Here is a 113,607-nt window from a genome sequence, read left to right as displayed (position 1 = left end):
ACAATATCTACAGCATCAACCAGCGCGCCGCGCTGGATGACACGCTGGATATCATGCTGGGCACGCAGGAGCAGTTCGACCAGTTGCGTCTGGCCGGCACCTTCGACGAGAACGCCTCGATCTTCGTGCCCTTCGACGCCGTCGAAGGCTATGTCGTGTTGCGTGGCGTGGTCGAGGCGCCCAGCCTTGCGGACGCCGCGTCACGCTTTGTCGCCACGCTGCAGTGCCGGGCGGAACCGCTTCCACCGACCTGACGGTCCGGGATGGTTAATGATCGGTTAAGGTTTCCGGTCTAATTTGGGCAAACCCTCACAGGAACAATACGCAACGCACCATGATCGACGCCGCACCCGCCCTCTTCCGTACGCTGGAAAAGCCGCAAGGTGCGCAGTCGATCGACACGGTGGCGCTTGCCGCGATCTCCGCCTTTTCTGCCATCGAGCGGCCCAGCCGGCGTCAGGCAGAAGATCTGACGCGCCTTGTCCTGTCGAGCTGGCCGCGCCTTTCGGAACCGGCCAAGCGCCAGGTTGCCGGTGTGCTTTCGGGCATGGACAACAGCCCGGTCAGTGTCGAAGCACTGGCGGCAGAGCTGCCGGCGCGTCCGGAGGCCGCATCCGCACCATTGCTGGGGCTTGTTCGACGCACCCAGCTGCGGCTGGCAGATACGGGCGCAGAGGCCTGCCCCGCCGCCTCGCCCGCTGTTCAGTCCGTTGCCGAGGCCGCGTTGAAAGGCCAGTTGGACAAGGCTTTCGACCGGCTGGCGGATGCCTACGGGTTACAGCGTGGGCGACGCCCGGATTTTGCCGGCGACACCGGCGGACACATGATCGCCATGGCCTTGAAGGGCCTGAAGGCCAGCCCCGGCGATGCACTGGCCATTCTTATGATGCTGCGGCCGGAGCTGTCCGGTGACGTCCAGGCGCTGGACGGCTTCGCGGCGGCCTACCGCAAACTCGATTGCGACGAATGCCGACGCAGGCTCAAGGCGGATTACGGGCAATCGCCGGGGCAAACCTTCGGCCGCCTGCGCGAACCCTCGGCCGATGCCCCCGCCCGCAGCCATTTCGGCAAGCGGCGGCAGCGGCCGGACTTTCCGGTCAATCAGCCTCGGCAAGCATGAGGTAGCGGGAGACGTCATCCGTCTCGAGTTCGACGACCCAGAAATCGGGGTCGAAACGCGCCTCCCGCTCGAAGCGCTTTGCCAGCGCCTCCGGATCCGTCTGCGGCTCGGTCATGAACCGGCGCTCGCCATCCTCTTCGGCCAGGGCCTGAACCGCCGGCGCGTAGAGCTGGACGCTGCCGTCGCGTTGTCGCACCACCACGAAGATGGCTCCCGCCGCTTCCGCGCCCCGGCGCTCCACGGCGGCGAAACCGCCATCGGCAAAGACCCTGCGGATCAACTGCGCGACGAACAGGTCGGCGGTGATCCGCATCAGTGCACCGCGCCGACTTCCGTCAACTTCTTGAGTACGTCGCCATCCGGCTCGCCCGTCACGTCCATCCCGTGGAGGGCCTGGAAGGTGCGGATGGCCGTACGGGTCTGCTCTCCCGCGATGCCGTCCGCCCGCAGCTCCGCCACATTGGCGCGTGTCAGCGCGGACTGGATCTGGCGCACCAGCTCGCGGTCGTTGCCGGAAGCGGCATTCAATTCCGCGACACGCTCTTCGAGGCTGCGATCGTCACCGCCGGGCGTCGGGTTGACCTGCCCATACTGGCGCACCTGCGTCAGCAGCAGCGGCGTGATCATGCCGTCCACCTGCAAGCCCTGACTTTCCTGGAACTGCCGTACCGCAAGGTCGGTCGCCTGGCCGGGCCGGCCGTCGATCTCGCTTTTGTAGAAGCCGTGTACCTGCAGCACCTGCTGCACCTCGCGCACCAGCGGCACCGACATGATGCGGGGGTCGTTGACGGGGCGCCACTCTTCGATGGCGGCCACGACCTTTTCCTGCGGGATCGCACCCGTGATGTCTGCAGGGTCGGACGAGACATGAACCCCGCCGCGCGTGGCCAGGATGGGACTGACGATTCCCGCTTCCTGCCGAAAGGCGTTGGCGCCGACGACGGAGCCGAGCGTCAGGAAGGCCGCCGTACCGAAATACAGAAGCGGCCGCCTGGAGACGAGGCGATACAAGCCGACCGCGCCGGCCGAAGCCAGCGTCGCGATCAAGCGTGTCGCACCGCCGATTCGGTCAGGCTGAGCGGCGGTTCGGCGCTTGCGGGATGTTTGGGGCGAGGTCCGGGTTTTTTTTGCGGGCATCTGTCAGGCTTACGATATTTTCCATTGGGGTTGTTGATCGTGCGGCGATACGCGCTTGGCAATCGGCCGGAATGAAGCAGTCTACCACGGTGCCGATACCGGCGCGGCTGCAGGTGTGCAGCCTTCCGAGATGCGTTTCGCACAGGCTGCGCGCCATCAGCAGCGCGCAGTTGAGTGCCGGCTGCGTGTCGGAGCCGGCAAGGCCATCGCCTCCATCGGTGACGGTCAGCCGCAGGCCGCTTTCGTCGGTGGCCACGCGGATATCGATCTCGCCGCGCGGCGTAGCGGCAACGGCATTGGCAAAGACGATGCCGAACAGAAGCCGAAGCGCCTCGCCATCGGCAACGCACGCACCATTCTCGGCCGTGGTGACGGCAAGCCGCAGGCCTTTGCGCGCGGCCTCGGCGCGGGCGGTGACCAGCGTACTCTCCACAAGCGGCGCAATCGGCAGGCTTGTCGGCTCTACCCGGCAGGCTCCGCCGTCTATGCGCGACAGGTAGCACAGGGCACCGGCCAGAAGGTCGACCGGCAAAGAGCCGGCGCCATGGCCCGCAACGGCAAGCTCGTGCCCGACGGCGGTCAACAGGCTGGTCTTGCCGGCGCTGGCGCGGACGGCATTGTCCAGCGCCTGCTCGACCGACCCTGCATCGGCCGGCCGGAGTTCGTCATTCGGTTCGCCCACCGCCAGCACGGCCCCGGCCGCGTCGGCCCCATCCATCGCCACCAGCTTGAGGCGCATGCCGCTTGCGGCGATCCCGTCGGCGGCGCGCAGCTTCAGATCGGCGCGGGCAACCCCGCCCCTGAGCGATGCCAGCGCGGAAAGAACGGCGATGCGGTCGCGGAGGTGGACGAGCTCGGCCAGGCCGTAGCCCGCCTCGGGCCCGCGTACGGACTGCAGGATGCGTCCCTGCCTGTCCAGAATCAGGATCAGCGAAATCGCCTCGTCGGCAAGCAGGGCTTTTGCGAAGGCCGGCAACTCGGCCAGGGGCGTCCGCGCCGCAGTGGCCGAGATGCGCCAGGATACGGTCGCGACCGCGCCTGCCATGCAGGCGATCGAGGCAAGCAGCAATTCGCGGCGGACCGCGCCGGTGGCAACGCCCGCCCACACCGCCAGCATGGCGCACCCCATGCCGAGCGCCAGAAGCACCAGCAGCACGCGCAGGCGTGCCGCCCTGGCCCGTCCCTCGAACTGGGTCGGCAGGAGTCCGTCCAGACCATCGCGCAGCCAGCCGCCAAGGCGGGCGCTACGCCGGCCGGCGTGCCCTTCCTTGTCGTGGGCGGTGTTCGCGGGAGTGTCTTTCGCCATCGATTACGTGTGTCGCAGCCTCTGTCCAATCACCGGGATCGTGCCCGCCAACCTTTTAATGAAGCCATAAGTCAGCCGGCCGGCAGGCCCGCCAAGGGTGCCGAATGGCGCCTTTCACCATGGATTCGGAGCGGCATCGCTCAACATGGTTAACCGCCGGCATCCGCGCATGAATGGCCATTCTTTTCAGTCGCTTGATCCTGTCCTGCATCCCGCGAAGACCGGCCGGAAGCATCATCCCCGGACGGATTTCAAGGAAGCGGAAACCCTGATGCGATACAGGAGGGCAACCGAAACGCCAGGGATGGGCCCGCCGTTTGATCCGCTTCGTCATCAGGATGGCATTCTTGCTGGGGCTGATCGCCTTTTTCCTGCCGGGCGCCAACCGCGACCGCGAGGGAGAGGACATCAATTATTTTCTTGCCTTCGCGGGCTTCCAGCAGGCCCTCAGCGACCTTGGCGGCTTCTGCGAGCGGGCGCCCGCCGCCTGTGGTGCCGGATCGCAGATTGCCGGCTTCGTGCTCAACCGTATCGGCGACGGGCTCGAATACGGCTATGCGCTCGTGCGCGGCCGAACGGCGGAAATGGCCCCGACGGCTATTCCGGCGGCAGGCCCGGCCCCACAGCCGGCTGCAGCCCCGCAGCCGGCGCAAGCCGTTCTTGGCCCGGTCCAGCCCGAGGCGACCGGCAATCCGGCCGCCAACCCCGTGCCGCATCCGCTGCCGCGCCCGGCAGGGTGACGCCCGGGGTTTAATCTTGCCCCTCGCATGCCCTATATCCTGCGCATACGCAAAAACCCGCGCGGCCCAACGAAACGAGACATCATGCGCAAGATCGAGGATATCATCTCCGACTTCGAGTTTCTGGACGATTGGGAAGACAAGTACCGCTACGTCATCGAGCTCGGGCGGGAACTGCCGCCCATGGCGCCGGAAGACATGAACGAGGCAACCAAGGTGCGTGGCTGCGTCAGCCAGGTCTGGCTGAAGCAGGATCTGGAGGACGGCGCGGTGCCGCGCCTTCATTATGCGGGGGAATCCGACGCGCATATCGTGCGCGGGCTCGTCGCCATCACGCTTGCCTTGTACTCCGGCCGTACCGCACCCGAAATCATGGAAACCGACGCCGAAGCGACATTCGAGCGGCTCGGCCTGAAGGAGCATCTCACGCCGCAACGCTCCAACGGGTTGCGCTCCATGGTGGCGCGCATCAAGGACGATGCGCGGCGGGTGGTGCAGCCGGCCGAATAGACGGCCTGGCGCCCTGTGCCATCCAGCCGCGTGTCCGTGCACCCGGCCGCACCGGACCGACGGCGGTGTCGCTGTAGCCGTAATGACGTGCAAGCGCCCCCAAGGCCAGCTTGAGCACCAGCTTTCCGGAGCGTACTGGCCAGCCCCGCTGCCGCTCCACCTCTTCCAGGCCGATCTGCAGGCCGCATATGTCCACCACGATGCCTGAAAGTTCCGGCCCTACCGCGGCAAGCGCCTTGCCGACACGCGTGCGCGCGTCGATCGCGGCATCAGCGCCCCTGTCGTCAGGCCCGCCGCGCTGCCCTTTCGGCGTCGGGTCGTAGCTCTGGCTCGTCGAAGGTTGCAGCCCCGCAAACTCGAAGTCGCGCGAGAAGCGTTCTCCAGCCTCCCGCTCGGCCCCACCCAGAAATGCCTGTCCGCCGCGCTCGGCCCTGCCGAGTCGCGCCAGCACGTCTTCTGTCCGGGCGCGCTTCACCGGGCGACCTCCCAGGGAGATGCCATCATGTCCCGGCAACTCTCGGCAAAGCGTTCCATACGCGCCAGAAACGTATCGAAGGCCGGATCGTCGCGGCGGTCCTCCACCCGGCGAAGGGCATATCCTATGCTTGTCCGGTCGCGCCGGAAGGCGTCCGCTATCTGGCGCGCCGGGCACTGGAAAACGACATGGGCAAGATACATGGCGATATGGCGGGCGTCGCATACGGACGCGGCAGAGCGCGTCGGAGCGGCGATCTCGCTTTCCTGATGGTTGCAGAAGGCGGCGGCAATGGCGATCGCCATGCCGCACGGGCCGGATACGCGTCCGGTGGCCATGGGGGCCTGTGCCCGCTGGTACGCCGACGGCACGGAATGCATAGTCATCATAACTCAACCCCGGAAATTCCTCGACGCGCCGATTGAACGACATCGGCGGTGCATGTGAATAAATTCACACACATTCGAAGCGGCGGGGCAGACCAAAGCCCGCGATAGCGGCGTTTTCCACCGCAATTCACGATATTAGTCTAGAGTATTTATCCCCACCCTAAGGCGTAGGCCCACTCTGCTCCTCCCTGCATCGCAAAAGGAGAAGAGCATGAATGGGGCAACGGAAATGGAGAAGGCGCTGGCGCAGGCGGCCCGCGCCTTCGCAACAAACGCCGCACATGCCCGCACGAAGGCCGAAGCCAACCTGGAACTGATGGGGATGCTGCTTCATCTCGGCTACACAAGGGGTGACGTGCAGGTGCTGGAAGCGCCGGATGGGCAGTTGCCGCCGGCGTTTGCGGCGGCCGCCTCGCAACTGCTTCGGAGCCGTATCGAGCATCTGTCGCGGCAAGCCCGCAGCGGCAAGCCCGGCTATGACGTATCACGCCATATGCTGCTGCATCGGGCGCGCAAGCGCCTTCAGGCGATGGAATATCCTGCGCGGGACGCTCAGTCCGATGCGGCTGAAGGGCAGGTCGCCATGCTGCCGAACAGGCTGTCCATGGTCAGGCGGCCGACACGCCCAAGGTCGAATTCGCAACTGTTCTTCAGCCATTCTCCGAACAGCCCGACAAGCATGCAGATATAGGCGTTGGTGGCCGCCTCGGGCGTCCAGGCCGGACCAAGCTGGCCGAAGGACGCCGCCCGGTCGAAGATCGCCTCGACATTGGCGCGCATCACCTCCCGGCCCTGCCTGTGGGCGTACAGCGCCTCTTCCATTTCGCCGACATACTCGCAGCGCAGGAGAATGATGGTGAAAACCCGCTTGGCCCGCTCATCCTTCTGGAAGCGCTCGAACGTCTCGACGGTAAAATCCCGCAGATGCGTCAGCGGCGATGAGGCTTCCATCAACGCCTGGGCCCGGAAGAACTCCTCTTGCGGCAGGTGGGCGCGGTCGCACATGGCGCGGAACAGATCGGATTTATTCGAGAAATGCCAATAGATCGCGCCCCGCGTGACACCGGCGGCGGCGGCGATCTGGTTCAGGCTCGTCTGGCTGACGCCCCTTTCGAAGAACACCGATTCCGCGGCGTCGAGGATCGTCTCGCGGGTTTCCGCCGCTTCCTGTTTGGTACGTCTCATGCGGGCTCCAAGAATTACATTCATATATGAATGTAAGCATGGTGCATTGCAAGAGATTTCATGCCTGCCTTGCGCTACGCCCTCACGCGATATGCATGCCTGCCATGCGTGATGCTGCATTGCAGCAAGACCATGCGGCCCGTACTTTGGTGGACAGCACCGAAGGAGAAAACTCTATGAAGCTGCGTCACCACCTGCGACGTCTGGTCGTCCGTACCGGCGATATGGAAGAGAGCTACCTGAACGAAGCGACCTCGCTTGCCGATCTGGAGATTCGCCAGCGCGAGATCGACCGTGGCCGTTTCCGTCGGTTAAACGGTTAATACTAGTTTCCTTGCGGCATAAAGAGCGCAATCAAAAATTATTGTAACCGAAGTCGCCTCGGTGCGTTGTTCCAGCTTGACGGAACACGGTTAACGGCAATTCTCCTCCAAAAGGCTGCCGTTCAATCAGCCTGTCGAGTGAGGGAACATGCTGATCTTTTTCGGAACTGCGGCCGATGTCGAAGCCCTGGGCGCCGGCATGTCGGGAAATGCGGTCAGCCAGCAGATCAAGGCCGCGGCCGATGGGGGCCACCGCATCAGGCTGGTCGTGCTCGATGAATCAAGAGCCATGCCCGCAGCGGATGGCATCCCCGGATCGGTCGAGCTCTTGTCCGCCAATCCGGCCGAAGACGGCGACCTTGGGCTCGAATGCGGCGCCCATGTTGTTGTGAACGTCGAAACTCCCTTCGCACACCTCATGAAGGTGGCACGGGCCGCACGCGACGCCGGCGCCTATGTCGTGTTCAATCTCTCCTGCATGCCGGCCATCTTCGCGATGCCCGAACTGCATGCGGTATTGGGCAGAACCGACATCCTGATCCTTCGCCAGGCCGAATTGCAGAAGGCTGTCGGGCTGCTCGGGCAGGACATGCTGGGCGACTGCGAAACCACGGCGGAAATGGTTGGCGCGCTCGCCTACTGGGCGTCCTTTGCCGTGGTGGCAACGGATGGCCGTGACGGCGCGCTCTACGCCGAAGGGGAAGCGCCGGCACAGCGCTTCCTGTCGCCACGCGGCGAGGACATCGACGAGCGTGCCGTCAGCAACAGTTTCGTCGGCGCCCTGACGGCGGCCTTGTCGGCCCGGAAACCGATGCCCGAGGCCATCGAGGCGGCTTTGGCAAAAGCCACCTCGCCTCAGGCTCAGGCCGCCTCATGAGGCAAGGGCCGGCAGCCCTTTCATGACCTTGTCCAATGTCATGGGATAGTCCCGAACGCGTACGCCGCACGCATTGTAGATGGCGTTCGTCACCGCGGCTCCGACACCGCTGATCGCCAGTTCGCCGATGCCCTTGGACGCCAGCGGGCTGGCATAGCGGTCGAGCTCCGGTAGAAGAACCACCTCAAGCTGCGGCACGTCGGCATTCACCGGGACATGATATTCGGCGAGATCGTGATTCACCATGAGCCCGCTGCGCGGATCGATGACGAGCTCTTCCGTCAGCGCCGTGCCTATACCGAAGATCTGTCCTCCGAAGCACTGCGAACGCGCCGTCTTCTCATTCAGGATCCGGCCGGCCGCACCCACCGTCAGCAGGCGGCGGATGCGCGTTTCGCCCGTTATCGCATTGACCGCGACTTCGCAGAAATGCGCCCCGTAACTGGCCTGGTGCGTGGATTTGTAAGCCTTGCCCGGCTTGAAGGTCGCCTCCACGACAAGATCGTCCAGCCCAACCAAAGCGGACAGCTTCACCTGCTTGTTGGCGGCGATGGCGGTGCCATCGGCCAGCGTGATATCACCCGGCGCAACGCCCATGCGCTCCGCCAGCGCGGCGATGACGGCCTCGCAGGCCGTATAGACGGCTGACCCGGAAGAACTCGCCCCCCACGAGCCGCCCGAGCCCGGGCCCTGCGGCAAGCTGGAATCGCCCAGGACGACGGTCACGTCCTTCAGGTCCACTCCCAGCATGTCGGCGGCGATCTGCGACAGGATCGTGTAGGTGCCGGTGCCGATATCGGTCATATCGGTTTCGATACGCACTTTGCCGTCGGTCGATAGGGTCAGGCGCACGCTTGCCGGCATCAGAAGGTTCTTGCGCGAGGCTGCGGCCATGCCCATGCCCACAAGCCAGTCGCCCTCGCGCCGGCTGCCGGGCGTTTTCGGGCGCGCGTCCCACCCGAACAGGCGGGCACCCTCGTCCATGCAGTCTACCAGCCGCCGCGACGAGAATGGCAGACCGTCCTGCGGATCGATCTCCGGCTCGTTGCGCTTGCGAAAGTCGATCGGATCGAGGCCGAGCTTCTCGGCCATTTCGTCCATGGCATTTTCCAGCGCCAGCATGCCGACGGCTTCGCCGGGTGCCCGCATGGAAGACGCCAGAAGAATGTTCACATCGACCTTGCGGTGCGTGATGCGTCGGTTTTCGCCACTGTACAGAAACACCGTCGATATGCCGGCCGGTTCGAAGAAGGAATCTTCCGCGGTATTGCCCGAGACGGTATCGTGCCCGATGGCCGTGATACGACCGTCCCGCGTGGCGCCGATGCGCATACGCTGAACCGTATCGGTGCGTCGGCTCGTCGTCTGGAAAACCTGTTGCCGCGTCAGCGCCACCTTCACCGGCCGCCCGACTTCCTTGGCGGCAAGCGCCGCAAAGACGGCTTCCGGCCCGATCCCCAGCTTGCCGCCGAAGCCGCCGCCGATATAGGGCGCGATCAGGCGCACCTTGTCCTTGCCGATGCCGAGCGCCGCGGCCAACTGGCCGACATTGGTGGATACTAGCTGGTAGCAGCCATGGATCGTCAGGCTGTCGCCATCCCATTCGGCGATGGCCGCGTGCGGCTCCATGGCGGCGTGGCTTTGGGCCGGGGTGGTATAGGTTTCGTCCAGCGTCACCTCCGCCTGTGCGAAGGCGGCATCGAAACTGCCCTTTGCCACCGTCGACGGCATCACGCCGTCACCGGGGTCGTAGGCCTCCGACAGGTCGGCCATAAGGTCGTAGTGGCCGGGCGTCGGCTCATAGTCCACCCGCACCGCTTTTGCGGCGTCCCGCGCCGCTTCGAAGCTTTCCGCCACGACAAGGCAGATGGGCTGCCCATAAAACGCAACCTTGCCGCCGATCAAGGCCGGCTTCTTGTCGCTCGGGTCGGCGGCGGCGCGGACGCCGCGCGGGTCTGTAACGATGTGCAACACGCCCGGCGCAGCCCTCGCAGCATCGACATGGACGTGCACGATGTTGCCAGCGCCGCGCGTCGACAGCACCAGAAACCCGTAGGCGAAGTCGGACGACCTCTCCTTCATCTGCTCGTAGGCGTAGGGCGCCTGGCCGCTGACCTTGAGCTGGCCCTCGTATCGGTCGACCGGCTTGCCGAGCACCGACAGCGCGCCCCTGTCCAGCCGCGTATCTTCTGCCGGCTCATCCATCCTGTAGCTTGTCTTGACGGCGCTCATGCGGGCGTACCCCCTGTCGTATCTTCCAGCACGGCAACCAGTGTGCGGCGTGCAAGGTCGATCTTGAAATCATTGTCGCCATGGCCCACCGCATCCCGCAGCAGGATGTCGGCGGCCTTCACGAACACGGCGCGCTCCGGACGCTCGCCGGCCAACGCCTCCTCCACGGCACGAGATCGCCATGGCACCGTGCCGATGCCGCCGAACGCAAGGCGCGCGCATGCGATCCGCCCGTCCTCCACGGCGACGATTGCAGCCACCGACACAAGCGCAAAGGCATAGGACGCACGGTCGCGTACCTTGCGATACGCATGGCGCCCAGCCGGTGGCGGCGGCAGGATGACACCGGTGATCAGCTCGCCGGGCTCCAGCGTCGTCTCGATATGAGGCGTATCTCCCGGCTGGCGGTGGAACGCCTGCAACGGGATGCGCCGTGTGCCGCCCTGCGCGTCCAGCGTTTCCACCTCGGCATCCAGCGCGCGCATGGCGACAGCCATGTCGGAAGGATGGGCGGCGATACAGTGATCGGACGTGCCAAGGATCGCCATGATGCGATTGAAGCCCTGCATGGCATCGCAACCGCTGCCGGGCTGGCGCTTGTTGCAGGCGGCGCTCGTCTCGTAAAAATAGCCGCACCGCGTCCGCTGCAGGAGGTTGCCGCCGGTCGTCGCCTTGTTGCGGAGCTGTCCGGACGCGCCGGCCAGAAGGGCTCGCGACAGAACGGGATAGTCGCGGCGGACTGCCGGGTGGGCGGCCAGGTCGCTGTTGGCGACAAGGGCGCCGATGCGCAATCCCCCGTCGTCCTGCGGCTCGATGTCCTTCAGCGGCAGCCGGGATATGTCGACAAGCGTTTCCGGCGTTTCGACCTGAAGCTTCATCAGGTCCAAGAGGTTGGTGCCGCCGGCGATGAAGCGCGCACCATCGGCAGAGGCCGCTAGCGCGGCGGCAGAGGGCTCGGTTTCCCGGACGTAGTCGAAATGCCTCATGATTCCACCTTCGCGGCCGCATCCCGGATCGCATCGACGATGTTGGGGTAACAGGAGCAGCGGCAGATATTGCCGCTCATTCGCTCGGAAATCTCCGCGTCGGTCAGTTCGGCACCGCCGTCGAGAAGCTCGGTTGCATGGCTTGGCCAACCGTCCTTGACCTCGCCCAGCATGCCGACGGCAGAAATGATCTGGCCGGGCGTGCAATAGCCGCACTGGAAGCCGTCATGCTTCAGGAAGCTTTCCTGCATCGGATGAAGGTCGCCGGGCATCCCCAGCCCCTCGATCGTGACGATCTCGTCATCCTCGTGCATGACGGCAAGCGTCAAGCAGGAATTGATGCGTCGCCCGTTCACCAGCACCGTACAGGCGCCGCATTGCCCGTGGTCGCACCCTTTCTTGGTGCCCGTCAGCGCCAGGTGATCCCGTAGCGCATCGAGAAGAGACGTCCGTATGTCGACGTCCAGCGTATGCTCGCTGCCATTGACCGTTAATTTCATGGCCGATGTCGTCCTTCCCTGTAACCGTTCCAGACTTGAACGCGAAACAAGCAGGAAGGATGCCTTACGGCCTGAGAGGCTCCACCATCACGGTCGGGACAGGATGCCCCCGGTCATCGGATGGGGAACGCCGGTCGTGCCGGGAAAACTCAGCGGAAGGCCGCGCAAGCTGCGGACAGCAAGCAGGGCGAAGCACTCCGCCTCCACGGCATCGCCGCGCAGGCCGACCGCGTCGGCATCGACCGCTTCGACGCCGCACCGCGATGCGATCTCCCGCATGATGACGGGGTTTTTCCGGCCGCCGCCGGAAACGACGATCCTTTCCACCCGTCCGGGCAGAAGCTTCAGCCCGGCGGCAACGCATAATGCAGGGAACGCCGACAGGAGGGCCGCGCCATCCTCCAGCGAAAGCCCCTCGGCAATTGCCGAGGTGAAGTCGTTCCTGTCGAGCGACTTCGGATAGGGCGCGGTCAGATAGGGGTGGGCGGCAAGCCGCGCCAAACGCCCTTCGTCGACCGTGCCGGCGGCTGCGATGGCGCCGTCCCTGTCCATCGCCTTGCCGGTATGCTGCGCTATCCAGTCGTCCAGCGGCGCATTGGCCGGCCCGGTGTCGAAAGCGTGCAACGTCCCGTCCGGCGCACACCAGGTGATGTTGCCGACACCCCCGAGGTTCAGCAGCGCGCTGCCGACGCCTGCTCCGATATGGCGCAGCAGCGCACGGTGATAGACGGGGGCCAGAGGGGCGCCCTGCCCGCCCGCCGCAATGTCGGCGCTCCTGAAATCGTTGACGGTCGCTATGCCGGTCAAGCGGGCCATCAGCATGCCGTCGCCCAACTGGCGGCTCGCGCCGATGCGCTCGGACGTTGCGGCACGGTGCAACACCGTCTGCCCGTGAAAGCCGATCACCGAAACCTCGGCCGGATCGATGTTCCCGCGTGTCAGAACAGCTATCACGGCCGCCGCCTGTGCCCGTGTCAGCGCTTCTTCCGCCTGCCGGAAGATGGCCGGCTCCGGCCCCGTGAAATTCCAGGTCGCGGCCTCTGCCATCGCCTGTCGCAAAAGCCCGGTCACCTCGGTGGGATACGGCTCCAGCGCCTGCGGCCCAAGCTCCAGTATGTCGGTCCCATCGGTTTTCAGAAGGGCCACGTCCACATTGCCGTCCAGTGCCGTCCCGGTCATCAGGCCGACAGCCCATCTCTTATCCATGGTCGCTCCTGTCGATGCCGGACAATCCTGCGAAAGGCTTGCGCAAGCCGAATCCAATGCGCTAACCACCGCAGTAAACCGCCATAATGCGGTAAAGAAAATCTGAGGAAACGCCCATCATGTCCGCCGATGCCCCGGATGCGACCCGCACGAATGGCGGCTCGTGGGCCTTTCACCTGAAATCGACGCTTGCACTCGGCCTGCCGCTGATCGGTGCGCAGCTTGCCCAGGTCGGCATGAATGTCACCAACACGGTGATGCTCGGCTGGCTCGGCCCGCTGGAACTCGCCGCCGCCGTACTGGGCTGGCAGATGTTCTTCGTGGTCTGGATGTTCGGCTCCGGCCTTGCCTATGCGGTGATGCCGCTGGCGGCCAACGCAGCCGGCGCAGGCGATACGCGCGGTATCCGCCGGTCTGTCCGCATGGGGCTGTGGGCCATACTGGTCTATTCCGCCCTGTTCATGATTCCCCTGTGGTTTGCCGAGCCGGTCCTGCGGGCGCTCGGACAGCAGCCCGACATCGCCGCTTTGGCCGGCCAGTACATGCGCGTGCTGCAGTGGTCGCTTGTGCTGCAGCTCTTCGTCATGGTGCTGCGCTCGTTTCTCAGCGCGATCGAGCGTCCGCGCATCGTGCTCGTTGCGCTCGTCATCGGCGTCGTCATCAACGCGGCACTCAACTATGCACTGATCTTCGGCCATTTCGGCCTGCCTGCCATGGGCATGGCCGGATCGGGCCTTGCCACGCTGATCGCCGTCGGCGCCGTCGCGCTGTTCCTGATCCTGTATTGCGCGCGCCATCCCGTGCTGCGCGGCTATGAGCTCTTCGTGCGCTTCCTGCGGCCGGATTGGCCGGCCTTCCGCGAGGTGTTCCGGCTCGGCTGGCCCATCGGCGCAACCATCGTCGCGGAAGTCGGCCTGTTCACCGCCACATCGATCATGATGGGCTGGTTCGGGCCGCTGCAACTGGCGGCGCACGGCATCGCCCTGCAACTTGCCAGCATCGCCTTCATGGTGCCGCTGGGTCTTGCCGGCGCGGCCACCGTACGGGTGGGGCGGGCCTATGGCCGGCGCGATGCCGCCGGCATCTCACGCGCGGCGCGCACCGCGGTCGGCGTCGGCGTCGCGGTGGCATCCCTTGCCGCCCTTATTTTCTGGACGCTGCCCTATGCGCTGATCGGGCTCTATCTCGACGAGGGCGATCCGCGCTCCGCCGAGGTGCTCGCCTATGCGGTGCCCTTCGTGGCCGTCGCAGCGGCCTTCCAGTTGGTCGATACGATCCAGGTCCTGTCCAGCGGCGCGCTGCGTGGGCTCCGTGATACACGCGTGCCGATGCTCATCGCCATCTTCAGCTACTGGGGCATCGGCATGCCGACGGCCTATACGCTGGCCTTCGTGGCCGGCTGGGGCGGCATCGGCATCTGGTGGGGCCTGGCCATCGGTCTCGCTGCCTCCGCTGCCCTGATGACGGGGCGCTTCATGCGGCGCGAGCGCCGTGGCGCCCTGCTGGTCGGCGCCTGAGATCAGGCGAAGCCGGCCGCCACTTTCGCCGCGCCGTCGCGCATGAGCCGGTCAAGCTGCGCCGTGAGGCTGTCCACGAAACCGCGGTCTGCCGGCAGGTCGTCGCCAAAGATGCCAAGGCCGAAAAGCGCCTCCGCCACGTCACGGGCGGACGATTTTCCGGCAAGCCCGGCTTTGATGCGCTCGGCCAACGGATCGCGGACGTCGATGGGACGGCCCTGTTCGTCTGTGCCCATCACGTAGCGCATCCAGGCAGCCACGCCGAGCGAAAGCCGCTCATGGCCAAGACCTGCCTTGCGGCAGGCGCGGATGGTGTTCAGCAGCCGCTGCGGGATCTTTTGCGATCCGTCCATCGCGATCTGCCATGTGCGATGTTTCAGGGCCGGGTTGCGGAACCGGTCGCGCAGGTCGCCGCCATAGGCCCGCATGTCGAATCCCGCGATCGGGGGAAGCGTCGGGATGGCTTCCTCCTCCATCAGGCCACGCACCAGCGCGTCGAAACCGGGCGCCATCATCGTGGCGTGCACGGTCTCGTGCCCGGCAAGGTAACCGAGATAGGCCAGTGTAGAGTGGCTGCCGTTCAAGAGCCGCAGCTTCATCAACTCGAAGGGCTCGACGTCGTCGACAAACGTCACGCCCGCGTCTTCCCAGGCCGGCCGGCCGCTGGCGAAGCGGTCTTCGACGACCCATTGGCTGAAAGGCTCTGTCGCGATCGGCCAGGCATCCACCAGTCCCAGCGCATCGGCCACGGTCTGGCGGTCGGCGTCGGTGGTGGCCGGCACGATCCTGTCCACCATCGTCGACGGAAATGTCACCGCCCCGCCGATATAGGCGGCCAGTTCCGGGTCGCGTATCTCGGCAAAGCGCATCACGACACGGCGCACAGTCTCGCCGTTGGACGGAAGATTGTCGCAGGACAGCACGGTAAAGGGCGCCAGCCCGGCCGCGCGCCGGCGGGCGATTGCCTCGACAAGGTAACCGATGGCGCTTTTCGGCGTCGCGGGCGCGGCCAGATCATGCACGATATCGGCATTGGCCTCGTCGAGTTCACCGGTCGCCGGTTTGTGGCAATACCCTTTCTCGGTCACCGTCAGGCTGACGATCCGGGTATCGGGCGCCGTCAGGGCATCCAGGACGGCGTCGGACGACTCCGGAGCGACCAGAAGCGACGAGATCGCCCCCACCACCTGCAGGCTCTCGCCGGTGGCGTCACGCACCGCTACAGTATAGAGGCCGTCTTGCGGCGCCAGTGCGTCACGCGTGTCGGGCGAGCGCAAGGATACGCCGACGATGCCCCATGCGGTATCGCCGCCGTTCAGGACGGTTTCGGTATAGACGGCCTGATGCGCCCGGTGGAACGCCCCGACGCCAAGATGGACGATCCCGTGCCGCAGCGAGCCGCGGTCATAGGAAGGCCGCGCGATCCGCGGTTCGAGGGCGGCAAGGCTGGCGTCGGAAAGGCGTTCGGTCATGCGGGGTCGCTCATCCTGTCTGGGCTGCGGGCGGCTGTATCAGGCGGCGGTCAGCATCACCTTGACGCTCTGCGAACGGTCCAGCGCCAGGCGGAATGCTTCCACCACATCGGGCAATGGGCGGCGTGCCGTAATCAGCGCGGTGACGTCGATGGTGCCGGAGGCGATCAGCCCGACCGCTTCCTCGAATACGTTGCCGAAACGGAAGGACCCGAGAAGATTAATTTCCTTGGACATGACGGAATTGGCCAGGACGGGCAGTTCGCCGGCGGCGAGGTTACCGATCTGCACGATGGTGCCGCCCCGTCGCACGGCCTTGATCGCCGCATTCAGGCCGGCCGGCGAGCCCGTCGCCTCGAAGACCACGTCCGGCGGTGTGCCGAGGCCTTCGGACAGATCCTGCTTCGATACGTCGACGACCGGAGAAAACCCGAGCTTCTGTCCGAAGGCCAGCGGGCCGGCGGCGATGTCGGCCATCGCCACCTGCGCAGCGCCCTTATGCCGGGCCACCATGGCGGTCAGCAGCCCGATGGGGCCGGCACCCATGACCAGGGCATAGCGGCCGGTCATGTCGCCGGCGCGCGATACGGCATGCAGACAGACGGACAGCGGCTCGGCAAGCGCGGCCGCCTCCATGGGCAGGCTGTCCGGTATCTTGACGCATTGTGCCGGAATGGCGTCGAACTCGGTTGCAAAGCCGCCCGCCATATGCGGCGTTTTGGAAGCCGAGCCCATGAAATAGATGTTCTCGCACAGGTTTTCCCGGCCCTCGCGGCAGGGCTTGCAGTGGCCGCACCAGCGCGACGGGTTCACGGCGACGCGGTCGCCGACGGCAAGGCCTGACACGCCCTCCCCGAGCGCCGAGATCGTGCCAGCCACTTCATGACCCAGTGTCAGCGGAGCCTTGACGACGAAATCGCCCGTACGGGCATGGCGGAAATAATGCATGTCGGAGCCGCAGATGCCGCCGGCGCCGAAAGCGACGCGCACCATGCCGGCCGCGACAGGCTGCAACGCCTCATCCACGAAACGCAGATCCTCCGGTGCGAATATCTTGGCGGCGCGTGCGGTGGTGCTCATGCTTTCCATCCCCGTGGCGATGTCAGGCAATTGGCCTGACCAATAGCATCTCGGCTGTGTGCCGCACGGGGTAGGCTAAGTCAATGGTGGGTCGTCTTGCGCGGGTTACGCTCCGGACGGTTTCGCGGCTGAGGCAAATGGGCTATTGGCGCGGCATGCAACCGACGGAACGAAGGATTTTTTCAATGTCCGATATGCCGGATCGCCTGTCCGTGGATCCCGACAGCCCCTATTACAACGAAGACCTGCTGCAGAAGGGCATAGGGATTCGCTTCAAGGGGGAAGAGAAGACCAATGTCGAAGAGTATTGCGTCAGCGAGGGCTGGGTGCGTGTCAGCCTCGGCAAGTCGGTCGACAGGCGCGGCAAGCCGTTGACGATGAAGTTGACGGGCCCGGTCGAGCCCTATCTGCGTTCCGAGTGATATTCGCGCCGCGAACCGCTTGACAGGATCGCGGCGCTTTTCCTATATCGCGCCACCGTCGACGCAAGCGTCCGGCGGTTTGCTACGGGCCTTTGGCCCAGCGTGGCGGAGTAGCTCAGTTGGTTAGAGCAGCGGAATCATAATCCGCGTGTCGGGGGTTCAAGTCCCTCCTCCGCTACCACTTCCAAATTTGTACAGCCCGGAGACTTAGGTAACAGATCGTACCTAAGACATGGGTGACAACCTCGTGCCGAATGGGTTGTCGATGGTTTGCAGTGTTCGCTGGTCCAGGTTGATATTTCCCCAATTGCTCATGCAATCGTGCAGTGTCCGTGCCAAAGCGGTGAGAGCAGCCTTCCCTTAGTCAGTGAATAGAGATTGCACATGCCTCTGGCCTAGGCTCGGTGGCGTCGGAAGCCAGATTGCGCTTCGGCTGTCGCCATAGGGCGTTGCCTTCCCCTCCAGTGCAAGACAACCGACCCACGCGCAAACGACTGCGTCCAATTTATCCTCGAATGACTTAAGGCCAAAGGTGGTCGCCTCCGGCATCGGGAGTGGCAATAATTCTTGAACACCTGCAACCTGATCATCCAAATATCTAATTATATGTTGCCATGTCTCCGCCAGTCGACAACGTCTTTCCGATAGCGTTGCTTCGGGCCAGTACTTTCGCGCCTTGCCTACCTTGTAAGGCAGGCGCTGGCGTGCGCCGGTAAGTTCAACGATAGCCGGGTGTGGATAAACTTCGATTAGGCTCCGTTCCGTAATGGCCTCGGTGGCGAGGGTGAAGCCCCTGGCGGCCAGTGCAGCGTGCAAGCGTCGACCAACTTCGCCAGGGCGGAGCTCGTTCGGAGTATGGGTCGCGCAGTAGCGAGATCCCCACAAGGCAGAAACCGCATTGTCGGAAACCCGTCTTGATCGGATGACGTCGTGAGATAACGGCATGTCGACTGCTACGACCGAGGGGATTTGGCCGCCTATCGAAATGCAGGCCTCAATATGATCGCTGTCGGATCCAGCCACAGCGATCATTTCCGAATACGATCCGAACACGGCCAGCAGTCGCCTACTATTCGGTTGGCATTCCACCAATGCCACACCGCTTGGGTTTCGATCAGTCCACGCTGCATCGATGCCAAGAACAGTTCGCCTCTCAGTTACCACGCCCGCAAGCCTCATATTGGTGGAGAGCTCATTCAAAGGAACGATCAACGTCCGGATTGCTCCAGTATGTGCAGCATGCAATTGCTTGTGCAAACAGACTTGCGGGGCGGGCAATGGGTCGGGTTGCAACAGGGTTGAGTGTCTTCTTGCTGTCGGCGCTTTGCGGAGGCGCTTACGCCGACACCTTATGCGTGCAGAATCCACGGTGCGACTTCCATTTTCCGAACTCCTCCCAGGAAAGAATAAGCTCGGCGTGGCTGGCAGGGTTGTCGGACCAGACCCTATGGGAAGCGCGCAACGAGATAATGGCGCGGCATGGATATGTCTTCGACACGCCCCGGGCGGCCCAATACTTTTCCGCTAAGCCATACTATCAACCTAGGACGAAGAATGTCCGCCTGTCGGAGATTGAAAAGTACAACATCAATCTGATCAAAAGTTTCGAAGGACGAGCGAGCCGCTCGCCAACGGTTGCAACGCCGTCAACGACCAAAGCTGTCGTTTCAGGCTTGGATGCAAAAGGTGATGGGTTCCTAGCGGTTAGAGACGGACCTGGCTCGCAATTCAGTCAGATCGGAAAGCTGCTCGAAGGGGATCAGGTCGTGATTGTGGACAGTTCCGGAGCATGGCGGAAAGTTCGCTTCTGGGGCGGTGAAGGCTGGTCACATAACAACTGGATAAGGGCTGAACGATCAGCGCCCCCTGCGGCCGTACGAGCGGCGTCGGCTGATAAGGGCGAGAGCACGGCAGAGCGAGAAGTTCAAATCCTGCGCCGTGACATCGGCGCGATGACGCAGCAGCTTTCTGAACTGACCGAACATATGCAGGATATGCGTGGTTCGGCGCGCGGGGAATATCCGGCGGTCGAGGAGCGTTACGCGGAGCTGGTCGAGCGCAAGCAGGAAGCAGAACGGGCCGTCGCGCAGTATCAGACCCCGGTTCGGCCGGCTGACGCGAACGTAGGAGCGAACGCACGGCAGGCCTCCGAACAATTCCAAAAAGTCCCCTATTTCATACCCGGCACATCCACGATCGGAGAGGTTTGGATTGAGCCGGTCGTCGACGATCAGGGGCAACTCGCCTTCAATTGGAATTTCGTTGACCCAGGCGCGGAGTATCAGAAGATCGCTGTCGCAATCCCAATGACACAAACACAGGTCCAAGAGACCGCCGACGCGCTGCGCAAGATTGTAAATTGGTCTGCGACTGCACAGGAAAACAAGGTGCGACGGGCGTACGAAAAGCTCGCGTATTGCTTCCCAGCTGACCTTTGCGAGGCTGAAGATGCGACAGGGGCGCGAACGTCTCTAGTATTCCGGATTGCCGAGGATGGCTCGACGGCGTCGATCGTTCGGCGCCAGCAGGGCGCCTTCCAGCGGACGTTTGGCTTTTCGTCTGAGAGTGCCATTGTTCTGGCCGACTACCTTGAGCGTGTGCTGACGGACAGCTCTGCGGAATATAAGGGCGCCACCGCGAGCCAGTCAGACCTGGACGCGTTGTTCGAATAGCTTGCTATCAGCGCCTACATGTGGAATTTCAGTTATGCTTGAGCGTTGCCTCACAACATTGTCGGCAGCATTGGCGATCCGGCACCTGGGATGGCTTACGCAAGTGATCGTCTCCCATTCCGGATGGTAGGTACGTTACTGATCGCTCGCTCTGTCCTCTTACTGAAGATGGTTTGGTTAAACGCGAAGGGGACGAAACTGGCTCTAATCTTCGTATACTAAGAAGTAGTCGGCAGATCAGCGCCTCTGGAGGAAGTCGATCAGCTCTGTCGGCACTTCTCCCCGATACATCGCAATGATCGCAATCGCGACGCTGCTAGTCTGTTGCGGCAGTTGATCAGCGTAGCCCAAGGGCCCCTGCGAGCGGTCCGTCAATCCCTCCAGCCCTTTGTCCCGGTAGCGATCCCATATCTTGTAGCGTGTCTTACGCGAGCAAGCAGGTCAGCATTCGGTGCGGATAAACAAGCAGTGGCGCATCTGCTTCGTTTGGACAGATCAAGGTCCAGCCTACGTTGAGATCGTCGATTATCACTGAGGTGCAATCATGAGCATGTTGAAGAACCCTGTGCATCCTGGCGAGGTTTTGGATGAGCTTTTCCTTGCGCCTTTGGAAATGAGCGCCGGAGCTTTGGCAAAGCGTTTGGACGTGCCGCGGACGCGCATTGAGAGGCTCGTCAAGGGGGACACTACGCTGAGCGTCGATACGGCTATCCGGCTATCGAAGTTCTTTGGCAATACGCCGGAGTTCTGGCTGAATCTTCAAAGGGCGCACGCGCTGGCGCAGGCGCGAGACGAAGTTGACGTGTCGCACATTGAGCCACTGGTTGCAGCTTAAGCGTCCGAGCGTGCCATTGGACTAACCGTAAGGGGAAGGCCAAGACCGTTATGTCACGGGTCGCGCAGCAGCTTGAGACCTAAGCACGACTTGAAACACGGTTGATCGCTACAGGCGATGCTCGTGATCGCGCCATGCAAGATACAGAAGCGTTGGCAAAAGGATCACGTGCAGCAGCGTGATGATCTGCAGGATGCCGAAATTGTCGGGCGAGAAGTTGCCGGACATCGCTTGCTGAACGTGGCCGATGAGTACGCCCGCATAAGACAACGTTGCCATAACGACAACCGCGCTCTTGAACGACAGCGATCTCCAGAACGAAATGATCGCCGTTATGCCCAAGGCGATGTCGGATATGCCGATCTCGAACTCGAACGGGCTCGGCTGCCAGCCGATCTGAGCCGAAGCGATGTGCGGGAAGAAGACATGGAAGACCCCGCCCCATGCCGACTCGACGCCGACAGACAGCAGCAGCAACCAGCCTAGATACCGCGTTGGCGCATGTGTCGGCGTGGATCGCAGGCTGGCGATCAGCAGCGCCGCGACAAGCATGACAAGCGGGATATTTTCTAGAAGAAGCTGAATGCCGGATGCGATCATGAGGGCCCCCAAATCCAGTGGACCGAAGCTACATCGCCGCCACGGGAACACCAAGTTTATTTGCCTCTGGAGGAGCCCGCTCACGGTGAGCGTCTAACCGTTGGTTAAGAGTACCGGCGTACCGTTGCTTGGTTTCCATGCGTCACGGTGAGGGCTCGACATGATTTCTCTTGGCACGATCATCTATGCGCTCGTCGCCCTTGCGGGTGGCGCGTGGGGCGCCAAGCTGGCAAAGGCCAATGTCACGCACGGACTGCTCGCCGTTGCCGCCTCCATGATCGTCGGCCTGGGCCTGCAGCTCATGGGGCAATCGATCATCGTCATCGGTGCAGCCCAGGTGGTCGTCACGCTGCTCGTAGCCATCGCCCTCGGTATGAACTTCCGTCAGGCGGCAATCGTACTGGTTGTCAGTCAGGTGCTGTCGTTCGTTGTCGCGTTTCTGATCAACTTCTTCCTTGGCCTGGAAAGCTCCCTGACCCGGTCGGAAGCACCCAGGAGCTGACAAACGGCGCCATCCCCTCCCGATCAGCGCTCGGCATGCGGAACGCTGTCCGATTCTGCACGTTCGAACTGCAATCGAAGTGGAGGATACGATGGCAACTTGGACACTGAGCGACATCGCAGAAAAAATGGCTGACATCGATTTCTGCATGCTTGCTACGCAAGAGGCAGGATCGTCGGTCACAAGCCGGCCGATGAGCAACAATGGCGACGTCGAATATGACGGGGACTCGTGGTTCTTCGCCTATGAGCAGTCGGCCAAAATCCGGCAGATCGAGGCCGATGACAACGTCACCCTGACATTCGCCGGAGCGAAGCGGTTGCTTGGCGCGCCCGGCGTGTTTCTATCCGCCGAGGGTAAGGCGGAACTCGTACGGGATAAGGCTGCCTTCGACGCGCATTATCACAAAGAGCTGGACCGCTGGTTTCCGGAAGGAACCGACACACCCGGCATGATCCTGATCAAGGTGCATGCCCGAAAGATCCGCTATTGGGACGGCGAGGACGAAGGAACAGTCAGCGTGTAAGGCGCAACTGATCTTCACGCAGCGCCGGTATTTGAGATCGCATGCCGCCGTAACAGGCTGCATGCGATCTTTCGTTATAGCGTCTGAGGAAGAAGCGGGATTGTGTCGGGAGCCGCCTAGAACTTGTAGGAGACGTTCACCTTGAACGAGCGCCCCGGCTCCGAATAGTAGGCGTCCGGTTGGGTCCGGGCCAAGGGCACGCTGACGGCGTCGTAATACTCCCTATCGAACAGATTGAAGACACCGCCCGCCACCTTCAGCCCAGGCAGTTGCTTAGGCTCGTACCACGCCGTGATATCCGCAATACCGTAGCCCGGCGCCACAAACCCGGTGCCGTCGACACGGTCACGACGGGATGCAAGCTTGGACGAGATTTCGGCGCCCCAATGCTCCCGATTATAGGCAAGACCCAGAATGGCGGTCAGCGGGGAAACCGAATTCAGCCACGTATCGTCGGTGCGGTTGCGTCCCTCGGTGTAGGCAATGTGTGCCCGCGCAGTCCAATAATCCGCGAAGTCGACATGGCCACCCAGCTCCACACCTGAAATGCGCGCATCCGGAATGTTGTAATAGGAGGAAATGCCACCCAGCGGATACTCTCCGCCGGGAGGCGCGAGTTGGACCGTGTCTATGAAGTTCTTATAGTCGGTATGGAACAGGTTGATGAACGCGCCGAAGGTCTCGCGCTCCAGCTTCAGGCCGATATCGAAGCCGTTGCTCGTTTCGGGATCGAGATAGGGGTTTCCTGCGCGCAGATACGTTCCTGGAGCACCGAAACGCGAATACAGCTCGCCAACCGTCGGGGCGCGAAAGCCCTGCGTCCACTGGCCATAGGCTGTCAGCTCCGGCAGAAGATCGTACTCGACCAGCACCTTCGGAGACCAGGCCGAATCCGAAGAGGACGGCGGCAGGGTTCCGTCGAAATCCGCGTTGCTTTCATATTCCGGGGTCAGCTTCGGCTTTTCCTCATACCAGTCGAAGCGAAGGCCGGGCGTCACGCGGAGCCGGCCATCATACAAGCCAACCTCGTTCTCGACGAAGAAACCGACCGAGCTGCCGTCCACCTTTGGCGTATCGGCCTGGTTGGTATGCAGGAAGTTGCAGGCCATGATATCGCCGAAGCCGCGCGGCCGATCGCAATTGTCGTAACCGGCCGAGTATTGCGTGGTCTGCGACGTTCGCAATTCGGTGCCGAAGATCAGACGGTTGTCCGACTGGCCCCAGTTCCAGTCGCGCGCCGCATGACCATTGAAGCCGAACGTCTCTTCCTGAATGTCGGCGGCGCGTCCATAAGGCCCGATCACCGAGGTGAAGCGGTAAGCATCGGTCGTCGATAACCGCTCCAGGGACTGCCAGTAGAGCCGGGCGGACGCCTCGTCGATCAAGCCGGCGCCACGCTCCGGCGCCTCGTAATCATAGGTCAGCCCGATGCGCTCGCGCTTGACCTCCTCACCGGTGAAATAGCTGCCCGCGCGGAAATTGCCCCTGGCGCTCTGCGTCTGGACGTCGACATCTTCCGAGCGCTTGAACAACTCTCCAACCAACCCGATACGATGGCCGCCTTCGATGTCGTGATAGACCTTACCGAGCAGGTTGTACTGATCGTAATCTTCGGGGTTTGCTTCCGTGCGGATTGTCCCGATGCCATCATTGTCGCCGCGTGTTTCGGTTTCATGCCCTTTGCGGTAACCACCCTGCAGCAACACCGAGGTTGCCCCGGCGCGGGCCGCCGCCGCGCCGGTGGTGAACCAGCTTTCGTCGGCGGAATCGTAGCCGCTCTTGATGAAAGCGCCGACCGGGCGCCCTCCCAGAAGGTCGCCGGGCTCCAGTGTCCGCAGCGCAAGCACACCACCCAAGGCTCCTGACCCGAGCATCGGATCGGCTCCACGCGTCAGATCGGCGGCCGACAAGGCATTGAAGTCGAAACTGTCCGCGCCGCCGCTGGCCCCGCGTGTCGCGTCGGCAAGGTAGGGCACCCGGATTCCGTCGATGGTCGTGAGAACGCGCGGACCTTCGAGGCCGCGAATATTGATCGTTCTGGAGCTGCGATTGAAGGTTACGCCCGCCTCCTGCCGCCGGCCCAGATCTTCGATGGAGTCGATCTGGCGGCGCTCAATCTCTGCGCGCGTTGTCGTCGTTGTCGTCGCTGTGCCGGCGGGAGACGATGCATCCGTCGCGCCCTGGATGATCACGGTGCCCAGGGCCACGGGGGACTGCTCGGACAGTTCCTGTGCGCCTGCGCTGCCTGAGAACAGCACAATGAGAGCGGTGCCCGCCGCGAGATGGTGACAAGAGCGCCTTAAAGACATGGCTCGATCTGCCTAACAAGATTAGAACGGAAATAGATTAGAATGTTTCGATTCTAAATATAAGAATCGGCATATTTAGTGATTAATCCAATGGCAGATGCAATTCAAACACTATGTACTTAATACTCATTCTAAGAATGGTTCTTATTCTTGCTTCTCTTGAGTTGCCATAAGCCGGAAGGCACCGTCCGCATGACTTTGCAACGACCGCTCATACGATGGCTCTGACGCTCCTCGCCCAACCACTGGCGGTTGATGCCGACCAAGCCAAGTGCGGCGACAACTGGATTGACGGCGACGTGAATCTAACCCTGTATTGCGTGTCGCAACTCGTCGAAGGTCTTCAACATGTCCATACGTATGCTTACGCTCGCAGCAGTTCTCGGATTGGGTCTTGGATCGATTGGCCATATCGCAACGACCGCCTGGGCCAACCAGCCGGAGATGGATGCCGCAATGTCCGAGCTGCGCTCGGCGCTGGACTCGCTGCGGGCCGCAGAGCCCAACAAGGGCGGGCACCGTGAGCGGGCGATAGAACTCGTCGAGCAGGCGATCGCCGAGACGCAGGCCGGAATCGATTACGCCGCCGGCCAGTAAGCGCCGCGCAGGAGAAATTCGCGCCGGCACGAAATCGGCGCGCCGGTGTCGCTCAACCCGGCGGGCTGGCGGTCTCTCTGATCTGCGGCGATACCGAGATGAGCAATGACCGGGCCATGGGTGTCGTGGAGGAGGTGAACGACGGTATCGACCTCCACGACACGACGCTGGGAGCCTTTCACGCGGGCACGGTCCTTGATCGTCAACGCGCTCACAAGGCTGTATCCACTGCCCTGTCGATAATTCGGCCGAGGTTTTCGTGTGGCCCGGTGAACGGCCCGGAAGATTTTACGCCGACAGTTCCTTCCGGATGATCTCCGCGCCCGCGCTCAGCGCCCGAAGCTTGCCGGCGGCTGTCCGCCGAGGCAGAGGCGCCATGCCGCAATTGGTACAAGGATAGAGTTTGTCGGCATCGACGAATTGAAGGGCCTTGCGAAGGGTGTCGGCGACGTCCTCCGGCGTCTCCACCACCTCGGAAGCCACGTCGATGGCGCCCACCATAACCTTCTTTCCGCGCAGCATTTCGATGAGATCGATCGGTACGTGCGAGTTGTTGCACTCGAGCGAGATCAGATTGATGCTGGATGTCTGCAGTTTGGGGAACGACTCCTCATATTGCCGCCACTCGGAGCCCAAGGTCTTCTTCCAATCGGTATTGGCCTTGATCCCGTAGCCATAGCAGATGTGCACGGCCGTCTCGCAGGTCAGGCCCTCGGCCGCCCGCTCCAGAGCCGCAATGCCCCAATCGTTGACCTCGTCGAAGAAGACGTTGAATGCAGGCTCGTCGAACTGGATGATATCGACGCCCGCGGCCTGAAGCTCCCTCGCCTCATCGTTGAGGATCTTCGCAAACTCCCAGGCCAGCTTTTCGCGGCTCTTGTAGTGCGCATCATACAGCGTATCGATCATGGTCATCGGCCCAGGCAGGGCCCATTTGATCGGCTGTGTGGTCTGTTGGCGGAGAAACCGGGCGTCTTCGACGAACACGGATTTGGGGCGCGATACGGCATCGACCACGGTCGGCACGCTCGCATCATACCGGTCGCGGATTCTGACGGTCTCGCGCTTCTGGAAGTCGACACCGTCGAGGTGCTCTATGAACGTCGTAACGAAGTGCTGACGCGTCTGCTCGCCATCGCTGACGATGTCGATGCCGGCCTGCTGCTGATCCGCCAGTGCCAGGCGCAAGGCGTCCTGCTTCCCTTCCGCCAGTTCCTGATCCTGCAACTTCCAGGGCGACCAGAGTTTCTCAGGTTGTGCGAGCCAGGATGGCTTGGGAAGGCTGCCGGCGGTGGATGTGGGTAGAAGCTTGTTCACAGTGAAGGACTTTCGATCTCGCGCCATCAGGCCGCGTTGCTGAGGGACCATGCTTCAAGAGCGGTCCGGTGCCGTTTGATGAGGGTGTCTTCGATGAATTTGCCCTGCTCCAGGGCCAGGCGGCTGCGCTCTTCCCGGTCGTAGACGATACGGGTCAGGGAATAGTCGTGGTGGTTCAGGCTGGGCCGATAGATTGCCCCGGCGGCGGCATTGGCGTTGTAGATTTCGGGCCGGTAGATCCGCTGGAATGTCTCCATCGTGCTGATTGTCCCGATCAACTCCAGATTGGAGTAGTCGGCCAGCAGATCGCCGGTGAAATAGAAGGCCAGCGGCGCGACGCTTCCCGCCGGCATGAAGTAGCGAACCTCCATGCCCATCTTGCCGAAGTAGAGATCCGTCAGCGAGCCTTCATCCTGCTGATACTCGACCCCCATGACGGGATGGCGGTTGTCGGTTCGATGGTATGTTCGGCTGGTGGACGCGCTGATGCAGATGACCGGCGGCCTGCGGAACTGCGCGCGGTACGTCTCGGAACGCAGAAGGCTCGTGAACAGATGTCCATGCAGGTTGCCGAAATCTGCCGGAATGCTGAAGTCCGACCGGCCGTTATTATGCTCGGGCAGGACGACGCTGAAATCGAAATCCCTCAGATAGGAGGAGAAGTTGTTGCCCACGATCCCATCGATGCGCCGGCCGGCATGACGATCGACGATGGTCGTCTTAAGCACCTCGATCAGCGGGAAAGCATCGCCCGCGCCCGGCTTGCCGAGGGTCAACTCGACGGTGACGATCTCCAGTTCGACCGAGTACCGATCGCCCGTGGGGTTGTCCCACTGGGCCAGGGCATTGAACCGGTTGTCGATCATCCGCAGGGCTTTGCGCAGATTGTCGCGGCGGCTTTCACCTCTGGCCAGATTGGCGAAATTGGTGGTGATGCGCGTGTTTTCCGCGGGGACGTAATCCTCGTCGAAAGGGACGCTCCGGATGGTGAAGTCGAATTTCTGAGACATGCTGTGCCCCGATCGATCTGGGGGCATGGGTCAGCAGACGCATAGCATGATGGGCCGCGACGACGCGACATCCGCTACGGCACACTGGGACACCCCGCCCATGGACGTTATTTCGCTGAAGGCAGGTCTCCTGGCTTGTGGCTCACCGCCTACGTCCGTCTTCCCAGGCAGAACCCAGTGACATGCTGGACGCAAGCTCACCACTTACAGTTGCGGGGGCAGCGCCGGAATTTCCGCGAGGAGCGGATCACCGACTTCCCTCTTAGCTCCGGCGCGTCGCAGGCGACGACCGGAGAACCTTAAGCGTGGACAATCTGTGGCATCTGACTGGGAGAGTCAAGCAGGATATAAAGATATCCTTATACGTAGCGACACCCTTCCCCCAATCCGGGGATCAGGCTTCCGACGAAGCCGGCTCCGATACGGGCGCCTCGACAGACTCCACCGTCAGGCGATGGGTGCGCCCGTCGCGGGCCGTCCAGTTGATCGACTGCCCGGCCGATAGGCCGATCAGCGCGACACCGATGGGCGTCAGGATCGAGATCTTGCCCTCCGCGATGTCCGCCTCGCCCGGAAACACAAGCGTGACGTGCCTGTCTTCGCCCAGGTCGCTGGTGAACCGAAGGGACGAACCCATGCGAATGACCTTCGCGGGAAGCCGGCCATCCTCCACGACCTTCGCGCGATCCAGTTCCGCGAGCAGTTCTTCGGCCACGGCGGGATTGCGCTCGGCAAAAGAGTCGGCCAGCCGCAACAGCCGCTCGCTGTCGGTGCGCGTCACGGTGATCGCCGGCTTGCGGTTCTGCTTTTTTGCCTCAGCCATCCGGGTGTCCTTTCAACTCTGCCATACGCGCGCGCATGAGCGGCGGGGCGCTTGTCATTCAAATTCGGGATTGTTCGTGCCGCTGTTACGAGCCGGTATCAGCGATAACCGGATGTATTGACGCCCCGCGGCCGGGGCGCGACGCGACCTGGCCGGGGGTCAGACGCCCGCGATGGGGCATACCCTGAAAAAGTCCGGAAGGTGGCGGTCGGTGGTCGGCATGCCATAGACCTGGGCTTTCACCAGACCGAAGTCAAGCCGAGGCGGAGCCGGCAGCCACGCCGAGCTGAAGCAGGTGCGACGCCCCTTCTGACGGTTCTTGAGCGCGGCAGTTGACTTATCGGGATGGCACGTCCATATAGAGCCAGTGCAGCGCGTCCCCGAGAGGTTGATGCGCTCCTGATTTCGATGTTTCGTCCGACCACGGATGTACTGGCGAGTTGAGTCATCGAGATTGCACATCTCTGCAGAGAGCGCCGGAGCCGTTGGGTGAGATCCCCAGCGGCTTTTTCGTGTCCGCCTGCCGGTAGCGGTTGGTAAACCGCATACCGGCCGCGGGCAATTGGCCTCAGCCCGCTTCGATCGCCTTGAGTATGTCGTCGCTCGTCTGGCCGGTCAGGTCCTTGGACAATTCGCCGACCAGCGCGTCCTTGAGCTTGGCGTGATAATGCTTGCGCATTTCGCCCAGCGCGCGGGGGGCAGCGATGATGACAAGGCTCTTCAGCTTGCCTGTCACGGCCCTGTTGTTCAGCTCGGCAACCACCCCGGCCACGAAGCCGTCTTCGTCCTGCGTATTGTCATCCGGGTTTGCCGAACTGCTGGCATGTCCGACACCACCGCTCTTGTTGTCGGTATCGATGTCGCCGATGGTCACCGGCTTCAGCTTGGGGTTCTGCTCGTCCCCCGTATTCTGAAACAAGCTCAACTTCGCTCCGTCGACCACAGCGACCATCGTGTCTTTGGGAATCCGCATTCTTATCTCCATCCTTGGACAAGGCAGAAACGCGTTGACGTCCAGAACGCTCCCAAAATGAACCAAATGCCGTTTGCGGCCTTATAGGGGCACATCGAAGTGTTCGATGCTTACGGCAGGAGAAAACCGAAAATGGACAAGAACCGGTTCGAAGGCGCCGCGAAGGAATTCGGCGGCAAGGTTCAGGGCGCGTTCGGCGATGCAGTCGGATCGGACCGCCAGTCGGCCGAAGGCCGCGTACGCGAGACCGAGGGCAAGGCGCAGAACCTGTACGGACAGGGCCGCGACGCCGTCCGCGACGCGGCCGACGAAGCCTCGCGTTATGCATCGGACATCTACGAGAACGCCGGCGCTTACGCGCATGAAGGCCAGAAGGTCGTTCGGCGCCAGGTTCAGGACCGTCCCCTGTCGGCGCTGCTGGTTGCCGGCCTTATCGGCTTTGCCATCGGCATCACGATGCGCGATCGCGGCTGATAAATCGAAAGCCAAGGCAAAGGCCCGCCGCACGCCGCGACGGGCCTTTATTGCATTCTTTTATCGAATGAACTCCTGGCGAAGCGGCGAGACGGCCAGCGCATGGGAGGAGAAGCCCTCGTACAGCGCCAATGTATGCGCGTGTTGCGCCAGCAGCGGGAAACCCGCTGCGGTCACGTAGCCGACAGAGCTGCGCTTGACGAAATCGGTGACCGACAATGGCCCGTAAGTGCGGGCCCAGCGGCTGGTGGGAAGCACGGCGTTCGGCCCAAGGCCGAAATTGGCGATGCTGCACGGCGTATGCTGCCCCAGAAGTATCTCCGATGCCTCGGTGATCCGGCCCAGATGGTCGTAGGGCTCCTTCGACAATATCTCCAGATGCTCGGGGGCATAGGCGTTGACGAAGTCGTAGCTTTCTTCCACCGACCCGGTCAGCACGATGCCCCCCGTCGAGCCCGTCAGCACCGCGCGTGAGAACGCCACGCGCTGCGCGCTCATCCGCGCCCACAAGTCCGGAAGGGCGGCAAGGGCTTCATCGGCAACGCGGCGGCTGTGGGTGACGAGATAGGCCGAGGAATCCGGCCCATGCTCCGCCTCGATCAGCAGGTCCAGCGCCGCAAGGCCGCCATGCACCGTGTCGTCGGCGAAGATGATGGCTTCGGATGGGCCGGCAGGCAGCCCGGTATCCAGGGTGCCGGCCAGCAGCCGCTTTGCCGCCACCACCCAGGGGCTTCCGGGTCCAACGATCTTCAAGGCGGGTTTGACCGTTTCGGTCCCGAAGGCGACGGCCGCCACCGCCTGCGCACCACCCACCTTGTAGACCGTCTCCACCCCGGCAAGCCGCGCCGCCACCAGCGTCGCCGCATCGACGCCGCCGTCGGGCGCCGGCGGCGTGACGATGGCAAGGTCCGGCACGCCCGCAACCACGGCCGGCACCGCCGTCATCATCGTCACCGATGGGAAGGATCCCTTGCCACGCGGCACATACAGCGCCACCGAGCGAATGGGGGTGAACCGGTCTCCTGCGAAGGCACCCGGCCGGATCTCCTTCATCCACATGGTTTCCGGCTTCTGCTCCTCGTGGAAGCTGCGGATATTGTCGATGCCGAAGCGGATGGCGTCCACGACCGCCGCGTCCACGGCGGCGAAGGCGGCATCGAATTCCGCCTCGGACACTTTCAGCCCATCGGCATTCAGCCCCTCGGCACGGTCGAAATCGCGCCCGAAGCGCACCAGAGCCCCGTCACCTTCGGTGCGCACCGCCTCGATGATGGGGCGCACCTTGTCGATGATCGCGGAAAGATCGGCCTCGGAGCGCTTCATCAGCCGGGCGCGGGCGTCGGATGGGAGGGCGGCGTAGTCGTGGAACGAAACATCGGACATTGCAGGCAGATCCTGTCACTTGGACTTCAGAAAGATGTCTAGCCCGACCAGCCGGTCGAGCAGCGCGATCGCCAGCGCGGCGCAAACGATGAAGACGACGGACACCGCCGCGAGATCCGGGGTGATGATCGAGCGGATGGAATTGTAGATCTGCACCGGCAGCGTCACCGTTCGCGCGTCGGTCAACAAAAGGCTGACGAGGAACTCGTTGAGCGCGAGAATGAACATCAGAAGCGCGCCGCTGATGACGCCGGGCATCACCGCCGGAAGCGTAACGTGAAAGAAGACCGCCAGGGGCCGCGCCCCGCAATTGGCCGCCGCCAGCTCCAGGTCCGGGTCGAGGCCGGAGGCGCTGGCAGTGACGGCCCATATCATGAAAGGCAGGTTGATGACGCAGCAGGCAAGGCCGATGGGCCAGATCTGTCCGAGCATGCCCCATTGCCCGAACAGCAGCATTAGCCCGATGCCGGAGCCGATGAGCGGGATGGTGAAGGGCAGCAGCAGATAGATCTGAAGCGTCTTTTCGAAGCGGATCGCATATTTGGCAAGGGCAATGCCGGCCAGCGTCCCCGCCGGGATCGCGATCAGCGTGCACACAGCCGCCACTTTCAGCGATCGGAAGAAGGCGTTGCGCAGGTCGCTGGCCGCGGCGATCTGCCGATACCACTGCAGCGAAAACCCATCCGGTGGAAACGCGACGATCTTGCCCGAGGTGAACGACGCCCCCAGGACGACGATCGTCGGCGCGGACAGTACGACAAGCACAAACGCCACCATCGTCCAGATGACGACGGTCTTGGACAGGGGCTGGGTCATTTTCGCTCCCGCCCCATGGCCAGCGTGCCTGCGCCGAACAACGTGAAGACAAGCCCCACCGCCAGCGAGCCGACCCCGACCAGGACAAGCGTCAACGCCGCCCCCATCCCCTGGTCGGAGGTGCGGAAGAACTGGTCGTAAATGGCATTCGCGATGAAGTCCTGCGAACCTCCGCCCAGTATGGCAGGCATGGCGAAATCGGTCAGCGTCAGCGTCATGACCACAAGGCCGGCGCCGATCAGGCCCGGCCGTGCCATCGGCAGCACGACATGGACGAGGGTGCGCCACCAGTTGGCCCCAAGCGAGCTGGCTGCTGCCTCCACCTCTTCCGGGATGGCGGTCAGCGCCGGCGACAGCATCAGCACCGCGAAGGGCAACATGTACTGGACGAGACCGAAGATGACGGCCGGATAGTTGTAAAGCAGCCGCATCGGCGGCACGCCCACCAGCCCCATGACCTCGTTGACGATGCCCTGGTTGCCGAGAATGATGAGCCAGCCATAGGCGCGGACTACCTGCCCGATGAAGAACGGCAGGAAAAGCGCGATCAGCAAGATCTTCCGCAGGGTCGCGGACGGCGTGCGCACCATCAGGTAGGCATAGGGCAAGGCGAAGACGAGGCAGATGCACGTGACGATGACCGACGCCAGCAGGCTGCGCCACAGCACCGTCCAATAGAGTCCGGTCGTGAAGATGCGGCCATAATTCTCGCCCGTCAGAGTTTCGGACGGCAAAAACGTAGCCCTGTCCAGCACGCGCAGGCTGGCATCGCCGATCTGCACCAGCCCCAGGGCCAGAAGCATGACCAGAAGGATCGCCGGCAGCAGCATCAGCCACGGCACGGCACGGTCCAGCCCCCGCGGCCACACGGCCGCGAGGGTGGCTTCCAGCGCGTCCATCACGCGCCAGCGGAGGGGATAGGCGGCGTTGGCCATCAGCCCTGCATGATCGTCTTGAACCGGGCGAACCAGTCGCTTTCATGCGCCACCTGCACCGCTGTCGGTATGCGGATCAGATGCTCGAAATCCTCCGGCTTGGTCGGATAGGACGGATCGCCCGCCAGGCCCTCCGGTGGCGTCAGGCCGGGCACGACACCGGGCAGGCCGAGGCCGTTGAGCCAGACCTGCTGGGCATCCTTGGAAATGGCGAAATTGATATACTGCTTTGCCCAGTACAGTTCGTTCTCGGGCAGACCCTTGGGAATCCACAGGCCATCCGTCTCGAACTTGGCGCCCTCCATCGGCACCACCCATTCGATATCGATGCCGTTCTTCTGGGCTTCGCGGGCGTTGGTGGAGATCGTCACCGCCAGGTCGATCTCGCCGTTCTGGAACCAGTTGGTGAAATCCGGGTCTTCGCCCAACAGCGGTTGCTGGTCCTTGACCTTGGTGATGAAGGCCCAGGCGGCGTCCATGTTGTCGGGGATGTCCTCCAGCTTGCCGCCGCCCGCCACCTGCGCCGGGAAGTGGAAGCCGATACCGTCGTTGTAAAGGGCGATGCGGCCCTTGAAGCGCGGCTCCAGCAACACCTGAAGCGAGGTCGGCGGCCCGTCCGGGAAAGCTTCCGGGCGATAGGCCAGCACGTAGACATATCCGTAGGTGTTGACGATGGGCACGCCTTCGAGGCCCACCGGCTTGGCCAGTTCGGTCGTCTCGGCAAGGTTGGGCAGGTCGGACAGATCTTCGGTCACGCCCCGCAGCGCCGACTTGGTGGCGTTGGTCGTGGTGTCCCAGTTGACGTGGATCGGCGGCACCCGGCCCTGCGCCACCGCCGCCCAGACCTTCGGCTGGATCTCGTTGTCCTCCGTCAGGTCATGGCGCACGGCAATGCCGGTCATCTGCGTGAAGGGCTTGGACACGCCTTCATCCAGGCTCGCCACCCAGGAGCCGCCCCAGGCCCGCACGATGATCTCGCTTGGCTTCTCGGGCTCCGCCTGCGCAAACGCGGCAATGGGCGCGCCGATGGCCGCAAGGCCGCCAACCGCCGCCGTTCCGGCCAGAAAGCGACGCCGCGACATCGCAAGGGGGGAAATCGTCTTATGAGCCATTCTCGAAGTCTCCATCTGGTCGGCAGGTTTACATCAGTGGGTGAAGATCAGCAGGTCGGGCGCATTCCACCCGACTGCTATGGGGTCCCCGGGCGCGAATTGGCGGTGCGTCGCAGGGTCATGGTCGAAGACCCGCAAGACCGGGCCGCCCTCGCCCGCTGCGACTTCGTAGACGATCCGCTCCCCCTCGAAGATCACGTCCATGACGGTGCCCGACCAGCGGTTGTGACAGTCGGGCAGCGCATCCAGATGCGCGCCGATGCGGATCTGCTCGGCACGCAGAGCGCCGGTGACCGTGTCGCCTGGCCGCGGCGCGCTGCCTTGCCCGGCCCATCGCCCCGAAAGCGGCAGCCCGCCGACGGAAAAGAAGATGTCGCTGCCCTCGACCGTCGCCACGGGCCCGGACATGAAATTGGTTACGCCGATGAACCCGGCGACGAAGGCGTTGGCCGGCTTGCGGTAGGTGTCGACCGGCGCCGCATTCTGCTGGATGGTCCCCTTGTCCATCACGATGATCTCGTCCGATACCACCAGCGCTTCGCGCTGGTCGTGGGTCACGTTGATCGTCGTTACCCCCAGCTCTTTCTGGATGCGCCGGAATTCGAGCTGCATCTCTTCGCGCAGCTTCCGGTCCAGGGCCGCCAGCGGCTCGTCCAGAAGCAGGAGATCGGGCTCGAACACCAGCGCCCGGGCAATGGCGACACGCTGCTGCTGGCCGCCCGAAAGCTGGTGGATGCGGCGGTCGGCATAGGGACCGAGTTGCACAAGATCGAGATAACGTCGGACGCGGTCCGGTATCGTCCGCGCATCGAAGCGGCGCATCTTCAGCGGAAAGGCAACGTTGTCGGCCGCCGTCATATGGGGAAAAAGCGCCAGCTTCTGGAAGACCATGCCGATGGAGCGGCGATGCGGCGGCACGGCGCTGACGGGCGCGCCGTTGATGTAGATCTCACCCGTGGTCGGCCGCTGGAAACCTGCGATCATGCGCAGCAACGTCGTCTTGCCGGATCCGGATGGGCCAAGGATAGTCAGGAACCGGCCGTCCGCAAGATCGAAGCCGGCGTCCCGTACGGCGTGGACGCCGTCATACACCATGCTGACGCCGCGCACGGATACTGCGGCTTGCGCACCGGGGTGCCGGGCATCTTGCCTGTTGGGTGCCGACGGCATGGACGTCTCCCGTTTCCTGCACCGAGGGACAAAGCTACCTCGGATATGTCTATACAAATGACCGCGGGGCGGTCAATCCAGAAATTAGGCAGAAATAGTTGCTGCCGAAAAAGTATGCATATCAGATGGAGGCCAGGTAGCCTCCGTCGATGGCGATGCACTGGCCCGTGACGTAGGCGGCGGCATTGCTGCATAGGAAGGCCACGGCGCCACCGACATCTTCCAGACGGCCGAAACGACCTTGCGGGACGCGGTCCAGCATGCGCTTTGCCCAGGCCTCGTCGCCATAGAACACCTCTGTCATGTCGGTGCGGAAATAGCCGGGCGCGATCGCGTTGACGCGGATGCCGAGGGGCGCCCATTCGGCAGCCAGGGCACGCGTCATTCCCAGCAGGCCGGCTTTGGAACTGCCGTAGGCAACCGCCGTCGGTACGCCGACAAAGGAGGTAAGAGAGCAGAGATTGACGATCGCGCCGCCGACGCCGCGCGCCGACATGCAGCGCGCTACCGCCTGCGCGCAGAAGAAGCTGCCCTTCAGGTTGGTATCCAGGATGCTGTCCCACAAGGCGGCGTCGACATCGAGCGAGGGGCGCACATTTTCGATGCCGGCATTGTTGACCAGGATATCGACTGGCCATTCGGCGTTAAGCGCCGCCAATGCGGTTGGTGCGCCGGCCGTGTCGCGAACGTCCATCACAAGGGCGCGTGCCGACACTCCGGCCTTTAGAAGGGCGGCGACCGCCTCGTCGAGCACGGCCTGGTCCCGGCCGGCCAGGCAGACTTCGGCTCCCATCCGGCCGAGCGCCTGTGCGACGGCGCGGCCGAGCCCTCGCCCGCCACCCGTCACCACCGCGCGCCGGCCGACAAGGCTGAACATCGCCGGATCGAACATCGTGCCCTGCCCCCTCGCGAATCCCATCATGATCCACCAGAGGTTTACACACCGCGCAGGTAGGCGATGCAAGGCATATCAAAGTTGGTGCATGGTCACCGCGTTTGCCGCTCGGTCAGCCTGGCCGCAAGCGCGGCGCACTGAACCCTGATGTCGGGTATGGCGGTGACTTCCCAGAACAAGGCCCGCGTCACCGGCCCGACGCCGAACAGGCGGCTCGATGCGCGGCCCTCCGCGTCGAGGACCGCCCCGGTCCTGTCGGTCTCGATGCCGATACGCAGGGGGTCCACGCGGGCCAGCCCCGTCCTGACGAGTTCGGCAGCCAGTGTGTTGCCGCCCGACATGGGGTTCCGCAGGATGCCGGTACAGTCGATCACGCGCCGCACATCGATGGCCATCTCTTCGCCGCCGCGCCGGCGCACCGTCAGCCGGGTTCGTCCCGCCTCGGTCTGCCAATCGACGACCCGCCCGGCGACGATGCTCAACTGCCCGTCATCCATGGCTTGCTGCAATGCCTTTGCCGCCTGCGGCGCCATGCGATGGCGGTGCACCTCCCAGAAGGTTCGGGCGTGACGCAGGAAGCGCGCCCGCGCTTCCAGGCTCATCGATTGCCAAAGGGCCTGGGTATGCGGGCGCACCGCGTCGATCAGATCGCGCCAGTCGCCGCCGCGCCCCGCATGCCATTCGGCCGCCTGCCGCAGCCAGCGCAGCAGGTAGGTGGGGCTGGTACCGAAGGGGATGTCTGCGGCATCCAGCAGAAACGGCGTGGCATGCCTTGTATGCACATGCGGCAGCAGGCCGCGCCGGGAAACAGCGGTGATACGGCCGCGATGGCCGCTGCGACGCAGTTGCGCGACATTGTCGACCATGGAGAGGCCTGTACCGATGATGGCGACGTCGTCATCCTCGGCAAGTCCGAGTTCGGACAGCGCCAGCCATGGCCCGACAACTCCCGAGCCGGGCTCCGGCCTTGGCTCGGCATGGCCGGTTGCCAGCACGACGCGGTCGGCAAGTTCGGTGCGCCCGTCCTTCAGGGCCACGGCCACGCCGCCGCGCAGTTCGGTAAGGGCGGTACATTCGCCCTCGATCAACTGCAGCCGGCCTTCGGCCGCACCGAGAATATCTTCGAGATAGGCGCGGTAAAGGCGGCGCGGGACGAAGCAGAACGGATCGCTGCAGTCGATGCCTTCGGCGCGGTCGCCCGAAGTCAGCCAGCGCCAGAAATGGTCGGCATCGTCCGGGTAGGCGCTCATGCCGCTGGCACGGGTGTTCAGGAGATGGTCGGGCTCGTCGGTGGAATAGGCGATGCCGGCGCCGAAGCTGGGCCGTCTTTCGACAAGCGCCACGTTGAGCGTATCGGGACCGCACTTGAGAAGATGCGCTGCCAGGATGACGCCACTCGCGCCCCCGCCGACAATGAGGATGCGGTCGGTTTTCATGGCCTTTGCCCCGACCGCCGCGTCGTCAGGGCGCGTAGACGGCAACGCGTTCCGCCGTCGCATGCCCGCCGAACGGGCCAATGCCGAAGATGCATGCCGCGACCAGCCCCACGGACAGGATGGCCGCTACCGCGGACGCGGCCGTGGCGCCGGCTGTTGACTGACGTTGCGAACGATCGTGCATAAACTGCCCTTCGTTGGTCGACCGGTTGATGGTAGATGCTCGCTGCAGGCATGGATAGGGATCGATTATCCATTATTTTACTGGATTGAGAACGATCTTGCTTTCCGGGCCCGTCATGCGCTGCGCCGTGCCCTGTCGGCTGCCGGCGAACCGGCCTCGGGCCGTGGCAGGCCAAGATGCTGGCGCAGGGTCTCGCCGCGATACTCACTCCGGAACAGGCCACGCCTGCGCAGAAGCGGCACGACTTCCTCGGTAAACAGCTCGAACTGCGCCGGCAGGATCGGCGGCATCACGTTGAAGCCGTCGGCGGCCCCGGACTGGAACCAGTCATCGATGGTGTCGGCGATCTGCTCCGGCGTTCCGACCGTTGCAAAGTGCCCGCGTGCGCCCGCCAGCCGTGTCAGAAGCTGCCGCAGGGTCAAGCCTTCGTCCAGGGCAAGACGTGCGATCCCCTGGGCCCGGCTCAGCGAAGCCTCGACCTTGGTGGGGTCCGGAAAGTCTCCCGCGGCAAGCGGCCTGTCCAGCGGCAACGCTGTAAAATCATGGCCACCGAACCGGTTGGACAGATGCTGCAGGCCGGTTTCCGGTCGGTTCAGCTCTGCCAGTTCCGCCTCCACCCGATGCGCCTCCGCCTCGGTCGATCCGATGGTGGCGCTGATGCCGGGCAGGATCACGACATGATCGGGCCTGCGGCCCAACGCCTGCGCCTGCTGCTTGATGGCGCTGTAGAACTCTTTCGCCGAACCCTTGCCGCTGTGGGCCGTAAAGATCGCTTCCGCCCATGTCGCGCCGAAGCGGCGCCCCGGCTCGGACGAGCCGGCCTGCACGTAGACGGGCCGTCCCTGCGGCCCGCGCGGAATGTTGAGCGGGCCTTCCACCTTGCTCCACGGGCCGTCATGATGGATCGGGCGAATCTTGGCCGGGTCGAAGTAGACGCCGCCTGCACGGTCGTCCAGCACCGCGTCGTCGTCCCAGCTATCCCACAGGGCCGTCACGGCCTGCAGGAAATCCTCGGCGCGCTCGTAGCGCTCGCCATGCCCCACCTGGCCGACATGGCCGAAATTGGCGGCAGCCGCCGGCGCCCAGCTTGTCACGATGTTCCAGCCGACGCGCCCGTTCGATAGATGATCCAGCGACGCGAACTGCCGGGCAAGGTTGTAGGGTTCCGTATAGGTCGTCGATGCGGTGGCGATCAGCCCGATGCGGCTTGTGACCGAGGACAGCGCCCCCAGAAGCGTCAGCGGCTCCAGGCCGCCCTGCGCCGAATGTCCATGGCGCTGGCCGAGCGCCAGAACGTCGGCCAGAAAGACGGCATCGAAGGCGGCCCCCTCCGCAAGGTCGGCAAGGCGGCGGTAATAGTTGAAGTCGGTCAACGCCAGCGGCGAGGCATCGGGGTGGCGCCAGGCGCTTTCGTGATGCCCTCTCGTGTGGACGAACAGGTTCAGGTGCAGTTCGCGGCTCATGGCGGCCTCCATCGGTTTCGTTTGTCAGGCTGCGGCGACTTCAACGCCCAGCGCGGCCAGAAGCTCGCTTCTCAAAGTCTCGAAGCCTGCATGCGAGGCGCGGCGCGGATGTGGAAGGCCCACCGCCCTGTCGAGGGCAATCCGCCCCTCGTCCATCACCAGCACACGGTCGGCCAGAAGAAGGGCTTCGTCCACGTCGTGGGTAACGAGGATGACGGTGGGCTGCTCCTGCGCAACGAGCTCGAACAGGAGCCCGTGCATCTTGACCCGCGTCAGCGCGTCCAGCGCCCCGAAGGGTTCGTCCGCCAGCAGTAGCTGCGGCCTGCGCACCAGCGAGCGTGCCAGCGCCACACGCTGCTTCTCGCCGCCGGACAATGTCGCGGGCCATGCGCCACCCTTGTCGCCAAGGCCGACGCGCCTCAGCATCGCCAGTCCGCTGGCCGCGGCATCGGCGGCATGGAACCCGATCGTGACATTGTCGAGGACGCGTTCCCACGGCAGCAGCCGCGAATCCTGGAACAGGACCGACGCCCGTTCCGGCACGGCCATGAAACCCTCGCGCTCGGCATCGTCGTCCAGGCCGGCCAGCGCCCGCAGAAGCGTGCTCTTGCCCGAGCCCGACCGACCGATGAGGGCGACGAACTCGCCTTCGGCGACATCCAGCGTAATTCCCCGCAGAACCGGCTTGTCGCCGAACCCGCGCGACAGGCCGCGCAGCCGCACTGCGGCCGTCGCCGCCCCGTGATTCACTGCGCCGCTCATGATCCGATCGCCTTTCGATAGGACAGGGCCCGGCCTTCCCACCATCGGACGAGGGCATCCGACGCAAGGCCAAGGAACGCGTAGATGAAGAGCCCGACGACGATGATGTCGGTTTGCCCCCAGTCGCGGGCGCGGCTCATCAGATAGCCGATGCCGTTATTGGTGTTGATGAGCTCCAGAACCACGAGCGACGTCCAGCACATGGTGGTGGCCAGCCGAAGCCCGGTGAAGAAGCCGGGCAGGGCGCCCGGCAGCGCGACGCGCCGGATAAATTCGGCACGGCCAAGGCCCACCGTCCGCGCCAGCTCCACATGTCCGATGTCGATGCCGCGCAACGCGGCATGGGTATTGATGTAGACCGGCACCATGACGCTGGTCACGATCAGGAAGACCTTCATCGTCTCGCCGATGCCGAGCCACAGGATGGCCAGCGGTATCAACGCCAGCGTCGGCACCGCACGCTTGACCTGCACGAGCGCGTCGATGGACGCCTCGCCCGCGCGCGTCAGGCCCGCGGCCAGCGCCATCACGAGGCCAAGCACGACGCCGATCAAAAGGCCGGAATAGGCCCGCATGGCCGATGCTGCGAGGTGGGGCCACAACGTGCCGTCGACGATCATGGTCCAGCCGGTCGCCAGCGCCGTCGAAGGCGCCGCCAGCATACGCTCGGGCAGCAGGCCGGCCTGCGACGACAGTTCCCACGCCAGCAAGACGACGGCAGGGCCGGCCAGACGGCCCACGGGGCCCAGCTTTTCCGGTGTCAGGCGTACGGGCGGCCGCCGTGCCGCGGATGCCGGCCGGGATGCCTCGCGGGCGGCGCGCACTGCGCCGACCGGCCCGGTGACGATGTCGATCAGGCTCATCGGTCGGTTGCGGCCGCAATCACCGCATCGAACCGAAAATCGAACTCTTCCGAGGCATCGAGATGGCGCGGCAGTCCACCGGCGGCATGGATGACGTCGATCAGGCCCTGCTGGGTTTCCACCAGCTCGCTCAGGGTTGGAAAGGACGGCTCGCCTTCGGCTTGCGCGGCGGCAAGGCCCTCTTCCGGCGGCAGGCGCTGCAACCCGATATAGTAGGTATCGGCCCATTCCTGCGTATGCTCGGAGCGCCATCGGTTGGCGTCGATCCATCCCCGCACGAACTGCGCGATGGCTGCCGTCTTGCCCGGATCGGCCAGGGCTTCGGGACTTGCGTAGAGATAGGAGAGCGTGCGCGGAAGCCGGTCATGCTCGGCCTCGGGCAATGCGCTGGCCCCCGGAAAGGTCTTGATGTAGCGAGAGTAATGCGGCTCGTTCAGCACCGCCACGTCCACCTGGCCCGCACGCACGGCATCCGGCATGTCGGCAGCCTTCAGGCCGACGAATTGCACGTCCTCCGGTGTCAGCCCCGCCACCTTCAACGCATTCAGGATGAAGGGCTGGCGCCCCGTCCCTTCGGCATAGCTGAGCTTCTTGCCTTTCAGATCCTCCAGCCTGTCGATCTGCAATCCCGGCCTGACGGCCAGATGATAATCGACTTCGGTGGTGGTGACGGCGCCCACGATCGGCAGCACGAGGCCAGATGCATGCGCCTGGATGGGCGGCGTATTGCCGACGACCGCCAGGTCCAGCGCACCGGCGCGGAACGCCTCCAGTATGGCCGGCCCGCCCAGGAAATTGGCGTAGGTGACCTCGGAGCCCAGCTTGTCGGCCTCGCCCGACGCCTCCATCAGCGTGCGCAAAACCTCGTTCTGGTCCGCGACCGTCAAAGTCGTTCCTGCCGGCACCTCGCCGCCCAGCGGCTCGCTTGCCCATGACGCCGCTGCCGCGACCGTCATGCCCAAAGCCAGAAGCCCTTTGATGCTCCAATGGATCGTCATGCCCGCCTCGTCTGTCCCGTTCGGCCCATTCTGGCCTTCGGGGGCGAGCTTAGCCGGACGGCGGATGCGTCACAGGCATAATAATCTATCTTTCAAGTAGACTGATGGAATTTTCGTCCAGGGTCGTGGGAGGCGTTCCACAGCCCCCTGCACCATGCCGACGTCGCCGGAAGTTCGCACAGCCGCGATTGGCAAGCCGCCGAAGCTGGCCTATGCAGCATCATGCGCATCACAGCTCTTGCCGCCCTGCTGGCCACACTGTTCTTCGCCCATTCGCCTGCCGCCGCCTGGACGGCGCAGGAGGTGGAAGAGCCCTATGCCGTCACCGGCCGCACGGGCATTGAGCTTTACGACTCCATCGGCGAGCGCGGCCCATCTGCCGGCGCATCGCGCGCCATCGCGGTCACCACGTTCAAGCTGACCTGGCAGCGGGATTATCGCCCGAGCGCCGGGGGCTGCGTGCTCCAGTCGGCCCGGCCAAGGCTGATCATCACCTATCGCCTGCCCAAGCCCTCGCAGCGCCTGCCTGCCGATGTCGCCGCAAGCTGGCAGCGTTTCATCGACGGCATGCGCGCGCATGAGCGTGTCCATGGCGAGCATATCGTCGACATGGTGCGCCGGATCGAGGCGGTCTCCGTCGGCCTCACCGTGCCGAACGACCCGTCCTGCAAGCGCATCCGCGAGGTTCTCACCGAAAAGCTCGGCGCGCTGTCGCAGGAGCAGCGCGCCCGCAGCCGGGCCTTCGACCAGGTGGAAATGAGCGATGGCGGCAATGTCCATCGCCTCATCCTGGCGCTCGTCAACGGGCCTTGAGGCTAGGCGAGGCCCAGCACGCTGAGGCCCGTGTAAATGCCGAGGAGCACGATGGCGACCGACGAGACCGCCAGCACCACATTGAACAGGTTGCTGCCCCGGATTGCCGGATCGGTCTCGTGCTTTCGCAGATACCAGACGGCAACCACGGCGGCGAGAAGGAAGATACCGGTCGTCACGCCGCCGATCTGGATCATCAGGACGGGCGATTGCACGAACAGGTAGGCGGAGCCCCAGACGATGGGCAGGGCCACGGTGAATATGCGGATCCAGCGCATCCTGTCGGCGGTATGGTGCCAATCCAGCACGCCGGCCACCGCCAGCAGGTTCACATACATGCGCGCCCAGCTCGGAATGGCCGCCCACAGCGTAGAACCCAGCACCGCGATGGCGCCGACCAGGAACAGGATGCCTGCCCACTCGCCCAGCGTATCGGTATACATGCGGGAGACGGTGGTGATCATGTCGTTGCCGCGCGGCACGAGGCCCTGAGGCTCCAGTACCGCCGCGCCCATCAGGTAGAAGGCCAGCGTGCCGAACGTATAGATGCACCAGGAAAGGAACGCGTCCTTGTACATCACGGCGATCCAGCCGCGAGCCCGCCGCTTCCAGGCCTCCGAGCCGTCATTCGGCCCGACATGCCGGGCATAGCCCTTTTCCACGCACCAGTAGGTATAGAACGTCAGTTCGTCGGCGCCGACGCCGGTGATGCCGAACATGGCGATGGCCGCCCCGATGGCACCCGCCGGAATGGTGAAGGCAAGGCCCGTAAGAAGATCGTCCATGCCGTAGGCGAAGGGCGTGAAGGGCAGGCCCAGGGCTATGGCTATGGTGACCAGCGAGAACGAACCCACCAGCAGGATCGCACCGCGCTCGATAAGGCTGTAGTTGTTCGAGTACAGCAGGAATATGGACGCCACCGCGATGATGACCGTCCAGATGGTCAGCGATGTCGCGCCCAGCGGATCGCCACCCAGCGGCATCAGGATGGAGAAGGCGACCGCGGTGCCGCCGAGAACACCGCCGACCTGCAGGACTTTCGACAGGGCCATGACGGCCCACAGGATGTTGATCCAGCCGATGCCGCCGATCTGCGGTGGAACCTTGTTGTAGCCGGTCAGCGCCGGCTGCCCTGTGGATATGGTCCACCGCGCAAGTTCCACCTGTACGGCCACCTTCACGAAGGTCGATGCGATCACCAGCCAGAGCAGCGCGAAACCGGCTTGCGCACCCAGCGTCGTCGTGGCGATCAACTCGCCGGAGCCGACGATCGAGGCCGACAGGATCAGGCCCGGGCCAAGATGCTTGAGGCTGTGGCGCCAACCGACCGGCGGCTCCATGATGGCATCCGGCGTCAGGCGATAGGGATCGTCCTTGTCGACGCCAGCCGGCAAGTCCACGACGGTGGAGCTCATGTCTTTCCTCCCGATATCTGCATTGTTTTTCTATTTATTGGCCATGCAGACTATCCGACCGTCGCTACCCCGCAAGTTTGTGACAATCACTTTTTAACATGACCGGTTATCGGATCGCGCGTTCCTGCGCATCGAAGGCGTGCAGCTTGCCCGGCTCTGCCGCCAGCGACACTGTCGCGCCCCGCTCCAGCATGCGGTTGCCCTGCAGCTTGACGACGACGGGCTCTTCGCCGACGCCGATATCGACATAGGCCAGGGTCACCTCGCCGAGGGGCTCGATCAGCTTGACCGTGCCGGACAGGATGCCCTCTCCCGCCTGTGCCAGCGTCAGATCTTCCGGCCGCACGCCGACATGCACCGTCTTGTCGGGCAGGGTCTGCGGCGCGGACAGGGCCGATGCCGGCACGATGTTCATGGCGGGAGAGCCGATGAAGCGGGCGACGAAGAGGTTGTCGGGCTGCGCGTAAAGCTCCATGGGAGACCCCACCTGCTCGATCCGCCCCTTGTTCAGCACCACGATGCGGTCGGCCAGCGTCATCGCCTCGACCTGGTCGTGCGTCACGTAGATCATGGTGGTGCCCCGCATCCTGTCGTGCAGCTTGGCGATCTCGATGCGCGTCTGCACGCGCAGCGCTGCATCCAGGTTCGACAGGGGTTCGTCGAACAGGAACACCTTGGGATCGCGTGTGATGGCCCGCCCGATGGCCACGCGCTGGCGCTGGCCACCAGACAAGGCCTTGGGCAAGCGGTCCAGATAGGGGTCTATCTGCAGGATCGAGGCTGCCTCGCGGACGCGCCGGTCGATCTCCGTCTTCGGCGTACCCTTCTCGAGCGACAGGCCGAAAGCCATGTTGTCGTAGACGCTCATATGCGGGTACAGCGCATAGGACTGGAACACCATGGCGATGCCCCTTTCCTTCGGCGTCCTGTCGTTGACGATCTGGCCATCGATGGAGAAGGTGCCGGAGCTGATCTCCTCCAGCCCGGCGACGATGCGCAGCAAGGTCGACTTGCCGCAACCGGAAGGCCCCACGAAGACGACGAACTCACCGCTGGTGATGTCGAGGTCGATGCCGTGCAGCACGGTTACCGCGCCGAAGGATTTGGTGACACCGGCGAGCTTCAATTCGGCCATGACTTAAAACTCCGGATAATCAGCCCTTGACGCCGCCGGCGGTCAGCCCGGCGATGATCTTGCGCTGGAAGATGAGGACGAGAACGATCAGCGGCAGCGTCACGACGACCGACGCCGCCATGATGGTGCCCCAGGGTATTTCCTGCTCGGATGCGCCGGACAGAAGGGCGATCGCCACCGGCACGGTGCGCGTTTCGTTGCTGGCCACGAAGGTCAGCGCGAACAGGAACTCGTTCCATGCCGCGATGAAGGCCAAAAGGCCCGTCGTCACCAGCGCCGGCCACATCAGCGGCAGAAACACCCGCGTGACGATGGTGAATGGCCCGGCGCCGTCCACGATGGCCGCCTCCTCGATCTCCTCCGGCAGGTCCCGCATGAAGGTGGTGAGCACCCAGACGGTGAAGGGCAGTGTGAAGATCATGTAGGCGAAGATCAGCGAGAACAGGCTGTTGTAGATGCCCATCCACCGAACCATCTGGAACAGGCCGGCCAGCACGGCGATCTGCGGGAACATCGATACGGCCAGGATGGTGAGCAGCAGAAGCCCCCGCCCCTTGAAGCGGATGCGCGACAGCGCATAGGCGGCGGTGACGGCCAGGAAAAGAGAGATGATGACGACGGCGGTGGCGACGATCACCGAATTCAGCACGTTCTGCAGGAAGACGCCGTTGTTGAAGACGCCCTCGTAATTGGCCAGCGAGAAGCTTCGCGGAAAGTAATCCACCCGGAACAGGTCGGTGCCGGATTTGAAGCTGGTGACGATGGCGTAATAGAACGGGAACACCGAAAACACGACGATGAAGAGGACGAGCGCGTAGAAGCCCGCCGTCCGGGCAAAGGCAGCCATCAGCGATCTCCCGACAGGTTCAGCCGCGCCATGCGGATATAGGCGATCGTGCTGAGTGCGATGACCAGGAACAGCAGCGTCGAGGCTGCCGATCCGTAGGCGAAATTGTCGAACTGGAAGAGGTTTTCCTGCGCGAAGACACTCATCGTCTTCGTCTCCGCATTGTTGGGCGTAAGCACGTAGATCAGGTCGAAGACGCGCAGCGCGTCGAGCGCACGGAAGATGACCGCCACCAGGATGGCCGGGCGGATCAACGGCAGCGTCACCTTGAAGAACACCTTCACCGGGCTGACGCCGTCGATTTTGGCGGCCTCGTAGACGTCGCCCGGCACCATCTGCAGCCCGGCCAGGATCAGCAGCGCCATGAAGGGAGTCGTCTTCCAGACGTCGACGATGATGACGGCCCACAGCGCCGTGTCGGGCGAGGCGGTCCACGCCACCGGGGAGGAGATCAGGCCGACGGTCATCAGCATGTCGTTGAGGATGCCGAACTGGTCGTTCATCATCCAGGCCCACAGCTTGGCCGAGACGATGGTGGGGATTGCCCAGGGGATCAGAACCGCGGCGCGCACGATGCCGCGTCCGGGGAAGCTGGCGTTCAGCACCAGGGCGAAGATGGTGCCGAGCACGGTTTCGATGGAAACCGAGATGGCCGTAAACCACAGCGTGTTGCGTACGGCACGCCACCACTCGTCGTCGAGGAGAAGGCCGAACCATTCGCCCTCCCCATCGCCGTAGTCGACATATTCCAGATAGTTTCGAAAGCCGACGAACTCCGCCGTTCCCAGCGATGACAGGCTGGCATCGGTCAGCGAAAAGCGGATCGTCTGTGCCAGCGGCCATGCCGCCACCAACGCAAGCACCAGCAGCATCGGCGCCAGGAACAGCCATGCCGCGCGGCGGCGGCTGCGCGCCATCCGGTTGCCGCCTTTTCCGGTTCTAGCCTCGGCAGTCACCATCTGAAACCTCCTCCCCGGTCATGCCGCGTCGCGGCGCTTACCACTCGGCGCGCTTGAGCCGGCGCAGCGCCTTGTCCAGGCGGTCGAGGTTGGAGGCCGCGTCGCCGCGTCCCGACAGGGTCTGGTGAACGGCTGTCCAGAACTCCTTGGACATTTCGTTGTACTTGCCCTTGGTGGCCGCCGACGGGCGCGCCGTGGCCGTTTCGATGACCGGCTTCCAGTTGGCGACGATGGGCTGGGCCTCGGCCACTTCCGGGTCGTCGTAGACGCTGGGAATGGTCGGCATGCGCGACTGGTTGATGGCGCGGGTCTTCTGCCATTCGGCGGATGTCAGGAAGCGGACCATCTCGATGGCGGCCTCCTGGTTCGGCGAATGCTTGGAGACGGCGACATTCCATCCGCCGAGGCAGCCGGCCGGCTGCCCGCCCTCTCCCATCGGCAGTTGCACCACGTCGAACTTGTCCTTTACGGCGCTGTCGTCGCCGCGCGACAGGGCGTAGGCGTAGGGCCAGTTGCGCATGAAGACGGCATTGCCCGTCTGCCAGACACCCCGCGCCTCTTCCTCCATGTAGCCAAGGACGCCGCCCGGTGCGATCTTGTTGATCCAGCCTGCCGCGCGGTCGATGGCGGCGGCGGCCTGCGGATTGTCGATGGTGATCTCGCCCGCTTCGTCCACGATGGTGCCGCCGCCCGAGCTGGCGATCCATTCCAGCGCATTGCAGGTCAGGCCCTCATAGGCGGAGCCCTGGAAGACGAACCCGTTCAGGCCGCCATTGCCGGCCTCCCGCTCGGCCGTCACGATCTCGGTGGCGATCTCCTCCAGCTCGGCCCAGGTCTTGGGCGGCTGTTTGCCGTATTTCTCGAGCAGATCCTTGCGGTAATACAGCGCCGGCGCGTCGGTATAGAGCGGCATGGCGACAAGCTTGCCGCCCACGGTCTGGGCGTCGATCACGGCCGGGAAATGTTCGCCGACGCGGTCGGCCATCGCCTCGGACAGGTCGACGAAATTGTCGGCTAGCTGCGGCGCCCAGATCACGTCGGTCCGGTACACGTCCACATCGGCATTTCCGGCCGCAAGCCAAAGGCGATACTGGCCGAACTGGTCGGTGGTGGAGGCCGGCATCTCGACGATGCGGACCCGGTGGCCGCTTTCCTTCTCGAAGGCGTCGAGCGCGGCGCGCATCTCCTGCACGTCCTTGCCGACAGAGCCGAGCACGATGGACAGATCGGCTGCCAGGGCGGGGTGTACCGACAGGGCGGCCGTGGCCGCCAGCGCGGCGAGTGCTTTGCGAAGCTGCATTTCGATGGTTCCTCCCGTGATCGAAACCCGCTCTCCCGGCGGGCATGGTTGGTGCGCCCTCCTCAGGCGGCTTTCAGCATCCTTCCTTCCGCGTCCGAGACGAAGGCCAGGTCCAGCAACCGCTGCACCTCGGCGGCGCGGCGAAATGCGGGTTCGCCGTTTTCGCCCGACATCAGCGCCAGGGCGAACCGCTGTTCGTTGCGCGGCGTTTCCGGACAATCGACCGGCTTCCACGTCGCCGTCTCGATATCCGCCCCCAGGCAGGCCGACAAAGTGGAGGTGTGCTGGTTGGCCCAGATCTTCAATGCGCCGCGCGTACCGTAGATCGAGAGGCTCAGATCGTTGAGGTTGCCCGTGGCGAACCGCGACATGTGCACCACGCCCAGCGCGCCGTTGGAAAACTCCACCGTCATCGCCACGCTGTCGTTGACGTCCAGCGTATAGGGGCCGATGGCGCCGCCTTCGGCCTTGTCGAAGGTGCGCATGCGCGCCTGCAGCGCCGCCACATCCAGGCCGGTGCCGAAGGTGGCGAAATCCAGGATGTGGATGCCGATATCCCCGAGCACCCCCTTGGAGCCGTGCGCCGACGACAGCCGCCACAGCCAGCGCTCATCCGTCCGCCAGTCGCCCCAGTGGCTGCCCGTCAGCCAGCTCTGCAGGTAACTCGCCTCGACATGGCGGATATCGCCGATCTCGCCTGCCGCAACCATGCGCCGCGCCATCTGCACGGCATGGGCGTTGCGGTAGGTCAGGTTGACCATGTTGATAAGCCCGGCGCGCTCCGCCGCCTGCGTCATCGCCATGGCGTCACCATGGTTGAGCGCCAGCGGCTTTTCGCAGAAGACCGGCTTGCCTGCGCCGATCAGCTCCAGCGTCGTCGCATAATGCGCCGCATCCGGAGTGGAGTTTACCGCAGCGTCGAAACCGCCCTCTTCCAGCGCATGCGAAAGCGAACCGAAGGACTGTCCCATCCCATGCAGTTCGGCGAAGCTGCGTGCGCGCTCGAGGTTGGTATCGATGGCGGCCGCCAGCTCGATACCGGGGATCGCGCTGAAAATCTCGGCATGCCGGTGCGCGATGGCGCCCGTGCCCAATATGGCAAGCCGCTTTTTCATCGATAGCCCGCCTCGCCCTTCTTGTGCAGCGACGCGCCCTTGGGCGTCAGCTTTTCACGTGCCTGGTCGTAGGGCCGGTTCGGCGCCTCGGACACGTCCCGCCACGGCTCGGCCGGGTTGTAGGCCCATCGGACGGCGTTGCGCAGCACCGTCTGGATGGCCGCGTCGTGATAGATGGGATAGGTTTCATGGCCGGGCTCGAAATAGAAGATGCGCCCCGCGCCGCGCTGGTAGGTCAGGCCCGACCGGAACACCTCACCGCCTTCGAACCAGGAGATGAACACCGTCTCGAGCGGTTCCGGCACCAGGAACGGCTCTCCGTACATTTCCGAGTTCGGCAGTTCGATCGCCGTATCGATGCCCTTGGCGATGGGGTGGTTGCGGTTGATGACCCAGAGGCGCTCCCGCTCGCCGGCCTCGCGCCAGCGCAACGAGCAGGGCGTGCCCATGAGCCGCTTGAAGATCTTGGAGAAATGCCCCGAATGCAGCACGATCAGGCCCATGCCCTCGGCCACGCGCTGCTGCACCCGGTCGACGATGGCGTCGTCCACCTGCCCATGCGCCTTGTGGCCCCACCACAGGAGCACGTCCGTCTCGTCCAGCCGCGCCTGCGTCAGGCCATGCTCGGCTTCCTGCAGGGTTGCCGTCGTCGCCTCGATATCGCCTTCGGCCGAAATAGCCCTGGCGATGGTGCGGTGGATGCCATCCGGATAGACCTTCTGGACGATCTCGTTTTCCTGCTCGTGGACGAATTCGTTCCACACGACTGCCCGTATGCCCATACCAGAAATCTCCCTTGGCGCTCTCCCAAAGCGCTTTGATTGCAAGTTGAAGCGCTTTGGATGTAGTGTCAACCTCGGATTTCATTCGATCGCCCTGATCGGATATGGGGAGGAGACGGGCCGTGGCCACGAGCCTGAAGGAACTTGCGGCATCTCTCGGACTGTCGCAAACCACGGTAAGCCGCGCTCTGAACGGCTATCCCGAGGTTGGAGAAAAGACGCGGCGGCGCGTGCTGGAAGCGGCGGAGCGAGCCAATTATCGGGCCAGCACCGCGGCCCGGCGGCTGGCCACGGGACGCGCGAATGCGTTGGGCCTCGTCTTCTCGACAGAGCGCAACATCCTGGAGCGACCGATCGTCATGGATTTCCTGACCGGCGTTTCGGAGACCGCCGCCCGCGAGGGGCTGGACATCGTCCTGACGCCGACCCGCGCCGGCGAAGAGGCCGATGCCTGCATGCGCCTTGCCACCAGCGGGCTGGTGGATGCCCTGGTGCTGACCTCTCCGATCCTCGACGAGGTCCGCACCAGCGGCATCGCCGACCTTGCCTTTCCCATCGTGGCGCATGGCAGGCCGCTGCACGGGCAGAGCGTACCCTATCTCTCGATAGACAATTTCGGTGGTTTCAAGCGGGGCGCGCAGCATCTGATCGAGCTTGGCCACCGCCGCATCGGACTGGTCAACGGAGAGGCGCGGCAGGCCTATGCGCAGGACCGCACCGAGGGCCTTGGCGCAGCCCTCGACGAAGCTGGCATCGCCAGGGCCCAGAACCTCATCCGCTACGGACCGCTGACTTTCACGCTTGGCTATCAGTCGACACTGTCGATTCTCGACGAACCGCAGCCGCCGACAGCCCTTCTCGCCTCGTCCGTCCTTGTCGCCCTCGGCGCGATGAAGGCGCTGGCCGAGCGCGGCCTGCGCGTCCCGCAGGACATGTCGATCGTCGCCCATGACGACGAGGTTGCGGCGTTTCCACCCTCCATGGCGACGCCGCAACTGACGACGCTCAACTCGTCCATCCGCGCGGCGGGGGCGCGCATCGCCGAGATGGCGCTGGAGCGCATCGCATCGGGCGGGGCGCCCGTCGCATCGGAGGTCTGGCCCGTGCCGCTGACAATACGCGGGTCCACGGCCGAAGCTCTGGACTAGCTGTCGAACGAGGCCGTCGCGCTCATTGCCACCGGGCCGCCGGGCCGGGCCGTCCACAGGTTGAACGCGCCGTTCTCTTCCGTTGCGTTGAGGGTGAAGCGCGTATCGTCGAACAGGGTGGAAAGGCTGCGGAAGGCAAAGGTGGCCGGCGCGCGCCCCCGCAGTCTTGCCGCGAAATGATACAGCATCGTCGCCTGCATCGGCCCGTGCACGACGAGGCTGGGATACATCTCCACCCCGGTCGCATATGGCTTGTCGTAGTGGATGCGATGGCCATTGAAGGTCAGCGCCGAGTAGCGGAACAGAAGCGGCGCCGTCGGCACCACCTCCATGACATGGTCCCCGGCTTGCGCAGCCGGCGGTTGCGCCTTTGGCGCGGTCGACGATTCCGCCTCGCGGTAGACGATATCCTGGCGTTCCACGACAGCGACATCGTCGCCGCTGGAAATCTCGTGCCGTACCGTCACGAAGCACAGCCGGCCGGTGCGCCCTTCCTTCAGAACGACATCCTCGATCGTCGAGCGCCTCGTCACGACATCGCCGATGGTCAGCGCGCCACGCATCTCGAACCGGCCACCGGCCCACATGCGGCGCGGCAGCGGCACCGGCGGCAGGAAACCGCCGCGCGCCGGGTGCCCGTCCGGCCCAAGCTCGCTCATCGGTACGGCCGGTGGCGCGATGCACAGATGGATCAGTTCGGGCGCGGGCTCGCCCGTCTGCGTGGCGCCGGGCAGTTCCAGCGTGGTGCGAAAGCGCTTCACCAGCTCCGGCGACAGCAGTTCCGAAGCAATGTCCTGCCGGCCGATCCACTGGCGCAGATGGTCGATATCGACGGTTTCGGGCACGCCGCTCATTCGGCTGCCTCATGCGCCGGGTGAAGGTCGGAATGCTCGCCGATGGCCGGCACCCGGCCATAGATACGCTCCTGCCCGGCCACGACGGCCGCCGGAGCCGGCAAGGAAACAGACCCATTCGGCGTTTCCACCACGATGCGGCGCAGATGCGGGTGCTTCGACAATGCCGCCATGTCGTTGACGGAGGCGAAGGCAACTTCCGCCCGCGTCAGGGCGTCGGTGGCTGCGGCCTCTCCCATCGTGGCGAACGCGGCCGATACGAGTGCATCTGTTTCTGCCCGATGGCGCACGCGCGCGACGTTGGACGCAAAGCGCGCATCCTTCGGCAGATCGGGCTGTCCCAGGAAGACATCGCAGAACTTGACCCATTCGCGTTCGCTCTGGATCGAGATCAGGAACACGGTTCCGTCGCCGGCGGTGAAGATGCCGTAAGGCGCAATGGACGGATGGGCGAGGCCAATGCGGCGGGGGCTTTGCCCGCCCTCCTCCTGCAGCAGCGGCACGGCCAGCCAGTCGGCCATCACGTCGAACATCGACACATGGATATCGCAGCCCTTGCCGCTGATGCCACGCGCGATCAACGCTTCCAGGACGGCGGCATGGGCCGTGGCGCCGGTGGCGATATCGACAAGGGATATGCCGACGCGCGCCGGCTCCGCCGGCCCGCCGGTAATGGAGGACAAGCCGGATTCGGCCTGGATCAACAGGTCGTAGGCCTTGCGATCCGCCAGCGGGCCGCTGGCCCCGTAGCCGCTGATCGTGCAGTTGATCAGGCGCGGATTGGCGGCGCGCAGGGCGTCCGCCCCCAGACCCAACCGCTCCAGCGAACCGGGTTTCAGATTCTGCACCAGCACATCGGCGCGCGATGCAAGGTCGCGCAGGACGGACAAATCGTCCGGCTTCGTCAGATCCAGCGCCAGCGATTCCTTGCCCCGGTTCAACCAGACGAAATAGCTGCTCTGTCCCTTCGCGACGTCGTCATAGCCACGGGCGAAGTCGCCGCTCGGCCGCTCCACCTTGACGACGCGCGCACCGGCATCGGCCAGCCGGGCGGTGCAGAAGGGGGCGGCTACGGCCTGCTCCACCGCCACGACCAAAAGACCCTCCAGTGGCAAGGCACTCTTCATGCGGGACGTCTCCTCCGGGACATGCAGTAAAATCCTGCGGGCATTGTTCCAGTACGCCCGCACCGCCGCAAAGATGCTTTTGGGCTGGCGCCCATAGCGAACTTCTATGGAGACGCCAGAACCAGCCGTTATGCCCGCCAGACCGAAGCTGTCTTTGCCTGCGCTGCCAAATCTGGAACAGTTTCAGGCTGACGTCTGCCCCGCCTCGGGGCGAGCCATGTCCATTGCGCCAGCCAGAAACCGTCGCAAGAACGGTCGGCCGGCCCGCATCAACAGGGAGGAGACCCTTTGAAGACGCTGTTGTTCGCCGCGCTTGCCGCTGCCGTTTCGCTGTCCGCCGTCGGCGCTGCCAAGGCACAGAATTACCCCACCCAGCCCGTGACGCTGATGATCCCCTTCTCGGCAGGTGGGCCGACGGACGTCATCGCCCGCCTTCTCGCCCAGGTGATGAGCGAGGATCTCGGACAACAGGTTCTCGTCGAAAACGTCACCGGCGCAGGGGGCACGCTGGCATCCGGCCGCCTCGCGCAGTCGACGCCCGACGGCCATACCGTTCTTCTGCACCACATGGGCATCGCCACCAGCGCGACCCTGTATCGCAACCTGCCCTACGATCCGCTGACCGCCTTCGACTATGTCGGACAGGTCACCACCGTGCCGATGTTGCTCGTCTCGCGGCCCGACTACCCGGCCGAAGACTTCAAGCAGCTTCTGGAGATGATCCGCGAGAAGCCGGAAGAGACGCTCCTGGCCAATGCCGGACCCGGTGCCGTTTCGCATCTGTGCGGCATGCTGTTCATGCAGGCCGTCGGCGTGCAGTTGACGACGGTCCCCTACCCCGGAACCGGCCCTGCGATGACGGATACGATGGGCGGCCAGGTGGACCTTCTCTGCGACCAGACCACCGGCGCCACCAACCCTGTCCAGTCCAAGGCGGTGAAGGCATACGCCACCGCGACAACGGAGCGGATCGCCGTCCTGCCCGACGTGCCGACCGCGCTGGAGCAGGGCCTCGATGGTTTCGAGATCGGCGTCTGGCACGGAATGTATGTTCCGGCCGGCACGCCCGAGCCGGTAAAGGAGCGCCTGACGGGCTCGCTTCAGAAGGCTCTGCAGAACGAGACGGTGATCCGCCGCTTCGCCGAACTCGGCACCGAGCCGGTGCCGCAGGAAGACGCGACGCCGGAGTCGCTGGAGAAGCATTACAAGGAACAGATCGAGTTCTGGCGTCCGCTTATCGAGGAAGCCGGCGAATACGCCAATTGAACCTGGTGCGGGGCGCCTTCGGACAGGCGCCCCGCACCGCCCTGAAGACGGCGTGGCCTACAGGCCGCGCAGGAGATTGATGGCGATGGCCCACATGACAAGGGCAATCGCACCTTCCAGAATGCGCCATGCGGCCGGGTTGGCAAAGACAGGTCGCAGAAAGCGCGCGCCGAACCCGAGCGAGAAGAAGAACAGGAAAGACGCGGTCGTTGCCCCCATCGCAAAGATCGCCTCCTGGCCGGGAAAACCCGTCGAGAGCGAGCCGAGCAGCACGACCGTATCCAGATAGACGTGCGGATTGGCGAAGGTCAGCGCGAGGCACGTTGCCAGCACGGGCCAAAGCGGCGTCGCAGCCGCCGCCGTGACCACCAGCGCCTCGTTGGAGCGGAAGGCCGAAAGCATGCTGCGGCAACCGTACCAGATCAGAAAGGCAGCTCCGGCATAGCGCATCGCCGGCTCCAGGGCGGGCATCAGCTCCGCTACGCGCGCAAAGGCAAGGACGCCCAGCCAGATCAAGGCGGCATCGGACAGGGCGCATGTCAGCGCAACCGCCAGCACATGCTCGTTGCGCAGGCCCTGGCGCAGCACGAACGCATTTTGCGCGCCGATCGCCACGATCAGGCTGAGCCCCATCAGCAGCCCATTCAGATACGCCGTCATTCCGCTCCCCGTCGTTCCGAAACAGCCGTATACCTGAAGATGACGGGAAAGGTAGCTGCCGGTGTCCTGTCCGGCATCGTGCGGGCAAGCCTGGCCGCGCTGCGGTCAACCGGGGATTTGCGTCCCGTGATAGGTTACCGGCGGGGCGCGCCATCGCATGGGCCCGCTCTTGTGGATCGACTGCCCTTGCGCATCGACGGCAACCGTTACCGGCATATCCTCCACCACGAATTCGTGGATGGCCTCCATTCCGAGGTCGTCGAAGGCAATCACCTTGGCAGACCGGACCGCCTTGGACACCAGATAGGCCGCTCCACCCACCGCGATCAAATAGGCGGCGCCGTGCCGTCCGATGCTGGCGACGGTCTCGTCGCCGCGCTCCGCCTTGCCGATCATCACCAGAAGGCCGGTGCGCTCCAGGAGAATGTCCGTGTAAGGGTCCATCCGCGTGGAGGTGGTCGGCCCGGCAGGGCCCACCGCTTCGCCGGCGACGGCGTCGACCGGCCCGACATAATAGATCGCGCGGCCTTTCAGATCGACGGGCAGGTCCTCGCCCCGCTCCAGCATGGCTGCCAGACGCTTGTGCGCCGCATCGCGGCCCGTCAGCAACCGGCCGGACAGAAGAAGCGTCTCGCCGGCGCGCCAGCCCGCCACCTCGGCCGGGGCGAGGCGATCGAGATCGACTTTGATCGCATCTGCGCCGGCATCCAGAGCCACTTGCGGCCAGTCTTCGGTACGCGGCGCCACAAAGCCGGCCGGCCCGCCTCCGTCAAGCCGGAAGCCGATATGCCTGTCGGCCACGCATTGCGGTATCAGCGCCACCGGCATGGAGGCGGCATGCACGGGATAGGTCGCGATCTTCACGTCCAGAACGGTCGTCAGGCCGCCCAATCCCTGCGCGCCGATGCCGAGCGCGTTGACGCGCCGGTACAGGTCCACGCGCATCTCCTCCTGCGCGGTTCGTGGCCCTCTTGCCAGCAAGTCCGTCATGTCGATCGGCTGCAACAGCGACTCCTTGGCAAGCAGCATGGCCTTCTCGGCCGTGCCGCCGACACCGATGCCGAGAATGCCCGGCGGGCACCAGCCCGCGCCCAGCCTCTCCACTGTCCGCACCACCCAGTCCGCCACGTCGTCGCCGGGGTTGAGCGCGGCAAAGCTTGCCTTGTTTTCAGAGCCGCCGCCCTTGGCGGCCACGTGCACGTCGAGGCCGCTTCCGGCCACCAGTTCGACATGGGTGACGGCCGGCGCGTTGGTGCGCGTATTGCGCCTGTCGAACAGCGGATCGGCCACGATGGAGGCACGCAGCGGGTTGCCTGCATCGGTGTAGGCGATGGCGACGGCCTCGTTGACGACCTCGGCGATGGGCTCGTCGAAATCGAACCGCGCCTGCATGCCGACCTTCAGGAACACGTTGACCGTGCCGGTGTCCTGGCAGATCGGCCGACGCCCGATGGCTGCCATGCGCGAATTCACCAGGATCTGCTTGATGGCATCCCGCGCGGCCGGGCTCTGCTCCAGCTTCAGCGCACGTGCCAGATGCGCCAGAAAGTCCGGTGGATGATAGACGGCGATATATTGCAGCGCATCGGCGATGGATGTCACCAGATCGTCGCGCCGGATGATACTCCCTGTCATGCGGCCTCGGCGGAAACGACCACCCGGTTACGCCGGTCCATATCCAGGAACGCCTCGGCAAGGGCGGACGTGCCCGCTTCGCCCAGCACCGGCATGGCCAGCGTGTCGAACTTGCTGCGCAGGGCGGCGGCATCGGGAAAGGTTTCCGGCTCGCCCGAAGGATCGGCGATGCGCCGTTCGATCGTCTCACCGCCTTGCATCCTGACGGTCAGCGTCGCGCCGAATGGATGCCGCAGCCCTTCCAGCGTCTCGTCCCGCACGACATCGACGCGATCCGCCAATGCGCACAGGGACGCATCGCTGAGGCGCTTGTAGTCGTCCCAGCCGAACGAGCCCTGGTCCAGCATCACGGCGGCGGTGAAGGGCATGGAAAACTGCCCGTCCACCACGGAGCCGGGGCGACGTTTTTCGTCCAGCGGCGCACCCGTCAACACGATGCCGTTGCGGTGCAGGCCGATGGTCACCCGCGCGGCCTTGTCCGCCGTCAGCCCGGCTTGCGACCGCAGTGTCTTCAACCCGTCCAGTGCGGCGTGGGTGTAGCGGCAGCTTGGATAGGGCTTCACGCCGATGCGCATGGTTTCCCAGACGACACCGAGATCGGCGGCGGCCAGTTCGGGCCTTGCCCCGTCGGTATAACCGACCAGCAGCCCGTGCCGGCCCTCGATCGGCTCGTCCGCCGCAAAGAAGCCGTCTGCCGCCAGCGCCCCGGCCATCACGCCGTTCATGGCGGCCTGCCCCACCTGCCATCTCTTGTTCCAGCCGCCATTCTGAAGGAACTGCAGCGAGCCGGCCGCCTGGCTGCCCGAGACGCCGAACGCCCGGGCGATGCCTTCGGCATCCAGCCCGTACAGTTTTGCGGCGGCCGCCGCTGCCCCGAAGGTGCCGGCCGTCGCCGTCGGGTGGAAGCCGCGCGCGTAATGCGCGGTCGGATCCAGCGCCATGCCAAGCCGGCAGCAGACTTCATATCCGGCAATGATGGCGGCCACCACTTCCGCCCCGCTGGCGCCGACCGCCTCGCCCACTGCCAGCGCCGCCGGCACGACGGGGGCGGACGGATGCAACGAGGAGTCCGCGTGGGTGTCGTCGAAATCGAGCGAGTGTCCGAGCGCGCCGTTCAACAGGGCCGCCACGGGCGGCGCGTAGAAGCGGCCGGTTCCCACGACGCCCGCGGTGCCTGCCCCGTCCAGCCCCATCCGGCGGACGGCGGCAAGGATGGCGGGTGTGGACTCCGCCTCGCTGCCGGCCCGCACGATGGAGCCGGCAAGATCCATCGACAGCGCCTTGGCGCGCGTCACGACATCGGGCGGCAGGTCATCGAAGCGGAGATCGGCCACGAAACGGGCCAAGGTCATCGTCAGATCGTGCATGCTGTTCCTCCCCATGCGCGAAACATCAAGCCATTTGCGCGGCACAATCGCCGCCGCCCCTCACGCGCTCCAATACAGCTTCACGATGGCCGCCAGCACGTTTCGCGCTGCCCCCTCGACTTGGCGGGTCCGGTTGACATAGGAAAGCAGGCAATCGCGCACTATCGCAACCGGGATCGTTAGATTTGGATCTGAGGCAGCTTCGTTATTTCATCGGCATCGTCGAAGCCAAATCCTTCTCGCGCGCCGCCATTTCGCTGCGCGTCGCACAGCCCGCGCTGTCCCTGCATGTCCGCAACATGGAGGCCGATCTCGGCACCGAACTGCTTCTGCGTACGCCGCAGGGCGTGGTTCCGACGGCGGCGGGCGAACTGCTTCTGGAGCGGGCCAGGCGTCTCGTGGCCGATTTCGAAGACATGAAACGCGCGGTCTCGGAATCCGACAACGAACCGGCCGGCGAAGTGCGCCTGGGGCTTCCCGGCACGATCGGCGAACTTTTGTCGGTGCCGCTGATCCTGAAGACGAGGCAGGCCTATCCCCGCATACACCTCACGGTGGCCGAGGCGATGAGCGGCTTCGTGCTGGAGTGGCTGGCCGAGGGGCGCGTCGATCTCGGGCTTCTCTATATCCCCGTCGACAGGCATGGCCTGCGTTCCGTCGCCTTGCTTTCCGAAGAGCTCTGTCTGTTCGGCCCGGCGGAAGGCGTGCCCGGCTGTCCGCCGCCACAGGGCGGCACGGCGACCCTCGATGAAATCTGCCGGATGCCGCTCGTCCTGCCGGGTATCGGCCATGGCCTGCGCACCCTAGTGGATGCGGAAATGGAGCGTGCCGGGCTGGAGATCGCCACCGTCATCGACGTCGACTCCTATGGGGCGATCAAGGAGCTGGTGGCACAACGGGTGGGATATTCCATCCTGCCCTTCAACGCCATTGCCCGGGAGGTCGAGGCCGGACGCTTTCTGTCGTGGCAGGCCGGCCAGCCGGCCTTGTCGCGCAACGTGCATCTGGTGCAGCCCTTCGACCGGCCGACCGCCAAAGCGGCCACCGCAATCGAGGCCCTCTGCCGGGAAACCCTTGCGCAACTCGTGGCATCGGGCCATTGGCGCGCCCGCCTGATCGACGGCTGACCCCGGCCGTCACTACCGACGCAGGAGCTTCCAGAAGTTCAGGGCGGTCGGTGGTGTGCGCTGGGCGGCATAGGCCACCGCCAGCGGTATCCCGGCATGGGCATCGGCCAGCGGCCTGTAGACCACGCCGGCCAGGCGTATGCAGCTCATCGACGCCGGCATAAGGGTTACGCCCAGCGCCGCGGAAACGAGCGACAGGATGGAGGCGATATGCGGCGCTTCACGTCCGATGCGCGGCTCGAAGCCGGCCTCGCGGCACAGATCCAAAGTCACGTCCCGCAGACCGCGCCCAACCTCGCGCGGGGTCAGGATCAGTGGATCGTTCCGCAAGTCGATCAGCCTCAGCGTACTGTGTGACGCCAATTCGTGCCCTTCCGGCAGCGCGGCCATAAGCCGCTCGTCGATCACGGTGCGAAGGGTCAGCGATGGACGGTCCAGTCCGGCCGGCCGCACCAGTGCGATATCCAATTGCCCTTCGTCGATATGGCGGACGAGTTCCAGCGAGTTTGCCTCTTCGATCCGCAATGCGACATCCGGGTAGAGCTGGCCGAAACGCCGGATGCCGTCGGGCACGATCGGGTTGAGGGCCGCAGTAGAGGTCATGCCGATGGCAAGCCTTCCGCCTTCCCCGCGCGCGGCCCTGCGGGCGGCGTCCGCCGCCTCGTCGGCCCTGGCTGGCATGCCGCCCACGCCAGCCAGAAATGCCTGCCCCGCCTCCGTCAGTTCGGCTCCGTGCGGACGGCGATAGAACAGGGCGGCTCCCACTTCCCGCTCCAGATCCTTGATCTGCATGCTCAGCGGCGGCTGCCCGATGCCGAGCCGTTCGGCAGCGCGGGTGAAGTTGCCTTCCCGGGCCACCGCCAGGAAATAGCGGATGTGGCGCAGTTCCATGCAATATATTCCGTATATCGCAGAATACGATGTCATATATTAGCGGCATGGCAAGCGACGGGATATAGCGGTGACAGAGGTTTTTAATGTCACAGATCACCGCATCTTCCGTCATTCCCGTGCACGCGGCGCCCCAGGGCCAACCGGGTGAAGGCTGGATAAAGCCCGGCACGGTCGAGCATCGCCGCGCCGGAACGGCTCTTTTTCTTGCCGGGTTTGCAAGCTTTTCGCTGATCTATTGCGTCCAGCCGCTGCTGCCCTCCTTCGCCGAGGATTTCGGTATCGGAGCAGCCCGCAGCTCGCTTGCCCTGTCGCTGACCACCGGGCTGCTCGCCTTTTCGATCATGGTCGCGGGCGCCCTGTCGCAGGCCGTCGGGCGGCGCGAATTGATGTTCGCGTCCATGCTGCTTGCCGCTGCGCTCAATCTCGTTGCGGCCTTTGCCCCCGGCTGGAACGGATTTCTGGCGGCACGGGCACTGGAGGGGATCGTGCTGGGCGGCGTGCCGGCAGTCGCCATGGCCTGGCTGGCGGAAGAGATCCACCCGGCCCATCTGGGGCGGACCATGGGCCTTTACGTCGCAGGCACCGCCTTCGGCGCGATGATCGGCCGCGTCGGCATGGGGCTGATGACGGAAATCGCGTCGTGGCGCGTGGCGCTGGCGACGCTCGGCATCCTGTGCATTCTCTCGGCCATCGGTTTCCTGGTGCTGTTGCCGCGTTCCCAAAACTTCGTGGCGCAGCCCGGCCTGTCCTTGCAATTCCACCTTCGGGCCTGGCGCGGCCACCTGCGCAATCGCAGACTGTGGCGGCCCTACGCCACCGGCGCGATCCTGACAGGCGTGTTCGTCACGCTGTTCAACTATGCGACATTCCGGCTGGCCGGCGCGCCGTTCGGCTTTGACCAGACGCAGATCAGTTTCATCTTCCTGGCCTTTGCCATCGGCTGCGTGTCCTCGACCGCGGCAGGCCGGCTGGTAGGCCGCTTCGGCCGTCGCACGATGCTGATGGCCGGCTTCGCCATCATGCTGGCAGGGGTGGGGCTGACGCTGTCGCCCGCTCTGCCCGTCATCATTCTCGGCATCGTGCTGGTGACGGTCGGCTTCTTCATCAACCACTCGGTCACGAGCAGCAGCGTGGGGCCGCTGGCCGGGCATAACCGGGGCCATGCGGCTTCGCTCTATCTGCTGTTCTACTATCTCGGCGCCAGCCTCATGGGCTGGCTCGGCGGCTGGTTCTGGCAGGCCGGCGGTTGGCCCGCCGTCGTCGGCCTGACAGGCGCGCTGGCCCTTACGGGGCTTGCCCTCTCGGTCGCTACGCCGACTGCCCCGCGCGGCTGAGGATCGCCTCGGCGCGCAGGCGCACCGGTGCATCCACCATGGCTCCATCGACACGGGACGCGCCGTCGGCGGCAGCAACGACGCGGCGGGCCCATTCGATCTCGGCCGCATCCGGCATCAGGCCGGCAAGGGCGGGGGCCACCTGCCGCGGGTGGATCAGCAGCTTGCCACCAAATCCCAGTTCGCGCGCATGGCGGGCATCGCTTTCGATGGCCGCCGCATCGTCGATTGCGGTCGTCACCCCGTCGAGGGGCGCGCCGATGCCGGCCAGGCGCGAGGCCAGCACGATTTCGCATCGCGCAGCCGACAGTGCCGCACGCGTGTGGGCGCAGCCGAGATCGGCGCAAAAATCGATGGAGCCGAACGCCAGAAGGGCGACACCGTCCATGGCGGCCAGGGCCCGGGCGTCGGCCAGCCCGCGCGCGGTTTCCACCAGCGCTATCACCGGCTTGCCGCCCGGCGTCGCGGCAAACCCGGCCCCCATCTCGGCCTTCGGCACCATCACGGCCGCGATATCCAGCCCGGCGATCGCCGCCATATCGGCGTCATGCCATTGCGTGCCGGGCGCGTTCACCCGCACGATGATGGGTACGCTACCGAAGCCGGTGCGCAGCGCGGCACGGGCGGCATCCTTGTCGTCGGCGGCGACGGCATCCTCGAGGTCGATGATGATCGCGTCGGCGCCGGAAGCAGCGGCCTTCCCGAACCGCTCCGGGCGATTTCCCGGCACGAAAAGCGGCGTGGCAAGCTGCAGGCGCGCCATCAGAACGACCTCGGCAGGCCCAGGACGTGCTCCGCCACATAAGAGAGGATCAGGTTGGTCGAGATGGGGGCGACCTGATAGAGCCGCGTTTCGCGGAACTTGCGCTCGATGTCGTATTCGGCTGCGAAACCGAAGCCGCCATGGAACTGCAGACAGGCGTTGGCGGCCTCCCACGATGCCTTGGCCGCCAGATACTTGGCCATGTTGGCCTCGGTGCCGCATGGACGGTTCTCGTCATAGAGGCGGCAGGCCTCGAAGCGCATCAGGTTGGCGGCCTCGACCTCGATGAAGCTTTCGGCGATGGGAAATTGCACGCCCTGGTTCTGCCCGATCGGCCGGCCGAAAACGACCCGCTCCTTCGTGTAGGCCGTCACCTTATCGATGAACCAGTAGCCGTCGCCGATGCACTCGGCCGCGATCAGCGCACGCTCGGCGTTGAGGCCGGTGAGGATATATTTGAAACCCTGCCCCTCCTCTCCGATCAGGTTCTCCGCCGGGATTTCCAGATTGTCGAAGAACAGCTCGTTCGTCTCGTGGTTCACCATGTTCAGGATCGGCTGGACGCTCATGCCGTTGCCGATGGCGTCCTTCAGGTCGACGATGAAGATCGACATGCCTTCGGACTTCTTCCTGACCTGATCGAGCGGCGTCGTGCGCGCCAGAAGGATCATCAGGTCGGAATGCTGGATGCGCGAGATCCAGACTTTCTGGCCATTGATGACGTAGCGGTCGCCCTTGCGGACGGCCGTCGTCTTGATCTTCGTCGTGTCGGTGCCGGTGGTCGGCTCCGTCACGCCCATGGACTGGAGGCGCAGTTCGCCGGCGGCGATGCGCGGCAGGTACTTTTGCTTCTGCTCCTCCGAGCCGTGCCGTACCAGCGTATTCATGTTGTACATCTGGCCATGGCACGCGCCGGAATTGCCGCCCGCGCGGTTGATCTCTTCCATGATGACGGAGGCTTCCGTCAGGCCGAGGCCGGAGCCGCCATACTCTTCGGGGATCAGCGCCGCCATCCAGCCGGCCTTGGTCAGCGCATCGACGAAGGCTTCGGGATAGCCGCGCTCCTCGTCGATCCTGCGGTGGTACTCCGCCGGAAAATCGGCGCACAGGGCACGCACGGCTTCGCGGATTTCCGTAAACTGCTCGCTTCCCACCGTTTTCATGCCGTCTCCCCCAGGCTTGTTCGCTGGGGCGAGTGGTATCAAAGGGCGAAGGGCGGCACGAATAGACAATTGCGCGCCGCCATATAACTTTCCGCTATGAAACGGGCCTTCTTGCCCGGCGCTCGCGCTCCGGCCTCAGATGTTGGAGGCGCGGATCGCTTCGCAGACCGCGTCCGTCACCTCCTGTGTGGTGGCGCTGCCGCCGATATCCGGGGTCATCACCCCGTCGCCCGTCACCGTCTCCACGGCCTGCATCAGGCGGATCGCGGCCCGGCCTTCGCCAAGATGCTCCAGCATCTGCGCCGCCGTCCAGAATGTCGCGACCGGGTTGGCGATGCCCTTGCCGGTGATATCGAATGCCGAACCGTGGATCGGCTCGAACATCGAGGGATAGCGCCGTTCCGGATCGATGTTGGCGGTCGGTGCAACGCCAAGGCTGCCGGCCAGCGCGCCGGCAAGGTCGGACAGGATGTCGGCATGCAGGTTGGTGGCAACGATCGTATCCAGGCTGCGCGGGTTCAGCGTCATGCGCACCGTCATCGCATCCACCAGCATCTTGTCCCATGTCACGTCGGGAAATTCGCTCGCCACTTCCGCGGCGATCTCGTCCCACATCACCATGCCGTGGCGCTGTGCGTTGGATTTGGTGACGACCGTCAGAAACTTGCGCGGCCGCGACTGGGCCAGACGGAACGCGTACCGCATGATGCGTGTCACCCCGACCCGGGTGAAGATGGCGACCTCGGTTCCCACCTCTTCCGGAAGGCCCTTGTGGGCACGCCCGCCATGTCCGGAATACTCGCCCTCGGAATTTTCACGCACGATCACCCAGTCCAGGTCGCCGGGGCCGACGCCAGCCAGCGGAGAGACGATGCCGGGCAGGATCCGCGTCGGCCGCACATTGGCGTATTGGTCGAAGCCCTGGCAGATCGGCAGTCGCAGGCCCCACAGGGTGATGTGGTCCGGCACGTCCGGCGCACCGACGGCGCCGAAGAAGATCGCATCATAGGCCTTCAAGGTTTCGATGCCTTCATCCGGCATCATGCGGCCATTGGCCTTGTAATAGGCCGAACCCCAATCGAACTGCGTGACGTCGAGCCTGAATGTGCCCTCGCGCCGCTCCAGGGATTCCAGCGCCTGCAACCCGGCCGCGATGACTTCCGGGCCGATCCCATCCGCCGGGATCGCTGCGATCTTGTACGTGTTCAACTGAGTCGTCCCCTCACCCGCGTAAACTCGCTATCGAGCCTGTGCCATTCATACTTGCATGCAAGTTTGAATTTATGGTGTGATGGATGGTGCGGCGTTGTCAATCCGGTATCGATCGGCTTTGATCTTGGCTGCGGATCCGCAGCGCCATGGCGCCGCATAATTAGTGGAACACAATGCCCCGCCCTTCCCAGCCAAGTCCTGCGTCGCTGCTCTCGCCCCGCCTGGGGCCTTCGCAGCAGGGCACGCCGGAAGCCGGCCTTGCGGATGCGGCCTATGCGGCGATCAAGGAGGCGATCCGGTCCAACCGTTTCGAGCCGGGGTATCATGCCGGCGAAGTGGAGATAGCCAGGCAACTCGGCATGAGCCGGACCCCGGTTCATCAGGCAATGGCGCGCCTTCAGGAAGAAGGTCTCGTGCGGATACAGCCCAAGCGCGGTATCCTGATCTGTGGCCTGTCGCCCGCCGAACTGGCCGATGCCTACGAGATCGTGGTGGCGCTGGAAGGAGCGGCGGCCGAGCGTCTGGCCGGGCAGCCGGCAGGGTCGCGGGGCGCAACGGCCGACGCGCTGGCGGCGCTGACGGATGCGATGGAAACGGCGTTGCAGGACAACGATCTCGCAGAATGGGCAGCGGCCGACGAAAAGTTTCACGAAACGCTTGTTGCTGCCTGTGGCAATGCGCGGCTGCAAAGAATGGCCGGCACCATCGAAGATCAGCTGCATCGCGCGCGCATGTTCACGCTGAAGCTGCGCCCCTTGCCGGTCGACTCCGCCGGACAGCACCGGACGATCGTCGAAGCCTTGCGCGCCGGCGATACCGCTGCCGCGCGGGAGGCAGCAGCGGGGCATCGGCGCTCTGCCTGCGCGGCGATCCTGCCGCTGGTGCGCAAACTCGGCCTGTCACGCCTGTAGGGCCTCTTGAATTGTCGACAGTTATCAATTCTTGTGAGCCATCGGCAAATTTGGGAGTTGGACGATGTCTGATACAATACAGCGGTCCGTTCTGGTAACGGGCGCGTCCCGCAATATCGGGCGGGAAATTGCGCTTGCCTTTGCACGCGAGGGGGCGTTCGTGCTCGTTCATGCCGGGCAGGACGAAGCAGCGGCGAAGGAAACGGCCGATCTTGTCGAGCAGGCGGGCGGAAAGGCGGCCGTCGCCATCGGCGACCTTGCGGACCCTGAAACCCCTGCCAGGCTGGTGCAGCAGACGGTCCATCTTACCCACCGCCTCGATGTCGTCGTCGCCAATGCGGCGATCAGGCCCGAAGCGACCTTCGAGACGCTGAGCTTCGAAGACTGGCGTCGCGTCATGGCCCTTGCGCTGGACAGCGTGTTCCTGTTGGCCCAGGCGGCGCTTCCGCATCTGCGGCGCGGCACCCAGCCCTCCTTCATCGCCATCGGCGGCATGACGGGCCAAAGCGGCGCAAAGGGCCGCCCCCACGTCGTGGCGGCCAAGGCGGGCGTATCCGGCCTCGTCAAGGCGCTTGCCCACGAGGTCGGCAGCGACGGGATTACCGTCAATTGCGTATCGCCCGGCATGATCCATACCCAGCGCCAGGGGCCGGAACCGGCGCACCACGCCGAAAGGCGCAACCCGTTGCAGCGGCTTGGAACCGCGCAGGAAGTGGCTGCGGCCGTGCATATGCTGGCCGGCCCGGATGCCCGATTCATCACCGGCCAGACGCTGCACGTCAATGGCGGCGCGCTGATGCCCTGACATCCTGCAACCGAGGTTGCACCGCACCACAGACTGAAAATAGTAATCTGTTGACAGTTTTCAGTACGAGTCCTAACGTCCCAGTCATGCAACGCGGGAAGAAGCGATCGCATGACGGGAGGCAGGAAATTGGCATTCCTCGAACTTGACAGGCTTATCAAGAACTATGGGGACTTCCAGGCGGTGCGCGGCATCGACCTGGCCGTCGAGCGCGGCAAGCTGGTGTGCCTTCTGGGCCCATCCGGCTGCGGCAAGACGACGACGCTGCGGTTGATCGCTGGCTTCGTTCCGGCGTCGGGCGGCGAAATACGGGTGGGCGGACGCGCCATATCTTCGGGCACGGCCACGGTTGCGCCGGAAGACCGGAATATGTCGATGATCTTCCAGAGCTACGCGCTCTGGCCTCATATGACGGTCTTCAACAACGTCGCCTACGGCCTGAAGCTGCGCAAGATGAAGGGCGACGAGGTGAAGGCCCGCGTCCGCGAAATCCTGGATGCGACCAAGCTGACGCCGCTGGCCGAGCGATATCCGGGCGAGCTGTCCGGCGGACAGCAGCAGCGCGTGTCGCTGGCGCGCGCGCTGGTGATCAAGCCGCAGATCCTGCTTCTCGATGAGCCGCTGTCCAATCTGGACGCCAATCTGCGCGAAGAGATGCGCTTCGAGATCCGCCGCCTGCATGACGAATTCCGCTACACCACCGTCTACGTCACGCATGACCAGGCCGAAGCCATGACGACGGCCGACATGATCGTCGTCATGAACGATGGCCGCATCGAGCAGGCCGGCACGCCGGAGGATATCTACGAGCGACCGGAAACCGAATTCGTCGCCAACTTCATCGGTGGCACGAACATTCTTCGGGGCGACCGCGGCCCGGGCGACAGCGTGATCGGAGAAACCGGCATCGTCTTGCGTTGCGGCAGCGGCGAGCGGGCGGCCAGCGGCAAGACCGCGGTTTCCATCCGCCACCACAACATCAACCTGTCGCCGCGCAAGCCGACGGATGCGCAAACCAATACCGCCAACGGCATCGTGAAACGACAGATCTATCTGGGCTCGCACCGGGACTATCTGGTGTCGCTGCCCAACCAGGAAACGATCCGCGCCGTCGCGCCCGTGGATGTGGAGATACCGGTCGGCCAGGAGGTCTGGCTGGAGTTTCCGCCGCAGCATTGCCGCGCGCTGGCGCGCTGAAAACACAAAAAAAAGGGAGGAAAGACAAAATGTGGTTGAAGCATCTGTCCGCCACTCTGATGGCCTTCGCCATGGGCAGCGCATCCGCGCTGGCACAGGCGCCGGAGCCCTATGAGATAACACCCGAGCTGGTCGAAGCGGCCAAGGCCGAGGGCAAGGTCGTCTTCTATACGGCGACGGACGTCGCGGTAGCCGAGCAGCTTGCCCAGCTATTCCGCAAGTCCTATCCGGAAATCCAGGTCCAGGTGGAGCGCGCGGGTTCCGAGCGCGTCTTCCAGCGGATCGGGCAGGAATATATGAGCGGCATCTACAATGCCGACGTGATCGAAACATCGGACTCGGTCCATTTCGAGTATTTCAAGCGCGAAGGGTGGCTCGAGCCGATGGTGCCCAAGGTCGTGGCGGACCTGTGGCCCGAAGCGGAAAAAGACCCGGACGGCAACTTCGCGGCCTACCGCGCCCATCTTTCGGTGCTTGCCTATCGCTCCGATCTCGTGGATGCCGCCGACGCGCCGAAGACATGGACCGACCTTCTCGATCCGAAATACAATGGCAAGATGGTCAAGGCCCATCCCGGCTATTCCGGCACGGTGATGACGGCAACCTTCGCGCTCAGCGAGCTGCTTGGCTGGGAGTTCTTCGAGAAGCTCGGTTCGCAGAACGTCATGCAGGTGCAGTCCTCGACCGAGCCACCCAAGAAGCTGGCCCAGGGCGAGCGATCCATCGAAATCGACGGCAACGAGTACAATATCTTCCGCCTGAAGGACGAGGGCGTGCCGATCGAGATCGTCTATCCCGAAGAAGGCACCCCGCTTGCTGTCGGCAATGCGGCCGTGTTGAAGAACGCGCCCAACGCGGACGCTGCCAAGCTGTTCTATGCCTTCCTGTTTTCCAAGGAGGCCCAGCAGTTGAACAGCGATTCCGGTGGCCTGCGTTCCTTCCATCCGGAGGTCGTCGAAAAGGAAAGCAGGACGCCCCTTTCCGACATCAAGGTGCTGCAGATCGATCCGCTGAAGCTCGAAGAGCAGATCGATACGATCAAGTCCAATTACGAACAATATTTCGGCACGTGAGGGCACATCGATGACCGCCGTGATCGCGCAGGAAATGCAGGGTCGGCGCAAGCGCGTCGACCTTTCCTGGCCCGTCTTCGGGCTGCTGGCCGGGCTTCTCAGCGTGCTCGTCCTGCTGCCGCTGTTCTGGCTTCTCTTCTATAGCTTCCGCTCCGACAGGGGCGGCGGCTTCACCTTCTCCAATTTCGCCGCGCTGATAACCGACCCAACGCTGACAAAGGCCTACGGCCTGGCACTGGGCATGTCCCTCGCCGTCGGCGTCACCTGCTGCGTCGTGGCAACGCCCATGGCCTGGCTGGTGGCGCGGACGGACCTTCCCGGGCGACGGCTGATCCGCATTCTGGTGACGGCATCCTTCGTGACGCCGCCCTTCCTGGGCGCGGTGGCCTACGAAATCATCGCCGCGCCCAATTCGGGCCTTGTCAACGTCGCCTATCGCAACCTGTTCGGCCTCGACCGTTCGGCACATCTGGTGAACATCTACACCTTCACCGGGCTCGTCTTCGCCATCGCGTGCTTCACCTTCCCTTATGTCTTCACGCTGGTGTCGAACGCACTCGACAAGGTTCCGTCCGACCTGGAGGACGCCTCGTCGATCCTGGGCGGCCGCGCCATGACCACGCTGCGCAAGGTCACCATACCGATGGTGCTGCCCGCCATGCTTGCCGGCACTCTGATCGCCATTCTGCAGGCGCTCACCATGTTCGGTTCGCCCGCCATCATCGCGCTCCCTGCCGGCTTCCACGTCATCACGACCAAGATCTGGAGCCTGTTCCAGTTTCCGCCCAAGCCGGGTCTGGCAGCGGCGGCCGCCATCCCGCTGCTCATCATCACCGTCATGCTGCTGCGGGCGCAGCGCTCCATCCTGGGGCGGCGGGGTTATACGGTTCTTGGCGGCAAAAGCGGCACGCCGCGCATAACCAAGCTCGGAAAGTGGAAGTGGCTCGCCGTCACCTTCGCGCTCTCGGTCCTGTCGCTGACCATCTTCCTGCCCTATGCGGCAATCGTGAAGACGGCCTTCACCAATACCGTCGGCGATTCCCTGACTTTGGAAAACCTGACGCTGCGGCACTGGAACTTCGTGCTGTTCGAATTTTCGGCGACGCAGTTGGCGCTGCGCAATACGTTCTTCCTGGGGGTCGTCACGGCAACGATCGTCACCGGCATCGCGCTGCTGGTTTCCTACCTCGTATCGCGGCGCTCCATGCCGGGGGCCCAGTATCTTGGCGTCCTCGCGACGGCCCCGATCGCCATTCCCGGCATCGTCCTGGGCGTCGGCCTGTTTCTGTCCTACGCCAACCCGACGTTCCAGCTTTACGGAACGCTCTGGATCCTGCTCATCGCCTTCATCACGATCGAGCTTCCAGCCGGCTATCAGCAGATGTCGTCGGCATTTGCCGGCGTCCATCCCGAGCTGGAGGAAGCAGGGCGGATCATGGGGGCATCGCGGCTGAAGACCCTCTGGGACATAACCGCCCCGCTGCTGCGCACCAGCGTCGTCGCGGCATGGTGCTTCGTGTTCGTCGGCACGATCCGCGAGCTGTCGGCAACGATCCTGCTGACGACGGCCAACACCAAGCTCGTCTCGGTCATCATCTACGATCTCAACGAAAGCGGCGATCTGGGCGCAATCTGCGTCCTCGGCATCATCCTGCTGGTCGCCTCGTTCAGCGTGGTATACGTGGCGAACAAGGTTCCGGTGCTGGGTGGCAGCCAGATGAACGCGCGGGGCTGACGCAGCCGGCGCAACATGCACTAGTATTGCCAAGACTGACTCAGTCAGGCAGGGAGCGGCGTCCAACCGGACGCCGCTCCATCGACCCGCAACCGTATATGGTCTCCTGATGTCCAAGCTCACCGATACCAATCTTTCCGCCATCGATTTCCTGCGCACGCGCTCCCTTGCGAATGTCGTGCAGGCGGAGATCGAGCGGATGATCATCGATGGAGAGCTGAAGCCCAACGAGCGCGTCAACGAAAACGGCCTCTCGCAACGCCTCGGCGTCAGCCGGGGCCCCATCCGCGAGGCATGCAGCGCGCTCGCGGCCATGGGCCTGATCGAGATCATCCCCAATCGGGGTTTCTTCATCCGGGCTCTCACCAATGACGAGGCGCAGGATCTGTCCGAGGCACGCGCCAGCGTGTTCGGCTGCCTGGCCATGATGGCGGCCGAACGCATCACCGACGACGAGGTCGCATCGTTGCGGGCGCTGACCGACCGTATGGACGAGGTCGCATCCCTCAACGACGTGCACATCTATTACCCGATCAACCTGGAATTCCACCGCCGCATCACCGAACTGGGCGGCAACAAGCGGCTCGCCCTCATCTACCAGAGCTTCGTCCGGGAATTGCACATCCAGCGTTATCGCGCTCTGTCCAGCACCGATGTGCTTCAGGTCTCGAACGAAGAGCACAAGGCCATCGTGGACGCCCTCGCCGCCCGCGATCCGGCACGCGCGCTGACCGCCGCCCGAGGCCACATCATGAACGGCATAACCCGCACGCGGCAGGCCAAGAAACCGCGCTAGGCAACAGCGCGGCGCCCCATCGGCCCAAACCTTATCGTCGTTTGTTGACAATTTACAGTTTTCATAAGAATGTCGATCAAAGACAAACATGAGGGAGTGAACATGAATCAGATGGCCCCCGTTAAGACCGGCCTGACCGCAGAGGTCGCGGAATTCGTCGTCCGTACCGAAGGCTCGACCCTTTCGGAGGAGCTGGTCGCCGTCGGCAAGAAATCCATTCTGGACGGTTTCGGCCTGGCGCTTTCCGGCTCTGTGGCGCGCTCCGGCGCCCTCGTCCGCCAACATCTGGACGATCTTTCGCTCGGCGACGGGAAGGCAACGGTCATCGGTGGCGGACGCAAGGTGGCGCCCCGCTTTGCCGCTTTCGCCAACGGCGTCGGCATCCATGCGGACGACTATGACGATACCCAGCTTGCCGTCGCCAAGGACCGGGTCTACGGCCTGTTGACCCACCCCACGGCACCAGCGCTTCCGGCAGCGCTGGCAATGGCCGAAGTGACGGGCGCATCCGGCGCGGACTTCATGCTGGCCTACCATCTGGGCGTCGAGGTGGAATGCAAGATCGCCGAGGCGATCAACCCGCGCCATTACCAGACAGGATTCCATGCCACGGCCACCTGCGGCACGTTCGCGGCGGCAGCGGCGGCATCGCGGCTATCGGGGTTCGACGTGGAGACGACGCAGCGCGCCCTATCCATCGCGGGCAGCCAGTCGGCGGGCCTGCGCGAGAATTTCGGTACGATGACCAAGCCCTTCCATGCGGGCAAGGCCTCGGAAAGCGGCGTCGCGGCGGCGCAGTTCGCCGCCTATGGATGGACGGCGACATCGAAGATCCTGGAAGCGCCGCGCGGCTTCTTCTCGGCGGCCGGGGGTGGCTACGACCCGGCGGCCATCGAGGGGCGCCTCGGAAAGCCCTGGACCTTCGTGAACCCGGGCGTATCCATCAAGCCGCATCCATCCGGGTCGCTCACCCATCCCGGCATGACGGAGATGCTGCGCCTCATCCGGGAAAACGGCATCCGCGCCGAAGATGTGGTGCATGTCCGTGTCGGCACCAATTCCAACATGCCGAACGCACTGATCCACCATCGGCCCACCGATGAGCTTCAGGCGAAGTTCTCGATGGAATTCTGCATGGCGATCCTGCTTCTGGAAGGGCGCGCCGGCCTTGCCGAATTCACCGACGAGGTCGTCGCCCGCGATGACGTCAAGGCGATGATCGAGAAGGTCGATTTCGTGATCGACGACGAGGCGGAGGCCGCCGGCTACCATCTCATGACGACCATCATCGACATCGACCTGAAGGATGGCCGACGCATCTCCGGCAGGGCGGATTTCGGCAAGGGCTCGCCGGCATTTCCGATGAGCTACGACGAGGTTGCGGACAAGTTCCGCGAAAATGCGGAGTTTGCCGGAATGAGCCGGCAGAAGGCCGACGAGATCGTCGAGCTCGTCCGCGTTCTGGAGACGCTGCCGAGCGTCGATCCCATCACCAGGCTGCTGATAACGGTCTGATCCGCCGCATGGGGCGCGTCATCGAACGCGCCCCTCCCGCCGCGTCGAAAACCTCGGAAACATCATGGAACAGACAGACGTAACCCGCCAGCTCGCGCGCTGGATCGTCGGGCTCGATGCCGATGCCATTCCAGATACGGTACGCCAGGAAGGCGTGCGGACATTCGTGAACTGGTTCGGCTGTGCGCTCGGGGGCGCTTCGCATGAAACGGTCGACAGGGCGCTTGCGGCCGTCAGGCCGTTCTCCGGCAAGGCAAGCGCCCAGGTCATCGGGCGCGGCGACCGGCTGGACGCCCTCCATGCGGCGCTCGTCAACGGCATTTCCTCGCATGTGCTGGACTATGACGACACGCATCTGAAGACGATCATCCATCCGGCCGGCCCGGTCGCCTCGGCTATCCTTGCGGTCTCGGAAGGGCGCGCCGTCAGCGGGAAAGACTTCCTTACCGCGTTGATCGCCGGCATCGAGGTGGAATGCCGTATCGGCAACAGCGTCTACCCCGATCATTACGACAGGGGCTGGCATATCACCGGCACGGCCGGCGTCTTCGGCGCCGCGGCGGCGACGGGCCGGCTCCTTGGCCTGTCGGAGCAGCAGATGACATGGGCGTTGAGCCTGGCCGCAACACAGGCATCCGGCCTGCGCGAAATGTTCGGCACGATGACCAAGAGCTTCCATCCGGGGCGCGCGGCACAGAACGGCGCGATGGCGGCCTTTCTGGCAGAAGCCGACTTCGATTCCTCAGAGCGCGGCATCGAGGCGCCACGCGGCTTTGCCAATGTCCTGTCAACCAAGCAGGATTACGACGAAATCCTCGGCGGCCTCGGCCAGCGCTGGGAAGCCGCGTTGAACTCGTACAAGCCGTTTGCCTGCGGCATCGTCATCCATCCGACGATCGACGGCTGCCAGCAACTGCGCGAGCGGCTGCCGCAGGACGGCGGCGACATCGCCTCGGTTCATCTGCGCACCCATCCGCTCGTGCTGGAGCTGACCGGCAAAAAGACACCGCGCACCGGGCTGGAAGGCAAGTTCAGCGTCTATCACGCGGCGGCGGTAGCGCTGCTGCACGGCGACGGATCTCCGACCGCCTTTACCGACGCCATCGTGGCAGACCCGAAAGTCATCGCCCTGCGCGACAAGGTGGAGGCGGTCGCCGATCCTGCGATGCCGGAGGATGCGGTTTTCATCCGCATCGCCCTTGCCGACGGCCGCACCATAGAGCTGGACGTGCCCCACGCCATCGGCAGCATCGAGCGGCCTTTGTCGGATGAGGCGATCTCCGGGAAATTCCGCAAACAGGCCGCCCTGGTGGTCGGCGAAGACAAGGCCGAGCGGTTGCTGCAAACGGCCTGGCAGATCGGCTCGAGCGCGGATGCAGCGTCGATCGCGCACGATAGCGCACACTGAGGAGGCAGTCCCATGACGCACTTGAAGATCGGCATCCTCGAAGGCGACGACATCGGCCATGAGATCGTGCCGGCCGCGGTGGCTGCGGTGAAAGCCGCCGCGCGCGCCAGCGGGCTTGCGATCGATTGGCGCCCGTTTCCGATTGGCCGGCGCGCGCTGGATACGCTCGGCACCACGCTGCCGCGCGATACGCTGGAGGAACTTGCCAAACTGGACGGGTTCATCCTCGGGCCCATCGGGCATCAGGCCTACCCGAAGGTCGACGGCGCCATCAATCCGCATCCGATCATGCGCAAGCATTTCAACCTGTTTGCCAATGTCCGGCCGACGCGGGCCTTTCCCGGCCTCGGCGCGCTGCGCGACGATATCGACCTGGTGATCGTGCGCGAAAACAACGAAGGCTTCCAGCCGGACCGCAACGTGGTTGCGGGTTCCGGCGAGTTCCGCCCCACGGAAGACACCACCATCTCCGTTCGCGTCATAACGCGCCAGGGCTCGTCACGCGTCGCAAGAGCCGCCTTCGAGATCGCGCGGCAGCGCCGCAAGCATCTGACGGTCGTTCACAAGAATACCGTCTTCAAGCTGGGCTGCGGCATGTTCGTGGAAGAGTGCCACCGCGTCGCCGCCGAGTTTCCGGATGTGCGGATGGACGAGGTGATCGTGGACACGATGGCGCTCCGGCTCATCCGCGATCCGCAAAGCTTCGATACCATCGTCACCACCAACATGTTCGGCGACATACTGACCGACGAGGCGGCGGGGCTGGTCGGCGGCCTCGGGATGGCGCCGGGCCTGTGCATCGGAGAAGGCGCCATCGCCATGGCGCAGGCAACCCATGGCTCGGCCCCGGACATTGCCGGCAAGGGCATCGCCAACCCGTTCGCCATGATCGAATCCGCCCGGATGATGGTGGAATGGCTGGGGCGCGATCGCGGCATCGGCGAGGCCGTGGAGGCCGCGCGCCTGCTGCAATCGGCAATCGCGGTCGCGCTGTCCGACACGGCCACGCGCACGCGCGACATCAACGGCACCGGCGGAACGCAGGACATGCTGGAAGGCATCGTCAGGGCAATCGGGACAGAAGCCGGAGCGGCAGCCGCCTGATTGTCAGAACGGGGATGGGCCGATGCGGAACTCGGCCCTTTCCTCGGCGTCCAGCCTGCCGACCAGCCCCGTTTCCCATTCCAGATATCGCCGTGCGGCATCCGGGCTGTCATCCTGCGGAGGCGGCGGCGGAACGGTACGACCGTTCGGCCACGTCGGCACGGCCGACATCTCTGCCCCGATCAGCAAATGCACCTCGAAATTCATTGCCTGCAGAAACACGGCTGCCAACGCGGCGCGCAGGCCCGTATCGTCCACCAGCACAAGCCGGGCCCGGCGGACGCCGACAAACCGGTCGCTTGCCTGCACCAGTTGGACAAAGGGCGCATGGACCGCGCCGGCAAGACTGCCGGCCGCGAACTCCTCATGCGAGCGGACATCGATCAGAAAGGTCGTCCGGCCGGGCTCCGCCTGCATTGCCGCAACATTGCCGGCCTCTATGCAGGACAGGCCGCTTTGACGGATCAGGTCCCGCGCCCTGGCGCGGCTTGCCTGCAAGGCTTGCGCACCGAGAAGCGGAAGCGCTTGCGCGCCGGCGTCGCGCATCAGGTGGCGGCCCGAAAGAAGCCAGCCTCTCGTACCATTTTCCAGGGCGTAGACCGGCTGCCTGAACCCGGCCAGCGCCACGCTGGCGGCGCCGATGATGCTGCGGGTTCGCCCGGCGCAGCAGATGACCACCGGCGCCTCGTCTGAAAAATACTCCATTGCGCGGTGGACCAGCTCGCCATTCGGAGCGTTCCGTGCGCCCGGTATCGTCGTCCGGCTGAACTCTTCGACCGGCCGACCGTCGAACAGATGAAACGCCCTGGCTTCCGATTGCCAGTCCGCGAGTGCATCCGCCTTTATGCGGGGCACCCGCCATTCGACGTCCAGAAGTTCACCCAGCGTCTTGCTGGGCACGTTGACGCCTTCGTAGAGCGTATAGCCGGCATCGGCCCACCCTTGTACGCCGCCCTCGATCCAACATACGTCGCCATATCCGAATGCCGACATCCGGTCGGCAGCCCCTGCCGCCGTACCGTCGCCGCCATCGACGAGCAGGACGGGGCAACTGCGGCGTGGGACCAGCCAGTGCAGGTCCGCATCGAACCGGCCGACAGGACAGGGAACCGCCAGCAAAGGATGTCCGGCGACATATGGCCCGGCATCGCGAATATCCAGAAAGGCGATTTCACCCGCGCCGTGCACGCGGTGCCTGGCCTCGCGCGCTGAGATCGCTCCGGCCATCCTTCAGCCCGCCGGATCGAAGAAGTTTTCGAAAGCGGCAAGCACGAGATCAGGCCTTTGCTCGGCCGGGTAATGACCCGTCTCTATGGCATGGCCGCGCAGATCGTCCGCCCAGCGGCTCCAGCTTTCCATCGGCTTCAGATGCCGACCGACATGGCTGTTGCTGCCCCAGAGCACCAGCACGGGGCATTCGATCCTGCGGCCGGCGGCCCTGTCCGCCGCATCCATTTGGTGATCGACCGTCACCGTCGCGCGGTAGTCCTCGCAGACGGCATGGATCTGCTCATGCGTCGTGCATCGCTTGTATTCCGCGAAGGCGCGGGGATCGAAGATCGAGAGACCCACACCCTTCTTGTTGAGCTTGTAGTCGATGTAATATTCGAGGTCTGCTCCGATGAGCCGCTCCGGAAATGGCGCTTTCTGGGCCATGAAGAACCAGTGATAGCTTTCCAGACCCCATCCCAGCGTCACATTGGACAAGAGCTCATAGGTCGGAACGATGTCCAGCGCGGCCAACCGGCTGACCGCCTGGGGCGCGTCGAGCGCCATCCGAAACGCCACGCGGGCGCCACGGTCATGGCCGGCCAGCTGGAAGCGATCGAAGCCGAGACTACGCATCAGCTCGATATTGTCCTGCGCCATGGCCCGGAAACTGTAGGCGGAATGGTCTTCGCCTCCATCGGGTTTGGAGCTGTCCCCGTATCCGCGCAGATCCGGGATGACGACGGTGAACCGTTCGGCCAGCGACGGCGCCACCTTGTGCCAGCTCACATGCGTCAGCGGATTGCCATGCAGCAAGAGCAGCGGGGGCCCGCTTCCGCCGACAGCGTAGTTGATGTCGGCTCCCGCCGTGCGCAGCCCCTTATGGTCGAAGCCTGGCAAAAGGCTGCTGGCCGGATGGATGGCTGATTCCGCTGGTCGAGACATTCCCGTTCCTCCCGGTTTGTCGCGACGGGCATCTTGCTTTGCCTCGCAAAATTGTCAACAGTTGATAATAGACAGTTGTGGGAGGGAACCATGCCGCACAGACCGATCATCGCGCTTACGGCCGGCGACTGCACCGGGATCGGACCGGAGCTGGTCGCGACAATCGTCGCAGAGCGCAGGGTTGCCGATGACGCCCGCCTGCTGCTGATCGGGGATGCCAGGGTTTTCGAGGAAGGCCAACGCCGGGCCGGAAAGCCGTTCGAGATGCGGCCATGCCTCGACCCTTCGCAAGCAGACTGGAGCGGCGAGGCCATCCCGATGATCGATCTTAAGAACACCGATCCGTCGCACTTTCCCGTCGGGATCGCCGATGCCGGCTCCGGCAGGGTGACCGGCGATACGTTGAAGGCCGCGATCGACCTTGCCATTGCCGGTTCGGTCGATGCGGTAAGCTTCGCCCCGCTGAACAAGCGCGCCTTGTTCGATGGCGGATGGCGCTTTCCGGACGAGCACAAGATGTTCGCACACCTTCTGGGCCATCGAGGCTATTTCAGCGAGATGAATGTTCTTGGCCAGTGGTGGATGTCGCGCGTGACCTCGCATGTTTCCCTGCGACAGGCCCTCGACCAGATCGACGCGTCATCCATCCGCAATGCCATCCGCCTGGCGGTGGATACGATGCGGCGTGCCGGCATCGAGCAACCGCGCCTTGCCGTTGCGGCCCTCAATCCGCATGCCGGAGAAAACGGGCTGTTCGGCAGCGAGGAGATAGACACGATCGCGCCTGCCGTCGCGGCCATGGCCGCGGAAGGCTATGCCTGCGAAGGCCCCTTCCCCGCCGACACGGTCTATCTCAAGGCATTTGGCGGTGCTTATGATGGCGTTCTCGCGATGTATCACGACCAGGGACAGATCGCGACGAAGCTGAAGGGCTTCAACCAGGGCGTCACGGTGACTGCCGGGCTTGCCACGGTCTTTACCACGCCGGCCCATGGCACGGCCTTCGATATTATCGGCAGGGGCATTGCCGATGCGGGCGCGATGGAAGCCGCCCTGCGTCTGGCGGCGCGGCTTGCCGCAAGACGCCAGACCGCGGCCGAGGCCGCGGCCTGACAACGGAGCTTCAGCCCGCCACGAGCTGCCAGATCTCATTCAGGCAGAGCACGATGAAGAGCGCTGCGGAAAGGCCGAGCAGGCCGTTCGATACCCACCCGCTGCGCCATTCGGCCGGCACGCGGCTGGAGTTCAGAAGCACGATGAGCGTCAGCGCAAGGAACGGCATGAAGAACGCGCCGAGCGCACCATAGATGATGACCAGCAGGAACGGCCGTCCGAAGGCCAGCAGCACCATCGGGGGGATCGTCAGCCAGAACAGGTAGAAGCGGAAAGCCGGGCTGGTCTGCAGGTCGCTGCGTGCACCGGAGCCGCCACGCAGGTTGCGCCAGAAATCGGCGAACAGCAACGACACGCCCTGCCACACCCCAAGAACGGAGGAGATGGCCGTGGCGAAGAAGCCGACCAGGAAGAGCTTCGACACGAAACCGCCGAAGCGCTCTTCCAGCACCGCGTCGAGATCCAGCAACCCGCGGTCTCCCGATGAAAGCGTGATCTGCGCCGTGTACAGAAGTTCCGCACCGATGATCAGCATGGCGATCACGAACAGGCCGGTGACGCCGTAGGCGACACGGTTGTCCAATCGCATGACGCCCATCCATTTCGGCGAACGCCAACCCTTGGCGTTCACCCAATATCCGTAGGACGCCATGGTGATCGTTCCGCCGACGCCGCCGATCAGGCCCAGCGTATAGATGGCCGAGCCCTGCGGCACGCTGGGGATCAGCCCCATGAAGGCTTCGCCGACATTTGGCGCCACCAGGATCGCGATGCCGACCACGATTACGAACATCACGCCGATAAAGACCTTCATGATGTTTTCGAAGACTTCGTAGCGGTTGAGCGCCACGAAGATCGCGCAGGAGATGCCGGTGATCATCGCCCACGCCCACAGCGGCAGAAACGGAAACAGGGCAGCCAGCGGAAGCGCGCTCGCGCTCATGGCCGTCGCGCCGTAAACGAAGCCCCAGATCATGATGTAGATGCCGAAATACCAGCTCGTCCATCGCCCGAGAGACCGCCACCCGTCGAGGATGGTGGACCCGGTCGCCAGATGGTAGCGGGCCGACCCCTCGGCGAGGGCGATCTTGACGATGCAGCCCACGACGGCCGCCCACATCAACGCATATCCGAAACGCGACCCGGCAATGAGCGTGGCGACCAGGTCGCCGGCGCCCACGCCAGTGGCGGCCGCCACGATGCCCGGGCCGATCAGTTTCCAGCGCCCGCGCCGGGGCGGGTCGCCGGCATCGGGAAATCCGGTCTCGTCGACCACGGCTCTGCTATCCGACATCAGTTCTCGCTCACTCCGGTTTGACAAGTTGGTGACCCCAACCTAGAGCGGCGCGGGAGGTATGGAATGTCAAAAGACAATGTCGCGCGTTCGCGTGCCGTACGGCGGCGCCCCGAAATCGTGCCGCTTATCCTCCTGACGCTGGCCGCCTGCTTCTGGGGCGGCAACGTCATCGCCGGCAAGCTTGCGGCCGGCGCGCTGGGGCCGCTATCGCTATCCTCCCTGCGATGGGCCTTCGCGGCGCTGGCCATCCTGCCCTTCGCGCTGCCCGGCCTGCGCCGGGACTGGCCGCACATTCGCGCCGGCATCGGCTGGCTTGCCTTCTATGGCATTATCGGGTTCACCAGCTTCAACGCGCTATTGTACAGCGCCACGCTGTATACGTCCGGTATCAACGTCGCGATGATCCAGGCGGTCATCCCAGTCTTCGTGATGATCGGCAGCTTCTCGCTTTTCCGCATCGGCAGCTCCGCCCTTCATCTCATGGGCGTCGCTCTGGCGATCTACGGCGTCCTGCATGTCGCCTCCGGCGGCGCCCCGCAGCGCCTACTTCAGCTTCACCTCAACATAGGCGACGTCATGATGGTGCTGGGGTGCCTGTGCTATGCCGCGCATTCGCTGTGCCTGCGCTATCGGCCGCGCATCGGATGGCAGAGCTTCCTTCTGCTCACCAGCCTGTTTGCCGCAATCTCGTCCCTGATCCTGCAGCTTCTGTTCGGCGGCGGCTTCGGCCGCCTTGTCTCCGAAGTGGCGCTGCTGGATACGTCCGGATGGATGATCGTCGCCTATACGACGATCTTTCCCTCGATCCTGGCACAGCTTTTCTACGTCAGCGGCGTGGAGGCCGTCGGCGCCAACAGGGCAAGCCTGTTCATCAACCTCGTCCCCGTTTTCGGCGCCCTCATGTCCGTTGCCATCCTGGGCGAACGTATGGCGCCGTATCAGCTCGTTGCGGCCCTGTTCATCATCACGGGCATCGGCTTTGCCGAGTACTCCGCCACGCGCCGCAGGTGACACCGCTACGCAACATTCGTTGCAAAATTACCACGTCTGATACATTCTGATACATACATGGCCTGCAGAGGGCGAGTTCCAGCTTGCTTGTGACGAACCAATATCTAACCGTTGGTTGCGAAAGCCAAAAACAAGAACCCAAGGTTTTCGAGCGCCGAATCGGAAGATAAGGCGTCCTTACAAACAACGTGCTGGAGTTCCTCAATGAATATCAAGGGCCTTCTTCTTGGCTCCGCTGCGGCTCTCGTCGCAGTATCCGGTGCCCGTGCGGCCGATGCGATCGTGGTCGTCGAGCCCGAGCCCGTGGAATATGTGCGCGTCTGCGACGTGTACGGCACGGGCTTCTACTATATTCCGGGCACCGAGACCTGCCTGAAGACCAGCGGTTATCTTCGTTTCCAGTATAACGTCGCCGGCAGCCCGGTCACGAATTCTGAGGGTGACGACTACCAGGCCCTGTCGGCCGTCCGCGCCCGTATCAATCTTGACGTTCGTGAAGAGACGGATCTCGGCACGCTGCGCGCCTATTTCCGCATCCAGGCGCAGAACAATGGCGCGTCGGTCGAGGACGAGTTCGCGATGATCCGCGGCTTCCTGCAGCTCGGCGGTTTCCTCGCCGGCTATCGTGACACGCTGTGGTCTTCCGACGTTGCGGGCATCGAAGATGGCCTGCCGACCGACGACGACCTTCCGGTCGGCGACTTCAACACCAATCAGGTGTCCTACACCTTCACCACGGGCAACTTCGCGGCCACGCTCGGCCTTGAAGATGACGGCACCGGCGACATCGCGCCCGACGTCCATGGCAAGCTCACCTACACGGATGGATGGGGCGGCGTATTCCTGTCGGCCGTCTATGACGAAACCTTCAACCGTGAAGACCTCGGCCGCCTGACGTCGTTCTTCCCGCTCATCCCGACGCGTGACGTCGACGGCAGCAACGACGCCTTCGCACTGAAGGCCGGCCTGACCCTCAAGGATGTCCTGACGGAGTCTTCGGTTCTCAAGGTCGACGGCCACTGGGCATCGGACCCGACGAGCTACGCCATCATCAGTGGCTTCTCGACGGCCGGCGGACTGATCCCGAGCAACCCGACGCTCGAGAATCCGACGCCCGGCTCGTTCCCGCTGGTTCTGGAGTGGTCGGTCGGCGCCGGTTACTCGCAGAAGTTCAACAAGCTGACGGCAGGCGTTTCCGGCCGGTACGGCGAGACCTTCGACTACATCTTCGTCGACACCACCTCGCCGACGGGCTTCACCTCGTCGTCCGCCGAGTACTGGGCAGTCGTCGGCGATATCGGCTACGACCTGACCAAGAACATGAACGTCCTGGCCGAGGTGAAGTACCAGAACATCGACTTCGGCGGGGTTGCCTCCAGCGACCAGACCTCCGGTTTCCTGCGGTTCCAGCGTAACTTCTAAAACGCATAAGGAGGGCTGCCTTTCGGCAGCCCTCCTTGACACAGTCACCAGACGGACTCGCCCGCCTGTCGGTCAATCGTCATAAGCCGGCAGTGCGGCAAGTTCCTCAGGCGTCATGTTCACCGTCAGAACGCCGTTCGTGTTCTGGAAGCGCTCCAGCGGTACGATCACGTCCAGGTCGGAGTTCTCCAGGTCGATGACCAGCGCCGTCGGGCCGGCTTCGGCGGTCCCGATGACCTCCTCGATATCGCCGATCCGGTTGCCGGCGGCGTCGGTCAGCGCCTGCTTTTCCAGTTCGCCCACAGTGATGTTGAACGCCGGCACGACGACGTTGTCGTCGAGCTCGATGATCCTGACCACCTGCGCCTGCGCACTCGCGCCAAACGTGAAGGCGGCGAGCGTCGTGGCGAGACCAAGCGTACGCAATTTCATTTCGGTATTCTCCTGTTTCAGGCTTTCGAGCCACCAACGGGCAATACGCCTGGCGGTTCCGCGCTCCAGCGGGCACCGAAACGGAAAAGGGGCCTTACGGCCCCTTGAAAATGCGGTCTGATCCGGATGACGCTACAGGATGCCCAGTAGCCGCGCTGCGGGTTCCGGCTCCTGCTTCTTGTGCGACCCACCGACCGCCGGCGCGGAGACGTAGGCAGCAACGCTCATCGCCTCGCCCCAGCCCTCATTCCACGCGGCGAATTCGGGCGTGCCCGGCTTGTAGGCGCATGCCGTGCGCGGCAACCCGCGCCCATGATCCTTCTTGCCATTTTCGAATGCCTTGCCGCTCATCGTCGCCTCCATGCCGTCTGCGAGGGCCACCGGCCCATAGCGACAGGATGGCACAAACACAGCCAAATACCAGTGCCGTCACACAAGATTCATCTAGAGCAAAAGGTGATGGCAGCCCTTCGGCTTGAGGGGATCGACGTTGCCGGCTTGCGCCCGCGGCGCAGCGGCGTTACCTCCCCTTTTTAGCGAACCGGCAAAGGATGCGACATGACTGTGAAGGCAGCGGTGGTCGGCTGCGGCCAATGGGGCCGCAACCATGTGCGGACACTGGCCGGCATAGGCGCTCTTGCCGCCATCAGCGACAACGACCCCGACCGTGCGGCTGCCCTCTCGGCCGAACACGGCATCCCTGCCCTGCCTTTGGACGATATTCTGCAGCGGCACGACATCCAGGCCGTTGTCCTGGCCCTGCCACCGCGCCTTCACGCGGAGATCGGTCAGAAAATCCTGGCGGCCGGCAAGGACGTGCTGATCGAAAAGCCGATCGCGCTGGCGCCTGCCGATGCGCAAGCCAGCGTCGCTTTGGCCAGGGACCGCGGACGGGTGTTGATGGTCGGTCACGTCCTGCGCTTCCACCCCGTCTTCGAGGAGCTGGTCCGCCAGGTCAAGGCCGGACGCATCGGAACCCTCAAGCATATCGTGGCCACGCGCCTCGGCCTTGGCCGCTTCCTGGGGATGGACGCCGTCTGGGATCTTGCCCCGCACGATCTGTCGCTCGTCATCGCGCTTGCCGGAACATACGACGTCGACATGCAGACGTTGCGCCAGACGGTCCTGTCCGACGAAGCCGATGTGGCCGATCTTCGCCTGGCCTTCGGCAACGGCATAACGGCCGAAATTCACGTCTCCCGCATCTCGCCCTTCCGGGACAGGCGCCTCAGCGCCATCGGCACGGAAGGGATGCTCACCTTCGACGATCTGCAGCCGGATGGGCAGAAGCTGGCGTTCTGGGGGCATCAGGTCTGGCGAGAGGGAGACGGTTTCTCCTTCACCCAGGCCGAACCGGAATTTCTGCCGACGCCGGCCGGCCTGCCGCTGGACGCGGAACTGCGCCATTTCCTGCATTGCGTCGAAACACGGCAGACCCCGCGCACCGGCCCGCAGGAAGCAGCTTTGGTGGTGCGCCTTCTCGAACAGGCGTCGCCGCGTCGGGGCTAAAGCGCCGCCGCCATTTCCGCCGGCGTTTCCAATGCAGTCTCGACCCGCTCTGTCGCGGAAATGACACCGCCACCCAAGACCTTGGCGCCGACGCCGTCACCCTCATAGAAGACACAGGCCTGGCCGGGTGAGACACCCTCTTCTCCGGCCAGCAGTTCCACGCGGATGTCGCCATCCACGAGCGTCAGCCGTGCCGGTGCAGGCGGCCGCGCCGACCGCACCTTCACCATCAAGCCATCGATGCCGCTTGCCGCGGTCTCCTCGATGCTCCGGTCTCCCAGCCAGTTCACGTCGCGCAGGCGGAGATGGCGCGTCTGGAGCGCGCTCCGTGGCCCGACGGTCACGATCCTGCGGCGCGCATCGATGGAGACGACATAGAGCGGCTCTCCCGTCGCCACGCCGATGCCCTTGCGCTGCCCAACCGTGAAGCCCACGACACCGTCATGACGGCCAAGGACCCGGCCATCCAGATGGCGGATGTCTCCCGGCTCTCCCGCGTTGGGGCGAAGCTTCTGGATGACATCCGTATACCGGCCATTGGCGACGAAGCAGATATCCTGGCTGTCCGGCTTGCTGGCGACCCCAAGCCCATGCGCCTGTGCAATCGCGCGCGTTTCCGGCTTGGTCAGGCGCCCCAGCGGAAAGCGCAGGAAGTCCACCTGCTCCTGCGTCGTCGCATACAGGAAGTAGCTCTGGTCGCGGTTCAGGTCGACCGGGCGATACAGGCTGCGATGCGCCCCGTTGGCCCGGCTTTCGATGTAGTGGCCCGTTGCAAGGACGTCCGCGCCCAGATCCCGCGCGGTGGCGAGCAGATCCTTGAACTTGACTGTCTGGTTGCAGGCCACGCACGGAATGGGCGTTTCCCCAGCCATGTAGCTTTCGGCAAAGGGATTGATGACCTGCTCGCGGAACTTGTCCTCGTAATCCAGCACGTAATGCGGGATGCCGAGGATTTCGGCGGTGCGGCGGGCATCGTGGATGTCCTGCCCCGCACAGCATGCACCGGCGCGGCGGGCCGAGGCGCCACCGTCATACAGTTGCAGCGTGATGCCGATCACCTCGTAGCCTTCCGCTTTCATGATGGCGGCGACGACGGACGAATCCACGCCGCCCGACATCGCGACAACGACGCGGGTTTCCGACGGTGGCTTTGAAAGGTCGAGACTGTTCGGCATGGGCGGGTTCGAATTTCAGGTTCGTGTCCTTGGGCGTCATATAGCCCATTGCGCCGGGAAATGCGAACGCAGCATCCGGTTAAGACAGGTTAGCGATTTGTTACGAGTGGGTTAGCGAAATTTTTAAAGGCAGTGGTCTAGCTTCAGTCGGCGATTGGGTCCTTGCAATGTGTAGAGAGTACAATGACCGATCAGGTTAGACCGAGAGTGAAATACGTCATCGGGCCGGATGGCAGCCCGCTGACCGTGGCGGACTTGCCCCCGTCCAACACGCGCCGCTGGGTTATCCGGCGGAAGGCAGAGGTGGTTGCCGCCGTGCGCGGCGGGCTGCTGAGCCTGGACGAGGCGTGTTCGAAATATACCCTGACGGTCGAGGAGTTCCTCTCCTGGCAGGCATCCATCGACAGGCATGGGCTCGCCGGGCTGCGCACAACGCAGCTTCAGGAGTACCGCAAGAAAGTCGAGCTCCGACATTAGGCCCTTTCGGGCGTCTGGAGCGAATCGATAAGGCGCCGCCTTCGGGTGGCGCCTTTTTTTATGTCCGCTCGCCGATGGGCAACAAAAAAGGCCCCCGGTTTCCCGGGAGCCCTTCCAGACCGAGGGCCGTTGCCGGCCCGCCACATCTTAGTTGAAGCGGAAGGAAGCCTTCGCCCAAACCGTGTGGAAGTCGAGGTCCGTGCTGGACGACGTCGTCAGGACGCCCGGGGTGCCACCGGCAACCGGGGTGTAGGCGATGTCGAGCTTGGAATCGCCGAGGTCGGTGTAGAGGTACTCGACACCCAGCGAGAAGTTCTGCGTCACCAGGTAGTCGACGCCGGCGCCGACCGAGTAGCCGACGTCGTCCGTGTCTTCCGACACCGAGACGTTGTAGGCCGTGCCGTTGATCGTGGTGAGCGAGTCGCCGAGGTAGCTGTTCTTGGTGTCGCCATAGGCGAGACCGCCCGTGGCGTACACGGCAAAGCGGTCGGCCGCATAGCCGAGCTTGGCGCGGACGGTACCGACATAGTCGATCTTCTGCTCAGCGCCATAGATGGTGGTGCCGCCGAACGTGTAATCGGAAGACGACGTCGCGTCGATGTAGCTGAGGTCAGCCACGGCGCCGACCAGGAAGTTGCCGACCTGGTAGTCGTAACCGATGTGACCGCCGCCGATGAAGCCCGACTGGCCATCATCATTGCCGCCGGTGAAGCCGGAATTGTCCGACGAGAACAGGCCCGAGTCGCGGTTGAACGCAACGCCGGCCTGGCCACCGACATAGAAGCCGGTCCAGGTGAAGGCCGGCTCGTAGGCGACGACCGGTGCGGGCGCTACGGGCTCTTCGTAGATGACGTCCGCGGCCATGGCGGGCGTGACGAAGGCTACGGAGCCGAGAAGAAGTGCAAAACGGTTCATAAGAAACCCCTCAATACTCTGCATTACCGCCGAACCATGAGCTTGGGAGCTGCCTCGGTTCGGTTGACGCGTCAGTTGCGTGACGCCGATATGGATGCTGCTTGGGGCCGAACAATGGCCTAATTCAGGATAGTCACCGACTGTCGCAGATCGGCCACAGATGCCACTGGAAGGCGAAAAAACACTCGCGGAATCAGCGGTTTCAGCGCACAATCGGTAGCTGAAAAAGCCGAAATACGAGCAATCGCAAGTGCCAGTTCTCCGCCACATTCTCATCTGTTTCGCCGCTCTCGTCATCGGCGGAGCAGCCAATCCTGCCGAGTCGGCGGGCGGCGGCGTCCATGCCGAGCGGGTCGAGATCGTCGACGGCGACACGCTGATCGTTTCGGGTACGAAGGCGCGTATCCGGCTGTACGGTATCGACGCGCCCGAGGGCCGGCAGAGGTGCCGGGATTCTGGCGGCGTTTCCTACCTGTGCGGCGCACGGTCGGCCGAGCATCTAAATCGTCTTGTCGGTCGCAACGGCCGCCTCTCCTGTGTCGAGATGGACAGAGACAGGTATGGCCGGATCGTTGCCGAATGCTTCCGGCCGGACGGCGTCAGCATCAATGCCGCTATGGTGGCCGACGGCTGGGCCGTCGAATATGGGCGCTACAGTGACGGCCGCTACGGCCGCGCCGAGCGCGAGGCCCGTCGTGCGGGCCGTGGGCTTTGGGACGGGCACTTTACGCCCCCGGCGGACTGGCGACGCGGCACGCGCCTTCCCGCCGAGGCGAACGCCGGTCGCCTCAAGGGCGGTTGAGCGGATACCGGTTTATGATAGAGCCGTCGCGCCGGTCGAAGAGGATGATCTCCTCCCCTTCCGGCATGAAGACGCGAACCAGGATCGTGTCTCCATTCAGCGATGTTTCGGCCACCTCGGACCCGGCCGGCAGGGCCAACGCGATTTCGGCGCCCTGTTCCGGACCGGCCGAATCGCCGGTTCGGTAGACAACCGCGGCCAAGACGGCCATAACCCCGACGAACATGATGCCGATGGAGACCGCCAGAAGGCGCACCATCTTGCGGCGCAGCCGTTCCGTGGCTGGGTCGATTACGCCTTCGGCTTCCGTGTTCGCGTCCGTCATATTCCTCAATCGCACTTTCGGTCCATGGCTATTTCGCACCTGAGTACAGAAGAAGAAGAGGTCGAGGCAACCCGCTTCGACGTCCCGGCGGAAGCCGTCGGCAAACGTCTGGACCAGTTCCTTGCGGAAGCGATGGGTGGCGATGTCTCGCGCAACCGCGTGCAGTGGATCATCGCGGGCGGTGGAGTCACCCTCGCCGACGGCCAAACCATTGGCCAGGCGCGCCGCAAGGTCGCGGCGGGAGAAAGCTTCTTCGTCGTGCTGCCGGAGCCGGCCGAGGCCGACCCCAGGCCGGAAGCGATCCCCCTTTCCGTCCTGTATGAAGACGAAGCCGTCATCGTGATCGACAAGCCGGCCGGCATGGTGGTCCACCCCGCCGCCGGCAACTGGTCGGGGACACTGGTCAACGCGCTGCTGCACCACTGCCGCGACAGCCTGTCGGGTGTCGGTGGCGTCCGTCGACCCGGCATCGTCCATCGCCTCGACAAGGATACGTCGGGCGTCATGGTGGTAGCCAAGTCCGACGTTGCGCACACATCGCTTGCCGCGCAGTTTGCGGCCCACGGCCGCGACGGCCGCATGGAACGGCGTTACCGGGCGCTCGTCTGGGGTGTGCCGCACCGGCGCGACGGCACCGTCGACGCGCCTTTGGGCCGCTCCGCGACGGACCGTATCAAGCGCGCGGTGGTACAAGCCAGCCGTTCGGATGCACGGCACGCCGTCACGCATTATCATGTCGAGGAAATATTCGGCGACGATGCCGCCCTGGTGGAATGCCGACTGGAGACGGGGCGCACCCACCAGATCCGCGTGCACATGGCGCATATCAGCCATCCGCTGCTTGGCGACCCGCTCTATGGCCTGGGGTTCCGCAGCAAGGCGGAGCGGCTGGAAGAGCCTGTCCGCACAATAGCCATGACCTTTCCGCGGCAGGCGCTGCATGCCGGGTTTCTTGCCTTCGAGCACCCCGTCACCACTCAGGCGATGCACTTCGAGTCTCCCCTTCCGGCCGACATGCAGGAACTGGTCGCCGCCTTGCGACGTTGAGCAGACGCGGGTGCGATGGGATCGCACCGCTGTCGCGTTTTTGAGACGGGTGAACCGCGTTCGGTGAACGGTGCGTTTCACACGACATGTGATGTCGTGGCCGTGCATTCGCCTTGAAGAATACCCATATCACTCTGGAGCTGCCCCGGCTGACCGGCGGGCGGCCCGCACGGTTGGCCTGATGGCGACCGTCATATCGGAGGGCTATCCATGGCGAATGCCAACCTACCCAGTATCGCTTCCGGCGAAGGCGGCCTGTCCCGCTACCTGGAAGAAATCCGTCGCTTCCCCATGCTCGAGCCGCAGGAAGAGTACATGCTCGCCAAGCGCTATGCCGAGCATGACGATCGCAATGCGGCCCACAAGCTCGTGACGAGCCATCTGCGCCTGGTGGCCAAGATCGCAATGGGGTACCGCGGCTACGGGCTCCCCATCGGCGAAGTCGTGTCCGAAGGCAATGTCGGCCTGATGCAGGCGGTCAAGCGCTTCGACGCGGATCGGGGCTTCCGCCTCGCAACCTACGCCATGTGGTGGATCAAGGCCTCCATCCAGGAATACATTCTCCGCTCGTGGAGCCTCGTCAAGATGGGCACCACGGCCAACCAGAAGCGTTTGTTCTTCAATCTGCGCAAGATGAAGAGCCGCATCCAGGCGCTGGACGAGGGCGATCTGCGGCCCGATCAGGTGAACCAGATCGCCACGCAGCTCGGCGTCAGCGAAGAGGAAGTCGTGTCGATGAACCGTCGCCTGTCGGGCGACGCGTCCCTCAATGCCCCGATCAGGGCAACCGAAGGCGAGTCCGGCGAATGGCAGGACTGGCTCGTCGACCAGAGCGAAAGCCAGGAAGAGGTCCTGGTCCGCGAAGACGAGCTGGATCAGCGCCGCGCCATGCTGGAAAGCGCCATGGACGGGTTGAACGACCGTGAGAAGCGCATCTTCCAGGCTCGTCGCCTTTCGGAAGATCCGCTGACGCTGGAGGCCCTGTCGGACGAGTTCGACATCAGCCGCGAACGCGTACGCCAGATCGAGGTGCGTGCGTTCGAGAAGGTTCAGAAGGCGGTTCGCGAAAACGCCGAGGCCGCCGAGCGCGCTTTGCGTGCCCCGGAGCGCGAGCGCATCTCCGCCTGACGCCACGGCAAAGCGTTCTGCCTGATTGAAAACCCCCGCGGCCTGGGCCGCGGGGGTTCTTTTTTGCCTTAGACTGGCAACACCGTCAGCGTGTGCAGCACATACACCGTGCCGAGCGCGTTGTTGTGGTTCCACGCATCGTAGGTGCCGCCGGCATAATCCACCGTTCCGGACTTCGTCCAGCTTGAGGTGCCGGCCAGCTGCACCGTGTCACCGGCATCGCCGGTCACCATGAGCTGGTGGCGTCCCGTGGTGGCGAACAGGTTCGCCTCGCTCATGTCCAGGACATCGTTGAGCGACAGCTTCAGCGTGTTGTTGCCTGTGCCGGTCAGATCCACACGTTCGACGCTGGTGATACGGCTCGAACCATTGGGCAGCGACGCCGACGCATTGCTGACCTGTGTCAGGTCGAGGGTCAGGCCCGCTCCGTCGAGGGTCAGCGTATCGATGCCGCTGCCGCCACCGATCGTGGCCAGTTGCCCCACATTGCCGCCCGCGCCGTACTTGGCCGACAGAGCCGAGATCATCGCGCCGTTGATATGGATGGTGTCGTTGCCGGCACCGCCATAGGCGATGCTGCCCGCCGCGCTGAGCGTGACGACGTCATCGCCCGCCCCCGCAACGATCGTCATCGCCGTGCCGCTATCGCCAAGCGCGTTGGCGGATGCGTCACCAAGAACATCGACGGAGGTTCCGCCCATCGCGCCATCGGTCCGCCCGAAGATGAGATAGGCACGTCCCGCGTTGGTGGCGGTGGTGGGGTTGTTCCAGGCACCGACAAGCAGGTCGCCCAGACCGTCCCCATTCACATCGCCCGCATTGGAGACGTCGAACGAGAACTGGTCGTTCGCACGCTCGCCGGTGATGGCGAAGCCGCCGGAGCTGCGCGCGATATCCGTCAACTGGACGGTGGCTGTGCCGGACTTTCCGTACACCACATAGGCACGGCCGGCATTCGATCCGCTGAAGTCGTTGTAGCGGGCACCCACCAGGATGTCGGAAAGACCGTCACCATTGACGTCGCCCGCCGCGGAGACGCTCCAGCTCAGATTGTTGCCGACGCCTTCGCCCGACAGGGCGAAGCCCCCGCTGCCGGCTGCCACGGACGAGAGGTTGAACGTCGCGCCCCCCGTCTGCCCGTAGACGACATAGGCCCGCCCTGCGTTGACGGCCGACCCGTCATTGCTGGGCGCCGCCACGATGAAGTCGTCCAGCCCGTCGCCGTTGACATCGCCCGATACGATGGTATAGCGGAACTGGAGCTTGGACGTGCCGGAACCGGACACGTAGACAGCATCGCGATCCTGGGTGCCGACCTTGACGCGCAGGATCGGCGTTCCCGTCACGAAGACGGCTTCGCCGAAGGAGGCCTCGAGCGTGACCGTATCGCCTTCGTTGAGCGTATGGTTGACGGCCCCGGTCTGTCCGGCGATTGCAAGCGAGGTGACCGACGGCGCGGTCGTATCGACCTTGAAGCTCGTATTGTCGGACAGGGCAGAATGCTTCAGTCCGGCGGCCGCTCCGCTGCGGTCTATCGTGATGGACCCGCCATGCAGGTCGATCGCGTTTTCGGTGACGGAAATTCCATTGGTGTCATTATCGCCGGCGGCGACCACGTATTTGAAACGCAGCGTCGTACCGGTGGAGGACGCCGCATCATAATCGGCGTACTTCGTCTGGCCGCCTACATTGATAACCAGTCTCGGCGTTCCGCCGGTCGTGCTGACGGTAACGGCGCTTTTCATCGCGACGTCGAATACGACGGTATCGCCGGCGTTAGCCGTCCCGTTGGTCAGGCCCGAGCTCTGCCCGCCACTGAAAGTCACGGATGAAACGTCGGATAGAAACGGCGTCGTCGTCGTGGAATCGAAACCGGTTACGGCGTCGATGGAGACATTCAGGTTCGTTCGAAGCGCTGCGTTGACGTTTTGAGTCAGCACGGCACCATCGGCGAATACGAGCTTGTCTCGCGTCAACGCGGAAACACCATTGCCGACCGTGACGGTTTCCGTGCGACCGCCGATACTTCTTGTAAATTGAATGCCGCCGGAGACCGCGGTTGTGCTCTTTGCGTATTCCGACCAGTTCCCGGTGAAATAGATGATGTCTTCGCCACCAAGCAAACTGCGCGCATCGACAATCGAGCCGGCCTTGACGTAGACTTTGTCGACGGCGCTCGTGCCGGTATAGACGCTCTTCTGGCCAGCCTCGCCGATCGCAAATGTCGCACCCGACCCGTCTGTTCCGCTTCCCGCAGCCGCAGCCGAGTAGACACTGTCGGTGCTGGTTTGCGTGACAACGTTGAGGTTCGTCAGGGCGACATCATATCCCGCAACAGCCGACATCGCGGCGTTGATGTCGGCCCGGAGCGCCGAGTTGGCGTTCTGGGTCAGAACGGAACCGTCGGAGAAAATCAACTTGTCGCGTGTCTGGCCACTGACGCCGTTGCCGACGACTACCCGTTCGGTAAGGCCACTTACGGAATCTGTATATGTGAACAGAATACCGCCCGGAACCGCTGAAACACTTTTTGTATAGTCCGACCAGGCGTGCGTGAAAATGATGACATCTTCACCGCCGGCGAGATTTCTCGCATCCAGGCTTACCCCCGGCGCCGTATAGACAGCATTGCTTGCCGACGAGCCCGTTACCACGATCTCTTCGCCAACCAGATCGAATTCTCGACCTGGCGTGCGCAGGTCGAGAAGATCGGAGGAGGTTCCGCGGATGGAATACTTAATAACAATAGACATAATTCACCTTGCGCACGCTGAAATCATAGTATTTAAGAATTATTTATTGTCTGATGGAAGATTCATCAGCCCATTGTAAACATATCCCGGATCGTCGGGATGTAGTCCACCAGCCAGTTGGGGGTGGCACCGCCTTGGAAATCGGCCTGCAGAGCGGTCTCGAGAACGATGTCTATACTGGCCTTGTCGCTTTGCGATGTGCCCGCAAAACCACCAGAGAACGGCCACAAAGACGTCCCATCGCCACCTGTGAAGATGTTGTCGTCAAATTGTGTGCGTGCGTCCGGCAGATTGAACTTGTCGTCCAGATAGAAAGTATCCCGTAAGCCGAAGTTCTCGACGCGGATAAATCCGTCTTCGAGCACATAACTAATCAGATCCGGATCCTTATCGGAGAGCACGAAAGCGTAGTTGTCGGGCAGCGCATTGAACGTTTGCGGAGTTCCGTTCGCCACGTCGTCATTGGCGGGGTTTGTCATGTCCAGCCACTTTTGCGTCGCCGTCAAAGTGCCGGTACTATTGTCAACCTTCTGTGCCAGAACGCCGCTGCTGCCCTGGTTCCAGACGCCTGGCGTCACTGTGGAAAAGTTTGTCGAGAACGCCGCATTGCCAACGTTTGATGCTGCGCCCAACAATGCGCCGGCAGAGACCTCCAATCGGTAGTTGGAGGACAAGTCCAGATCATAGGTTGGATCGATGACCAGCAGGGTGTGACCGTTGACGTGTTCGATCGTGACGCCTGGATGCTGAATTGACAGGTTGATCGTTTCTGTATGGTCCTCGTTTTCACCTTGGTAGCCCGCGCCGCCGGTACCGGATCCGCCGAGATCGCGGATTGTGACCGTACCGGATCCGCTGAAATTGACGTCCTGATCCAGAACGAGCACCAGATTGCTGCGCACGTCGAGGTTTGTGATGTTGGCGAAAGAGGCACTCAGCGTCGGCGCCGACTGGAGGCTCAGGGAGAACGTGTCCGCTACCGTCAGCGAGCCATCCGACGCCGTGACCTTAATGTCGATGGCACCCGTAGATCCACCGACAGAATCAGCATGGAACACGCCAGTCAACGAGTTGAACGTTAGCCAGGCCGGCAGTGGCGATCCGTCAACCAGTGCCGCCGAATAATACAAAGTCGTACCGGCGTCCGGATCACCGAATGTGTTGGATGGAACGGTGAACTCGAAGGCCTGACCAATAATGGCGGTTTGATCTGAAAGCGCATGCGCCAGTACGGGTGCTTCGTTCACGTTCGTCAATTGGACGGAGATAGTCTGCGTCGCGCTGTTGCCGGCGGCATCGGTTGCCATGACCACGACCGAGTAGGTGCGGTCTGTATCTGTATCGCCCGGGCTCTCGAAATTCTGTGGGGAGACGAACGTCAACGCGCCCTGGCTCGTCAGGCTGAAATGCGCGCCATCGCCAGACATGGGGTTGAGCACCCAGGTCACCGCATGAGAATCCGTGGCCGCCAGTTGCCCGACGACGGTTCCGTTTTCAGGTGCACTCAAACTGGTTGTCGTGATGGCGGGTGCAGAGTTGTCCAGGTCATAGGCGCCGGTGGCACTCGATGAGCCGACCCAGTTCTGACCGCTGATGCTCCCCGTAACTACCCCGGATACCGAGGATATCGAAAATTGCGTTCCATTCACACCGCCCGGCGCCGTGCCTGTGAAGAACAATGTGTTGGAGCCGGTTCCGGTATCATATGTCGCGGTAACGGCCACGCCGTTGATCATGAAGGTGATCTGCGGAGATGCCGGAACTGACACGGCCTCCGAGAAGACGACTTCGAACGTCAGCGAAGCGCCCGCTTTGCCGACAGTTAAATCACCGGTATCATCGTAGACGGTGAAACTGGAAATGGTCGGCGCGGATACCACGGCAAGACTAAAGGTCTGCGAGGCGGAGAGGCCACCCTGGTCAGTCGCCGTGACCGTGTAGTTGGCCGGTCCGGAAGCGATGGTTGGCGTGCCGGAGATGACGCCCGTCTGCGCGTCGAGCTCGAGACCGGCAGGCAGAGTGCCGGACGTGATCGAATAGGTCCGAGTGTCTCCAACATCGACATCGCTGAAGGCGTCTGCCAGCGCAAGGCTCCAGCTGTTCTGGTTCGTGACCGCCGTCTGCGCGGCAATCGCGCCCGTTGCAACCGGAGCCTCGTTCCGGTTGTCGATATGGATCGTTATCGTTTGTGCAGACATGTTTCCGACCCCGTCAGTAGCCCTGACTTCGATCGAATATTCATGCTTCACTTCAAAATTCGGCGGGTTGACGAACGACAATGTGCCATTGGAAGCGAGTGTGAACGCGGCGGCATCCGTTCCGGAGAGATTGCTCCAGGTGACCGGGCCATGGTCTTCCTGAGCTGTAAGCGAAATGGTCGGCGACGTCGGGCTGGCTTCGGTTGATTCAGCGACATGATAGGAATTTGCGATCGCCGGCCCCATATTATCGACGGCATAAGTGGCTGTTACGCCGCTAGAGGGCGCCATCGGCTCTTGGCTGACGTCGCAGGTGAAACTTCCAACGAATTCGAGAATCGTGACTTGGTTAAAGCTAACCGACGCTGGCGCGGTGGCTGTAAACTTTAGTTGGTTTGTGCCGCTGCCGGAGGTGAACGAGGCGGTGACGATCTGCCCGCCGATATCGAGCTTCAATGAGGACCCCAACAGCGTGGTGATGGGCTCGCTGAACGTGACGATAGCCGTCAGCGTATCTCCAGCCTTGCCGACTGCAGGATCTCCGTTGGCGTCGGTCACTGTCATGCTGAGAGCGACGGGGGCGGATACAACAGCAAGGTTGAAGGTCTGCGAGACCGAGAGGCCGCCCTGATCGGTTGCTGTGACCGTGTAAGGAGCAGCGGCTGAATCCGCGTGCGGTGTGCCGGAAATAACGCCCGTCTGCGCGTCGAGCTCGAGACCGGCCGGCAAGGCGCCGGACGTGATCGAATAAATGCGGGTGTCTCCCTGATCGACATCGCTGAAGTAGCTCGCCAATGCAAGGGACCAGCCGCTCTGGTTCGTGACCGCCGTTTGCGCGGGAATTGTGCCCGTAGCAACCGGGGCCTCGTTCACGTCATTAATGTCGACCGTGATCGCCTGGACAGAAGAGTTTCCGAGCGCATCCTGTGCCATGACCTGAAGCGAATAGGAGCTCTTTGCTTCAAAGTTCGGATCGGCGAGGAACGTCAGCACGCCGTCATTAGTGAGCGCAAACGCTGCGGCATCCACTCCGGAGAGACCGATCCACGCAACCGGGCCATGAGCTTCGGTTGCAGTCAGCGCAACGCTGACGGGCGTCGAATTGCTCTGGGCGACTTCGTTTACCCGATAGGTAGACCCAACAACAGGCGGGGACGTGTCGACTGCGAATTCGAGCGCTTCGCCGCTAGAGCCCAAAGCCCCTTGGCTGACCTCGATACGGGCATGTAGAGAGTGCATGCCATCGGCCAGGGAGACCGAAGGAGTGAATGTCCATCCTTGTCCGGTGATGGTAGCCTCGCCCAGGCGGGTCTGTCCGTCGTAAACGACAACGGACATGCCTGATACAAGTACACCATCGATGGTACCCGATATGGTCGGCGTACCATCATCGGTGGCACCGCCATTGCCGACCGAACCGGTAAAGGAACCGGCGTCATCAAAGACGCCCGGCTGTCCAGAGGCATGGACGATCGCATCGATCTGGTTTTTATCGAGCACCCGTGCTTGCACCGACGTTATCGCCGCCAGTTGCTCGTCCGTCATCTCCAGCAATTGCGCCGGGGTCAGAACATCGATTTGATCTGTGCTCATTGCCGAAATCGTCGCGGTCGGAAGACCTTTGATTTCTGACGAAGGTATCGCGGCGATTGTCGGAGCGCTGAATTCAAGTATTTCCACATCCCAAATTGTCGCAAGCTGCGACGCCAGAAGACCCACGGCTTGCAATGGAGTTATCGCGTGGAGTTGTTCCGGCGTGAATGCACCGAACTGAGTGGCATCAAGCGATGACATCTGCTCTGCGGTCATGTGCGCTACCGCATCGACGGAGATGTGGGATATCTGTGACGTGGAGAAATGATCCAACTGCGTTGCCGAGAGCCCCGGGAAGGCTAATGCCGACAAAGCAAAGACCTGGCTGCCTGAAAATTCTTCGATCTTAAGCCCGTCGAAAGCGGCCAATTGCGAAGCGGTGAGCGCAGCAAACTGATCGGTCGTCATGTCGTGGATCTGGGCATCCGTGATCGATCCGATAGCCGCCACGGAAATACTTGAGATGATAGAGGGCTGGATCGCGGCGAGTGCCGATGGCTGTAGTTCGACGATCATTTCTGACGTCAGGACGGCCACCTGCTCAGCGATCAGGCCGCCGATCTGCCCTGCCGACAATGAATTGAGCTCGCCTTCGGTGAGGGTTGCGAACTGGCTGACAGGGATACGCTTCATGTCTGAGCCGGCGACGGCATCGACCTGCTTGACGTCGAAAACCAGATCCTCACCCACAATATAGGTAGGCCCGTTGGGGATCACGGCTTTGACGGTCAAGGTATGGCCGCCGGCAGACATCGCAACTTTAGGCGTCAGGCTCCAGGACGTTCCATCTTCCGATATCGTCGCAGCGCCCAGATCGACGTCGCCCTCATAGATATGAAGCGTGACGCCTGCGGCGATCTTGGAGCGGATCTGGCCGGTGAGCGTGGGTGTATCCCTGATCGATATGGCCAACTGGGGGATCGTGACGTAGGAGGTGTCGCTGTCGGAATAAGTCGACCAGAACTGCAACCTGCTGAGGGCAGCAATCTGGGCGTCGCTGAACAGCGATGTGTTGAGCGCAGCAAGCGCCGCCGGCGACAGTACCGAGAGCTGGTCCGCCGTGAAGGCGGCCGCCCGCGCTGGTGTGAGCGCCCGAACGGCGTCGGCGGACAGGGCCGCGACCTGCGAAAGGGAGATCTGTGCGATCTCGCCCACAGTCCTTTGAGAAAGCGTCTGCGCCGCTTCGGCAGCATTCGTTACCGCCGACGCGATTGAGGCGTCCGTCTTCGCCAGGCTGGCCAGCAACTGGCCCGATGAATCGGCAACCGTCGCGCCGGCGATCCTGAGTGCGGTGATCCGGTCCGCATCGTCGGAAGCCACCGCGGATGCGACCTTGGCGAGATAGTCGCCGCCGCCGGCATACAGCTTGTCCAGACCCGACAGAGAAGCGAGAGCAACGCCAACCGCATTGGCACCGGTGTTGGACGTGCCATCCTGGTTGATGATGGCAATCGCCACCTGGGTCGCGTCTCCATCCAGGCCGAAAGCTTTCGCGACCTTCAAATTGGCGGCATTCACCTGGTCCGCCGTCAGGTTGCTTGCTTTGATCGATGAGAGCCCATTGTCTCCGGATGACAATCCGAGTTCGCGCACGGCCAACTCGGAGATCGGGTTGACCGAAATCCGGATCGTCTGGACACCTGAAGGCGAGACGAACATCGTTCGCAGATCGCCGGCAAGATCCATCTGGGTGCCGGTCGCCTCGTCGGCGTAATCGCTGCCGGAATCCCTGTCGATGACGCGTGCGAGAACGGGGCCCGTGTAGGAACCCGAATAGCTGAGCACGAATGTTCCGTCCGAAGCCACGGCCACAGGACCGGCAAGCACCGACCCGTCCGGACGGTAGAGGGTGACGGACAAACCGTTTCCGCTGATGACCGGACCCGCGACGACCGAGCCGTAGACCGTTACGGTCTGATCCACCGGCGTCGGCACAGGAGTCGGTGCAGGAGCGGACCCTCCAGAACCACCGCCGCCTGCCGCCACCGCGACGACACCGCCGACTGCGGCAAGCAAGCCGAGAGGAAGGGCCGGCCCATGGGACATCAACCCCGCAATGCCGGAGCCGATCGAGGAATGCGTTTCGGCGTCGTGCGCCGTGTGCACCGGCTCATGGCCGAAATAGTGGCCGTAGCTTTCAACCAGTTCGGAGACCGCGCCGGCGCCGCCCAGCGAATAGACGAGGCTCGCCTCTCCGCCGCCCAGCGAATGCCCCTGCGTCGCCGTTCCGAGAACGGTCCAACCGCCGGAATTGGTTGGCAGCTCCAGGCCGCACAAGCCGTCATCGCAGACGGAATAGAACTTGTCGAAAACGATGTGTGTGTTCTTGCCGAGCATCACGATGAGATCGGAGTCCGCCTTGCCGTCGGCCCGGACCGCCGCAACCTCGGAGATGTCTTCGATGATCTTGTCGTCGCCGACGAGCTTGCGCTCCATGATCCGGTAGCGACGGCCAGCCACGGGCTTGATCGTCTTTGCCGCGCCTGCAGCGACATCGACGCTGTCGACACCGTCGAAGACGACATATCCGAGCACGCGGGCCGCGTTCGCCGGCACCGCCCCATCAACCCGATTCGCGCCCGCGATAGGAGTGCTCGTCGTTGAAGTTGAAGCACTTTTTCCGACCGAGTTTCCACCGCTGGTTTTTTGGGAATTAGTCATCTTCAACTCGCGATCTAAGGGTTACACATCAACGTCAATGATAAGCAGATATACAATTATTTTTCAACCTAGTACATATTTTTGATATCATATATATCTATTCAAAATACGCGATATGCCCTACGCGCCGGCATACGGACGCGCGAAAACGGGCCCGCCGACACGCTTCGGTTCGAAACGTGTCGGCGGACCCGTGGTCGCTGTACTATTCTGTAATCAATGCAAGGACTTCGGCAGTCCTTAGGTGCGTGCGTCCCAGGCCGCGAGGGCTTGACGGAAGGCGGCCTCGCCTTCCGGTCCCTTTTCGATGGACAGAAGCGCGCGCTGCCCCGTCTCGTAGGCGAGGGGCACGTCGATCCACTTTTCGTTCGCCATCAGCGACAGGTTGTCCTGCACCGCCTGCTGCAAATCGTTCAGCGCGATCCAGAAGAAACCGTCCGATATCTTGCCCGCGACGCCGATCAGCGGCCGCCCGCGATCCTGCTCGGTCGGCTTGAACGCCAGACGCTGGACATTGGCGATCTCACCGCCGGGGAAGTTCTCGGGCACATCGAACATCATTTCGATGACGTGGCTCGCCGGCAGGGTTGCGTCGGCGTTGCGGCGGATCGTCATCGTCATGGTGACGCTGGTATCCGGAATCTGCACCACGGCGCGAACCGCCGGCTCCGGCGGCTGCCCATCGGCAGGCGCCTCCTCGATGACGCTCCAGCGCACATTGCCCTGATGCTGCGCACCCGGCGTATCGTTGAACCGCTCTTCGTAGAAGACGGCCACTTCGGCGCCCTCGGGGACAACAGCTTCCGCAGCCGGCGCCGGCTGTCCGGCGGGGCTTGCCGCGGGGGCCGTCGGCGCTGCCTCGGAAGCGGCGGCGACATCCGTGCCTTCATCGAAGGCATTGGCCGTCGATGTGCCGGGGCCAGGATCCGTTTCTGTTCCGTCGGGCAGCAAGCGCTGCGTATAATCGCGCGCTCCGGGCTCCTGCGTGACGGCAGCCGGCGGCGCTTCGGCGGAATCCTCGGTCGGTGGCGTCGCCTCAGGCGGCGTCTCGGCGACGGATGCGTCGGGCGTCTCGCCGCTGTCCGTCCCCTCGATGGGTTGCTCGGCCGTCTGGTCCTGCTGCCCGCCCCGCGGCAGCAGCCCACCGAAATCGGAGCCGGCAATGTAGGCGGCACCCGCACCACCGGCGATCAGCAGCAATGCGACACCGGCATAAAGGCCCGCACGCGACTTGCGTTCGGGCGCAGAGGCCCGGCGCGCGCTCGGATATCGGGGGGCAGCCATATCCGGAGCAGGAATGGCCGTATCCTGCCTATCCCTGTCGGCATTATCGTCCGCATGACGGGCTTCGCCGCCGGATGGCGACGAAGGTCCGATTTCGCCGACGGATTCCACAGCATGGCCCGCCGGCGCGACGGGCGTCATCGGCTCTGCGGCATAGGGCGCAGACGCCGGTTCCGGATCGTCGTGCCCTTCTGCCTCGGGCTCGGCTTCCAAGGCGGCGTAATGCGCTTCGGTGCGCCGGATCGCGTCTTCCAGAGAGTCACGCCTGGCCTGCGCCGCCTCATCGCCAAGCGGCGGATTGGCGGCGGCGATCTGCCTGTCGATCGCCGAGCGCGCCTTGTCGTAGACTTTGGCACGCAGCTGCGGGCTCGAGCCGGGCAGACCATCGATGGTCTTTCGAAGAACGGCGCTCAGATCCGCCATGGCAATGAGGTACTCTCAGCTCGAATGGGCAATCGTGCTGGAACTTAGTCCTGAAAAGGATCGCGAACAAGTATCGTGTCGTCACGCTCGGGCGAGGTCGACAGAAGCGTTACGGGCGCCCCGACAAGTTCCTCGATCTCGCGGACATACTTGACCGCCTGCGCCGGAAGATCGCTCCAGGAGCGTGCGCCGGCGGTGGTGTCCCGCCACCCTTCGAAGCTGCGATAGATCGGCCGTACGCGCTGCTGAGCCGCAAGGCTGGCAGGGAAATAGTCGATTTCCTTGCCGTCCAGCTCATAGCCGACGGCGATCTTGATCTCGTCCAGCCCGTCGAGCACGTCGAGCTTCGTCAGGGCAAGGCCGTGAATGCCGTTGATGGCCACTGCCTGCCGCACCAGCACCGCATCGAACCAGCCGCAGCGGCGCTTGCGCCCGGTCACCGTGCCGAATTCGCGCCCGCGCTCGCCAAGAAACTGGCCGACTTCGTTATCCTGCTCGGTCGGGAAAGGCCCCTCGCCAACGCGGGTCGTGTAGGCCTTGGTGATGCCGAGCACGAAACCCGCGGCCGAAGGCCCGAGGCCCGAACCGGCGGCCGCCTGCCCGGCAACCGTGTTGGATGACGTGACGAAGGGATAGGTTCCGTGGTCGATGTCCAGGAGTGTACCCTGCGCGCCCTCGAACAGGATACGGTCTCCCGCCTTGCGGCGCGCATCAAGAAGCCGCCAGACGCGGTCCATGTAGGGTGTGATCTCGGCCGCAACCGAGGTCAGCTCGTCCAAAATGGCGGAAGCCTGTATCTCCGGCTCGCCCAGACCGCGCCGCAGCGGGTTGTGGTGCGCCAGCAGACGCTCGATGCGCTCCGGCAGGGCATCGATTTCGGCAAGATCCATTACCCGGATGGCGCGCCGCCCGACCTTGTCCTCGTAGGCCGGGCCGATGCCGCGCTTGGTGGTTCCGATCTTGGTGCCGCCGGCCGCGTTCTCGCGGATGGCATCCAGTTCGCGGTGCAGCGACAGGATCAGCGCGGCATTGTCGGCGATTCGCAGCGTCTGCGGCGTGATGGTGAGCCCCTGCTCTTCCAGACGCTTCTTTTCCGCGACGAAGGCATGCGGGTCGAAGACGACGCCATTGCCGATGACGGACAGCTTTCCGCCCCGCGCGACGCCGGAAGGAAGCAACGACAGCTTGTAGCTGATGCCGTCGACGACGAGCGTATGCCCGGCATTATGGCCGCCCTGGAAACGCACGACGACGTCGGCCCGCTCCGAGAGCCAGTCGACGATCTTGCCTTTTCCTTCGTCTCCCCACTGGGAGCCGACGACAACACAATTGCCCATGAATTCTCCTGCGGGGGCGAAAGCCCCTTTCGATCCCGTCGCTACCTAAGGTTGCTCTCGCCGAAGCGGAACAGGCGCTGCCCGGCGACAGCCCCCAAGCAAACGCGCGCGACTATAGAGAAACCCGGCCAGCGACGCGAGAGCCGTCGGCCGGGTTTCCGCTAGAATTCCGACAAGCCGTCTCAGACGTCGAAAGTCAGCAGCTTTGCCTGCCCGATCGCCTTGAGGGCGCGCACCTCGTCCAGGAATTCTTCGCTCAGCGGACCATCGAGATACAGGAGGGCGATGGCGTTTCCGCCCTCGTGATCGCGGCCCAGATGGAAATTGGCGATATTGATTCCCTTGCGGCCGAAGGTCATGCCGAGTTCGCCGATGACGCCCGGGATATCCTTGTTGGCCGTATAGAGCATATGGCTGCCGACATCGGCCTCCATGTTGATGCCCTTGATCTGGATGAAACGCGGCTTGCCGTCAGAGAAGCAGGTTCCGGCCACCGACCGGCTCTGCTTTTCGGTCTTGACGGTCAGTTGAACGTAACCGTCGAAGACGCCGGTCTTGTCGCGGCGCACTTCGGAAACGGCGATGCCGCGTTCCTTGGCCATCAACGGCGCCGACACCATGTTGACGCTCTGCATCTGCGGCTTGAGAAGGCCCGCCAGAGCCGCCGCGACCAGCGCCCTCGTATTCATGCCCGCCGGCGAGCCATCGAACAGGATCTCGACTTCCTTGATCGGCTCTTCCGTCAACTGGCCTGCGAAGCTGCCGAGGATCTCGGCCAGCTTTACGTATGGCGTCAGGATCGGGGCTTCCTCGGCGCTGATGGACGGCATGTTCAGCGCATTGGATACCGCGCCCTGCACCAGATAGTCGGCCATCTGTTCGGCCACCTGCAGCGCGACGTTTTCCTGCGCCTCGGAGGTGGAAGCGCCCAGATGCGGCGTGCAAACGACATTGTCGAGGCCGAAGAGCGGCGAATCCGTCGCCGGTTCCGTTTCGAAGACGTCGACGCCGGCGCCGGCCACCTTGCCGGAACGGATGGCGTCGGCAAGGTCCTTTTCGGCCACCAGCCCGCCGCGGGCGCAATTGATGATGCGGACACCGTCCTTCATCATTGCGATGGCGGCCGCATCGATGATGTTGCGCGTCCTGTCGGTCAGCGGCGTATGCAGGGTGATGAAATCGGCCCGCCGGAAGAGCTCTTCCAGCTCCACCTTTTCGATGCCCAGAGTTGCAGCGCGCTCAGGGGACAGGAAAGGATCGAAGGCGACGACGCGCATCTTCAGCCCCACGCCGCGTGACGCGACGATGGCGCCGATATTGCCGCAGCCGATGATGCCCAGCGTCTTGCCGGTGATCTCCACACCCATGAAGCGGTTCTTTTCCCACTTGCCGGCCTGCGTGGAGGCGTCGGCAGCGGGGATCTGCCGCGCCACCGCGAACATCAGCGCGATGGCGTGCTCCGCGGTGGTGATCGAGTTGCCGAAGGGCGTGTTCATCACGATGATGCCCTTGCGGCTTGCGGCCGGTATATCGACATTGTCGACGCCGATGCCGGCCCGCCCGACGACCTTGAGCTTCGGCGCGGCCTCGATGACCTTCTCGGTCACCTTGGTGGCCGAGCGTATGGCAAGGCCGTCATACTGGCCGATGACTTCGAGAAGCTTGTCTTTGTCCTTGCCGAGATCCGGCAGGTAATCCACCTCGACGCCGCGATCCTTGAAGATCTGGACGGCGGTCGTGGACAGTTTGTCTGAAACGAGAACACGGGCCATGACAATACCTCGGGCTGCGGGCGGCGCCACGCGCCTGCCCGGAAGAGAAAGAAAGGGAATGGATCGGTTGGCCGGGCGTCCGCCAAGGGACGCCCGATCGGATCAGGCCGCTTCGGCCAGCGCTGCCTTCTGCGCCTCGTAGGCATAGGCGATCCAGGGCAGAAGCGCCTCGATATCGGCAAGCTCCACCGTGGCGCCGGCCCAGATGCGCAGGCCGGGAGGGGCATCGCGGTAGGCGCCGATATCCAGGGCGACGCCCTCTTTTTCGAGCTGCGAGGCGACGCCCTTGGCAAAGGCATCCTGGGCCTCTTTCGGAAGCGCCACGATCTCGGGGGCCGTGAAGCACAGGCAGACCGACGTGTTCGACCGCGTTGCCGGATCCCGCGCCAGGAAGCCGATCCAGTCATGCGCATCGACGAAGCGCTCGATCGCCGCCAGGTTGGCGTCGGCACGTGCCTTCAACGCTGAAAGACCACCGATCTGCCGCGCCCATTCGAGAGCGTCGAGATAATCTTCAACGCACAGCATCGACGGGGTGTTGATCGTCTCGCCCTTGAAGATGCCTTCGCTGAGCTTGCCGCCCGATGTCAGGCGGAAAATCTTGGGAAGCGGCCAGGCCGGCTTGTAGGTCAACAGGCGTTCGACCGCGCGCGGGCTGAGGATCAGCATGCCGTGCGCACCCTCGCCGCCCAGAACCTTCTGCCACGAGAAGGTGACGACATCGAGCTTTTCGAAGGGCAGGTCCTGCGCGAAGGCGGCGGACGTCGCATCGCAGATGGTCAGCCCCTGGCGGTCGGCCGGAATGGCGTCACCGTTGGGAACACGCACACCGGATGTCGTGCCGTTCCAGGTGAAGACGACGTCCCTGTCGAAATCGACGGTCGCAAAGTCGACGATCTCGCCGTAGGGCGCCTCGAGGACCCGGGCGTCCGGGAGCTTCAATTGCTTGACGACATCGGTCACCCAGCCGGAACCGAAGCTTTCCCAGGCCAGCATATCGACCGGCCGTGCGCCGAGAAGCGACCAGAGCGCCATCTCTACCGCGCCCGTATCGGACGCGGGCACGATGCCGATACGATAATCGGCAGGAACGCCCAGGATGTCGCGGGTGTCTTCGATGGCCTTGAGCAGCTTGGCCTTGCCAAGCTTGGCGCGATGCGAGCGACCGAGCGCGGCATCGGACAGCGCATCCAGCGTCCAGCCAGGACGCTTGGCGCAAGGGCCAGACGAGAATCGAGGATTTGCCGTGCGAACGGCGGGTTTGGCAAGCGGAGCCATATAGCTACCCTCTCAGATAGAAGCGCCTCGTTGGGGAGGCGTGTCCCACTGACGGTGCTATCGGTGCCGCATTCCACAGTCAAGCGGCAAAAGAGTCATCCTTCGTATTTTTACCACCAAGGTTGCATGCTCTCATGGCAGGCGGAAGCGCAACCCTACCGTCACCAGGTGCCGGTCCGTGCCCCTGTCCTGAACCAGGAGATCGCTTCCGGCAAATCCGGCCTCGAACGCATCGCCGCCACCGGTATGGGTGTAGCGGTACCCGGCATCCACCGAGATCGTGCCGGACAGGGCATATGCCGCGCCGGCCATCAGCGAATAACTGGTCCGCCAGCCGTCCTGCCCGACGATGTCGGTTAGCTCATTACAGGCGCCGCCGCTGCAGAACGATGCCGCGACCGCCTCGTACGAGATGTGGCTGGCCCCTATTCCCGCTCCGACATAGGGGGTGATGCCCATGATCGTGCCCAGGTCGGCATACAGATTGGCATCCAGGTCCACGACATCGCGCCGTGCGGCCATGTCGAGCCGGCATCCGACGCCGCAGAAAGCGTCGATATCGGCGGCTCCGCCGGCATCATAGCTGCCGTATCGCGCGGTGACGTCCACCCGAAGAAGGTCGTTGAACCGATAGCCGATGCCGGCGCCGCCGGAAAAATCTTCCGATTCGCCAAGATAACCGCCACCCAGATCGCCGGAGAGGCCCAGAACCCTGGCTCCCTTGCCGCCATTGGCCACCGAATGGGCGGCGTCGACGCGCGCGTACCAGCCGCTGTCCGGCTGTATGGAGGCGGTCGTTATCTCGGGCGCGTCGACAAGGTCGCTTGCGGATGCCGGCAAGGCCATCGCGGCGATGAGCAGGAAGGCAAGACGGGGCGGCAGACGCATCGGCGGAAATCCAGCTTCTGGCGCCTCGGCGAATCCGTGAAAGGATATCCGACGCGCGTGAGAGGCGCCGGAGAGAGGATCGCCCGACGAGGGGCGACCCCATCCGGCGATCGTTTCCGCACTTTATTAACTATTTCCTGTGCCAGGCTTTCGCTCGGGCGTCAGGCCGCCTGCTGATGCTTGAGCACGCCGACGATGTCGTCGACCACGGCGTTGACAAGGGAAAGGTCGTCGCCCTCCGCCATCACGCGGATCAGCGGCTCTGTGCCGGATGGCCGTATGACGAGGCGCCCGCCCCCGCCAAGGCGCGCACGCCCGGCATCAATAACGTCCCGAACGTCGCTGCGTTCGAGCGGCTTTCCACCGGCAAAGCGCACGTTTTTCAAGACTTGCGGCACCGGATCGAACTTGCGGGCCGCTACCGAAACAGGCTCGCCACGCCCGCGCATCACGGCAATCAGCTGCAGCGCCGATATCAGGCCGTCGCCCGTGGTACCGTAATCCGACAATACGATATGCCCCGATTGTTCGCCGCCGACATTGTAGCCATGCTCGCGCATGTGCTCGACGACATAACGATCGCCCACCTTGGTACGCGCCAGCTCGATACCCTTGCCGGACAGGAACCGCTCGAGACCGAGGTTAGACATGATGGTGGCAACGATGCCGCCGGCCGCAAGCCTTCCCTCGTCTGCCCAGGACTCGGCGATGACGGCCATCAACTGGTCGCCGTCGACGATGTCGCCATGCTCGTCCACGATCAGGACGCGGTCGGCGTCGCCATCGAGCGCGATTCCGATGTCGGCCCGCACTTCGCGAACCTTTGCCGAAAGCGCGACAGGGTTGGTCGACCCGCAGTTGAGGTTGATGTTGACGCCATTCGGCTCCACGCCGATGGCCACCACCTCGGCGCCCAGCTCCCACAGCACTTCCGGCGCAACCTTGTAGGCGGCGCCGTTGGCGCAATCGATGGCAACGCGCAGACCATCCAGGGTAAAGTCCTTGGGCAAGGTCCGCTTGGCAAATTCGATATAGCGGTCATGCACGCCGTCGATGCGCTTGGCACGGCCGAGTTCGTTGCTGGTGGCCAACTGAGTGGACAGATCCTCTTCGATCAGAAGCTCGATCTGGCGTTCCAGCTCGTCGGAAAGCTTGTAGCCGTCCGGTCCGAACAGCTTGATGCCATTGTCCTCGAACGGGTTGTGCGAGGCCGATATCATGACGCCGATATCGCACCGAAGCGAGCGGGTCAGCATGGCGACTGCCGGCGTCGGCATCGGACCAACCAGGAAAACGTCCACCCCGGCGGCGGTGAAGCCGGCCACCAGCGCGTTTTCGATCATGTAGCCGGAAAGACGCGTATCCTTGCCGATCACGACCCGGTGCCGATGGCTGCCCCGGTTGAAGGCGATACCCGCGGCCATCCCCACTTTCATGGCGATTTCGGCCGTCATCGGGTGCGTATTGGCCCGCCCGCGAATGCCGTCGGTTCCGAAGTAAGATCTCATGCGTCTCTGTCCATTGGATGGGTTGCGCGCATCTAGTGCGACCGACACTGCCACAAAAAGTAAAAAAAAATATCACCCGGAAAGGTCGAACCCGTATCCCCAAAAGGAAAGTGCCGCATCCCTTGCGGAATACGGCACTTTGGTCATCGAAGATGACATGTAGCTCAGGTCGACGGCTGGGGCTCCAGCCCATCTTCCTTGCCGGATGGCTTGGAAGACCCGGCCTTCGGCACCGCAGACCCGCGCGACGGAGGCGTATCATCGCCCATGTCGCGGGATAGCGGCTTGCCGGCCAGAAGGTCGCGAACCTCGTCACCCGACAGGGTCTCGTACTCCAAAAGGCCGTTGGCCACGGTGTGCAGATCCTGGATATGATCGTTGAGGATCTTGCGCGCCTTGTTCTCGGCAACCTCGATGATGCCGCGCACTTCGGAATCGATCAGCCGCGCCGTGTCCTCGGACATGTTCTGCTGCTGCGACACCGAATGACCAAGGAAGACCTCCTCCTGGTTCTGCCGGTAGCGCAGCCGGCCCAGTTTGTCGCTCATGCCGTATTCCATCACCATGGCGCGTGCCATGTTGGTGGCCTGCTGAATGTCGTTGGACGCACCGGTGGTGACGTTATCGAGGCCATAGATGATCTCTTCCGCGGCACGGCCGCCGAAGATCATCGCAAGGCGCGCTTCCATCTCGTTCTTGCGCATGCCGTAGCGATCGCGCTCGGGAAGGTTCATCGTCACACCCAACGCGCGGCCGCGCGGGATGATGGTGACCTTGTGCAGCGGGTCGTTGCCGGGCTCGTAGATGCCGACCAAAGCGTGGCCGGCCTCGTGGTAGGCAGTCAACCGCTTTTCGTCTTCGGTCATGGCCATGGAGCGGCGCTCGGCACCCATCATGACCTTGTCCTTGGCATCCTCGAATTCCAGCATCGTCACCAGCCGCTTGGAGCGACGCGCCGCCATCAGGGCAGCCTCGTTGACGAGGTTGGACAGGTCGGCGCCGGAGAAACCGGGCGTGCCACGGGCAATGGTCTTCAGATCAACATTCGGCGCCAGCGGCACATTGCGCACATGCACCTTCAAAATCTTCTCACGGCCGCCGACATCGGGGTTCGGCACCATGACCTGGCGGTCGAAACGGCCGGGACGCAGCAAAGCCGGGTCCAGCACGTCCGGCCGGTTCGTGGCGGCGATCAGGATGATCCCCTCATTGGCCTCGAAGCCGTCCATCTCGACCAGAAGCTGGTTCAGGGTCTGCTCGCGCTCGTCATTGCCGCCGCCGAGCCCGGCGCCGCGATGGCGACCCACCGCGTCGATCTCGTCGATGAAGATGATGCAGGGTGCGTTCTTCTTGGCCTGCTCGAACATGTCGCGCACGCGGCTGGCGCCGACGCCCACGAACATCTCGACGAAGTCGGAGCCGGAAATGGTGAAGAAGGGAACGTTCGCCTCGCCCGCGACAGAGCGCGCCAGCAGCGTCTTGCCGGTGCCCGGAGGGCCCACCAGCAGCACGCCGCGCGGGATCTTGCCGCCGAGGCGCTGGAACTTCTGCGGCTCGCGCAGAAACTCCACGATCTCTTCCAGATCCTGCTTGGCCTCGTCCACGCCCGCCACGTCGCCGAAGGTAACCCGGCCATGCGCCTCGGTCAGCAGCTTCGCCTTGGACTTGCCGAAGCCCATGGCCTTGCCGCCGGCGCCGCCCTGCATCTGGCGCATCAGGAATATCCACACGCCGAGGATCAGCAGGATGGGGCCGAAGGACAGGAGCATCGACCAGATGGGATTGCTGTTATCGGCCGGCGGGCTGGCGCTGATCTGCACGCCGGCGTCGCGTAGACGCGTGACCAGTTCCGGATCGCTGGGTGCGTAGGTCTGGAACGGGTTGGTGTTGTCGGTGTAGGTGCCGGTGATGCGCGGCCCCTGGATGGTCACCGAACGTACGCGGTTGCCCTCGACATCGGAAAGGAACTGCGAATAGGGGATCTCACGCGATGCCGCCGTCTGCGAGCCGTTCGAGAAGAGCTGGAACAGCGCGATCAGCAGGAGCGCTATGATCGCCCAAAGGGCAAAATTCCGGAAATTCTGATTCATTATCCGTCCTGGATGTGCGCCGCGGCCCCACCGCGAACGCGGCCAAACCGGAAACGACGGCAAGTCCGTCACTCGTCAAGATAGTAATCCGCCAAATGCTTGCCAACAGGCAAGGGCGGATTTGCGGCAAAATCGAACCTTGCCCTGAATTTTCGGTGTTTGACGTCAGCTAAAGGTTGGCCATCAGGCGCCAGCCTACGCTTTCCTGCGCATCGAGCCTACGTGACGGGCCACCCGGCCAGGGGCGGATCGCAGGGTGGCGGGCCAGCGCCTCGCCCGTTGCAGAGACCAGCACGGGCAGGCAGCGTTCGGTGGCGTTGCCCCGGGCAAAGACACCAAGGGCAACCAACCTGCCGGCATCCAGCCTGGACACCACGAAGCGGCGATCGAACCAGGTACCGCTTGCCTGCGCGCTTGCCCGGCCGATTCCCTCCCGGCCGTATTCGCGGCCGATCACGGCATGGCCATCGCGCCAACGCACGCTTGCACCGCCAAGCGTGGCACACCCATCGCCGGCAGACAGACGGTCGGCCAGCCTGGCCAGCTTGTCGGCCTGCGGCGGGTACAATCCACCGCCGGCCGCCGTGATGGCCCGCCCGATGACCGCCCGCCGAAGTTCAGGCTCGAGCGGGCGGAGGCTCTTCGTGGCGATATGGAGCGACCCATCGTCATCGACCGTGACGCCCGCGTTTCTCAAGCCCGATGCAACGGCGCGGTCATGCGCAATCCGCTCGCGAGCGGCCATTTCCAACGCGGCAGGCACCTCCGCGGCATCCACCGTTCCGTCTTGCAATGCGGCGCGCATCCGCGCCCGGGCATAATGCATGTTCCGGTTGGTCGGATCTTCGCACCAGGCAATCCCGGCTTGCGAAAGGGTCGCCCTCAGCCGCGCGCCCGGAATGCCAAGAAAAGGGCGTGCCAGCACCACGCCCGGCCGAAGCGCCCGCACCGGACGCATGCCCGCAAGGGCTCTTCCGTCGCCGCCCCTGGCCTTGGCAAGCAGATAGGTCTCGATCTGGTCGTCCAGATGATGCGCGGTCACGACGGCGCCCGCCCCCACCGTCCACGCAAACTGGCCAAGTCGATCGTAGCGCGCTTCGCGTGCCGCGGCCGAAATGTTGCCGCCGCCTGCCCCGCCCTGCCAGTGCAGGGTCCGGTGCGGAAGGCCGTAGGAGAGGCAAAGGCGCTCGACGAATCGTGCTTCCTCGGCGGACTCGGCCCTCAGGCCATGATCCACGGTCACGACATGGATGGCGGGGTCGGCCAGATGCGCCCGGGCCATCGCGGCAAGATGCAGGAGTGCGGTGGAGTCCGCGCCGCCCGAGACGGCCAGAACAAGCCTTGCCGCTTCCGCCGTATGGCCTGTGGCGGCAAAAAGCGCCGCGGCTTCGCAGGCGCCGACCGGGCTATCGTCCTTTAGCTGCAGCGGGATGACTGCTCTTCCGTCTGCAGCTTGCGGCGGACATTGTCGCTCATCTGCGGGTAACGCTTCTCTACCTCGGCATAGGTAGCGCACGCCGTATCGCGGTTATCCAATGCAGCCAGCGACATGCCGAGCTTCAGCAGCATTTCCGGCCCCTTGGCGCTGGTGCCATGCTGCTTCTGCGCCGTCAGGAACACTTCCGCCGCCTCGCGATACTTTTTCTGGGCATAGAGGCTCTCGCCCAGCCAGTACTGCGCATCACCGGCGTTTTCCGCGCTTGGGTAAGTCTGCGTATATTGCCGGAACGTCTCTTCCGCCCGCACATACTCGCCAGCCAGAAGGTAGTTGTAGCCAAGACCGTAGAGGTCGGATTCATTGTGCGGCTGCACCGATGCGACGGTGTCGGAGCCGGCGGCAGGCGCTGTCTGGAACGCGCCGCGATCGATGCTGGCGCCGAGGATCGAGCCGATCTCGTCGGAGCCGGCCGAGCTGATCTGCGATCCGGAGGAAGATTGCTGCGGCGCCGCGGCAAAATCCTCATCGCCGCTTCCGGCGGCAGGGGGTGTCGTCAACGCGCCGCTGCGCTGGCCGCTCTGGCCCGACCCGCCGCCGCCACTGCCCCCCTCGAGGTCCTGGAAGCGCATGTCGTTGTCGGCCTGCGCGTTACGAAGCTGCTCCTGGAGCTGCAGCACCAGGAACGACATTTCCTCGACCTTGCCGGTCAGGCGGCGGATTTCATCTTCCATCTGCGACAGGCGCACGGATGTATCGCCGGCCTGCGCCATGATGACGGGGGCGCCCTGCGTCCGCTGGCCGCCGAAGATGTCGATAGCTGCTGCCGGCTGCACCGTCATGAGGGCGGCGGCAAGCGACAGAATGGAAAGTCCCGCAAGACGGGTCCTGGGTGACGAGGTCATGGCAATTCCCCTGAAGTGTCGCGGCCGATACGCGACGGCCGCTTTTACGCTTCTTTTACTTTCTGGAGAATGGCAGTTCGGCCAAATTTTGGCATTGCGCGCCGCAAGCGGCAGAAACGCGAAGCGGCCCCATGGGGGCCGCCTCATTTCATCGTGAGTGTTGCGTCTGCGCCAGCGGGCAGACCGGCCGGGCGATCAGCTTCCGGCGCCGCTCAGCACCGTGACGGCACGGCGATTCTGCGACCAGCAGGAGATGTCGTCACAAACGGCGACCGGGCGCTCCTTGCCGTAGGAGATGGTGCGCATGCGCTGCGGCTGCACGCCCTGCGCTGCCAGATAGTCGCGCGTGGCGGCGGCACGGCGGGCGCCGAGCGCCAGATTGTACTCGCGCGTGCCGCGTTCGTCGGCATGGCCTTCCACCACGATCTGGTAGTTCGGGTAGCGGTTCAGCCACTGGGCCTGGCGCGCCAGGGTCTGCTGGGCGTCGGCGCGGATGGAGGTGGAATCCGTATCGAAGAAGATGCGGTCGCCGACATTGACGGTGAAGTCCTGCTGCGTGCCCGGCGCGGCGCTGCCTGCGCCATAGCCACCGGCGCCGCCAAGGCCGAGGCCACCGGCATTGTCCGGCAGGCCCTGGTTCTTCTTGGCGCAACCGGCAAGTGCGAGTGCGGCGACGAGGGCCAATACGATCCGGCCCATTGGTACGCGGCTATCTGTGCGGCGCATGGCCGACTCCTTCGAATTTGATCGATTCTGGTGATCTTGCATTTACCCTACGGGAGTTAACGCAAGGTCAATGAAAAAAGACGCCGCGTCCGTGAAGACGCGGCGCCGGATGGCATTGCCTATTCCAGCGAGGGCGACCACGCCGGATCGGAGCCGAAGTTCGGCGTGGCGACCCGCTGCTCGTTACGGCCGGTCAGGTCTATCGAATAGAGTTGCGGACCACCGCCACCGCGTTCGTCGCGGAAGAACATCAGCACGCGGCCGTTGGGGGCCCAGGTCGGCCCCTCATTGTGGAAGCCGGAGGTGAGGATGCGCTCGCCCGAACCGTCCGGCCGCATGACGCCGATCTGGAACTGG

General features: G+C 64.0%; 105 protein-coding genes, 1 tRNA gene, 1 pseudogene and 1 riboswitch (2 of these 108 running past the window's edge). Of the genes and pseudogenes, 38 read left to right on the top strand and 69 right to left on the bottom strand.

Annotation, left to right across the window (positions count from 1 at the left end; translation table 11 throughout):
• Both AUL31_RS01815 and AUL31_RS01810 read left to right on the top strand, forming a co-directional pair.
• Positions 1-254: the final stretch of a DUF1254 domain-containing protein gene (locus AUL31_RS01815; RefSeq protein WP_060600404.1), read on the top strand. Its footprint begins 295 nt before the window's first position; only the last 254 of its 549 coding nucleotides appear in the window; the start codon falls outside the window, past its left edge; the stop codon is at positions 252-254.
• A gap of 80 nt (positions 255-334) precedes the next feature.
• Positions 335-1,120: a hypothetical protein gene (locus AUL31_RS01810; RefSeq protein WP_060600402.1), complete on the top strand. Its 786-nt coding sequence runs from the start codon at positions 335-337 to the stop codon at positions 1,118-1,120.
• On the opposite strand, the gene AUL31_RS01805 is transcribed toward AUL31_RS01810, so the two are convergent.
• Genes AUL31_RS01805 through AUL31_RS01795 form a run of 3 tightly spaced genes read right to left on the bottom strand, consistent with a single transcriptional unit; the run spans position 1,098 to position 3,563 of the window.
• Positions 1,098-1,433, bottom strand: a complete 336-nt coding sequence (locus AUL31_RS01805; RefSeq protein ID WP_060600400.1) for a DUF1491 family protein — start codon at positions 1,431-1,433, stop codon at positions 1,098-1,100. The genes AUL31_RS01810 and AUL31_RS01805 overlap by 23 nt on opposite strands.
• Positions 1,433-2,167 carry a peptidoglycan-binding domain-containing protein gene (locus AUL31_RS01800; RefSeq protein ID WP_060600397.1) on the bottom strand — a complete coding sequence of 245 codons (735 nt, stop codon included), beginning with the start codon at positions 2,165-2,167 and terminating at the stop codon, positions 1,433-1,435. Before AUL31_RS01800 ends, AUL31_RS01805 begins: the two co-directional genes overlap by 1 nt.
• Positions 2,168-2,189: 22 nt before the next feature.
• Positions 2,190-3,563, bottom strand: coding sequence for a sensor histidine kinase (locus AUL31_RS01795; protein ID WP_060600394.1), 1,374 nt, complete (start codon positions 3,561-3,563; stop codon positions 2,190-2,192).
• 347 nt (positions 3,564-3,910) lie between these two features.
• On the opposite strand from AUL31_RS01795, the gene AUL31_RS01790 reads away from it, so the two are divergent.
• Positions 3,911-4,303 (top strand): DUF5330 domain-containing protein, encoded by a 393-nt coding sequence (locus tag AUL31_RS01790; protein WP_143190099.1) that lies wholly within the window; start codon positions 3,911-3,913, stop codon positions 4,301-4,303.
• A gap of 84 nt (positions 4,304-4,387) precedes the next feature.
• Positions 4,388-4,813, top strand: coding sequence for a SufE family protein (locus AUL31_RS01785; RefSeq protein WP_060600389.1), 426 nt, complete (start codon positions 4,388-4,390; stop codon positions 4,811-4,813).
• On the opposite strand, the gene AUL31_RS01780 is transcribed toward AUL31_RS01785, so the two are convergent.
• The 3 genes from AUL31_RS01780 to AUL31_RS01770 all read right to left on the bottom strand — a co-directional run bounded on the left by AUL31_RS01780 (position 4,773) and on the right by AUL31_RS01770 (position 6,862).
• Entirely contained in the window at positions 4,773-5,288 is a 516-nt protein-coding gene (locus AUL31_RS01780; protein ID WP_060600387.1) for a DUF6456 domain-containing protein, read from the bottom strand. The genes AUL31_RS01785 and AUL31_RS01780 overlap by 41 nt on opposite strands.
• The gene (locus tag AUL31_RS01775) at positions 5,285-5,674 is read right to left on the bottom strand and encodes a helix-turn-helix domain-containing protein (protein ID WP_159439778.1); all 390 of its coding nucleotides are present in this window, start codon (positions 5,672-5,674) and stop codon (positions 5,285-5,287) included. Before AUL31_RS01775 ends, AUL31_RS01780 begins: the two co-directional genes overlap by 4 nt.
• A gap of 555 nt (positions 5,675-6,229) precedes the next feature.
• Complete coding sequence (locus AUL31_RS01770; protein ID WP_073468966.1) at positions 6,230-6,862, bottom strand: TetR family transcriptional regulator; 633 nt, start codon at positions 6,860-6,862, stop codon at positions 6,230-6,232.
• A gap of 104 nt (positions 6,863-6,966) precedes the next feature.
• Here AUL31_RS01770 and AUL31_RS20170 point away from each other — a divergent pair, with 104 nt between their 5' ends.
• Both AUL31_RS20170 and AUL31_RS01765 read left to right on the top strand, forming a co-directional pair.
• The gene (locus AUL31_RS20170; RefSeq protein ID WP_244489289.1) at positions 6,967-7,185 is read left to right on the top strand and encodes a DUF3563 family protein; all 219 of its coding nucleotides are present in this window, start codon (positions 6,967-6,969) and stop codon (positions 7,183-7,185) included.
• Positions 7,186-7,333: 148 nt separating this feature from the next.
• Positions 7,334-8,062: a PfkB family carbohydrate kinase gene (locus AUL31_RS01765; protein ID WP_060600383.1), complete on the top strand. Its 729-nt coding sequence runs from the start codon at positions 7,334-7,336 to the stop codon at positions 8,060-8,062.
• On the opposite strand, the gene AUL31_RS01760 is transcribed toward AUL31_RS01765, so the two are convergent.
• From AUL31_RS01760 to AUL31_RS01745, 4 genes are all read right to left on the bottom strand, one after another.
• Positions 8,057-10,294: a xanthine dehydrogenase family protein molybdopterin-binding subunit gene (locus tag AUL31_RS01760; protein ID WP_060600380.1), complete on the bottom strand. Its 2,238-nt coding sequence runs from the start codon at positions 10,292-10,294 to the stop codon at positions 8,057-8,059. The two genes, AUL31_RS01765 and AUL31_RS01760, sit on opposite strands and share 6 nt — an antisense overlap.
• Positions 10,291-11,280, bottom strand: a complete 990-nt coding sequence (locus AUL31_RS01755; protein WP_060600378.1) for an FAD binding domain-containing protein — start codon at positions 11,278-11,280, stop codon at positions 10,291-10,293. Before AUL31_RS01755 ends, AUL31_RS01760 begins: the two co-directional genes overlap by 4 nt.
• Entirely contained in the window at positions 11,277-11,780 is a 504-nt protein-coding gene (locus AUL31_RS01750; protein ID WP_073468965.1) for a 2Fe-2S iron-sulfur cluster-binding protein, read from the bottom strand. Before AUL31_RS01750 ends, AUL31_RS01755 begins: the two co-directional genes overlap by 4 nt.
• Positions 11,781-11,867: 87 nt before the next feature.
• A complete protein-coding gene (locus AUL31_RS01745; protein WP_060600376.1) occupies positions 11,868-12,986 on the bottom strand; it encodes an anhydro-N-acetylmuramic acid kinase in 1,119 nt (372 codons plus the stop codon).
• A 116-nt stretch (positions 12,987-13,102) separates the two neighbouring features.
• On the opposite strand from AUL31_RS01745, the gene AUL31_RS01740 reads away from it, so the two are divergent.
• Positions 13,103-14,503, top strand: a complete 1,401-nt coding sequence (locus AUL31_RS01740) for an MATE family efflux transporter (RefSeq protein WP_409359929.1) — start codon at positions 13,103-13,105, stop codon at positions 14,501-14,503.
• A gap of 2 nt (positions 14,504-14,505) precedes the next feature.
• On the opposite strand, the gene AUL31_RS01735 is transcribed toward AUL31_RS01740, so the two are convergent.
• Together AUL31_RS01735 and AUL31_RS01730 are read right to left on the bottom strand one after the other, a co-directional pair.
• Positions 14,506-15,975 (bottom strand): mannitol dehydrogenase family protein, encoded by a 1,470-nt coding sequence (locus AUL31_RS01735; RefSeq protein WP_060600372.1) that lies wholly within the window; start codon positions 15,973-15,975, stop codon positions 14,506-14,508.
• Positions 15,976-16,014: 39 nt separating this feature from the next.
• On the bottom strand, positions 16,015-17,055 hold the full coding sequence (locus AUL31_RS01730; protein ID WP_060600370.1) for an L-idonate 5-dehydrogenase: 1,041 nt from the start codon (positions 17,053-17,055) through the stop codon (positions 16,015-16,017).
• 185 nt (positions 17,056-17,240) lie between these two features.
• On the opposite strand from AUL31_RS01730, the gene AUL31_RS01725 reads away from it, so the two are divergent.
• Positions 17,241-17,477 (top strand): DUF3297 family protein, encoded by a 237-nt coding sequence (locus tag AUL31_RS01725; protein ID WP_060600368.1) that lies wholly within the window; start codon positions 17,241-17,243, stop codon positions 17,475-17,477.
• A gap of 104 nt (positions 17,478-17,581) precedes the next feature.
• A tRNA-Met gene (locus AUL31_RS01720) sits at positions 17,582-17,658 on the top strand.
• Between the two features lie 179 nt (positions 17,659-17,837).
• Here AUL31_RS01720 and AUL31_RS19845 read toward each other — a convergent pair.
• Positions 17,838-18,656, bottom strand: a complete 819-nt coding sequence (locus AUL31_RS19845) for a DUF429 domain-containing protein (protein ID WP_073468964.1) — start codon at positions 18,654-18,656, stop codon at positions 17,838-17,840.
• Between the two features lie 98 nt (positions 18,657-18,754).
• On the opposite strand from AUL31_RS19845, the gene AUL31_RS19840 reads away from it, so the two are divergent.
• The 3 genes and pseudogenes from AUL31_RS19840 to AUL31_RS01710 all read left to right on the top strand — a co-directional run bounded on the left by AUL31_RS19840 (position 18,755) and on the right by AUL31_RS01710 (position 20,984).
• The gene (locus tag AUL31_RS19840; RefSeq protein WP_073468963.1) at positions 18,755-20,149 is read left to right on the top strand and encodes a YARHG domain-containing protein; all 1,395 of its coding nucleotides are present in this window, start codon (positions 18,755-18,757) and stop codon (positions 20,147-20,149) included.
• A gap of 430 nt (positions 20,150-20,579) precedes the next feature.
• Positions 20,580-20,684 (top strand): annotated as a pseudogene (locus AUL31_RS20625) (type II toxin-antitoxin system RelE/ParE family toxin); the annotation flags it as partial.
• 9 nt (positions 20,685-20,693) lie between these two features.
• Positions 20,694-20,984, top strand: a complete 291-nt coding sequence (locus AUL31_RS01710; protein ID WP_060600364.1) for a HigA family addiction module antitoxin — start codon at positions 20,694-20,696, stop codon at positions 20,982-20,984.
• Positions 20,985-21,092: 108 nt separating this feature from the next.
• Here AUL31_RS01710 and AUL31_RS01705 read toward each other — a convergent pair whose 3' ends face one another.
• The gene (locus tag AUL31_RS01705) at positions 21,093-21,668 is read right to left on the bottom strand and encodes a DUF6790 family protein (RefSeq protein WP_143190097.1); all 576 of its coding nucleotides are present in this window, start codon (positions 21,666-21,668) and stop codon (positions 21,093-21,095) included.
• 76 nt (positions 21,669-21,744) lie between these two features.
• On the opposite strand from AUL31_RS01705, the gene AUL31_RS01700 reads away from it, so the two are divergent.
• Together AUL31_RS01700 and AUL31_RS01695 are read left to right on the top strand one after the other, a co-directional pair.
• Positions 21,745-22,086 (top strand): hypothetical protein, encoded by a 342-nt coding sequence (locus AUL31_RS01700; protein WP_060600360.1) that lies wholly within the window; start codon positions 21,745-21,747, stop codon positions 22,084-22,086.
• A 91-nt stretch (positions 22,087-22,177) separates the two neighbouring features.
• The gene (locus AUL31_RS01695) at positions 22,178-22,612 is read left to right on the top strand and encodes a pyridoxamine 5'-phosphate oxidase family protein (protein WP_060600358.1); all 435 of its coding nucleotides are present in this window, start codon (positions 22,178-22,180) and stop codon (positions 22,610-22,612) included.
• Positions 22,613-22,728: 116 nt separating this feature from the next.
• On the opposite strand, the gene AUL31_RS01690 is transcribed toward AUL31_RS01695, so the two are convergent.
• Positions 22,729-24,819, bottom strand: a complete 2,091-nt coding sequence (locus AUL31_RS01690; RefSeq protein WP_060600355.1) for a TonB-dependent hemoglobin/transferrin/lactoferrin family receptor — start codon at positions 24,817-24,819, stop codon at positions 22,729-22,731.
• Between the two features lie 450 nt (positions 24,820-25,269).
• On the opposite strand from AUL31_RS01690, the gene AUL31_RS01685 reads away from it, so the two are divergent.
• On the top strand, positions 25,270-25,518 hold the full coding sequence (locus AUL31_RS01685) for a hypothetical protein (protein ID WP_060600353.1): 249 nt from the start codon (positions 25,270-25,272) through the stop codon (positions 25,516-25,518).
• Here AUL31_RS01685 and AUL31_RS01680 read toward each other — a convergent pair.
• The 5 genes from AUL31_RS01680 to AUL31_RS01660 form a co-directional block, all read right to left on the bottom strand.
• A complete protein-coding gene (locus AUL31_RS01680; RefSeq protein WP_060600351.1) occupies positions 25,500-25,733 on the bottom strand; it encodes a hypothetical protein in 234 nt (77 codons plus the stop codon). The genes AUL31_RS01685 and AUL31_RS01680 overlap by 19 nt on opposite strands.
• A gap of 73 nt (positions 25,734-25,806) precedes the next feature.
• Positions 25,807-26,835 (bottom strand): methionine synthase, encoded by a 1,029-nt coding sequence (locus tag AUL31_RS01675; RefSeq protein WP_060600513.1) that lies wholly within the window; start codon positions 26,833-26,835, stop codon positions 25,807-25,809.
• Positions 26,836-26,861: 26 nt separating this feature from the next.
• Entirely contained in the window at positions 26,862-27,845 is a 984-nt protein-coding gene (locus AUL31_RS01670) for a DUF1852 domain-containing protein (RefSeq protein ID WP_060600349.1), read from the bottom strand.
• 103 nt (positions 27,846-27,948) lie between these two features.
• Positions 27,949-28,162, bottom strand: a riboswitch (cobalamin riboswitch).
• A gap of 77 nt (positions 28,163-28,239) precedes the next feature.
• Positions 28,240-28,668 carry a nucleoside diphosphate kinase regulator gene (gene rnk, locus AUL31_RS01665; protein ID WP_060600347.1) on the bottom strand — a complete coding sequence of 143 codons (429 nt, stop codon included), beginning with the start codon at positions 28,666-28,668 and terminating at the stop codon, positions 28,240-28,242.
• 568 nt (positions 28,669-29,236) lie between these two features.
• Positions 29,237-29,641 (bottom strand): host attachment family protein, encoded by a 405-nt coding sequence (locus AUL31_RS01660; protein WP_060600345.1) that lies wholly within the window; start codon positions 29,639-29,641, stop codon positions 29,237-29,239.
• Between the two features lie 132 nt (positions 29,642-29,773).
• Here AUL31_RS01660 and AUL31_RS01655 point away from each other — a divergent pair, with 132 nt between their 5' ends.
• Complete coding sequence (locus AUL31_RS01655; RefSeq protein WP_060600342.1) at positions 29,774-30,115, top strand: CsbD family protein; 342 nt, start codon at positions 29,774-29,776, stop codon at positions 30,113-30,115.
• A 60-nt stretch (positions 30,116-30,175) separates the two neighbouring features.
• Here the strand turns inward: AUL31_RS01655 and hisD are convergent, their stop codons facing one another.
• The 12 genes from hisD to AUL31_RS01600 form a co-directional block, all read right to left on the bottom strand.
• Positions 30,176-31,498, bottom strand: a complete 1,323-nt coding sequence (gene hisD / locus AUL31_RS01650) for a histidinol dehydrogenase (protein WP_060600340.1) — start codon at positions 31,496-31,498, stop codon at positions 30,176-30,178.
• A 15-nt stretch (positions 31,499-31,513) separates the two neighbouring features.
• Entirely contained in the window at positions 31,514-32,314 is an 801-nt protein-coding gene (locus AUL31_RS01645) for an ABC transporter permease (RefSeq protein WP_060600338.1), read from the bottom strand.
• Positions 32,311-33,249 (bottom strand): ABC transporter permease, encoded by a 939-nt coding sequence (locus AUL31_RS01640; RefSeq protein WP_060600336.1) that lies wholly within the window; start codon positions 33,247-33,249, stop codon positions 32,311-32,313. Before AUL31_RS01640 ends, AUL31_RS01645 begins: the two co-directional genes overlap by 4 nt.
• On the bottom strand, positions 33,249-34,361 hold the full coding sequence (locus AUL31_RS01635) for an ABC transporter substrate-binding protein (RefSeq protein ID WP_060600334.1): 1,113 nt from the start codon (positions 34,359-34,361) through the stop codon (positions 33,249-33,251). The genes AUL31_RS01640 and AUL31_RS01635 overlap by 1 nt, the downstream gene beginning before the upstream one ends.
• A gap of 33 nt (positions 34,362-34,394) precedes the next feature.
• Entirely contained in the window at positions 34,395-35,531 is a 1,137-nt protein-coding gene (locus tag AUL31_RS01630; RefSeq protein WP_060600333.1) for an ABC transporter ATP-binding protein, read from the bottom strand.
• 121 nt (positions 35,532-35,652) lie between these two features.
• Positions 35,653-36,423 carry an SDR family NAD(P)-dependent oxidoreductase gene (locus tag AUL31_RS01625; RefSeq protein WP_060600331.1) on the bottom strand — a complete coding sequence of 257 codons (771 nt, stop codon included), beginning with the start codon at positions 36,421-36,423 and terminating at the stop codon, positions 35,653-35,655.
• A 95-nt stretch (positions 36,424-36,518) separates the two neighbouring features.
• The gene (locus AUL31_RS01620; RefSeq protein ID WP_060600329.1) at positions 36,519-37,862 is read right to left on the bottom strand and encodes an FAD/NAD(P)-binding protein; all 1,344 of its coding nucleotides are present in this window, start codon (positions 37,860-37,862) and stop codon (positions 36,519-36,521) included.
• Between the two features lie 25 nt (positions 37,863-37,887).
• Positions 37,888-38,046, bottom strand: a complete 159-nt coding sequence (locus AUL31_RS20160; RefSeq protein WP_156417277.1) for a hypothetical protein — start codon at positions 38,044-38,046, stop codon at positions 37,888-37,890.
• Positions 38,047-38,159: 113 nt separating this feature from the next.
• Positions 38,160-39,509 carry an LLM class flavin-dependent oxidoreductase gene (locus tag AUL31_RS01615; protein ID WP_060600511.1) on the bottom strand — a complete coding sequence of 450 codons (1,350 nt, stop codon included), beginning with the start codon at positions 39,507-39,509 and terminating at the stop codon, positions 38,160-38,162.
• 24 nt (positions 39,510-39,533) lie between these two features.
• A complete protein-coding gene (locus tag AUL31_RS01610; RefSeq protein ID WP_060600327.1) occupies positions 39,534-40,271 on the bottom strand; it encodes an ABC transporter ATP-binding protein in 738 nt (245 codons plus the stop codon).
• On the bottom strand, positions 40,268-41,134 hold the full coding sequence (locus AUL31_RS01605; protein WP_082646720.1) for an ABC transporter permease: 867 nt from the start codon (positions 41,132-41,134) through the stop codon (positions 40,268-40,270). Before AUL31_RS01605 ends, AUL31_RS01610 begins: the two co-directional genes overlap by 4 nt.
• Complete coding sequence (locus AUL31_RS01600; RefSeq protein ID WP_060600325.1) at positions 41,131-42,132, bottom strand: ABC transporter substrate-binding protein; 1,002 nt, start codon at positions 42,130-42,132, stop codon at positions 41,131-41,133. The genes AUL31_RS01605 and AUL31_RS01600 overlap by 4 nt, the downstream gene beginning before the upstream one ends.
• A gap of 222 nt (positions 42,133-42,354) precedes the next feature.
• Between AUL31_RS01600 and AUL31_RS01595 the strand changes: the two genes are divergently transcribed.
• On the top strand, positions 42,355-42,945 hold the full coding sequence (locus AUL31_RS01595) for a DUF922 domain-containing Zn-dependent protease (protein WP_060600323.1): 591 nt from the start codon (positions 42,355-42,357) through the stop codon (positions 42,943-42,945).
• Positions 42,946-42,947: 2 nt separating this feature from the next.
• On the opposite strand, the gene AUL31_RS01590 is transcribed toward AUL31_RS01595, so the two are convergent.
• From AUL31_RS01590 to AUL31_RS01560, 7 genes are all read right to left on the bottom strand, one after another.
• Positions 42,948-44,360 carry an Nramp family divalent metal transporter gene (locus tag AUL31_RS01590; protein ID WP_060600321.1) on the bottom strand — a complete coding sequence of 471 codons (1,413 nt, stop codon included), beginning with the start codon at positions 44,358-44,360 and terminating at the stop codon, positions 42,948-42,950.
• Between the two features lie 106 nt (positions 44,361-44,466).
• The gene (locus tag AUL31_RS01585) at positions 44,467-45,495 is read right to left on the bottom strand and encodes an ABC transporter ATP-binding protein (RefSeq protein ID WP_060600319.1); all 1,029 of its coding nucleotides are present in this window, start codon (positions 45,493-45,495) and stop codon (positions 44,467-44,469) included.
• Positions 45,496-45,514: 19 nt separating this feature from the next.
• Positions 45,515-46,342 (bottom strand): carbohydrate ABC transporter permease, encoded by an 828-nt coding sequence (locus AUL31_RS01580; RefSeq protein WP_060600317.1) that lies wholly within the window; start codon positions 46,340-46,342, stop codon positions 45,515-45,517.
• Entirely contained in the window at positions 46,342-47,301 is a 960-nt protein-coding gene (locus tag AUL31_RS01575; protein WP_060600315.1) for a carbohydrate ABC transporter permease, read from the bottom strand. Before AUL31_RS01575 ends, AUL31_RS01580 begins: the two co-directional genes overlap by 1 nt.
• A gap of 37 nt (positions 47,302-47,338) precedes the next feature.
• The gene (locus tag AUL31_RS01570; protein WP_060600314.1) at positions 47,339-48,601 is read right to left on the bottom strand and encodes an ABC transporter substrate-binding protein; all 1,263 of its coding nucleotides are present in this window, start codon (positions 48,599-48,601) and stop codon (positions 47,339-47,341) included.
• Between the two features lie 62 nt (positions 48,602-48,663).
• Positions 48,664-49,716, bottom strand: a complete 1,053-nt coding sequence (locus tag AUL31_RS01565; protein ID WP_060600312.1) for a Gfo/Idh/MocA family protein — start codon at positions 49,714-49,716, stop codon at positions 48,664-48,666.
• A complete protein-coding gene (locus tag AUL31_RS01560; RefSeq protein ID WP_060600310.1) occupies positions 49,713-50,498 on the bottom strand; it encodes a ThuA domain-containing protein in 786 nt (261 codons plus the stop codon). Before AUL31_RS01560 ends, AUL31_RS01565 begins: the two co-directional genes overlap by 4 nt.
• 122 nt (positions 50,499-50,620) lie before the next feature.
• On the opposite strand from AUL31_RS01560, the gene AUL31_RS01555 reads away from it, so the two are divergent.
• Complete coding sequence (locus AUL31_RS01555; RefSeq protein ID WP_060600307.1) at positions 50,621-51,646, top strand: LacI family DNA-binding transcriptional regulator; 1,026 nt, start codon at positions 50,621-50,623, stop codon at positions 51,644-51,646.
• Here the strand turns inward: AUL31_RS01555 and AUL31_RS01550 are convergent.
• Together AUL31_RS01550 and AUL31_RS01545 are read right to left on the bottom strand one after the other, a co-directional pair.
• Positions 51,643-52,500 carry an HTD2 family dehydratase gene (locus AUL31_RS01550; protein ID WP_060600305.1) on the bottom strand — a complete coding sequence of 286 codons (858 nt, stop codon included), beginning with the start codon at positions 52,498-52,500 and terminating at the stop codon, positions 51,643-51,645. The genes AUL31_RS01555 and AUL31_RS01550 overlap by 4 nt on opposite strands.
• Entirely contained in the window at positions 52,497-53,627 is a 1,131-nt protein-coding gene (locus AUL31_RS01545) for a CaiB/BaiF CoA transferase family protein (protein ID WP_060600303.1), read from the bottom strand. The genes AUL31_RS01550 and AUL31_RS01545 overlap by 4 nt, the downstream gene beginning before the upstream one ends.
• A 288-nt stretch (positions 53,628-53,915) precedes the next feature.
• On the opposite strand from AUL31_RS01545, the gene AUL31_RS01540 reads away from it, so the two are divergent.
• Positions 53,916-54,893: a tripartite tricarboxylate transporter substrate-binding protein gene (locus tag AUL31_RS01540; protein WP_060600301.1), complete on the top strand. Its 978-nt coding sequence runs from the start codon at positions 53,916-53,918 to the stop codon at positions 54,891-54,893.
• Positions 54,894-54,950: 57 nt separating this feature from the next.
• Here the strand turns inward: AUL31_RS01540 and AUL31_RS01535 are convergent, their stop codons facing one another.
• The 3 genes from AUL31_RS01535 to AUL31_RS01525 all read right to left on the bottom strand — a co-directional run bounded on the left by AUL31_RS01535 (position 54,951) and on the right by AUL31_RS01525 (position 58,555).
• Positions 54,951-55,553 (bottom strand): LysE/ArgO family amino acid transporter, encoded by a 603-nt coding sequence (locus AUL31_RS01535; protein ID WP_060600298.1) that lies wholly within the window; start codon positions 55,551-55,553, stop codon positions 54,951-54,953.
• Positions 55,554-55,658: 105 nt separating this feature from the next.
• Positions 55,659-57,188, bottom strand: coding sequence for a fumarate hydratase (locus tag AUL31_RS01530; protein WP_060600296.1), 1,530 nt, complete (start codon positions 57,186-57,188; stop codon positions 55,659-55,661).
• A complete protein-coding gene (locus AUL31_RS01525) occupies positions 57,185-58,555 on the bottom strand; it encodes an MmgE/PrpD family protein (protein ID WP_060600294.1) in 1,371 nt (456 codons plus the stop codon). Before AUL31_RS01525 ends, AUL31_RS01530 begins: the two co-directional genes overlap by 4 nt.
• 185 nt (positions 58,556-58,740) lie before the next feature.
• Here AUL31_RS01525 and AUL31_RS01520 point away from each other — a divergent pair, with 185 nt between their 5' ends.
• A complete protein-coding gene (locus AUL31_RS01520; RefSeq protein ID WP_060600293.1) occupies positions 58,741-59,682 on the top strand; it encodes a LysR substrate-binding domain-containing protein in 942 nt (313 codons plus the stop codon).
• Between the two features lie 12 nt (positions 59,683-59,694).
• Here the strand turns inward: AUL31_RS01520 and AUL31_RS01515 are convergent, their stop codons facing one another.
• The gene (locus AUL31_RS01515; RefSeq protein WP_060600291.1) at positions 59,695-60,573 is read right to left on the bottom strand and encodes a LysR family transcriptional regulator; all 879 of its coding nucleotides are present in this window, start codon (positions 60,571-60,573) and stop codon (positions 59,695-59,697) included.
• Positions 60,574-60,659: 86 nt separating this feature from the next.
• Between AUL31_RS01515 and AUL31_RS01510 the strand changes: the two genes are divergently transcribed.
• Positions 60,660-61,910, top strand: a complete 1,251-nt coding sequence (locus AUL31_RS01510; protein WP_082646719.1) for an MFS transporter — start codon at positions 60,660-60,662, stop codon at positions 61,908-61,910.
• Here AUL31_RS01510 and AUL31_RS01505 read toward each other — a convergent pair.
• From AUL31_RS01505 to AUL31_RS01495, 3 genes are all read right to left on the bottom strand, one after another.
• Positions 61,885-62,676 carry an HpcH/HpaI aldolase/citrate lyase family protein gene (locus AUL31_RS01505; RefSeq protein WP_409359928.1) on the bottom strand — a complete coding sequence of 264 codons (792 nt, stop codon included), beginning with the start codon at positions 62,674-62,676 and terminating at the stop codon, positions 61,885-61,887. The genes AUL31_RS01510 and AUL31_RS01505 overlap by 26 nt on opposite strands.
• Positions 62,673-63,836, bottom strand: coding sequence for an acyl-CoA dehydrogenase family protein (locus AUL31_RS01500; RefSeq protein ID WP_060600286.1), 1,164 nt, complete (start codon positions 63,834-63,836; stop codon positions 62,673-62,675). The genes AUL31_RS01505 and AUL31_RS01500 overlap by 4 nt, the downstream gene beginning before the upstream one ends.
• Before the next feature lie 135 nt (positions 63,837-63,971).
• Positions 63,972-65,045, bottom strand: a complete 1,074-nt coding sequence (locus tag AUL31_RS01495) for a tartrate dehydrogenase (protein WP_060600284.1) — start codon at positions 65,043-65,045, stop codon at positions 63,972-63,974.
• A gap of 176 nt (positions 65,046-65,221) precedes the next feature.
• Here AUL31_RS01495 and AUL31_RS01490 point away from each other — a divergent pair, with 176 nt between their 5' ends.
• The 9 genes from AUL31_RS01490 to AUL31_RS01450 all read left to right on the top strand — a co-directional run bounded on the left by AUL31_RS01490 (position 65,222) and on the right by AUL31_RS01450 (position 75,592).
• Complete coding sequence (locus tag AUL31_RS01490; RefSeq protein WP_082646718.1) at positions 65,222-65,959, top strand: GntR family transcriptional regulator; 738 nt, start codon at positions 65,222-65,224, stop codon at positions 65,957-65,959.
• Positions 65,960-66,023: 64 nt separating this feature from the next.
• Complete coding sequence (locus AUL31_RS01485) at positions 66,024-66,764, top strand: SDR family NAD(P)-dependent oxidoreductase (RefSeq protein ID WP_060600282.1); 741 nt, start codon at positions 66,024-66,026, stop codon at positions 66,762-66,764.
• Between the two features lie 129 nt (positions 66,765-66,893).
• Positions 66,894-67,961, top strand: a complete 1,068-nt coding sequence (locus tag AUL31_RS01480; RefSeq protein ID WP_060600280.1) for an ABC transporter ATP-binding protein — start codon at positions 66,894-66,896, stop codon at positions 67,959-67,961.
• Between the two features lie 29 nt (positions 67,962-67,990).
• The gene (locus tag AUL31_RS01475) at positions 67,991-69,034 is read left to right on the top strand and encodes an extracellular solute-binding protein (RefSeq protein WP_060600279.1); all 1,044 of its coding nucleotides are present in this window, start codon (positions 67,991-67,993) and stop codon (positions 69,032-69,034) included.
• Positions 69,035-69,044: 10 nt separating this feature from the next.
• A complete protein-coding gene (locus AUL31_RS01470) occupies positions 69,045-70,769 on the top strand; it encodes an ABC transporter permease (protein ID WP_192842504.1) in 1,725 nt (574 codons plus the stop codon).
• Positions 70,770-70,878: 109 nt separating this feature from the next.
• Positions 70,879-71,565, top strand: coding sequence for an FCD domain-containing protein (locus AUL31_RS01465; RefSeq protein ID WP_060600278.1), 687 nt, complete (start codon positions 70,879-70,881; stop codon positions 71,563-71,565).
• Positions 71,566-71,667: 102 nt separating this feature from the next.
• A complete protein-coding gene (locus AUL31_RS01460; protein ID WP_143190096.1) occupies positions 71,668-73,080 on the top strand; it encodes an MmgE/PrpD family protein in 1,413 nt (470 codons plus the stop codon).
• A 64-nt stretch (positions 73,081-73,144) separates the two neighbouring features.
• On the top strand, positions 73,145-74,488 hold the full coding sequence (locus AUL31_RS01455) for an MmgE/PrpD family protein (protein WP_060600274.1): 1,344 nt from the start codon (positions 73,145-73,147) through the stop codon (positions 74,486-74,488).
• A 12-nt stretch (positions 74,489-74,500) separates the two neighbouring features.
• The gene (locus AUL31_RS01450) at positions 74,501-75,592 is read left to right on the top strand and encodes an isocitrate/isopropylmalate dehydrogenase family protein (protein ID WP_060600272.1); all 1,092 of its coding nucleotides are present in this window, start codon (positions 74,501-74,503) and stop codon (positions 75,590-75,592) included.
• A 3-nt stretch (positions 75,593-75,595) separates the two neighbouring features.
• Here AUL31_RS01450 and AUL31_RS01445 read toward each other — a convergent pair whose 3' ends face one another.
• The gene (locus tag AUL31_RS01445; RefSeq protein ID WP_060600270.1) at positions 75,596-76,819 is read right to left on the bottom strand and encodes a rhodanese-like domain-containing protein; all 1,224 of its coding nucleotides are present in this window, start codon (positions 76,817-76,819) and stop codon (positions 75,596-75,598) included.
• Positions 76,820-76,822: 3 nt separating this feature from the next.
• On the bottom strand, positions 76,823-77,746 hold the full coding sequence (locus tag AUL31_RS01440; protein ID WP_060600268.1) for an alpha/beta fold hydrolase: 924 nt from the start codon (positions 77,744-77,746) through the stop codon (positions 76,823-76,825).
• Between the two features lie 90 nt (positions 77,747-77,836).
• Here AUL31_RS01440 and AUL31_RS01435 point away from each other — a divergent pair, with 90 nt between their 5' ends.
• Positions 77,837-78,859 (top strand): PdxA family dehydrogenase, encoded by a 1,023-nt coding sequence (locus tag AUL31_RS01435; RefSeq protein WP_060600265.1) that lies wholly within the window; start codon positions 77,837-77,839, stop codon positions 78,857-78,859.
• A 10-nt stretch (positions 78,860-78,869) separates the two neighbouring features.
• On the opposite strand, the gene AUL31_RS01430 is transcribed toward AUL31_RS01435, so the two are convergent.
• A complete protein-coding gene (locus tag AUL31_RS01430) occupies positions 78,870-80,153 on the bottom strand; it encodes an Nramp family divalent metal transporter (RefSeq protein ID WP_060600263.1) in 1,284 nt (427 codons plus the stop codon).
• Positions 80,154-80,219: 66 nt separating this feature from the next.
• On the opposite strand from AUL31_RS01430, the gene AUL31_RS01425 reads away from it, so the two are divergent.
• Entirely contained in the window at positions 80,220-81,167 is a 948-nt protein-coding gene (locus AUL31_RS01425) for a DMT family transporter (protein ID WP_082646717.1), read from the top strand.
• 204 nt (positions 81,168-81,371) lie between these two features.
• Positions 81,372-82,589 (top strand): porin, encoded by a 1,218-nt coding sequence (locus AUL31_RS01420; RefSeq protein ID WP_060600261.1) that lies wholly within the window; start codon positions 81,372-81,374, stop codon positions 82,587-82,589.
• A gap of 72 nt (positions 82,590-82,661) precedes the next feature.
• On the opposite strand, the gene AUL31_RS01415 is transcribed toward AUL31_RS01420, so the two are convergent.
• Complete coding sequence (locus tag AUL31_RS01415) at positions 82,662-83,021, bottom strand: hypothetical protein (RefSeq protein WP_060600259.1); 360 nt, start codon at positions 83,019-83,021, stop codon at positions 82,662-82,664.
• A gap of 132 nt (positions 83,022-83,153) precedes the next feature.
• Positions 83,154-83,372 carry a hypothetical protein gene (locus AUL31_RS01410; RefSeq protein WP_143190095.1) on the bottom strand — a complete coding sequence of 73 codons (219 nt, stop codon included), beginning with the start codon at positions 83,370-83,372 and terminating at the stop codon, positions 83,154-83,156.
• Positions 83,373-83,579: 207 nt separating this feature from the next.
• Between AUL31_RS01410 and AUL31_RS01405 the strand changes: the two genes are divergently transcribed.
• Entirely contained in the window at positions 83,580-84,530 is a 951-nt protein-coding gene (locus AUL31_RS01405) for a Gfo/Idh/MocA family protein (protein WP_060600255.1), read from the top strand.
• On the opposite strand, the gene mnmA is transcribed toward AUL31_RS01405, so the two are convergent.
• On the bottom strand, positions 84,527-85,705 hold the full coding sequence (gene mnmA / locus AUL31_RS01400; protein ID WP_060600253.1) for a tRNA 2-thiouridine(34) synthase MnmA: 1,179 nt from the start codon (positions 85,703-85,705) through the stop codon (positions 84,527-84,529). The genes AUL31_RS01405 and mnmA overlap by 4 nt on opposite strands.
• A gap of 183 nt (positions 85,706-85,888) precedes the next feature.
• Here mnmA and sciP point away from each other — a divergent pair, with 183 nt between their 5' ends.
• Positions 85,889-86,182: a CtrA inhibitor SciP gene (gene sciP, locus AUL31_RS01395; protein ID WP_039191881.1), complete on the top strand. Its 294-nt coding sequence runs from the start codon at positions 85,889-85,891 to the stop codon at positions 86,180-86,182.
• Positions 86,183-86,329: 147 nt separating this feature from the next.
• Here the strand turns inward: sciP and AUL31_RS01390 are convergent, their stop codons facing one another.
• A complete protein-coding gene (locus AUL31_RS01390; protein ID WP_060600251.1) occupies positions 86,330-87,097 on the bottom strand; it encodes an outer membrane protein in 768 nt (255 codons plus the stop codon).
• Positions 87,098-87,347: 250 nt separating this feature from the next.
• Here AUL31_RS01390 and AUL31_RS01385 point away from each other — a divergent pair, with 250 nt between their 5' ends.
• Positions 87,348-87,899, top strand: a complete 552-nt coding sequence (locus AUL31_RS01385) for a thermonuclease family protein (protein WP_060600248.1) — start codon at positions 87,348-87,350, stop codon at positions 87,897-87,899.
• Here the strand turns inward: AUL31_RS01385 and AUL31_RS01380 are convergent.
• On the bottom strand, positions 87,886-88,224 hold the full coding sequence (locus tag AUL31_RS01380) for a DUF6476 family protein (protein ID WP_060600246.1): 339 nt from the start codon (positions 88,222-88,224) through the stop codon (positions 87,886-87,888). The two genes, AUL31_RS01385 and AUL31_RS01380, sit on opposite strands and share 14 nt — an antisense overlap.
• 132 nt (positions 88,225-88,356) lie before the next feature.
• Between AUL31_RS01380 and AUL31_RS01375 the strand changes: the two genes are divergently transcribed.
• Positions 88,357-89,271, top strand: coding sequence for an RluA family pseudouridine synthase (locus tag AUL31_RS01375; protein WP_244489292.1), 915 nt, complete (start codon positions 88,357-88,359; stop codon positions 89,269-89,271).
• Between the two features lie 210 nt (positions 89,272-89,481).
• Complete coding sequence (gene rpoH, locus AUL31_RS01370) at positions 89,482-90,399, top strand: RNA polymerase sigma factor RpoH (RefSeq protein WP_039191871.1); 918 nt, start codon at positions 89,482-89,484, stop codon at positions 90,397-90,399.
• Positions 90,400-90,467: 68 nt separating this feature from the next.
• Here the strand turns inward: rpoH and AUL31_RS01365 are convergent, their stop codons facing one another.
• From AUL31_RS01365 to tolB, 13 genes are all read right to left on the bottom strand, one after another.
• Positions 90,468-93,152 carry a beta strand repeat-containing protein gene (locus AUL31_RS01365; RefSeq protein WP_060600242.1) on the bottom strand — a complete coding sequence of 895 codons (2,685 nt, stop codon included), beginning with the start codon at positions 93,150-93,152 and terminating at the stop codon, positions 90,468-90,470.
• Positions 93,153-93,217: 65 nt separating this feature from the next.
• Positions 93,218-99,604 carry a putative Ig domain-containing protein gene (locus AUL31_RS01360; protein ID WP_143190094.1) on the bottom strand — a complete coding sequence of 2,129 codons (6,387 nt, stop codon included), beginning with the start codon at positions 99,602-99,604 and terminating at the stop codon, positions 93,218-93,220.
• 240 nt (positions 99,605-99,844) lie between these two features.
• Positions 99,845-101,311 (bottom strand): hypothetical protein, encoded by a 1,467-nt coding sequence (locus tag AUL31_RS01355; protein ID WP_060600238.1) that lies wholly within the window; start codon positions 101,309-101,311, stop codon positions 99,845-99,847.
• A gap of 44 nt (positions 101,312-101,355) precedes the next feature.
• Entirely contained in the window at positions 101,356-102,648 is a 1,293-nt protein-coding gene (locus tag AUL31_RS01350) for an adenylosuccinate synthase (protein ID WP_060600236.1), read from the bottom strand.
• A 182-nt stretch (positions 102,649-102,830) separates the two neighbouring features.
• Positions 102,831-104,420, bottom strand: a complete 1,590-nt coding sequence (gene serA / locus AUL31_RS01345; protein WP_060600234.1) for a phosphoglycerate dehydrogenase — start codon at positions 104,418-104,420, stop codon at positions 102,831-102,833.
• Positions 104,421-104,522: 102 nt separating this feature from the next.
• Positions 104,523-105,698, bottom strand: coding sequence for a phosphoserine transaminase (locus tag AUL31_RS01340; RefSeq protein WP_060600232.1), 1,176 nt, complete (start codon positions 105,696-105,698; stop codon positions 104,523-104,525).
• Between the two features lie 132 nt (positions 105,699-105,830).
• Entirely contained in the window at positions 105,831-106,586 is a 756-nt protein-coding gene (locus AUL31_RS01335; RefSeq protein WP_060600229.1) for an outer membrane protein, read from the bottom strand.
• Between the two features lie 161 nt (positions 106,587-106,747).
• Positions 106,748-108,094 carry a phosphoglucosamine mutase gene (gene glmM, locus AUL31_RS01330; protein WP_060600227.1) on the bottom strand — a complete coding sequence of 449 codons (1,347 nt, stop codon included), beginning with the start codon at positions 108,092-108,094 and terminating at the stop codon, positions 106,748-106,750.
• A 164-nt stretch (positions 108,095-108,258) separates the two neighbouring features.
• Positions 108,259-110,184, bottom strand: coding sequence for an ATP-dependent zinc metalloprotease FtsH (gene ftsH / locus AUL31_RS01325; RefSeq protein WP_060600224.1), 1,926 nt, complete (start codon positions 110,182-110,184; stop codon positions 108,259-108,261).
• Between the two features lie 169 nt (positions 110,185-110,353).
• Positions 110,354-111,700: a tRNA lysidine(34) synthetase TilS gene (gene tilS / locus AUL31_RS01320; RefSeq protein ID WP_073468959.1), complete on the bottom strand. Its 1,347-nt coding sequence runs from the start codon at positions 111,698-111,700 to the stop codon at positions 110,354-110,356.
• Complete coding sequence (gene ybgF, locus AUL31_RS01315) at positions 111,601-112,524, bottom strand: tol-pal system protein YbgF (RefSeq protein WP_060600219.1); 924 nt, start codon at positions 112,522-112,524, stop codon at positions 111,601-111,603. Before ybgF ends, tilS begins: the two co-directional genes overlap by 100 nt.
• Positions 112,525-112,719: 195 nt before the next feature.
• Complete coding sequence (gene pal, locus AUL31_RS01310; RefSeq protein WP_039191830.1) at positions 112,720-113,250, bottom strand: peptidoglycan-associated lipoprotein Pal; 531 nt, start codon at positions 113,248-113,250, stop codon at positions 112,720-112,722.
• A 119-nt stretch (positions 113,251-113,369) separates the two neighbouring features.
• Positions 113,370-113,607, bottom strand: the end of a protein-coding gene (gene tolB, locus AUL31_RS01305) for a Tol-Pal system beta propeller repeat protein TolB (protein WP_060600217.1). The gene runs 1,073 nt beyond the window's last position; only the last 238 of its 1,311 coding nucleotides appear in the window; its start codon lies beyond the right edge, outside the window — the gene reads right to left on this strand; its stop codon occupies positions 113,370-113,372.

It is taken from the genome of Aureimonas altamirensis, assembly GCF_001463885.1.
GTDB lineage: Bacteria > Pseudomonadota > Alphaproteobacteria > Rhizobiales > Rhizobiaceae > Aureimonas > Aureimonas altamirensis.
This window is presented reverse-complemented; position numbering and strand designations above follow the sequence as displayed.

Bases quoted from the DNA above. Each gene is read 5' to 3' on its own strand.
- AUL31_RS01810 (WP_060600402.1), top strand. From the start codon at position 335: ATGATCGACGCCGCACCCGCCCTCTTCCGTACGCTGGAAAAGCCGCAA.
- AUL31_RS01805 (WP_060600400.1), bottom strand. From the start codon at position 1,433: ATGCGGATCACCGCCGACCTGTTCGTCGCGCAGTTGATCCGCAGGGTC.
- AUL31_RS01795 (WP_060600394.1), bottom strand. From the start codon at position 3,563: ATGGCGAAAGACACTCCCGCGAACACCGCCCACGACAAGGAAGGGCAC.
- AUL31_RS01785 (WP_060600389.1), top strand. From the start codon at position 4,388: ATGCGCAAGATCGAGGATATCATCTCCGACTTCGAGTTTCTGGACGAT.
- AUL31_RS01775 (WP_159439778.1), bottom strand. From the start codon at position 5,674: ATGACTATGCATTCCGTGCCGTCGGCGTACCAGCGGGCACAGGCCCCC.
- AUL31_RS01770 (WP_073468966.1), bottom strand. From the start codon at position 6,862: ATGAGACGTACCAAACAGGAAGCGGCGGAAACCCGCGAGACGATCCTC.
- AUL31_RS20170 (WP_244489289.1), top strand. From the start codon at position 6,967: ATGCGTGATGCTGCATTGCAGCAAGACCATGCGGCCCGTACTTTGGTG.
- AUL31_RS01765 (WP_060600383.1), top strand. From the start codon at position 7,334: ATGCTGATCTTTTTCGGAACTGCGGCCGATGTCGAAGCCCTGGGCGCC.
- AUL31_RS01760 (WP_060600380.1), bottom strand. From the start codon at position 10,294: ATGAGCGCCGTCAAGACAAGCTACAGGATGGATGAGCCGGCAGAAGAT.
- AUL31_RS01755 (WP_060600378.1), bottom strand. From the start codon at position 11,280: ATGAGGCATTTCGACTACGTCCGGGAAACCGAGCCCTCTGCCGCCGCG.
- AUL31_RS01750 (WP_073468965.1), bottom strand. From the start codon at position 11,780: ATGAAATTAACGGTCAATGGCAGCGAGCATACGCTGGACGTCGACATA.
- AUL31_RS01745 (WP_060600376.1), bottom strand. From the start codon at position 12,986: ATGGATAAGAGATGGGCTGTCGGCCTGATGACCGGGACGGCACTGGAC.
- AUL31_RS01735 (WP_060600372.1), bottom strand. From the start codon at position 15,975: ATGACCGAACGCCTTTCCGACGCCAGCCTTGCCGCCCTCGAACCGCGG.
- AUL31_RS01730 (WP_060600370.1), bottom strand. From the start codon at position 17,055: ATGAGCACCACCGCACGCGCCGCCAAGATATTCGCACCGGAGGATCTG.
- AUL31_RS01725 (WP_060600368.1), top strand. From the start codon at position 17,241: ATGTCCGATATGCCGGATCGCCTGTCCGTGGATCCCGACAGCCCCTAT.
- AUL31_RS19845 (WP_073468964.1), bottom strand. From the start codon at position 18,656: ATGAGGCTTGCGGGCGTGGTAACTGAGAGGCGAACTGTTCTTGGCATC.
- AUL31_RS19840 (WP_073468963.1), top strand. From the start codon at position 18,755: ATGGGTCGGGTTGCAACAGGGTTGAGTGTCTTCTTGCTGTCGGCGCTT.
- AUL31_RS01710 (WP_060600364.1), top strand. From the start codon at position 20,694: ATGAGCATGTTGAAGAACCCTGTGCATCCTGGCGAGGTTTTGGATGAG.
- AUL31_RS01700 (WP_060600360.1), top strand. From the start codon at position 21,745: ATGATTTCTCTTGGCACGATCATCTATGCGCTCGTCGCCCTTGCGGGT.
- AUL31_RS01695 (WP_060600358.1), top strand. From the start codon at position 22,178: ATGGCAACTTGGACACTGAGCGACATCGCAGAAAAAATGGCTGACATC.
- AUL31_RS01685 (WP_060600353.1), top strand. From the start codon at position 25,270: ATGTCCATACGTATGCTTACGCTCGCAGCAGTTCTCGGATTGGGTCTT.
- AUL31_RS01670 (WP_060600349.1), bottom strand. From the start codon at position 27,845: ATGTCTCAGAAATTCGACTTCACCATCCGGAGCGTCCCTTTCGACGAG.
- rnk (WP_060600347.1), bottom strand. From the start codon at position 28,668: ATGGCTGAGGCAAAAAAGCAGAACCGCAAGCCGGCGATCACCGTGACG.
- AUL31_RS01660 (WP_060600345.1), bottom strand. From the start codon at position 29,641: ATGCGGATTCCCAAAGACACGATGGTCGCTGTGGTCGACGGAGCGAAG.
- AUL31_RS01655 (WP_060600342.1), top strand. From the start codon at position 29,774: ATGGACAAGAACCGGTTCGAAGGCGCCGCGAAGGAATTCGGCGGCAAG.
- hisD (WP_060600340.1), bottom strand. From the start codon at position 31,498: ATGTCCGATGTTTCGTTCCACGACTACGCCGCCCTCCCATCCGACGCC.
- AUL31_RS01645 (WP_060600338.1), bottom strand. From the start codon at position 32,314: ATGACCCAGCCCCTGTCCAAGACCGTCGTCATCTGGACGATGGTGGCG.
- AUL31_RS01640 (WP_060600336.1), bottom strand. From the start codon at position 33,249: ATGGCCAACGCCGCCTATCCCCTCCGCTGGCGCGTGATGGACGCGCTG.
- AUL31_RS01635 (WP_060600334.1), bottom strand. From the start codon at position 34,361: ATGGCTCATAAGACGATTTCCCCCCTTGCGATGTCGCGGCGTCGCTTT.
- AUL31_RS01630 (WP_060600333.1), bottom strand. From the start codon at position 35,531: ATGCCGTCGGCACCCAACAGGCAAGATGCCCGGCACCCCGGTGCGCAA.
- AUL31_RS01625 (WP_060600331.1), bottom strand. From the start codon at position 36,423: ATGTTCGATCCGGCGATGTTCAGCCTTGTCGGCCGGCGCGCGGTGGTG.
- AUL31_RS01620 (WP_060600329.1), bottom strand. From the start codon at position 37,862: ATGAAAACCGACCGCATCCTCATTGTCGGCGGGGGCGCGAGTGGCGTC.
- AUL31_RS20160 (WP_156417277.1), bottom strand. From the start codon at position 38,046: ATGCACGATCGTTCGCAACGTCAGTCAACAGCCGGCGCCACGGCCGCG.
- AUL31_RS01615 (WP_060600511.1), bottom strand. From the start codon at position 39,509: ATGAGCCGCGAACTGCACCTGAACCTGTTCGTCCACACGAGAGGGCAT.
- AUL31_RS01610 (WP_060600327.1), bottom strand. From the start codon at position 40,271: ATGAGCGGCGCAGTGAATCACGGGGCGGCGACGGCCGCAGTGCGGCTG.
- AUL31_RS01605 (WP_082646720.1), bottom strand. From the start codon at position 41,134: ATGAGCCTGATCGACATCGTCACCGGGCCGGTCGGCGCAGTGCGCGCC.
- AUL31_RS01600 (WP_060600325.1), bottom strand. From the start codon at position 42,132: ATGACGATCCATTGGAGCATCAAAGGGCTTCTGGCTTTGGGCATGACG.
- AUL31_RS01595 (WP_060600323.1), top strand. From the start codon at position 42,355: ATGCGCATCACAGCTCTTGCCGCCCTGCTGGCCACACTGTTCTTCGCC.
- AUL31_RS01590 (WP_060600321.1), bottom strand. From the start codon at position 44,360: ATGAGCTCCACCGTCGTGGACTTGCCGGCTGGCGTCGACAAGGACGAT.
- AUL31_RS01585 (WP_060600319.1), bottom strand. From the start codon at position 45,495: ATGGCCGAATTGAAGCTCGCCGGTGTCACCAAATCCTTCGGCGCGGTA.
- AUL31_RS01580 (WP_060600317.1), bottom strand. From the start codon at position 46,342: ATGGCTGCCTTTGCCCGGACGGCGGGCTTCTACGCGCTCGTCCTCTTC.
- AUL31_RS01575 (WP_060600315.1), bottom strand. From the start codon at position 47,301: ATGGTGACTGCCGAGGCTAGAACCGGAAAAGGCGGCAACCGGATGGCG.
- AUL31_RS01570 (WP_060600314.1), bottom strand. From the start codon at position 48,601: ATGCAGCTTCGCAAAGCACTCGCCGCGCTGGCGGCCACGGCCGCCCTG.
- AUL31_RS01565 (WP_060600312.1), bottom strand. From the start codon at position 49,716: ATGAAAAAGCGGCTTGCCATATTGGGCACGGGCGCCATCGCGCACCGG.
- AUL31_RS01560 (WP_060600310.1), bottom strand. From the start codon at position 50,498: ATGGGCATACGGGCAGTCGTGTGGAACGAATTCGTCCACGAGCAGGAA.
- AUL31_RS01550 (WP_060600305.1), bottom strand. From the start codon at position 52,500: ATGAGCGGCGTGCCCGAAACCGTCGATATCGACCATCTGCGCCAGTGG.
- AUL31_RS01545 (WP_060600303.1), bottom strand. From the start codon at position 53,627: ATGAAGAGTGCCTTGCCACTGGAGGGTCTTTTGGTCGTGGCGGTGGAG.
- AUL31_RS01535 (WP_060600298.1), bottom strand. From the start codon at position 55,553: ATGACGGCGTATCTGAATGGGCTGCTGATGGGGCTCAGCCTGATCGTG.
- AUL31_RS01530 (WP_060600296.1), bottom strand. From the start codon at position 57,188: ATGACAGGGAGTATCATCCGGCGCGACGATCTGGTGACATCCATCGCC.
- AUL31_RS01525 (WP_060600294.1), bottom strand. From the start codon at position 58,555: ATGCACGATCTGACGATGACCTTGGCCCGTTTCGTGGCCGATCTCCGC.
- AUL31_RS01515 (WP_060600291.1), bottom strand. From the start codon at position 60,573: ATGGAACTGCGCCACATCCGCTATTTCCTGGCGGTGGCCCGGGAAGGC.
- AUL31_RS01510 (WP_082646719.1), top strand. From the start codon at position 60,660: ATGTCACAGATCACCGCATCTTCCGTCATTCCCGTGCACGCGGCGCCC.
- AUL31_RS01500 (WP_060600286.1), bottom strand. From the start codon at position 63,836: ATGAAAACGGTGGGAAGCGAGCAGTTTACGGAAATCCGCGAAGCCGTG.
- AUL31_RS01490 (WP_082646718.1), top strand. From the start codon at position 65,222: ATGCCCCGCCCTTCCCAGCCAAGTCCTGCGTCGCTGCTCTCGCCCCGC.
- AUL31_RS01485 (WP_060600282.1), top strand. From the start codon at position 66,024: ATGTCTGATACAATACAGCGGTCCGTTCTGGTAACGGGCGCGTCCCGC.
- AUL31_RS01475 (WP_060600279.1), top strand. From the start codon at position 67,991: ATGTGGTTGAAGCATCTGTCCGCCACTCTGATGGCCTTCGCCATGGGC.
- AUL31_RS01470 (WP_192842504.1), top strand. From the start codon at position 69,045: ATGACCGCCGTGATCGCGCAGGAAATGCAGGGTCGGCGCAAGCGCGTC.
- AUL31_RS01465 (WP_060600278.1), top strand. From the start codon at position 70,879: ATGTCCAAGCTCACCGATACCAATCTTTCCGCCATCGATTTCCTGCGC.
- AUL31_RS01460 (WP_143190096.1), top strand. From the start codon at position 71,668: ATGAATCAGATGGCCCCCGTTAAGACCGGCCTGACCGCAGAGGTCGCG.
- AUL31_RS01455 (WP_060600274.1), top strand. From the start codon at position 73,145: ATGGAACAGACAGACGTAACCCGCCAGCTCGCGCGCTGGATCGTCGGG.
- AUL31_RS01450 (WP_060600272.1), top strand. From the start codon at position 74,501: ATGACGCACTTGAAGATCGGCATCCTCGAAGGCGACGACATCGGCCAT.
- AUL31_RS01445 (WP_060600270.1), bottom strand. From the start codon at position 76,819: ATGGCCGGAGCGATCTCAGCGCGCGAGGCCAGGCACCGCGTGCACGGC.
- AUL31_RS01440 (WP_060600268.1), bottom strand. From the start codon at position 77,746: ATGTCTCGACCAGCGGAATCAGCCATCCATCCGGCCAGCAGCCTTTTG.
- AUL31_RS01435 (WP_060600265.1), top strand. From the start codon at position 77,837: ATGCCGCACAGACCGATCATCGCGCTTACGGCCGGCGACTGCACCGGG.
- AUL31_RS01430 (WP_060600263.1), bottom strand. From the start codon at position 80,153: ATGTCGGATAGCAGAGCCGTGGTCGACGAGACCGGATTTCCCGATGCC.
- AUL31_RS01425 (WP_082646717.1), top strand. From the start codon at position 80,220: ATGTCAAAAGACAATGTCGCGCGTTCGCGTGCCGTACGGCGGCGCCCC.
- AUL31_RS01420 (WP_060600261.1), top strand. From the start codon at position 81,372: ATGAATATCAAGGGCCTTCTTCTTGGCTCCGCTGCGGCTCTCGTCGCA.
- AUL31_RS01415 (WP_060600259.1), bottom strand. From the start codon at position 83,021: ATGAAATTGCGTACGCTTGGTCTCGCCACGACGCTCGCCGCCTTCACG.
- AUL31_RS01410 (WP_143190095.1), bottom strand. From the start codon at position 83,372: ATGAGCGGCAAGGCATTCGAAAATGGCAAGAAGGATCATGGGCGCGGG.
- AUL31_RS01405 (WP_060600255.1), top strand. From the start codon at position 83,580: ATGACTGTGAAGGCAGCGGTGGTCGGCTGCGGCCAATGGGGCCGCAAC.
- mnmA (WP_060600253.1), bottom strand. From the start codon at position 85,705: ATGCCGAACAGTCTCGACCTTTCAAAGCCACCGTCGGAAACCCGCGTC.
- sciP (WP_039191881.1), top strand. From the start codon at position 85,889: ATGACCGATCAGGTTAGACCGAGAGTGAAATACGTCATCGGGCCGGAT.
- AUL31_RS01390 (WP_060600251.1), bottom strand. From the start codon at position 87,097: ATGAACCGTTTTGCACTTCTTCTCGGCTCCGTAGCCTTCGTCACGCCC.
- AUL31_RS01380 (WP_060600246.1), bottom strand. From the start codon at position 88,224: ATGACGGACGCGAACACGGAAGCCGAAGGCGTAATCGACCCAGCCACG.
- AUL31_RS01375 (WP_244489292.1), top strand. From the start codon at position 88,357: ATGGGTGGCGATGTCTCGCGCAACCGCGTGCAGTGGATCATCGCGGGC.
- rpoH (WP_039191871.1), top strand. From the start codon at position 89,482: ATGGCGAATGCCAACCTACCCAGTATCGCTTCCGGCGAAGGCGGCCTG.
- AUL31_RS01365 (WP_060600242.1), bottom strand. From the start codon at position 93,152: ATGTCTATTGTTATTAAGTATTCCATCCGCGGAACCTCCTCCGATCTT.
- AUL31_RS01360 (WP_143190094.1), bottom strand. From the start codon at position 99,604: ATGACTAATTCCCAAAAAACCAGCGGTGGAAACTCGGTCGGAAAAAGT.
- AUL31_RS01355 (WP_060600238.1), bottom strand. From the start codon at position 101,311: ATGGCGGATCTGAGCGCCGTTCTTCGAAAGACCATCGATGGTCTGCCC.
- AUL31_RS01350 (WP_060600236.1), bottom strand. From the start codon at position 102,648: ATGGGCAATTGTGTTGTCGTCGGCTCCCAGTGGGGAGACGAAGGAAAA.
- serA (WP_060600234.1), bottom strand. From the start codon at position 104,420: ATGGCCCGTGTTCTCGTTTCAGACAAACTGTCCACGACCGCCGTCCAG.
- AUL31_RS01340 (WP_060600232.1), bottom strand. From the start codon at position 105,698: ATGGCTCCGCTTGCCAAACCCGCCGTTCGCACGGCAAATCCTCGATTC.
- AUL31_RS01335 (WP_060600229.1), bottom strand. From the start codon at position 106,586: ATGCGTCTGCCGCCCCGTCTTGCCTTCCTGCTCATCGCCGCGATGGCC.
- glmM (WP_060600227.1), bottom strand. From the start codon at position 108,094: ATGAGATCTTACTTCGGAACCGACGGCATTCGCGGGCGGGCCAATACG.
- ftsH (WP_060600224.1), bottom strand. From the start codon at position 110,184: ATGAATCAGAATTTCCGGAATTTTGCCCTTTGGGCGATCATAGCGCTC.
- ybgF (WP_060600219.1), bottom strand. From the start codon at position 112,524: ATGACCTCGTCACCCAGGACCCGTCTTGCGGGACTTTCCATTCTGTCG.
- pal (WP_039191830.1), bottom strand. From the start codon at position 113,250: ATGCGCCGCACAGATAGCCGCGTACCAATGGGCCGGATCGTATTGGCC.